Genomic DNA, 89,709 nt, shown 5'->3' with positions numbered 1-89,709 from the left:
CGCAGGTGCACAAGCTGGTCGAGGTAGGCCTCAAGGTCAACCACGAGGATCCGGTCGAGCAGGCGGAGCGGCGGGCGCTGTTCGTGGAGGTGATGCTCGAGCGGGTTCGGCGGGAGCCGTTGCCGCCGCAGGCGTTGCGGAAGGCGGCGGAGCGGGTCGCGGAGGAGCTGACTGGCGAGTCCATCGATGCGCGGCACGCGCGGGCGAGGCGGCAGCGCCGAGCGACGGTGGAAGATCTTGGAGACGGGATGAGCATCATTCGGGTCACGACGGACACGTTCGTCGCGCACGCGATCCGCGACCGGGTGCGGAAGCAGGCGCTCGCGATCATCAAGGCGCGGCCGAAGGCTACAGCCGACGGTGCCTCAGGTGCAGCAAACACGGCCGCGCCCGGAACTGGCAGCGCGTTCGGACCCGTTGTCGACGATGCCCGCGCGAGCGCCGAGGCTACCGGGGAGCCCGACGCACCCGACGCCCTGGACGAGCGGAGTCTGAACGAGGTCATGTCCGACGTCGTCGCCGACATGCTCCTCACCAGCGATCCGATGGGCAACTCCGCCGCCGCCGGCATCCAGGCCAACGTGCAGCTCTCGATCCCGATCACGACGGTACTCGCCGACAGCGACCCCGCCAGCGACCAACCGGGCCGGGCGCCCGCGCTGCTCGACGGGATGACACCCATGCCGATCGAGGACGCGAAACGCCTCGCCGCGACCGCACCAGCCTTCCTCCGGGTGCTCACGCACCCCATCACCGGGGCCGTGCAGGCCGTCGACTCGTACAAGCCGACCGCGGCGATGCGCGCCTTCCTCCAGGCCCGCGACATCCACTGCCGCTTCATCGGCTGCCGACAACCCGCCGTGAGGTGCGAGCTCGACCACACCGCGGACTACCAGCACGGCGGCAAGACCGCGGTCTGGAACCTCAGCGACTTCTGCAAGAACCACCACATCGTCAAACACCACACCGCCTGGAAAGTGCGACAACTCGGCGGTGGCGTCCTCGAATGGACCACACCAAGCGGGAAGATCTACATCAGCCGGCCCGAACCACACGGCGTGATCTTCAGACCAAGCGACCAACTCTTCAGACCGACGGATGAGCTCCCACGACTTCGCAAGGACCCGGACCGCGAACCAGGACCGCGACAATCCGACGACCCATCGTCGAGGCCCGGACACCTGCCGATGACACCACCGTTCTGACCCGACGATGCACTGCGCTGAGATGCGCCCCACTCCCTGGTCGAGAGGGGGCGCACCGCTGTGGCAGTCTGGGCTGGCTACCCGCGGCGGCGCACCCAGGCGGTCGTCTCCCCCGCCAGCGTCGCGCCATCCCCGAGGTCGCTGCGCAGCAGAACCTCGGCATCGGAACCCAGCTCGAAGGGTTCTGCGCCGAAGTTCGTGACGACCTCCCACCCGTTCGGGCGAGAGAAACGAAGCACATCCGCGCGCGCGCTCGACAGCCACTCGAGGTGCTCACCGCTCTGCAGCTCGTGGCGAAGCGCAAGCGCGCGGCGGTACAGCGCGAGCACAGAGCCCGCATCACCATCCTGCACTTCGACGGCCGACGCACCGAACCATGCGGGCTGAGGGAGGTGCGCATCCGCTTCCCCGAAACCGAACGACCGGCCCTCGGCCACCCAGGGCAGGGGAACACGGCAGCCATCGCGACCGATGTCCACCCCCGGGTTGCGGAAGAACGTCGGATCCTGGCGGTCAACGTCCGGGATCCCGGCGACCTCGTGAAGACCGAGCTCCTCACCCTGATAGAGGTACGCCGAACCCGGCAGCCCGAGCGTGAACAGCGTCGCCGCGCGAGCACGCCGCAGGCCGCCCTCAGCGTCAAGCGTCGGACGCGCACCACCAGAGAGCAGCCACTCCGCGCCGTGCTTCACGAGCGGGTGCCCCTTCTCGTTCCGCTCCACATGCGGGAGGCCATACCGGGTCGCGTGCCGCACCACGTCATGGTTCGACAGCACCCAGGTGGTCGACGAACCGGAACGCTCTGCCAGCTCGAGATTGTCAGCGACGATGCTCGAGAACTGCGCCGCCTCGAAGTCGGCCTCGAGGAGGTCGAAGTTGAACGCCTGCCCGAGCCCCTCCGGGCTCGCATAGCGCGGCCGGCGGTCACGCTCAACCCACGCCTCCGCGACCGCGGTGCGCGGCGGGTCATACGAATCGAACACCTTGCGCCACTCGGCGTACACCTCGTGCACGTCGTCACGGTCGATGATCGGGTGGTGTCCGTCGAAGGGCAGCGCGTCGAGCTGAGCCTTCGTCGGCAGCTCTCCGCTGAGGTCCTTCGTCAGCATATGGGCGACGTCGATGCGGAAGCCGTCGACGCCACGATCCGACCAGAAGCGCAGCGTGTGCAGGAAGTCCTCGCGCACCTCCGGGTTCGCCCAGTTGAAATCGGGCTGCTCGACCGCGAAGTTGTGGAAGTACCACTGGCCGTCCTCGACCCGGTGCCAGGCCGGTCCGCCGAATACCGACTCCCAGTCGGTCGGCGCCTCGGCTCCATCCGGCCCCTTCCCGTCACGGAAGATGTAGCGGTCGCGCTCCGGCGACCCCGGCCCCGCCGCGAGGGCAGCCTGGAACCACGCGTGCTGATCCGACGAGTGGTTGGGCACGATGTCCACGATCACGCGGATCCCGGCGCCGTGCAGGGCCGACACCATGACGTCGAAGTCGTCCAGCGTGCCCAGACGCGCGTCCACGTTCCGGTAGTCGGCGACGTCGTACCCGCCGTCGGCGAGCTCCGAAGGGTAGAAGGGGCTGAGCCAGACGGCATCGATGCCGAGCCTCTGCAGGTACGGCACCTTCCCGGTGATGCCGGGCAGGTCGCCCAGTCCATCGCCGTTCGCGTCCGCGAAGCTGCGCGGGTAGATCTGGTAGACGGCGGCCTGACGCCACCAGTCGGCGTCGGGCCGGTGGGAGCGGGTGAGGCGGTCGGTCTCTGCCGTGAGGGTCGAACTCATAGTGGAAGCATTCCTTGGGGTTGTTGGTGGTCTGGGGATGAGAGAGGCGTTGCTTGGGAGGAGGCGCCGGCCGGGGATGCGTTCAGCCCTTGACCGCGCCCTGCGTGACGCCCTCCATGACCCACCGCTGCGTGAACAGGTAGGCGATCAGGGCGGGCGCCATGGCCATGAGGTAGGAGGCGAAGGAGACGTTGTAGTTGTTGCTGAACTGGGTCTGGAAGATCTTCTGCACGACGGGCAGCGTCTGCATCGCCGGGTCGGAGATGATGAGCGACGGCATCATGAAGTCGTTCCAGGACGCGAGGAAGGCGAAGATGCCGACCGTGGCGCTCATCGGGGCGAGCAGCGGGAAGATGACCCGCCAGAACGTCTGCCAGGTGCTGGCCCCGTCGATGCGCGCGCTTTCCTCGAGCTCACCAGGGATCGACCGCAGGAACGCAGTGAAGAGCAGAATCGAGAAGCTCAGCTGGAACATGATGTGCAGGATGATGACGCCAACCGGGTTGTCGAGGCCGAAGAGCCCGCTCATCTGGATCTGCGGCAGCGCGACAGCAGGGAACGGCAGGAACATCGCCGCGAGCAGGTAGTAGAACGACCCGCGGAAGAAGCGGTGGTTCCAGTTGCGCGTGATGGCGTACGAGGCGAGCGCCGCGAGCAGGATCACACCGGCTACCGTGCCCGCCGTGATGAACACGGAGACGCCGAACGCCTGCGGGAAGTTCGTGAGGTTCCAGGCCTCGACGAAGCCGTCGACGCTGAACGGCGCCGGCAGCGCGAAGACGTTGCCGCTCACGGCCTGCGACGTCGTCTTGAAGGCGGTCACCACGGTCACGTAGAGCGGGATGAGCACGGTCACGGCGCACAGAAGCAGGATGATCGTCGTCGACCATCGGTTCCGCCCGCCGAAGTTCTTGTTCGCCGGGGCCAAGCTGGCGCGGCCGACGATGGGTTGCTGAAGGGCCATCAGAGTTGGTTCTTTCCCTGGGTGAGGCGGAGCTGGAGAAGGGAGATGACGACGACGATCACGAAGAAGAACGTCGCGTTAGCCATCTGGTAGGCGTAGTCGCCACCGCTGAAGCCGGTGAAGATAGTCATTGCGATGCTTCGAGTCGACGTGCCCGGGCCGCCGTCGGTGAGGCCGACGATGATGTCGTAGGCGTTGAGGAAGTTCTTGAACCCGAGGATGACGTTGATGACGACGTAGCCCGCGACGAGCGGCAGCGTGATCTGCATCATTTGCTGCAGCTTCGTCGCACCGTCCAGCTCGGCGGCCTCGTACACGTCCCCGGGCACCGCGAGGAGGCCCGCGATGTAGATGAGCAGCGTGCCGGGAATCGCCTGCCAGGCCGTGACGATGACGATCCCGATCCAGGCGAGGTTGGGGTTCGCGAGGATACTCTCCGAGAGCCACGGGATGTTGAGGCTCTGCCCGAGGGCCGGCACCGCGTTGGAGAACAGGAAGTTGAACACGAACGCGATGACGATTCCCGAGATGACCATGGGGATCACGAACACGGTGCGCAGCGGGGCCTTGAGACGGATGCGCGCCACGAGCCCCACCGCCAGGAGGAATGCGAGCACGTTGACGAGGATCACGGTGACGGCCGCGAAGCCCATCGTGAAGCCGTAGCTCTGCCAGATGGCGGGGTCGCCGAACATGGCGATGTAGTTGGTGACGCCGACGAAGTTCCACTCGCCGAAGCCGATGGAGTTCGTGAAGCTGAAGAAGATGCCGATGACGGCGGGGATCGTGATGGCGATCGTGAACAGCACGAGCGTCGGGACGAGGAAGAGGTAGAAGACCCGGTCGACTCGACGTGTGCTGCGTGGCCTGAGCTTCTTGCCTGCCCGCTGGGCTTCGTCGGTGCGGATCGCCTCGGTGGTGGTCGACACTGTTGTCTCCATTCCGGTTCGTGATCGAGTGGTGCTGCCCGTTTCCATGAGCGGATCTATTGGCGCAGCGCGAGGCGGGCCCAGTCGGCGTCGAGTGTGCTGAGCGTCGATTCGACGCTCGCTCCCCCGGTGACGAGTCCCTGCATGTAGTTCTCGGTGGGGATCGTCAGCGGGATCGCCTTTGACGGGCCTTGGTAGAAGGCGGCACTCTCGTAGTACGGCTGGAGCTCGACGAGCCGCGGGTCGGTGACCGGGTCGGCGTCGACCGTGGTGCCGAAGCCGAGCTGTGCGGCGTTGTAGGCGTTGATGATGTCCGGCTGGAAGAGGTACTGCAGGAACTCGCGCGCCTCCTCCTTGTGCTTCGAGGCTTCGGGGATCCAGGCGGCGAGGTCGATGTTGACGCGCACCTCGCGGTCGTCGGCGTTCTCGGTCATGGGCAGCGGGAACATACCGAGGTTCGCATCCGGGTTCGTCTTGGCGATCTCGCCGAGCGCCCACGGGCCCTGCAGGTACATGCCGGCCTTGCCTTCCGCGAAGGCCACGTTGCCGTCGCCATAGCCCCGGCTGCCGGCGTCCGCGTTCGTGTACTCGCTCGCGAGCTCGGTCATGCGGGTGACGGAGTCGGTCATGGTCGACTCGAACGAGACGGGTGAGTCCGGGCCGACGTCGGTACCGAGCTCGTTGAGCTCGTCGTAGAAGCCAGCGACGTCGATGGAGCCACCCACGGTGTAGTCGAACCAGCCCTGGCTCACGGTCCACGGGTCCTTGAAAGTCGCGTAGAAGGGGTCGATGCCCGCCTCCTTGAGCTGCTCGCAGACCTCGATGAGCTCGCTGTAGGTCGTCGGCACCTCGAACCCCTGCTCCTCGAAGATGTCCTTGTTGTAGATGACGGATGCGGCCATCACCGAGTAGGGCAGCACGCTCGTGCGTCCCGGGTAGCTCGCGTACTGGTCGACGAGGTCCTGGATCTCCGGCAGGATGCGTTCGGCCTCCGGCAGGTCGGAGAGGTCGGAGAGCGCGCCGCGCTCCATGAACCGAGCCATCTCCATGTTGTAGTTGAGGAGTCCGAGGTCCGGCGGGTTGCCCCGGAGGAAGCCGGCCTGCAGGTTCGAGGAGGTGTCGAGCACGACGCGAACCTCACTCTGCGAGGAGTTGTAGTCCTGGATGAGCTCGCGGAAGTACGGGATGGCCTCTGGCTTGCTGAGGAAGAAGCGCACCTCGGTCGGGCCGGTGCTGCTGCAGGCCACGAGGCCGGAGCCGGCGAGCACGAGCACAAGCGCGGCCACGAGGGCGCGGAGCAGGGTGCGGGGCCGGAAGCGTTTCGATGGTGATGGCACGTCATTGTCCCTTGGGCTGAGCTGGCAGCCCTAGGGAGATTCGGGGAGGCCAGACATTGAAACGAACACTAAATTTTGTGTCTAAATTTACTACTCGAGGTAATGTAAGCCGACGGCCAGCGAAAGGTCAACACCGTGTTCAGACTCCCCGCCACCCCAGCGCCCCTCAAGCGCGCGAACCTGCAGCTGCTGCTCGAGTACGCATGGGATTCAGGAGCGTTCACGGCAACCGAGGCCTTGAGCATCGGCCTCACTCGGTCGACGATCATCGACCTGCTCGACGAGCTCGCCGGCTACGGCCTCGTCACCGAGCTGCCGAATGCCCGCGAGGACGGCAGCTACCAGAAGGGGCGCCCGGCTAGGCGGTTCGAGTTCACGGCCGACGCTGGCATCGTGGTCGGCGTCGACGCGGGACGCGAGCACCTGACCACGACTGTGTCGAACTTCCGCGGCATCACCATCAGCTCCGGCCAGGTCGAGGTCGACCCGGGCGCTGACTCCCCTGAGACCCGGCGAGCGCTCCTCCGGAAGGTCGTCACCGACCAGCTGTCTACGACCAGGCACACCATCGATCAGGTGGCCGCCCTGTGTGTCGGTGTCCCGGCGCCCGTGGACGCCCGCGGCACCTCCCCCGCGCACGTCGAGGGGTTCTGGCAGCGCACCAACCCCGACTTCGCCACCGTCTTCGAGGACCAGGTCCCGATCATCCGCGTCGAGAACGACGCCCTGCTCGCGGCCGTCGCCGAGGGCAGCGTGGGAGGAGGCGTCGACTGCAGCGACTTCGTCACGTTCCTCAGCGGCGAGCGGTTCGGCGCTGGCATCGTCGTCGACGGACGCCTGCTGCGCGGCGCGCACGGCGGGGTCGGTGAGATGCTCGGCCTCGACCTCGTCGCTGGAGCGGAGGGTGTCGACGGATTGGGGCTTCGCGCCGCACGCCTCGCGCGGACAGCCGTCGAGCAGAACGCAGTGGCGCCGAACAGCGCCCTGCTCGGCGTCCCACCCCACGAGATCAACGGCAAGCTCGTCCTCGAGGCGGCGAACGAGGGCGACATCGATGCCCTCCGCATCGTCGCCGAAGTCGGCGGCGTCCTCGCGCGCATCGTCGGACTCGTGGCCAGCCTGTTCGATCCCGAACGGGTCATCATCGCCGGCGGCGTCGCACCCGGAGCCGACGGCCTCATCGCGGCGGCCCGCGAGGAGCTGCCGGCGCTCCTGCACCTGCCGGTGCCAGAGCTCGTCCGCTCCGAGCTCGGAGCCGGCGTGGTCTCCGTGGGCGCCGTCCAGCACGCGCTTCGCTCACTGCGCGACGGCATCCTCGACCTGTAGCGCTGTGGATCTGAACCCCTGGGGTCCTGAATCCTGACCATCCGCAGGTGAAGAGACCGAATGCTCACCGCCCGGCAACACACCGACGTGGAATGCGGCGAGCAACCGTGCTGTTCGATCTGGGGGCAACGCACCAGCGCTCAGACCCCGATCCGAAAGGCACTATCAGTGGACCTCTTCTCTCCTTTGACCCTCGGCGACATCCAGCTCGCCAACCGCGTCGTCATGGCGCCGCTGACTCGCACACGTGCGAGCGCGGAGGGTGTACCGGGTGAGCTTGTGGCGGAGCACTACGCGCAGCGCGCCAGCCTGGGCCTCATCATCACCGAGGGCACGTACCCGAGCGCCGAGTCTCGCTCCTACCCCGGCCAGCCGGGCATCGTCACCCCCGAGCAGACCGAAGGCTGGCGCCGAGTCGCCGAGGCCGTGCACGCCAAGGGTGGCCGCATCGTCATGCAGATCATGAACGGCGGACGCGTCTCGCACCCCGACATCACGGGCACGTCCCGCATCGTCGCCCCCAGCGCCATCGCGATCGACGGCGAGGTGCGCACCCCCAACGGCAAGCAGCCGTACCCGGTCCCCCACGCCCTCACGACGGCCGAGCTCGCCGATGTTCGCGAGGAGTTCGTGGATGCGGCCCGCCGCGCCATCGAGGCGGGCCTCGACGGCGTCGAGATCCACGGCGCCAACGGGTACCTGCTCCACGAGTTCCTGTCCCCCGTATCCAACCAGCGCACCGACGAGTACGGCGGCTCCCCCGAGGCGCGCGCTCGCTTCGTGGTCGAGGTCACCGCGGCCGTCGCGGAAGCGATCGGGGCCGGCCGCGTGGGCCTGCGCCTCTCGCCCGCCCACAACATCCAGGACGTCGTCGAGACCGACGACGCCGACGTGCGCGCGACCTACGACGCCGTCGCCGACGGCCTCGCACCCCTCGGCCTCGCCTACCTGAGCGTGCTCCACAGCGACCCCGAGGGCGAGCTCGTGCAGGACCTGCGCGCACGCTTCGGCGGCGCCTTCATCGCGAACAGCGGCTTCAGCCGTGTCACGACCCGCGAGGAAGCCGTCAACCTCGTCAAGGAGGGCAACGCCGACGCCGTCGCCGTCGGTCGCCTCGCGATCGCCAACCCCGACCTCGTCGAGCGCTGGCTCGGCGAGCACCCCGAGAACGAGCCGAACCCGGCGACCTTCTACGGCGACAGCGCGGTCGGATACACCGACTACCCGCGGCTCTCCGCGTAGCCACCACCGGCTGAGCACCACGGCGGGGCCCGTCCGGTGACGCCAAGTCATCGGACGGGCCCCTCTCGGCAAGAGTGACAGCCCCTCACGACACGACCCTCCCACTGTGCGACAGTTGGCCATGCGCATCGCTGACTTCCCTGTGCCGGACACGGCTGCCGCTCGCGGTGCCCTCGAGCTGGCCACCGAATACCAGTCGGCCGCCATCACCGCGCATGCCCTGCGGTCGTGGCTGTGGGCCGAGGGCATCGCGGCGGCCGAGGGCCGCACCGGCATCGACCACGAGCTCCTCTACGTGGCCGCCGTCCTGCACGACCTCGGAACGGTGACCGAGTACGACAACCACACCGTCTCGTACGAGCACGCGGGCGGGCACGTCGCCGTCGCCCTGACAACCGGCGCCGGGTGGCCCGCTGAGCGTCGCCGCCGCGTTCTCGACGTCATCGTGCGGCACAACTGGCCGAGCGTCGACCCCGAACTCGATCTCGAGGCGTACCTGCTCGAGCGCGCCACCGGCCTCGACATCACGGGCAGCCAACCTGACGCGCTGCCCGAGGCGTTCCTGCGGGAAGTCCTCACGGCGCACCCGCGCGGCACCCTCGCCGCCGAGTTCGGCAGGTGCGTCACCGACCAGGCGTCGCGAAAGCCGACGACTTCAGCTCGCAGGCTCGTCGACGGCGGGCTGCTCCGCAAGCTCGCGGCGAACCCGCTCGAACGCCTCCGGTAGTCCGTAGCAGGGGCCGCAAGCGACAAGCCGCGGCCGAATCGTACGGCCGCTACCCTGACCTCGTGAAGACACAACAACGGACCCACCTCAGCGGCACGCTGATGGGCCTAGCGGTTGCCGCTCTGCTCAGCGGATGCGCGACATTCACGAATGCCTGCACGGACATCGGCTGGACGAATCGGGTCGACGTGCAGTTCACCGGGCCCGCTGCAGCGATCGCGATCATCGAGACCATGGAGGTCTGCGGAGAAGAGACCTGTTGGAAAGCGCCGAGACCCACAGCGACTCCCACGAGCCCGCCCGGTGCCATCGAGGCCTACGAGTTCCCTGCGACCGCGGTCACCGACACGCGGTGGGCGCTCGCCATCGGGATGGATACACCCGAGTCGATCACGATCACCGCCCGGACCGCCGATGGGACGGTTCTCGGCACCACAGAGTCAGACGTCGACTGGACCCGCGTCGGCGGGACGGCGCAGTGTGGCGGACCCCACGAAGGCGGGCCGGTGGAACTGGACGTCGCGCTCTGAGAGCAACGCCCGGGAACACCAAGAATCGCTCACAGCAGCACAACCGCCAGACGCCCCGGCCGAACCGAGTGGTTCCGCCGGGGCGTCTCTGCGTTCTGGAGGCTCGTCCGCTTACGCGGCGCCGTCGAACATCGACGTGACCGAGCCGTCCGTGAAGACCTCGGTGATCGCGCGAGCGAGGGTCGGCGCGATCGGCAGGATCGTGAGCTTGTCGAATCGCTTCTCGGGCGGGAGCGGCAGCGTGTCGGTGACGACGACCTCGTCGATGGCGTCCGAGCTGAGACGCTCGACGGCCGGATGCGAGAAGACGGCGTGCGTCGCGGCCACCACGACACCGATCGCGCCGGCGGCCTTGAGAGCCTCCGCGGCCTTGACGATGGTTCCACCGGTGTCGATGAGGTCGTCGACGAGCAGGCACACGCGGCCCTCGACGTCACCGACGATCTCGTGCACACTCACCTGGTTCGCAACCTTCGGGTCACGGCGCTTGTGGATGATCGCGAGCGGCGCATCCAGCTGGTCGCTCCAGACGTCGGCGACGCGCACGCGGCCCATGTCGGGCGACACGACGGTGAGCGTCGCCGGGTCGAGCTTCTGACGGAAGTGCTCGAGCAGAACCGGCATGGCGAACAGGTGGTCGACGGGGCCGTCGAAGAAGCCCTGCACCTGCGGCGCGTGCAGGTCGACCGACATGATGCGGTCGGCGCCAGCGGCCTTGAAGAGGTCGGCGACGAGGCGGGCCGAGATCGGCTCACGGCCGCGACCCTTCTTGTCCTGACGCGCATACGGGTAGAAGGGAGCCACGACCGTGATGCGCTTCGCCGACGCACGCTTGAGCGCGTCGAGCATGATGAGCTGCTCCATCAGCCACTCGTTGATTGGCGGGCAATGCGACTGGAGCACGAACACGTCGGCCCCTCGCATGCTCTCCCCGTAGCGAGCGTAGATCTCGCCGTTCGCGAAGGTGCGCGACTCGGTCTCCCCGAGCTCGATGCCGAGTTCTGCCGCGACTGCTTCGGCCAGCTCGGGATGAGCCCTGCCGGAGACGAGAACAAGTCGTTTCTCAGTGGAGGTGATGATGCCAGACACGCTGTACCGCCCGTTTCCTGTGCTTGCTCTGTTGTTACGCGTTCGGTTCTGATTCGCGCGACGAGGCAGCCTCAGCGGCCTCGGCCGCGGCGGTGCCCGCTCGGTTCTTGAGCACCCACCCCTCGGCGTTGCGCTGAGGTGCGACGTTGATGGCGAGTGCACCCGCTGGGACGTCCTTGCGGACCACCGTCCCAGCCCCGGTGTAAGCGCCGTCGCCAATCCTAACCGGGGCGACGAAGACGTTGTGCGAGCCGGAGCGCACGTTGTCGCCAACGGTCGTCCGGTGCTTGTTCACGCCGTCGTAGTTCGCGGTGATCGTGCCGGCTCCGACGTTCGAGTTGACGCCGACCTCGGTGTCGCCGATGTAGGAGAGGTGCGGCACCTTCGAGCCGTCGCCGATCTGCGCGTTCTTCGTCTCCACGAACGTGCCGATCTTGCCGCCGGCACCCAGGATCGTGTTCGGGCGCAGGTAGGCCCACGGGCCCACGGATGCGCCGGCCCCGATGACGCTCAGCGTCGCGTCGGTGCGCTTCACGACGGCCCCCTCGCCGACCTCGCAGTCGACGAGCGTGGTGTCAGGCCCGATGATGGCGCCGTCGGCGACCGAGGTCGCCCCGCGCAGCTGCGTGCCGGGCAGCAGCTCCACGTCGCGCCCGAGCGACACGTTGCCCTCGATGACGGTCGTCGCCGGGTCGTGCACGGTGACGCCCTCGAGCTGCCAGTGCCGGATCTGCCGAGCGTTGTAGTAGCGCTGCGCCTCCGCGAGCTGCACCCGGTCGTTGATGCCCTGCACGATCTCCGGGTCGGTGACGGCGATCGCCTCGATGCGCCCCGCATCCGCCTTGATGAGCTTCGCCGCGTCGGTGAGGTACTTCTCGCGCTGCGAGTTCGAGTCGTCGATGCGGCTCAGCACCTGACGGACCGTGCGGGCGTCGAACGCGTACACGCCCGCGTTGATCTCGGAGATGCGCAGCAGCTCCTCACTCGCGTCCTTGTGCTCGACGATCTCGTCGAAGTCGCCGCCGGACGAGCGGACGATGCGCCCGAAGCCTGCCGGCTCCTGCACGAACGCGCTCAGGAGGGTGAGCTGGTTCTTCGCGTGACGGTGCTGCTCGACCATGCGGGCGATCGTGCCCGAGTCGAGCAGGGGCACGTCGCCGGAGAGGACGACGACGACACCGTCGAAGTCCGCGGGCAGCGATTCAAGGCCCACCTCGAGTGCCCGCCCGGTGCCGGGAACGTCGTCCTGGTCCGCGAACTGCGTGTCTGGAGCCAGGTCCTGGATGGCTGAGACGACGCGGTCACGATCGTGGCGGACCACGGTGACGGTGTGCGCAGGGCCGAGCTCGGCGGCGGTGTGCAGCACGTGCCCGACGAGGGGAATGCCTCCGAGTCGGTGCAGCACCTTCGGGGTGCTTGAGCGCATCCGTGTTCCCTGGCCAGCCGCCAGGATGACGATTGCGAGTTCTCGATCGGTCACAGATCCTCCTCGTTGTGGGCGCCGCGATGCGAACGCCATCACGGTCCACGGTGGCATGCAGCACCCCCGCGCCGCTCCTCCCCCAGGATTCGAACCTGGACCTAACAGCTCCAAAGGCTGTCGTGCTGCCGTTACACCAAGGAGGAACGTGCCCGCTCACGCGCGCACTCGCCAATTGTGCCAGAACCGGGAGGGCCGCGCGCTTGCCACGGTGGTGGTGTGGAGGTGAGTGCGCCAGACTGGCGGATCACAAGACCCAAGGAGGCGTCATGTCCGAAGCCCTCGCCGTCGCGAATCGATTCACCGACACGTACTCGGCCGCCGTCACGGGGCGCGACAAGACCGCGATCATGTCGCTCTACGCACCAGACGTCCGGGTCTTCGACCTGTGGAGCACCTGGTCCCACGAGGGGGCCGGCACCTGGGGGGACTCGATCGGCGAATGGTTCGGCTCCATCGAGTCGGGCACGCACTCCGCGACGTTCACAGACCTGCGCGCATACGGCGACCACGACGTCATCGTCGTGGAGAGCTACGTGCGCTACTCGTGGCACAGCCCCGAGGGTGAGCTCGAATGGATGGACAACCGACTCACGTGGGCGCTCGTGCAGCACAAGGGCGAGTGGGTCATTGCGCACGAGCACACGTCGGCGCCCGTCAATGCCGAGACGGGGCTCGTCGTGACGAAGCGTGAAGTGGATGCCCACCACCCCAACTCGTAGGCGGGAGACCCCGCGAGTGCTCGGCGGTGGCCGTGCTCCCCGTCGGCGCGTCGCCCCCGGACCGCGGGACTCGCCATAATGGGGGTATGGATGCCCCCGGACGTGCAGCTCAGCAGCGCGACTTCTCGCGCGACGCGGGTGAGCTGAACGCGGGCGGCCGCCCCGTGTATGCCACGCATCCGGTCGACACCGTCGACACGATCGTGCGCGACTGGTCGCGGGAGCGCCCGGATCTCGACGTCGACCCGCTGCGCATCTTCTCTCGCGTGAAGCGCATCGCGAAGCAGCTCGACGCCCTCCGCAAGGCGGCCTTCGCCGAGACGGGCCTCGAGCTCTGGGAGTTCGATGTCCTCTCGGCCCTGCGCCGCGCCGGATCCCCGCACCGCCTCAGCCCCAAGCACCTGCTCGCCTCGAACCTCGTCTCGAGCGGCACCATGACGAACCGCATCGACCGGCTCGTGGGCCGCGGCCTCGTCACCCGCGAGGTCGACCCCAACGATGGGCGCGGCATCCTCGTCACCATGACCGTCGACGGGCGCGACCTCGTCGACGAGGCGCTCACCCGCCTCGTCGCCGCCGAGCGCGAGCTGCTCGCCGAGCTCGATCTGGAGACCCGAGACGACCTGGCGACGGCCCTGCGCGCCCTCTCCCTCCGGATGGACGACCCGGCGCACTGAGCTCCGACCCCCCTTTCTCGGCGGGCGCCGGGCTACCCCGGCCTTAAGCTGGTCTGATGGCCCATCTCCTCGGCGCGGAAGCGCTCCACCTCGAGTTCCCGACCCGAGTCGTCTTCGACAGCGTCTCCGTCGGCATCCAAGAGGGCGACCGCATCGGCATCGTCGGGCGCAACGGCGACGGCAAGTCGACCCTCCTCAAGCTGCTCGCCGACCGCATCCAGCCAGACGGCGGCAAGGTCACGCGGCGGCGCGGCGTGCGCGTCGGGATGCTCGACCAGGCAGACACCCTCGACCCCGAGCTCACCGTCAAGCAAGCCATCGTCGGCGACATGGACGACCACGACTGGGCCTCCGACGCGAAGATCCGCGACGTCGTCAACGGCCTCGCCGGCGACCTCGAGTGGACCGACAAGATCGGCGACCTCTCCGGCGGACAGCAGCGGCGCGTCGCCCTCACCGCCCTGCTCATCGGCGACGACGACATCATCATGCTCGACGAGCCCACGAACCACCTCGACGTCGAGGGCATCGCGTGGCTCGCGGGGCACCTCAACTCCCGCTGGTCCAAGAACCAGGGCGGGCTCGTGGTCGTCACCCACGACCGGTGGTTCCTGGATGCGGTGTGCCAGACCACGTGGGAGGTGCACGACCGCGTGCTCGACCCGTTCGAGGGCGGCTACGCGGCGTACATCCTGCAACGCGTCGAACGCGACCGCCAGTCCGCCGCCATCGAGTCGAAGCGCCAGAACCTCATGCGCAAGGAGCTCGCCTGGCTGCGCCGCGGCGCCCCCGCCCGCACGGCGAAGCCGAAGTTCCGCATCGAGGCGGCCACGCAGCTCATCGAGGACGAGCCGCCCGTGCGCAACCCCGTCGAGCTGTCCCAGCTCGCGACCGCCCGCCTCGGCAAGGACGTCGTCGACCTCCTCGACGTGGGCGTGACCTTCGGCGACAAGGAAGTGCTGCGCGACATCGAGTGGCGCATCGCGCCCGGCGAGCGCACCGGCATCCTCGGCGTCAACGGCGCCGGCAAGTCGACCCTGCTCAACCTCGTCGCCGGCAGCCTCGAGCCCACGAGCGGCAAGGTCAAGCGCGGCAAGACCGTCAAGATCGCGACCCTCTCGCAGCGCCTCGCCGAGCTCGACGAGCACCAGAACGACCGCGTCCGCGAGGTCGTCGCCCGCCAGAAGTCGAGCTACGTGTCCGGCGGCAAGGAGATGACGCCGTCGCAGCTGCTCGAGCGCCTCGGCTTCACGACCACACAGCTGCAGACCCCCGTCAAGGACCTCTCGGGTGGCCAGCGCCGCCGCCTGCAGCTGCTCCTCATCCTGCTCGACGAGCCGAACGTGCTCATCCTCGACGAGCCCACCAACGACCTCGACACCGACATGCTCGCCGCCATGGAGGACCTCCTCGACACGTGGCCTGGCACCCTCCTCGTCGTCTCGCACGACCGGTACCTGCTCGAGCGCGTCACCGACCAGCAGTACGCGGTGTGGGACGGCGGCCTCCGCCACCTCCCCGGCGGCGTCGACCAGTACCTCGAGCTGCGCTCGAACAGCCTCAAAGGCTCAGCACCCGCCACGCTCTCCAGCACGACGGATGCGGCGGCCAGCGGCTCGTCGTCGTCCTCCGCACCCGCCTCAGCCGGACTCTCTCTGGGAGGCGCCGACCGCCGCTCGGCAGAGAAGGAGGTGCAGGGCATCACGAGGAAGATCCAGAAGATCGAGCAGTCGATGAAAAAGGTCGACGCGGAGCTCGCCGCCCACGACCAGGGCGACTACGAAGGGCTCGGCGTCATCACGGCCAAGCGCCAGGCGCTCGCGGCCGAGGTCGACGCCCTCGAAGAGCGCTGGCTCGAGCTCTCCGAGGTGCTCGAAGCGTAGCCTGAGCTCGCCCCTCCGAGACACCTCGCGAGTTGCCGCAAAGGGCCGCCATTCGCGACGAATGGCGACTCTTTGCGGCAACTCGCGGGGCCGGCACTCGCCCTACGCGAGGTTGCGCTCGGCGTAGACGCGCATCGCGTCGCGCACGAACTCGGCGCCCGTGGCGTGCACGCGCGTGTAGTTCTTGCCGAACCGCTCATCTGCGACATACATCTCGCCGAGACCCGCGAACGCCTCCGCGCTCGGGGCCTCCCCGTTCCAACCGGCCTTGACCCAGTCGAACTGGCGGGCCGCCGCCGCCTGCGCCTCGTCGCCGTCTGGGCCGTGACCTGCAGTCTGGGCCGCGCTGAACGCATCCTGGATCCGCGTCTGCTCCTCCAAGAACCCCTGCCTGCCCTCCTCGCCGAGACCACGCCACCAGGTGTCGCCGTCGGCGTACGCCTTGGCGCCCCAGCGCTCCTCGACCTCGTCCTTGTACTGCGTGTGGTCGAATCCGTCGAACATCTGCTCAGGCATGAGCGTCTCCTTCCCTCGGAGTGCGGCGAGAGTCGCGCGCACCGATCCGATCTGCGTCGTGAGGCGGCTGCGTTCGTCGTTCAGCCAGCCGAGGTGCGTCTCGAGCGCAGCGACGTCGTCGCTCCGCCCGGCAAGCGCATCGGCGATGGCGCTGAGGCCGACCCCGAGCTCACGAAGCAACAGGATGCGTTGCAGTCGCACCAGCGCGGCCTCGTCGTAGTAGCGGTAGCCATTTGCGCGCGTGCTGCTCGGGAGCAGCAGGCCGATGCTCTCGTAGTGCCGCAGCGTGCGCGAGGTCACGCCCGACTGCTTCGCCACCTCGCCGATCGACCACTCCATGACCGCATCCTCTCCCAGATCGTACGAGCGGCTCCCCCGATCTTCGGGAGAAGCGAACCGCTCGAGAACGACCCTAGAAGTTGACGCAACGTCAAGGTCAAGCCTCACGCTGAGAGGAAGTTCCTGACGACGTGGTCGAGGCCGCGCACCGTGAGGTCGATCGAGTCGAGGTCGAGGCGCTCGTTGGCGGAGTGGAAGCGGTTGCGCGCGACGGAGAAGGTCAGCTCGGGGCTGAGGATACCGAAGCCGAACGCGTTGGCGCCGTGCAGCCGGTAGAAGCGGGCGTCGGAGCCGCCGACGCCGAGGATCGGCGCGGGCTTCGCTCCGGGCACGAACTCGGCGAGGGTCTGCTCGATCTGCGTGTAGAGGCGGGTGGTCGTCGCCGATTCGTTGGCCGGCGAGAACCAGTCGCCCTCGACGCTGACGAGGCCGGAGAAATCGGCTGCGATCGCCGCGAGGTGTGCCGCGACGTCCTCCTCGGTGACACCGGGCAGCACGCGGATGTCGAGCGAGATCGACCCGCTGTCGGGAATCACGTTGACCTTCGAGCCAGCTTCGACGATCGTCACGGCGACGGTCGTGTGGGTCCAGGCGTGCACGAACGGGACGAGCTCACCCAGCTCGGGATGCGCGCTCAGCTCGTCGATGGCGTCGTCGATCGTGGCCGGGTCGGCGAGACGAGCGCTGAGTCCGGCGGGCAGTTCGAGCGCCGCAAGCGTCTCAAGCCACTGCTCGCTGATGCGCGGTGCCGGGGCCACGGCCTGCAGGCGATCGACGACCTTGGCGAGCGTCACGGCGGCGTTCGAGCGCCCCCAGGGAGCAGACGCGTGCGCCGCGTCGCCGCGCACGACGATGCGACGCGGAGCAGCGCCCTTCTCGCCGACGCCCACCGTGATGGCGGTGCTGCCGACTCCGCCGAGTCGCGCGCCGCCCCACTCGGTGAGCACGTTGTCTGCGGCGATCGTCGCCCAGTCGTTCTCGGAGAACCAGCCGACGCCAGCTCGGCTCCCCTGCTCCTCGTCGGCGACGGCCGCGAAGACGAGATCACCGGTTGGCGCGAATCCGCTCGTCGCGAACCGCTTGAAGATGACCGCGTACGAGGCGGTGAGGAACAGCATGTCGACGGCGCCTCGGCCCCACACTTCACCGTCGATGAGCTCACCCGAGTGCGGCGGATGCACCCAGTCGGCCGCCTTCACCGGAACGACGTCGGTGTGCCCGACAAGCGCCAGCGATTCCGCCGCGGGGTCCGTGCCCGCGAGACGAGCGACCACCGAGACGCGTCCCGGGAACGGCTCGACGCGCGTCAGCTCGACGCCGCTGCCGGCGAAGAACGCCTCGAGCACCGCTGCGGCGCGCCATTCGTTGCCGGAGGCGAGCGCGCCGTCGTTGACGGTCTCGGCGCGGATGAGCTGCTGCAGGAGGGCCACGGTCTCGTCGCGAAGCGAAGTCATGCCCTCATCCTGGGCGAAAGGCGGCGGGTCCGCGTGCTCGGGCGTTGCACGGGGTCACGTGGCCTGCCGGGTGCGACGCCGCAAGCGACGCGCTCGCCTATTCCCCGGCTGACGGCACGACGGCCGGCGCGGTGAACGCGACCTCACGCGCCCGCGGGCACCAGGTCCTCGACGACCGCCGGCAGTCCGAGGTTCTCGCGCAACGTGGTTCCCGGGTACTCGGTGCGGTACGAGCCACGCTCCTGCAGAGCTGGGATGAGCTCGTCGACGATGTCGTCGAGGCCGGACGGCACGAGGTACGGCGTCAGGTTGATGCCAGTGACCGCCCCGCTCCGGGCCAGCTCCGTGAGCGTGTCGGCGACCTCGTCGACGCTGCCGACGAATCCGCGCTGCGAGGACAGGTGGATGACGAAGTCGCGGATGGAGAGGCCGAGCGCTTCGGACTTCTCGCGCCACTGCTGCGCGAGCTCAAGCGCCTTCGCGTTCTGGAACGCGGTGCCACGGGTGCCGTCGGTGACGGCGACCACCGGGTCCTCGGTGGGCAGCGGTCCGTCTGGGTCGAGGTGCGAGAGATCCTTGCCCCAGAACTGCTCCAGATAGCGCAGGGACGTCGCGGGCGAGATCTGGTGCTCGCGCACCCAGCGCGCCTTCTCCTCGGCCTCCTTCGGCGTCCCGCCGACGACGATGGTCGCGCCGGGGAAGAATGCGAGCTCGTCGCGGGCACGACCGAACTTCGTGAGCCGCTCGCGCAGGTCGGCGGCAAACGCGGTCGCGCCCTCCAGCTCGGGATGCGCGGAGAAGATGACGTCGGCGTGCTCGGCGCCGAAGTCGCGCCCCTGGCTCGAGTCGCCGGCCTGGAACAGCACGGGCCGAGACTGCGGGCTCTGCGGGAGGACACGCTCGGAGACGAAGCGGATGAACTCGCCGTCGAAGTCGACGCCGCCCCGGTTCGCCCACAGCTGCTTGGCCGCCCGAACGAACTCAGCAGCGCGGTCGTACCGGTGCTCGTGGGCGAGGTGCCCGCCGCGGCGGAAGTTGGCGCCGGTCCACGCGTTGTCGGTCGTGACGATGTTCCACGCGGCGCGCCCCTCGCTAAGGAGGTCGAGGCTCGCGAGGCGGTACGCGAGGTCGGCCGGCTCGTTGTAGGTCGTGTTCTGCGTTGCGACGAGGCCGATCTTCTCGGTGATGGGGGCAAGCGCGGCGAGCTGAGTGATGCCATCCGGTCGCCCGGCCACGTCGTTGTCGTGGATCTTGCCGAGGTGCTCGCGCAGGCGAAGACCCTCGCCGAGGAAGAACGCCGAGAAGAGGCCGCGCTCAGCGGTCTGCGCGATGCGGCGGAACGACTCGAATTCGGTCTGTGAGCCGCTCTGCTCGCTCGACCAGATGGTCGTCGAGTTCACGCCCTGGAAGAAGACGCCGAACTGGATCTGGCCGGAGCCCTCGGCGCTCACCGATGGCCGAGTCGCGCCCGTGCTGTGCTGTGTCATCGTCGTGATCCTTCGCGTTCAGAGTGCCGTGGCGGCGTAGCGGTTGACGGGGTGCGCGAGCCCGAGGGCGTCCCGCAGATGCTCGCCGGACCGCGGCGAGGCGAAGACACCGGCGCGGCGCAGGCTCGGGAGCACGGCACGGCCCAGCTCCTGCACGTCGACGCCGAAGTCGGCCGGCAGCAGGCGCACGCCGTTCGCGAACGAGGCCACCTCGGTGATGAGCTCGGCGAGGCCAGCGGAGTCGCCCGAGTAGTGGATGCGCCCCGCCGCTTCGGTGTCAGACGCCCGGTTCCCGACACGTTCGACCGCAGCGCTTCCCCGCGCATCGAGCGCGAACGAGACCTCGACGACCGTGCGCTCGATTCCCTGGGTGTCCGCCTGCCCGGCGGCGGCACTCGCCTCGAGGACTGTTCGCTCGCGGATCAGCGCGACGTCGATGAGCTCAGGCGCGGCCGAGCCGGAGACCGCGAACGTCGGCAGGAGCCCCTGGTGCGGGCGCGGGATGATGGACGGCCCCTTCACGCTGAAGCGTGCGCCCTCGAAATCGGCATAGTGCAGCTTGTTGCGGTCGAGGTAGCGGCCCGTCGCCGTGTCGCGGATGACGGCGTCGTCCTCCCACGAGTCCCACAGGCGACCGAGCACCTCGATGGTGTCGTCGAGCTCGGCGCGGCGCGATTCCGGTCCGTGGAGCGGCGCCCGGTCGAACGCCGCGGCCTCGAGCGCGCCGCCGTCGACCTCGCCGATCCAGCCGGCTCGGCCGTGCGAGGCGTAGTCGAGGGTCGCGAGCTGCGTTGCGAGGTGGAACGGCTCGACCCCCGTGACACGCACGAGCGGGACGAGCCCGGTCGCGCCGGAGAGCGGGGCGGCGAACGCGGCCTGCGTGACCGCATCCAGTCGCGGAGCCGTCTCGCCGAGCTCGGGGAAGCCTGCGTCCTCGAACGTCGCGATCGTCACGCCGAAGCGCTCGAGGGCGGCGATCGCCGCGCGGATGCGGGTCGGGCTGACGCCTTCGCTGCCCGCTTCGACGGCGATGGCAAACGGCGGGTTCTCGTGAGTCATGCCTCGCAGACTAGGAACCGCGCATCACTGTGTGACGGCTGGCGCTTCACCTGCCGCCCCCGGAGGACTTCTGACGCAACACTGGATGCGCGCCCCGCGAAGTGAGGCGTACGGTACCTAGCGCGAGCACAAGCCCGCCCCACCCAGGAGCGGACCGCACGACCCCCGACCGTGGAAGGAGCATGAAGATGACACACACGACGACAGGCCTGAACTTCATGTGCCAGCAGCGCGTCGAGACGGGCAGGCTGGCGCCGCAATGAGCCTCGGGCTGCACACGTCGATCGGCAACGCCGTCCGTGTGACCACCACCCGAGCAGGCGCCGACCGCGTGGAGTTCCACGCCATCCCCTTCGACGGCACACGAGTCGTCGCCACCGCCACCCTCTCCGGCGACCTCGACGGAGTCGGCGCCGAGCTGGTCTTCGACGAGCTCTGGGTCGCGCCGGAGCTGCGCGGCAACGGCATCGGCACCCGAGTGACGCGGGCCGCCATCACGTGGGCCGACCTGCACCTCGCGACGGGCATCGACACGTACGTGGCCGAGGAGAACGTCGCCATGCAGCGCCTCCTCGAGCAGCTCGGCTTCGAGCGCCGCCCCGAGCTCGAGCACGGCGAAGAGGCGTGGACGCAGATCTTCGCGCTGTCTCTCGAACTTGCGGGGTAAGGGCCCAGACCGCCGGATTCCGGTCTCCAATCGCGGGGTTCCGGTCTCCGGTTTCCGGTTTCCGGTCTCGGGGTCAGATGTCGAGCGGCTGGCGTGGGCCCGGCGGGAGGGCGCCAACGATACTGCGATTGCCATCGCCGCGAACCCTCACGGATGCAGCGAGGCGTCAGCGGGCGTCATGCGCCAGGCCAGGAAGCGCACGGTCAGGCCGCTGCGAGACGGCGCGCAGCAGAACGGCCCGGCCTGAACACGCTCATCCGGAGCCAGCGGCGCCACTCGCACGAGCCGCCACGACTCAGCGTCGACTCGGGCGCGGATCGTGACCGCGTTGCCGGCGCGGCTCGCCCGCACCGTGACGCGGCGGCCACCCCAGTCGGGAACAGGCGCGAGCGACCAGTCCGACTCGCCCCTGGTCACGACCGCACCCAGCTGCTCCTGCCCGTCACTGAGCTCGATGCCGGCCTTGATCCACGTCGTCTCGTCGCTCCGCAGGAAGATGCCCGCCTGGTCGAACTGCTCGCTGAAGTCGACGAGGAACTCCACCTCGACGGCGGAATCCTGCTCGAGGTCACTCAGGAGCGCATGCTCGGTGTCGTGGATGAACCCGTAGGAGGTTGTGCGCCAGGCGTCGCTGCCCTCGACGGCCGTGACGAGGAGGTCGCCGTCGACGACTTCTGCGGACACCGGCTCGTTGGTCCACTGCCCGTCGTTCCAGGGCAGGTTCGTGACGCTCTGCGTGTTCATGACTGTCATCCAATCAGTCCCCGCGAGGTCTGCGCTCAGCTGACCGGCTCGAGCGGCTGCACTGGGCCGGCCCCGCACCTGCCGACGACCACCAGGGCCGGACGCGTCACGTTGTTCTCGGGATCGTCTTCCCAGGTGAGCGCGAGGGCTGCGCGTTCGAGGACGCCGCTCGAGCCGTTCCGGCTCGTCGTGCCGCCGGACGCCTCGACCTCGAACGAGGTGATTCCCTTGGAGCCGGCGACAACAAGCACGTCCACGCCGTCGTCACGCAGCCACTTCGCGGCGATGACGGGAAGTTGCGGCGCCCCGTTCACGGGACTCGCGACGGGACCTGCACCGAGCAGCGTCGGATCGTCGTCGTCGCGTGTTGCGACGACCACCGCCCAGAGGACACCGGACCCGCTCCCCTGGCTCTCGAGGTGCGCCACCTCGACGAGCGAAAGCGGGGCGCCGGACGGCATGGTCTGGTCGTCGAGGATCGAGGCGCGCAGACGGCGGCCCTTCTCCTCCTCCCGAGCCGTGATGATGCCCCGCGAGAGCGCCGCGAATCTCGCGTTCCCCCGCTCAGCGTCGATGACGGCGGACCAGTCCCCGTCGGCGTCCTCCGTCTGCAGGAGCGTGAGGCCCGAGCTGGGATGCACGTAGGCGAAGCCCTCGACCACGTCGATCCCCGAACCGCCCGCATCCGGGATCCGCAGCAGCGAACGGGTTGCGAGCAGAAGGAGTCCGTCCGAGGTGGATGTCTCACCGAGCGAGGGAGCCGCCCCCGCGGCGAAGGTGACGGTCTCGAGTGACGTGCCCCGCTGCATCCGCTCGTTGAAGAGCAGCACGCCCGTCGCGACGGTGAAACCGCGCTCGTAGCGGGCCGTCGCGATCGAGGAGGTGCCGAGCACCGAGTAGGCCGTGTCGTCGCCGCTGCCCGCGCCGTCGAGCGGGCGGACGAGCGCGGCGACCGCGTTGTCCGATCGGAGGATCACGAGCCGCGCGGAGAACGAGGCGCGCACGGATGAGGTGCCGACCTTCGTCGAGTCGACGTCTCCCGCCCAGAGGAGCTCGATGGCCTGCCCCTCCGGGAGTTGAAGGGTGTCGCCGTCGGCATAGTCGCGCCAGGCATCGGCCGCAGCAACCAGTGGCCGTTGCTCGTCGAGCTTCGCCTCGGCACCACGGGTCGGGTAGCCGGGGAGCGTCGACTCGCTCACCACGTCCGTCGAAGAGGTGTCACCGTCACCGGTGAAGGCGAGGACCACCCAGCCCGCGGCGAGCGCCAGCAGCACGACGATCGCACCGATCGTCAGCATGCGCGCGCGGCGGGACGGCAGCGGAACGTCTGCGTCAGCCGCGGCGGACTCGCCCATGCCCAATCCCTCGCCTAGCTCCGGGGCACCGACCTCGTTGTGGTGCTGTCCTCGTAGTCTGCACGAGTCCCCGCGAAGATGCGGCGAAATGGCGGAGATCTCAGCCGGTGCGCGTCAGGCCCGAGGCCCGAAGAGCTCTCGTCGTCTGGCTCCTCGCTGACGCAGGCCTCAGGCCTCGGGCTGCCAGGCCTCCGCGAGGCGCACGTAGTCGTCGATGCCGACCGTCTCACCGCGGGCCGTCGGGTCGATCCCCGATGCCTCCAGGACGAGGGAGGTCGCCGCTGCGTTCTCGCCGAGCAGCGGGGAGAGCGCCTGTCGCAGCATCTTGCGCCGCTGCCCGAAGGCGGCGTCGACGATGCGGAACACCTTGCGGCGCAGCTCCTCGGAGCCGCGCGGTGTGTCACGCTCCGTGTAGGAGATGAGGATGGAGTCGACGTTCGGCACAGGCCAGAACACCTTGCGACCCACGAGGCCGGCGCTCGTCCAGGAGCCATACCAGGCGGCCTTCACGCTCGGCGATCCGTAGACCTTCGAGCCGGGGCCCGCGACGATGCGCTCCCCCACCTCGGCCTGCACCATGACAACGCCGCGTTCGAGCGACGGCAGCCGCTCGAGGAGGTGCAGCAGCACGGGCACGGACACGTTGTACGGCAGGTTCGCGACAAGCGCGACCGGTTCGCCCGGCACATCCTGCACCTGGAGGGCGTCGGAGACGATCACGTCGAGCTGCGCGCCGGGCGCGTGGTCGGCGACCGTCTGCGGCAGTCGGGCGGCGAGGCGCTCGTCGATCTCGATGGCGGTGACGCTCGCGCCCGTCTCGAGCAGGCCGAGCGTCAGCGATCCGAGACCGGGCCCGACCTCGAGGATGTGCTCGCCGGGGCGGACCTTCGCGGTCTGCACGATGCGCCGCACCGTGCCGGGGTCGTGCACGAAGTTCTGCCCGAGCTTCTTCGTGGGGGTCACGTCGAGCTCGGCTGCGAGCTCGCGGATCTCGTTGGCGCCAAGCAGGCTCACGCTCATGCGGAATCTCTCTGGGTGGATGCGGCGGCGGGTGCGTCGCCCGACAGGTTCCAGCTGCCGTAGACAGCCTCGGTATTCGCGCTGATCTGCGCGCTGAGCTCGTCGACCGGCACGTCGAGGTGCTCGGCCATCGCTCGCAGCGTCACGGGGATGAGGTAGGGCGCGTTCGGGCGTCCACGGAATGGGACGGGGGTGAGGAATGGCGCGTCGGTCTCCACGAGGATGCGGTCGAGGGGCGTCACCGTGAGCGCCTCCCGCAGCGTGGCCGCGTTCTTGAACGTCACCGTCCCGGCGAACGAGAGGTACCACCCCTCGTCGGCCGCGATGCGGGCCATGTCGGCGTCACCGGAGAAGCAGTGGAAGACAGTGCGCTCCGGGGCACCGACGCGCTTGAGCGTCGAGATGACGTCGTCGTGCGCGTCCCGGTCGTGGATCTGCATGGCGATGCCGTGCCGCTTCGCGAGCTCGATGTGCCGCTCGAACGCGTCGACCTGCAGCAGCTGGTCAGCTTTCTCCGGCGTGCGGAAGTAGTCGAGCCCCGTCTCGCCGATGGCGCGCACGCGCGGCTCGGCCGCGAGGCGGTCGATCTCGGCGATTGCCTCGTCGAGGGTGCCAGCTGCGGCGAGCTCGGGCACCACGTTCGGGTGCAGGGCCACCGCGGCGAGCACTCGCTCGTTCGTCGCGGCGATGCGGGCCGACCACCGGCTCGAGGGCATGTCGTTCCCGACCTGGACGACGCCCTTCACTCCCGCAGCGACGGCGGCGTCGAGGTGCTCGTCGAGCGACAGGCGCTCGTCCTCCTCGCCGTCCTCGATCTCGAGGTGCGTGTGGTTGTCGTAGCAGGGCACATCCAGCGCCTCGGGGTACGGCGGGTAGGCGAGGACGCGCGTGTGCCCCGACTCGCTCGTCGCCGAGCGGCGGCGCAGCTTCTCGGCCGCCCGCTCCGCCTCGCCCTGCTGGGCTTCGCCCTGCTGGCCCTGCTGCGACTCGGGCACCGTCAGCGCTGGACTTCCTGCTCGATGCGCGGGAAGAGCGGCGGCAGCTCGCTCAGCGGTCGCGAGCCGACCAGCGCGTAGGCGTTGGCGATGCGGGTCGAGGCGAGCTCGCCCTCGCCGCCGATCGCGGACCACAGCTTCTCGGCGGCGATCGGGATGAACGGGTTGAGGAGCACGGCGAGGTGGCCGAGGCAGCGGGTCGTCACCTCGAGCACCGCGGCGAGGCGAGCGCGCCCCTCGTCGCCCTGCTTCGAGAGCGCCCACGGCTCCTGCTCCGTGATGTAGCCGTTGAGCGCATCCACGAGCCGCCAGATGTGCGCGAGCGCACCATCGATGTCGAAGGCGAGCATCGCCTCGTCGGCCTTCACCGCGACGTCGGTCGCGAGGTCGATGATGACCTGCTCGGAGTCGAGGAGCGTCGACTGCTCCGGCACGACACCGTCGAAGTACTTGTTGACCATGGCGATGACGCGGGAGGCCAGGTTGCCGAAGCCGTTCGCGAGCTCGGACTGGTAGCGGGCCGACAGGTCCTCCCACGAGAACGAGCCGTCCTGGCCGAAGTGGATGGCGCGCAGGAAGTAGTAGCGGAACGCGTCGGAGCCGAAGACGTCGGTGATCTCGGTCGGCGCGATGCCCGTGAGCTTCGACTTCGACATCTTCTCGCCGCCGACGAGCAGCCAGCCGTGCGCGAAGATGCCGGCAGGAACCTGGAGTCCGGCGGCCATGAGCATGGCGGGCCAGATGACGGCGTGGAAGCGGAGGATGTCCTTGCCCACGACGTGGTGCGCGGGCCAGAGCTTCTCGAGCTCCGACTCGTCGTCGCCGTAGCCGATGGCGGTGATGTAGTTGAGCAGCGCGTCGAACCACACGTAGACGACGTGCGACTCGTCCCACGGCACCTTCACGCCCCAGTCGAACGTGGTGCGGGAGATCGAGAGGTCGCGGAGGCCCGAGCGCACGAACGAGATGACCTCGTTGCGCGCCGACGAGGGCTGGATGAACTCGGGGTTCTCCTCGTAGAGCGCGAGCAGGCGCTCCTGGAAGTCGCTGAGCTTGAAGAAGTAGTTCTGCTCCTGCAGCAGCTCGAGCGGCTTCGAGTGGATGGCGCAGACCTTCTCGCCCTCGTACTGGCCGGTGCCGGCGACGATCTCCGACTCGGGCTTGAACTCCTCGCAGCCGACGCAGTAGAGCGCCTCGAACTCGGCGTCGTAGATGAAGCCGGCGTCGTTGAGCTTCTGCAGGAAGCGCTGCACGCGCGTCTCGTGACGCTCGTCGGTCGTGCGGATGAAGTCGTCGTTCGAGATGTTCAGGGTCTCGAGCATGGGCTTCCACGCCTCGCTGACGAGCTTGTCGGCCCACGCCTGCGGGGTGACGTTGTTCGCGAGCGCCGAGCGCATGATCTTCTGGCCGTGCTCGTCGGTTCCCGTGAGCAGCCATGTCGTGTCACCGCGCTGGCGGTGCCACCTGGCGAGCGCGTCGACGGCGACCTCCGTGTACGCGTGACCGATGTGGGGAACGTCGTTGACGTAGAAGATCGGTGTCGTGATGTAGAACGATTCGCCGGAAGCCATGGAGATCATCCTATTGTCGGCTGGGCCCTGTTACGACGCGAGGTGCCCCTGGTAGAGGTCGCGCTTGCTCATGCCCGTCTCCGTGGCGACCTGCGCGGCCGCCTCCTTGAGGCGCATCCCGCCTGCCACGAGGTCGGCGACCATCGCCTGCGCGCCGGCGGCGTCGACGACCGCGGGTGCCGCCCCCTCGACGACGATCACGATCTCGCCGCGCACGCCCTCCTCGGCCCAGGGCACGAGCTCGGCCGCCGTGCCGCGCTTGACTTCCTCATAGAGCTTCGTCAGCTCGCGGCACACCGCGATGCGGCGGTCGGCCGGCCAGATCGCGGCCATGTCGGCGAGCGTCCTCGCCAAGCGGTGCGGCGACTCGAACAGCACGACCGTGCGCGGCTGGTTCGCGAGGGATCGGAGGAACGTCTCCCGCTCCCCCGCCTTGCGCGGCAGGAAGCCGTCGAACGTGAAGCGGTCGGTGGGCAGCCCCGAGATCGCGAGCGCCGTGATGACGGCGCTCGGGCCGGGCACACTGGTGACGGTCACCCCCTCCTTCGCCGCGAGCGCGACGATCGGGTACCCGGGGTCGGAGATGCCCGGCATCCCGGCGTCGCTCACGAGCACGACGTCGGAGTCGCGCGCCTGCTCGACGATCGTCTTGGCCAGCTCGTCCTCGTTGTGCTCGTGCAGGGCGACGAGCCTCGGACGGTTCTCGACCCCGAGCATCCCGAGCAGCTTCGCCGTCGACCTGGTGTCCTCGCACGCCACGAGAGACGCGTTCTTGAACGTGTCGATGAGACGCGCCGAAGCGTCACCGAGGTTCCCGATGGGGGTGCCCGCGAGGATGATCATGGCTGCGATCCTCCCACGCGCTGGGCGCATGGCCCCCTACGATTGCTTGCGTGAGCGAGCAAGCAGAGACCGGAACCCCAGACGAGGCGGCCACGTCCCCCGCGGCGGCTGCCCCCGCGACGGCTCAGGTCGAGGCTCCGGCGGCCGACTCCGCTTCGCCAGCGACGGATCCTGCCCCGAGGGCCCAGGTCGAGCGAGGCTCGGTCTTCGACGACCTCTGGGCCCGCGTCACCAGCACGCCGCGACTCCGCGTGCGCACCGAGTGGATCCTCCTCGGCATCGTCACGCTGCTCGCCGCCGTCCTGCGGTTCTGGAACCTGGGCGGCGCGCACTACCTGATCTTCGACGAGACGTTCTACGTGAAGGACGCGTGGACGCTCCTCAACCTCGGCTACGAGGCCGAGTGGCCCGACAACCCGAACGACGCGTTCAACGCGGGCGACCCGAACGGCTACACGACCGACCCGTCGTACGTCGTGCATCCGCCGCTCGGCAAGTACATCATCGGGCTCGGGATGCTCGTCTTCGGCGCCGACAACCCCTTCGGCTGGCGGTTCGGCGTGGCCCTCGTCGGCACCCTCGCCGTGCCGCTCCTATGGGTCATCGCGAAGAAGCTGTTCCGCTCGCCCGTGCTCGCCACCATCGGCGCCGGCATGCTGGCCATCGACGGGCACGCGATCGTCATGTCGCGGGTGGGGATCCTCGACGGCATCCTCATGTTCTTCGTGCTGCTGGCCTTCCTGTTCGTGCTGCTCGACCGCGACGACCAGCGGCGCAAGCTGCGCTCCAAGATCATGGCGTGGCGCGCCGAGGAGGGGCTCGAGGGCGAGCCCGTTCCGACGAAGGCCACGACCACCTCGCGCGCCCCGGATGTGAAGCCGGTGGGCCCCGACTGGGGGCCGCGCCTCTGGTGGCGCCCCTGGCTCATGGCCGCCGCCGTCACCCTCGGCGCCGCCTCCGCCGTCAAGTGGTCGGGCCTCTACTTCCTCGCCGCCTTCTGCGTCTACACGCTCGTCGTCGACATGATCGAGCGCAAGCGACTCGGCGTGACGTTCTGGGGGTCGGCCGCGATCCTCCTGCAGGGCCCCGTTTCGTTCATCCTGACCGTGCCCCTTGCCGTGCTCACCTACCTCGCCACGTGGACCCGCTGGCTCACGACGACCGGTGGCTTCTACCGCGACTGGGCCGAGCAGGCAGGCAACGCCTGGACGGGGCTCCTGTCCTGGGTGCCGCTCCCCCTGCAGAGCCTCTGGCACTACCAGGTGGAGGCGTACAACTTCCACCGCGGCCTGAGCGCCGAGCACCCGTACCAGTCGGGGCCGCAGGAGTGGCCGTTCCTCATCCGCCCGACCGCGTTCAGCTACATCTACAGCGGCAAGGGTGACGGCTCCGGCTGCGACGTCAATCAGTGCGTCGAGGCCATCACGTCGATCTCGAACCCGATCATCTTCTGGTTCGGCACCGTGTCGATCCTGTTCCTGATCATCATGTGCTTCCTGCGGCCGAAATGGCAGTACTTCGCGATCCTCGTCGGGTACGGCGCCGGCTACTTCCCTTGGCTCGCCTACCTCGAGCGCCAGGCCGTCTTCCACTTCTACGCGATCGCGTTCCTGCCGTTCATGATCCTCGCGTCGCTCGTGGTGGTCCAGACGATCGCCGGCGACCGGGAGACGCCGCGCACGTCTCGGACGATCGGCGTCTCCGCGGTCGGGGTGCTGCTCGTCATCATGGCGCTCGTCTCAGTGCTGTTCTGGCCCGTGTGGACCGGGCAGATGATCTCGACCTCCTACTGGTCGCTGACCCACTGGCTGCCCAGCTGGCGGTAGCGGCGGCTCAGGGGATGAGGCGGTCGGCGCGATAGTGCTCGAAGAGGTCGGCGAAGGCCTGGTCGGTTCGGCGGAAGCTGAGGAAGCCGGCGTCGCGGCTCTTGCCCATGTCAGTGACGACCTCCATCTCGCGGCCGAGATCGGCGTCGGTGTGCCACCAGGATGCGAGCCGCGAGATGTCGGACTCGACGAGGTCGTGGTCGGCGACGACGGCCGGCCAGTGCTGCTCGAGCTGCGCCATCTGCACCTCGAGCGGGCGCGCCACGCCCTCGAACCCGACGACCTGCTCCGCCGGGACCCCGAGCAGCTCCGCCAGGCGCGGCCACATCCACCGCCAGCGGAAGATGTCGCCGTTCACGATGTTGAACGCCTCGTTCTGGCCGGCAGGCTCGGTGGACGCCCACACCATCTGCTCGGCGAGGACTCCCGCATCCGTCATGTCGGTGAGGCCGTTCCACTGCGCCTCGCTGCCGGGGAACACGAAGGGCACGCCGAGGTGCTTCGTGAGCGCGGCCTGCACGGCGATCGTCAGGCCCATGTTCATGGCGTTGCCGACGGCGTGCCCGATGACGGTGTGCGAGCGATGCACCGACCAGGTGAACTGCTGGCGGGCGGCCGCGGCGAACAGCTCGTCCTCCTGCGCGTAGTGAAAGTTCGGGGTGTCGAGCCGCTCGGACTCCTCGCGGAACGGGGTGTCCGGCATCTCGCCAGCCGCATACGCCTCGAATGGGCCCAGGTAATGCTTGAGTCCGGTGACCAAGGCCGCGTGCTGCACGGGCGCGTGCGCCAACGCGGCCAGGAGGTCGCGGACCATGGCGCCGTTCACGGCGATGTTCTCCGCCTCCGTCGCCTGGCGCTGCCACGCGGTGAAGAAGACATGCGTCGGGGTCTCGGAAGCCAGCGCCGCCTTGAGGCTCACGGGGTCGCGCAGGTCGGCGGCGATGCCCCGCACCCTGTCGGTGCTCGCGGCGCTGCGCGAGAGCGCGAGCACCTCCCAGCCGTCCTCGGTCAGGCGATCCACGAGGGCCGAGCCGGTGATCCCGGAGGCTCCCACGACGAGCGCGGTCTTCTGCGTTTCGGTGGTGTCGTTCGAGTTCGAGGTCATCAGGGGTGCAACGAGGCGGCGAGGGTCGATATTCCAGGACCAGCAAGCCCAGACAGGCGGAGACCTAGGCTGGGCCCGTGACAGATCCCGCGCTCCCTCCCGACCCCGACACGCTGCATCCCATCGAGGGTCAGGACCGCGTTGTCCTGCTCAAACCGCTCATCACAAGCCCGCTCATCAGCGTCGGAGACTTCACCTACTCCGACGACCCCGACGACCCGACATCGTTCCAGACGCGCAACGTGCTCCACCACTACGGGCCCGAGCGTCTGATCATCGGCAAGTTCTGCGCGATCGCGGCGGGCGCCCGGTTCATCATGAACGGCGCCAACCACCGCATGTCGGGACCGTCAACCTACCCGTTCCCGATCATGGGCGGCTCGTGGGCGCAGCACCTCGACCTCGTCACCGACCTGCCGAACCGGGGCGACACCGTCATCGGCAACGACGTCTGGATCGGCGGCGACGTCACGATCATGCCGGGCGTGCGCATCGGGCACGGGGCGATCATCTCCACTGCGTCGGTGATCACGAAGGACGTGCCCGACTACGGGATCGTCGGCGGCAACCCGGCCACGCTCATCCGCCGGCGCTTCGACGACGCCGACATCGAGGCGCTGATCGACGTCGCCTGGTGGGACTGGCCGATCGAGACCATCACCGAGCACGTCCGGGTCATCGCCGACGGTTCAGTGAGCGACCTCGCGGCGATCGCTCGCGGTCTCGACTAGACGGCCGAGTCGTCGCAGGGCGCCTCCCGGCCCGAGCACCGGCTCCGGATGCTGCTTCCGGTCCCTCGCGGAACGAGGTGAAGCACTCCTCGGCGACGCGTCGTCGTCACCCCCGTCAGGCGGTCTCCACCTGGCGCAGCACGTCGGCGTCAAGGGCCGCGAGCGCGACGACCTTGTACCCCTCCGACTCGAAGAAGATCGTCGCACGGTCCTCCTCCACGCTGACGACCGTGCCCGGTCCCCATTCGCGGTGCTCGACGCGTTCGTCGACGGACAGCGGCGCGTCAGGAGCGCTCTCGACGCCCGAGCCCGCGTCGCGGGGGCCGCCGGCGCCCGCAGCGTCCGAAGCGACTCCGGCATCTCCCGCGGCCTCGCGCCGCTCGCAGCCGTCGCAGTTGCCGCACCACTCCGGCCCGTCCACCCCGAAGTAGTCGAGCAGCACCCGACGGCGGCACTGCGACTCCTCCGCGTAGGCGCGCATCATCGAGAGGCGCGATTCGGCGATGCGCCCCCTGGCGGCGACCGCATCCTTGACGGCCCGAACGACAACATCGACTCGGGTCTTGCGCAGCGGACGCACTCCGTCGGCCGTATCGACGAGCTCCGCGTCCACCAGCTGGTTGAGGAGCCTCGAGACGGTTCTGGCGGGCCGATCGACGGCCTCGGCGAGCTCTCGAACGCTGGCGCCCGGCTTGCGCTTGATGGCGCGCCAGAGGTCCTGCAACCCGGCCTTGTCGACCGAGCGCTTCGCGAAGAAGCGCCGTAGCGCGAGGTCCTCGACGCGGTAGTGCAGCACGGCCGTCGCCGGCTCGCCGTCGCGGCCCGCGCGCCCCACCTCCTGGTAGTAGGCGTCGAGCGACTCCGTCGTCGCGGCGTGCAGCACGAAGCGAACGTCACCCCGGTCGATGCCCATGCCGAACGCGGAGGTCGCGACGACCACGTCGAGCTCGCCGTCGCGCCACCGATCCTGGACCGCTCGGCGCTCGGCGACCTTGAGCCCTGCGTGGTAGGCGGCGACGTGGCGGCCTTCCGAGGCGAGCTCCGCCGCGTATTCCTCGGTCTCCCGGCGCGAGGCCACGTAGATGAGGCCGGGGGCGGTCCAGCTGCGCGCCTCCAGGATGATGGCGGCCCGCTTGTCGTCCTCGCTCTCGTGACGTTGCACCACGAGACGGATCTCCGGGCGGTCGACGCCGTGCACCTGCACATCCGGGTCCTGCATCCGCAGCCGCTCGACAATCTCTGCCCTCACGGGCTTCGAGGCCGTCGCGGTCATCGCGAGCACCGGCGGGTCGCCGAGTGCTGAGCGCACGTCGCCGAGCCGCAGGTAGTCCGGCCGGAAATCGTGCCCCCAGGAGGAGACGCAGTGCGCCTCGTCCACGACGAGCAGCGACACGTCCTGCGCCGCGAGCCGGGCGACGTTGTCCTCGTCCGCGAGCTGCTCGGGCGCGAGGAGCACGTAGAGCGATCCACCCTCGTCGATGCGCTCCCAAGCGCGAGCCACGGCGGCAGCGCCCCGAGAGGAGTTGATGGCGACGACGTCCGGGGCATCCGGGGCGGCCTCGATCGACGCGCGCTGGTCCGCCTGCAGGGCGATGAGCGGCGAGACCACGAGGACGATGCCGCCGCGCGCAGCGCCCGCGACCTGGTAGACCGCGGACTTCCCACCACCGGTCGCGAGCACGAGCAGCGTGTCGCGTCCCGCGGCCGCCGAGCGGATCGCGTCGCTCTGGCCGGGGAGGAATGACTCCCACCCGAACCGCTCCCGCGCGATGCGCTCGATGGTGTCGTGAGCAGGTGCGGGGGAACTCATGCTCTCGACGGTATCGACGACGAACTCGGTGGCGACGTCGCTTGACAGGCCCCCTGGTTCGTGCCGCCCCGACTCGCTGGAGCCACCCCAGAGATGCCGGTTCCTGCCGCCAGGAGCCAGCATTCCCCGTGTGGATGCGGCGCGCACGCGAGACGGCCGGCGTCCCCTGAGGGAGCGCCGGCCGTCTTGTTGCCTGCTGGAGGCTAGTTCACCTCGTTGGGGTGCGCCGCGACGCGACCCTCTTCGCCGCGCTCGAGCGCCGTGATGGCGTCGTACTCGGCGCCGGACAGCTCGAAGTCGAAGACCTGAGCGTTCTCGACCATGCGCTCACGCGACGTGGTCTTCGGGAACACGATGTTGCCCTTCTGGATGTGCCAGCGGATGACGACCTGTGCGGGCGTCTTGCCGTGTGCATCCGCTGCGGCCTTGACGGGCTCGAGCTCGAAGAGCGGGTACTTGGCCTGGCCGAGCGGGCCCCACGCCTCGGTCTTGATGTCCTCGGCCTGCAGGTAGGCGTCGAGCTCCGGCTGCTGGAAGATCGGGTGCTGCTCGATCTGGTTGACGACCGGCTTCACGCCCGTTGCGGAGATGATGTCGCGCAGGTGCGACTCGAAGAAGTTGCACACGCCGATCGACGTGGTGAGACCGGCCTGCTGCAGCTCGACGAGCGCCTCCCAGCTCTCGACGTACTTCTTCTGCTTCGGCGTCGGCCAGTGGATGAGGTAGAGGTCGGCCTTCTCGAGGCCGAGGCGCTCGAGGCTCGCGTCGATCGCGGCGCGGGGCGTGTCGCGTCCCTGCTCGTCGTTCCAGAGCTTCGTGGTGATGTAGAGCTCTTCGCGCGGAATGCCCGACTTCGCGATGGCGCGGCCCACGCCCTCCTCGTTGCCGTAGATCTTCGCGGTGTCGATGTGGCGGTACCCGACCTCGAGGGCGTCGGAGACGATGCGCTCGGTCTCCGCCGGGTCGACCTTGAAGACGCCGAAGCCGAGCTGGGGGATGCTGGTGCCGTCGTTGAGGGATACGTTTGGGATCTGCAATGCGGTCATTCCACAGTTTTACCAAGCGTGTGCAACTAAAGCGAGTTGGCGAGCGACGCTGGAAGCGAACGAGCGCGGATCGCGACCGCTGAGTGGCCGGTGCGGGGCACATTCGCAAGCCACCTGGCAATAGACTGAACTGCTCATGACTACGACGCCCCTCGAGATCTCCTACCCGCCGGAGCTGCCCGTCAGCCAGATGCGGGACGAGATCCGCGACGCCATCGCCGCCAACCAGGTGGTCATCGTCGCGGGCGAGACCGGCTCGGGCAAGACGACGCAGCTGCCGAAGATCTGCCTCGAGCTCGGGCGCACCATGATCGGGCACACGCAGCCGCGACGCATCGCGGCGCGCACGATCGCCGAGCGCATCGCCGATGAGCTCGGCGGCGACATCGGCGGGCTCGTCGGCTACCAGGTCCGCTTCACCGACGAGGTGTCGGCCGAGACGCGCGTCAAGCTCATGACCGACGGCATCCTCCTCAACGAGATCCACCGCGATCGCCTGCTGCGCAAGTACGACACGATCATCATCGACGAGGCGCACGAGCGCAGCCTCAACATCGACTTCCTCCTCGGCTATCTGAAGACGCTCCTGCCGAAGCGCCCCGACCTGAAGGTCATCATCACGTCGGCGACGATCGACCCGGAGTCGTTCTCGAAGCACTTCAACGACGCCCCCATGATCGAGGTCTCGGGCCGCACCTTCCCCGTCGACGTGCGCTACCGGCCGCTCGTCGCGGACGCGCCGCTCCCCGGTGAAGAGGACGAGGACGCGGCCCCGCAGACTTCGGAGCGCGACATGTTCGAGGGCATCGTGGATGCGCTCGACGAGCTCGACCGCGACCTGCCGGGTGACGTCCTCGTGTTCCTCTCGGGCGAGCAGGAGATCCGGGATGCGCAGGACGCGATCCGCGCGCACGTCGCGCGCGACCGCCGCCCCGAGTCCACCGAGGTGCTCCCACTCTTCGGGCGCCTCTCCTCCGCCGAGCAGCACCGCGTGTTCGAGTCGAAGCGCCCACCGGGCGTGCGGCGGCGTGTGGTGCTCGCGACGAACGTCGCCGAGACGAGCCTCACGGTGCCGGGCATCGTGGCCGTCATCGACACGGGCACCGCGCGCATCTCCCGCTACTCGACGCGTGCCAAGGTGCAGCGCCTCCCCATCGAGGCAATCTCGCAGGCCTCCGCCAAGCAGCGCTCCGGCCGCGCGGGCCGCACCTCGGCGGGCGTCGCGATCCGCCTCTACTCCGAGGCGGACTTCGACCGCCGCCCCGAGTTCACCGAGCCCGAGATCCTCCGCACGAACCTCGCGAGCGTGCTCCTGCAGATGCTCGAGCTCGGCCTCGGCGCCCTCTCCGAGTTCCCGTTCCTGCAGCCGCCGGACGCACGCGGCATCAAGGACGGCACCGACCTGCTCAGCGAGCTCGGCGCCGTCGAGCCCGGCAAGGCCAGCCAGGGGAAGAGCAGCCAGCTGCGGCTCACGAAGATCGGCCGCAGCCTCGCCCGCCTGCCCATCGACCCCCGCTTCGGGCGCATGGTCATCGAGTCGAAGCAGCACGACGTGAGCCGCGAGGTGCTCATCATCGTGGCCGGCATGACGGTGCAGGACATCCGCGAGCGGCCGCTCGACCACCGGCAGAAGGCCGACGAGCTGCACGCCCGCTTCCGCGATCCGACCAGCGACTTCCTCACGCTCGTGAACCTCTGGAACTATCTCGAGGAGCAGAGCCACGAGCTCGGCTCGAGCGCGTTCCGGCGCAAGTGCCGCGACGAGTTCATCAACTTCGTCCGATTCCGCGAATGGCAGGACGTCTTCCGGCAGCTGCGTCAGCTCGCCGGCCCCATCGGGCTCAAGGTGCAGCGGCCCGCCGCCGGCCAGGTGCAGGAGCCAGGCGCCCTCGCCGATGCCATCCACCGCTCCATGCTCGCCGGCCTCCTCAGCCACATCGGCATCCGCGACGAGCTGAAGCGCGACTACGCGGGAGCCCGCGGCACGCGCTTCCAGATCTTCCCCGGCTCGGGCCTCGCGAAGGCGAAGAAGCAGCCGGACGTCGTCATGGCCGCCGAGCTCGTCGAGACGAGCCGCCTCTTCGCGCGCACCGTCGCCAAGATCGATCCGGCCTGGGCCGAGGTGCTCGCGCGGGATCTCGCGAAGCGGAACCACTCCGACCCGCACTGGGAGAAGAAGCAGGGCTCCGCCGTCGCGATCGAACGCGTGACCCTCTACGGCGTGCCCATCGTCCGCGGACGCACGGTGCAGTTCTCGAAGATCGACCCCGCCTGGTCGCGCGACCTGTTCATCCGCCACGCCCTCGTCGAGGGCGACTGGAACGGCCGCCACAGCTTCGACTCGAAGAACCGGGCGCTACGCAAGAGCCTCGCCGACCTCGAGGAGCGCACCAGGTCGCGCGGCGCGTACTCCGACGACGAGGACGCCGTCTTCGAGTTCTACGACGAACGGCTCCCCCGCGACGTCGTCTCGCAGTCCACATTCGAGAAGTGGTGGCAGGGCGCGCAGAAGCAGACCCCGCAGCTGCTCACCATGACGCGGGCGGATGTGCTCGGCGAGGAGCACGCCGACCCCGACGAACAAGGTGCCGGGTTCCCGACCGAGTGGAAGCAGGGTGACCAGCGGCTGCGCCTCAGGTACCGCTTCGACCCGGGCGCACCAGATGACGGCGTGACCGTCAACATCCCGCTGCCCCTCCTGTCCCGACTCGACGACCGCGGCTTCGACTGGCAAGTGCCCGGCATGCGCCGCGAGCTCGTCATCGCGCTGCTGAAGTCGCTGCCGAAGGCGACCCGTCGAAACTTCGTGCCCTCCGCCGACTGGGCCGACAAGCTGCTCGGCGAGCTCGGCGAGGCCAGGCCGGACCTCGGCCAGGAGGTTCCTGGCGACTTCGACGACACGCTCCGGCAGATCATGCAGCGGCAGGCGGGCATCCGCTTCGACGTCTCCGAGTTCGACTGGAGCCGTGTGCCGTCGCACCTGCGCGTGCGCTTCCGCGTGCTCGACGACCGCGGCCGCGAGCTCGGCACGGGTGAAGACCTCAAGACGCTGCAGGACAAGCTCAAGAAGGCGTCGGAGGCGTCGGTGCTGCGCGCCACGCAACAGGTCGCCGCACCGGCCCGACCAGGGAACGGCGTGCGCGAGGCCGGCTCGGTGCCCGCGCAGAGCGCGTCGACGGCGGAGCTCCGCTACGACCAGCACGGGCTCACCGAGTGGCCGCTCGACGAGATCCCAGAGCTCATCGACATCAAGCGCAAGCACGGCGTCATCCGCGCCTACCCGTCGCTGGCCGTCGTCAAGGGCAGCATCGACCTGCGCCTCGTGACGACCCCTGAGGACCAGGCACGCGAGCATCCGGTCGGCGTCGCCGCCCTGCTCGCCGCGTCGGTGCCCTCCCCCGCGAGCTACGTGCAGGAGCACCTGACGGCGAAGGAGAAGCTCGCCCTCGCGACGAGCCCGTACCACTCGACACCGGCGCTCTTCAACGACATCGTCGCCGCGCTCGCCCAGGATGCGGTTGCCGCGTACTCCGTGGAGCACGGCGGGCCCGTGCGCACGCGTGCGGCCTTCGACGAGCTGCGCGAAGCCTTCAACGCGACGCTCGTCGACCGCATGTTCGCGCAGACGAAGCTCGTCTCCGAGGTGCTCGACCGCTTCCGCGAAGCCAACAAGGCGCTCAAGTCGGCCAACCACATCTCGGTGCTGCCATCGCTCGCCGACGCCAGGTCGCAGCTCCAGGCGCTTGTGTACCCGGGGTTCGTGTCGAAGACGGGCGTCGCGCGCCTCGCGCACCTGCCCCGCTACCTGCGCGCGCTCACGTACCGCCTCGAGCGGGTGCTCAGCCACTCGAGCATCGAGCGCGCTGGGCTCATGCAGGTCGAGCAGGCCACGGCGCTGTACACGGAGGCCGGGGGCACGTTCCCCGTCGCGCGCACTGCGCCCGCGTCCGTCGTGCAGGCCAGGTGGATGCTCGAGGAGTTCCGCGTGAGCCTCTTCGCGCAGCAGCTCGGCACGGCCGAGACCGTCTCGCTCAAGCGCATCCGCCAGGCCCTCGCCGAGAAGTAGCGCCCCGCAACGCAGATCGCTGCCTGAGAACCCAACCCCTCGAGCGAACGAGAGGGTGGCCTCACAGGCAGCGATGACGCGCCTGAGGGTTAGACCGCCGTGTAGCCGCCGTCGACGAGCACGTAGGAGCCCGTCATGAAGCTCGCCTTGTCGGAGAGCAGGAACGTGGCGAGGTTTGCAACCTCCTGGGGCTGGCCGAGGCGGCCAAGGGGATGCTTCGCCTCGAGCGCCGCGAAACCGGCCGCGTCCAGGTGCTGCTCAAGCAGCGGGGTGCGGATGTACGCGGGCCCGACCGCGTTGATGCGCAGACCCTGCGGACCGTACTCCGCCGCCGCGTTCTTGGTGAGGCCGACGACGCCGTGCTTCGCCGCGGTGTACGCGCCGCTGCCGATCGCGGCCACGGTGCCGTGGATCGACGCCATGTTGACGATCGCGCCCTCCTCGGCACCTGCGTCGAGGATCGCGGGGATCTGCGCCCGCAGGCCGTAGAGCACGCCGTTCAGGTTGATGTTGATGACGCGATCCCAGTCGTCGACCTCGACCTCGGCCGCCGGGGCAGCCTTGCCGCCGATGCCGGCGTTGTTCACGGCGTAGTTGAGCTTGCCGTAGGTCGCGACGGCGTGCTCGACGGTGCGGACGCTGTCCTCGGCGATGGCCGTGTTCGCTTCGAACGGCGACGCCGTGCCGCCGGCTGCCTCGATCTCGCCGACGACGCGCTTCGCGCCATCGAGGTTCATGTCGGAGACGACGACCTTGACGCCGTTCGCGGCGAGGTCCTTGGCGATTGCCTCGCCGATCCCGGAACCGCCGCCGGTCACGATCGCGACTTTGTCCTGAAATGCCATCTGCTGAGTCCTTCCGAAGCTGGGCCGGTGGGATCCGGCCGTCGCTTCGAGTGTCCTCCCGCGCAGCCGCAGATGGCTGTGTCTCGGGTCAGCGAAGAGGCGTACGATCCGAGTGAGCTGTATCCGTGCACGCGAGCTCGGTGATGAGTCGCCGCCCCGACGCAGCTGCGTGCAGGCGCGCCCAGCGCGCCCGATCCGGCAGCGCTACTCGGCGGCGCCAAGCCAGACCGTCGTGTCGGTCAGCAGCTGAGCCGCATCCTCGACGTGCGCGACCTCGCTGCGGGCGAGCACGCGAAGACCTTCCGGCAGCGCGACCGGCTCGGTGCCGAAGTTGGTGATGACGGTGACGTCGCCGTTGCGGTAGGCGAGCACCTCGTCGCCGAAGCCGTCGACCCATTCGAAGCGCGCATCCCCCAGCCCGAGGTCGTGCTCGCGTCGGAGCGCGAGCAGCGAACGGTAGAGGTTGAGCGTCGAGGCGGGGTCGTGCACCTGCTCGCTGCGGGCGAGCTTCGCCCACAGCTCAGGCTGCGGAAGCCATGACTCCCCCGTCGCGCTGAAGCCGTAGCTGTCGCCCCCGGCCTCCCACGGGATGGGCACGCGGCACCCGTCGCGACCGTACAGCTCGCCTTCGGAGCGGATGAAGATCGGATCCTGCCGTGCGTCGTCGGCGAGGTCGATGACGTCGGGCAGGCCGAGCTCCTCGCCCTGGTACAGGTAGCTCGAGCCCGGGAGACCGAGCATGAGCGCGGTCGCGGCGCGGGCACGACGCTCGCCCACGACGGGGTCCGGCTGGCCTGGTGTCTTCGGGCCGACGCCCGCGCCGTGCGCGTTCGGCTCGGTCAGCGCGAGGCGGGTCGCGTGGCGCACCGTGTCGTGGTTCGACAGCACCCACGTGCTGGGGGCACCGGATGCGGCGAACGCGGCGAGCGAGCGCGTCACGACCTCCTTCTGTCCGTCCGCGTCCCACGGGGCGCGCAGGTACGCGAAATTGAAGGTCTGGTGCAGTTGGCCCGGGCGGACCCATTCGGCCATCTCCTCGACGCTCGGCAGCCAGGCCTCACCGCACAGCACGCGGTCGCCGTCGTACTCGGCGGCCACGAGGTGCCAGGCGCGGAAGATGTCGTGCACGGCCTCCTGGCCGAGGTACGGGGTGCGGGGGTCGCCGACGATGGGCAGGTTGCTCTCGACGGGGATGTAGTCGGGCAGTCCGTCTTCCTTCGCGAGGCCGTGGGCGACGTCGATGCGGAAGCCGTCGACGCCGCGGTCCAGCCAGAATCGGAGAATGTTCTCGAAGTCCTGGTGCACCACCGGGTTCGACCAGTCGAAGTCGGGCTGCGTCGAGTCGAACAGGTGCAGGTACCACTGGCCGGGGGTTCCGTCGGCTTCCGTGAGGCGCGTCCAGGCGGGCCCGCCGAACAGCGACTGCCAGTTGTTCGGCGGCAGCTCACCGTGCTCGCCCTTGCCCTCACGGAACAGGTAGCGGGCGCGCTCGGGGCTGCCGGGGCCAGCGGCCACAGCCGCCTTGAACCAGGCGTGCTCCGAGGAGGAGTGGTTCGGGACGATGTCGACGATGATGCGGATGCCCCGCTCGTGAGCGGCCTCGAGCATCCGGTCGAACTCGTCGAGCGTGCCGAAGACGGGGTCGACATCGCAGTAGTCGGCGACGTCGTAGCCGGCGTCGTTGAGGGGCGACGGGTAGAACGGGGAGAGCCAGATGGCGTCGATGCCGAGGTCGGCGAGGTCCGGGATGTGCGCGGTCACGCCGGCGAGATCGCCGATGCCGTCACCGGTGCCGTCCGCGAACGAACGCGGGTAGACCTGGTAGATGACGGCCGAGCGCCACCATTCGGATCCGGGGGTGGTGTCCTTCGCGAACTGGGCGGCTGTGGGTGCATTGTTGGGCGTCACCTCGACAGGTTAGTGGAAACGCGGCACCCCCTGTCCACCGGACAGGGGTGCCGCGTTCTTCGGTGCCGGGAACGCGGAAGTGCTAGAGCACCTTCCCGAGGAAGTCCTGCGTGCGCGACTCCTTCGGGTTGCCGAACAGCTCGTCCGGCGTTCCCATCTCGACGATCTTGCCTTCGGCCATGAACACGACACGGTCGGCGACTTCGCGCGCGAAGCCCATCTCGTGCGTGACCAGGGCCATCGTCATGCCCGACTTGGCCAGGTCGCGGATGACCTGCAGCACCTCACCCACCATCTCGGGGTCGAGGGCGCTGGTCGCCTCGTCGAAGAGCATGATCTCAGGGTCCATGGCGAGCGCGCGGGCGATCGCCACACGCTGCTTCTGTCCGCCGGAGAGCTGCGAGGGGCGGCGGTCCATGAGGTGGTCGAGACCGACTCGGCGCAGCAGCTCCTCGCCACGCTTGTTGGCCGCTTCCTTGCTCGTGCCCTTGATCTCGCGGGGCGCCAGCGTCACGTTCTCCAGCACGGTCATGTGCGGGAAGAGGTTGAAGTGCTGGAACACCATGCCGATGCGCTGGCGCACCTTGTCGAGGTTCGTCTTGGGCGCCGTGATGTCGTCGTCGTCGATGAAGACGTGGCCCTTGGTGACCTCTTCGAGGCGGTTGAGGCAGCGCAGCAGCGTCGACTTCCCCGAACCGGACGGACCGATGATGGCGATGACCTCGCCGTTGGCGATCTCGAGGTCGATGCCCTTCAGCACCTCCACGGGGCCGAACGACTTGTGCATCTCGACGACGCGCACGCGCGGCTCGCCCGAGTTGACCGCGTCGAAGCGACCGGTGAATGGCGTCTGCTCCACGGATGACGCATCCGACGCTGAGTTGTTCACGTCACTCATTTGTTGAACCTCTTGTCGACGTAGTTGGAGAGGACCGTCAGCAGGTAGATGACGATGAAGTAGAGCACACCGACGACGAGCCAGATCTCGAACGACCGGAAGGTCGAGGCGATGACGATGCGGCCCTGGTAGGTGAGCTCAGCGAAGCCGAGGACGGACAGCAGCGAGGTGTCCTTCAGCGTGATGATGAACTGGTTGATGAGCGACGGCGTCATGATCTTGAACGCCTGCGGCAGCACGACTCGACGCATGGACTTGCCGCGCGTCAGGCCGAGCGAGCGAGCCGCCTCCATCTGGCCGGGGTCGACCGACTGGATGCCCGAGCGCACCGTCTCCGTGATGTACGCGCCGGCGTTGAGGCTCAGCGTGATAACACCGGCCGTCAGCGCGTCGAGCGAGATGCCCGTCACGGCTGGCACACCGAAGTAGAAGAAGAACGCCTGCACCAGCACCGGGGTTCCTCGGAAGATGTTCACGTACGTCGACGCGATGCCGCGGAGCAGCAGGTTCTTCGAGATCTTCAGGAAGCCGAACGCGAGGCCGAGGATCATGGCGAAGACGAGCGACAGAGCGGTGGCCAGCAGCGTGTAGCCGAGGCCGACCATGAGCGACGGGAAGGCGGCCACGACGAGCTCGAAGAAGCCGAGCTGTCCCGATTCCTCCTCGCTGCCGAGGTAGCGGTCGTTGATCGTGTCGAGCACGCCCGTGTCTTCGGCGTTGGCGAGGCCGGCGTCGAACATCTCAAGCAGGTCCGCGTTCTGTCCCTTGAGTACCGCGAAGCCGTACTCGCCGCCCTCGATGGGGTCTCCGACGGTCATGAGGCCGTTGCCCTGCTGGATGCCGTACTGCAGCACAGGGAAGTCCTCGAACAGTGCGACGGAGTTGCCCGTCTGCACCTCCGCGATCATGTCGGCGGTGTCGGAGAACGTGCGGATCGTGAAGCCGTACTCGGTCGACAGCTCCTCGGCGGTCGTGGCGCCCACGGTTCCGGTCTTGACGGCGACGTTCTTGCCGGCCAGGTCCTCGTAGCCGGCGATGCTCGTGTCGCCATCAGCGACGGCCATCTGCACACCGGAGGTGAAGTACGGCTCTGAGAAGTCGAAGACCTCCTTGCGCTCATCCGTGATGGTCATGCCGGCGATGATGCCGTCGGCCTGGCCGGACTGGACCGCTTGGAGTGCGGCATCGAAGCCGAGCGGCTTGATGTCGACCGTGAAGCCCTGGTTCGCGGCGATCGCGCGCATCAGGTCCATGTCGATGCCGATCGTCTCGCCGTTCTGCTCGAACTCGAACGGCGCGTAGGTGTTGTCCGTCGCGATGACGAACGAGCCCTTGTCCTGCGGGGTGTCGACCGGGAAGAGCGGGTTCTTGGGCAGTGTGCCGGGACCGTCGTCCTCGATGACCTCGTTGCCGAGCGTGACGACTCCGCCGGAGATCTTGGTCGCGTCGGGCGCGCCGTCGCCGAGGTACTCGTCGAGGATGCCCTGGTAGGTGCCGTTCTCGACGACGTTCTTCAGGCCTTCGTTGAAGGCCTCGCGGAGCTCCGTGTTCTGGCCCTTGTTGACCGCGAAGCCGTACGAGGATGCGCGCTCCGGCTCGGTCACCGTCTTGAGGTTGATCTCGCCGGTCTCGATGCCGTACTGGAGGATCGGGAAGTCGTCGAAGACCGCGACGGAGTTGCCGCTCGTGACGTCGTTGAACGCGTCGGACGCATCCTGGAAGCCGGTGACGGTGAAGCCGATCTCCTTGCCCAGGGTCTCTGCGAACGTGAACCCCTCGGTGCCGTTCTTGGCGGCGACGGTCTTGCCCGCGAGGTCCTCGTACGTGGTGACGTCACCGTTGTCCTTGGCGACGGCCATCTGGATGCCTGAGTCGAAGTAGGGGTTCGAGAAGTCGAACGTGCCCTTCCGCTCATCGGTGATCGACATGCCGGCGATCATGCCGTCGACGGCATTGGTCTGCACTGCCTGCAACGCGCCATCGAACCCGAGCGACTTGATGTCGACCGTGAAGCCCTGATCATCCGCGATGGCGTTGATGAGGTCAATGTCGATGCCGCGGAGCTCGCCGTCGATCTCGAACTCGAACGGCGCCCACGTGGTGTCGGTGGCGATCGTGAAGGTCTGTCCCTCGACCGAGCTCTTGCCGATCGTGGCCGCTTGGGCGGTTCCCGCGATGGCTCCGCCGGTCAGCAGCAGCAGCAGTGCGACCGCGATGACGGACAGGACTTGGTTTCGTGAGTCTGCGACTCGTTGCAGGAGTGAGGTGAGCGAAGTTCGCATCGTGCTCCTCGGCCGGGGCAGAACGTGGAGCAGCGTTGGAACCTGTCGGAACCCGGCTGCCCCCGCGTCTGCCGGTCTGTCGGCTGACGCAGATCGCCTCAGCCGAATTGTGTGCGCAACGCTACCTGCCTGGGAGTCTGCTGGATGACGCGATCCGCAGATCGTGCTCGCCTTGTGATGTTCATCCGACGCAGCGAACCGCCCATTCCCGTCTCACGGGAGGCGCCTTGACGGTGCCGCGCGGCGCGCGCGTGCGGCCGACAGGGAGCACTGCAAGAACCTCCCTAATGCGTGAACCCGCGCTTGCCGTCCCCTCCGTCGGAACGGCCTGCGGCGCCCGAATCGAGAGCCCGGACCGCGCTACGGAGATCTTCCATGAGGTCGTCGGCGAGGTCTCGTCCGAGCCCGTTGCGAACCACGATGCGTTGGACGAGTCGGTCGGAGAGATTGTCTGGCAGCGGATACGAGGGCACGAGCCAGCCGGTCATGCGCAGCCGGTCGGAGACATCGGCGAGAGTCCATGCGCCGCCCGCGTCGGTGCGCTGCCAGGCGAAGACGGGGATGTCGAGCTGCGTGTTGAAGAGGGTGAACTCGTCCATGGAGTCGATCTCCTGCGCGAGGAACTGCGCCACGTCCATCGTCGCGCGCTGCACGCGCTCGTACCCCGAGAAGCCCAGGTGCAGGAACTGGTAGTACTGCAGCAGCACCTGCGCGCCGGGGCGCGAGAAGTTGAGGGTGAGTGTCGGGATGTCGCCGCCGAGGTAGCTGACCCGGAAGATCAGCTCGGGCGGCACGAGGTCGACGTCACGCCATACGACCCAGCCGAGGCCGGGGTACACGAGCCCGTACTTGTGGCCGGAGGTGTTGATCGAGACGACCCGGTCGACGCGGAAGTCCCACTCGAGGTCCCGGTTGAGGAACGGCGCGATCATGCCGCCGGACGCGCCGTCGACGTGAACGGGGACGTCCAGTCCGCGCGCGGCCTGGATCAGGTCGAGCGCCGCCGAGATCTCCTTCACCGGCTCGTACGCGCCCGTGTAGGTGACGCCCATGATGGCGACGACGCCGATGGTGTTCTCGTCGACGACGGCGTCGAGCTGATCGCCCGTCAGCGTCGGATGCGCGTCGTCGATGGGCACGAAGCGAGCCTCCACGTCCCAGTAGACGCAGAACTTCTCCCAGCACACCTGCACGGCACTCGACATCACGATGTTGGGTGCATCCGCCGACTGCCCCTTGGCCTTGCGCGCAGCGGCCCAGCGCTTCTTGAGGGCAAGGCCCGCGAGCATGGCGGCCTCCGAGGAGCCGACCGTGCTCGTGCCGATCGCCTTCGCGACGTCGGGCACGTGCCACAGGTTCGCGATCATCTTCCAGCACCGCTGCTCGATCTCGGCAGTCCGTCGGTACTCGTCCTTGTCGACGATGTTCTTGTCGAACGTCTCCGAGTAGAGGCGGTCGGCGTGCTCGTCCATGTACGTGCTCACGAACGTGGCGAGGTTCTGCCTGGCATTGCCGTCGAGCATCGCGTCGTCACGCACGAGCTGGTACGCGACCTCGCTCCTCGTCCCGTGCTCGGGCAGCTCCAGTTTCGGAAGCGGCGCGAGCTCATCGGCGCTGCTGAAGATCGTCAGGGGATTCTCGCTGGCGGGAGGCGTCACAGGGGTGTCCATGTGCGTACTCTTGCCACTGGTGGGAAGACCCGCAAGAGTCGGAGCGGCTCAGATGACGGAATGGGGCGTGTGAGCGACGAGATCGGACTGCTGTGCGAGCCGTACCTGCTGCTTCCGGACGAAACAGGTGTCGAGGTCGCCTGGGTGACCGATCGGAGGCCGCGCGCGAGCCGCCTGGTCTTCGTGCCGTGGGAGCTTGCCGACCGACTCGAGCAGCTGAGCCCGGACGAGCTGCTGGATGCGTCGATCGGCGGCGAGCTTCCCGGCGCTGTCTGGGTGCAGGCCATCAGCACGCGCCTGCCCGCGATGGCCGAAGACCGCGAGAGCGTGCTCCCGGCGCGGCTGGTCGACCTTCGTCTCGCCTTGCGGAGCGGCGAGACAAGCGGCGTGACCGTGCCACGCGAGGTGTGGCGGATCGCCGCGAGAGCGACGGGCCTCGAACCCGGGCGGGCGTACGCGTACCGAGTTGCCAGCTCCGGGGTCGCATCCGACGTCGCCCGCCTCTCAGCCGCTCCCCCGGCCGGTGCACCCATGCTCAGGCTGCTGCTGACCAGCGACCATCAGCTCGGAGCGACGGTGCCCGCCACGATGAAGCAGGCGATCGCCGCAACCGGGCGCTTCGACGCCGTGCTCTACGCGGGCGACTTCGTGAATGTCCCCGACCGCGCGTCAGAGTGGTTCGATGACGCCCGCGGCTCGGCGTTCTTCCCCTCCATGCGAGGCATCCTGCCCAACACGCCGATGCTCTCGGTTGTCGGCAACCATGAAGTCCAAGGGACGCGAGAGGCCGGGGCCACGCTCGCGGAATCGTTCGAGAGCGCGCTGCCGCTCGCCGTCAGCCCGGACGGCCTGAGCCTCTCGAACTACGAGATGCTGTTCCCGTCCCCGTCAGGGTCGCGCTTCTTCGCCATCACCTTCGGCGGCGTGCGCATCATCGCGCTCAGCGCGGCGCGTGTCTGGCGATCCGAGCGCGCGGCGGAGCACCCCGAGGACCGTGTCGCCTCGAGCAGGTACCAGGAGTCGCGCGAGGTGCTCGACGACCCGCTCGCCCAGCGCTACGGTTCGCACATCATCGACGACCTGAGCGCCGGGAGCCCGCAGTACAACTGGCTGCGACGCGAACTGCGGAGTCCCGAGTTCGCGGGGGCGAGGTTGCGGATCGTCGTCATGCACGAGAGCCCGCACAGCATCGGCGTGAACGCGATGCCGCATTTCGCGCATCCCGTTCGCCTCGAGGAGCGGGATGCGACTGGGCGGGTGACCGGGGTGCGCTACGACTACCCGTCGAGCGAGAACATCCTGCTTCGCGACGTCGCGCCGCTGCTGGAAGCGGCACGCGTCGAGCTCGTGATCGGCGGGCACTCCCACCTCTGGTCGAGGTTCACGTCGCCAGCGGGCGTGCACTACCTCGAGACCTCGCACGCGGGCAGCACCCACGGAGCGTTCGAGAGCGGCGGCGGACGGCAGCGCGCCCGCCCGCCTCGCCTCTGGAACGCCCACGACGCCCTCGCTCAGGGCGACCCGGGCGGCCTCACGCCCATCGTGCCGAGCATCCGCCCCCGGCTGGGACCCGAAGACCAGCCGCTCCCGTACGTCGCCGACCCCGAGCTGAGTGTCTTCAGCGTCCTGACCGTGTCAGCGGATGCGGGTGCGGAGGTCTCGAGCTACGTGGTCGACTCGCGCACCCCGGACGCCCCCGCTCAGCTCTTCGACGCGTTCCCGCTGGGGTAGTCGTCAGCGGCACGGTCGCGTGCTGTCCGGAGCAGTTTGGGGCCGAAGGTCCACAGCAAGACGGCGAGCACGGCGATCCCTCCCCCGGCCCACAGGCCAGCGGCAGGTGAGACGACGAAGTCGAAGACGAAGAGCACGATGCCGACGAACAGCAGCGTGGCTGCGACGAGGCAGACGAGGAGGATCACGCTCCCTGCGTGCACGAGCTGGGCTTTCGCACGCTCCTGGAACAGCACTCGGTGCAGCATGACCGGCGCCAGGGCCAGCAAGGTGACGACGACGGCGAAGATGACGAGGCACAGGTAGAGCACGTGGTCGAACGTCCCGAGTTCGGTGAAGCGCTGCTGGAACGGCAGTGTCAGGAGGAACCCGGCCATGATCTGCGTGCCCGTCTGCAGGACGCGGAACTCCTGCATGAGCTCGTTCCAGTTGCGGTCGTAGCGCTCGTTCGGAGTCTCGTCGCGCCCGTCGTCAGGCGTGGTGGTGACCTCGTTGTCGACCATGACTTCTCCTGCGTTCCTGGAGGTGCCGGGTATCTCGTTGTGCTGGTGGTCCGGCGCTCCCCGGCCCGGGGGCGGGGGCGCGCCGGACTCGCCGGTCAGGAGAGGTCGCTGACGCCGTCCTGGCGTCGGCGGTCCTGCGAGCCCTCGTCATCGACGGCGCCGCCGCCCGCTTCGAAGGTCTCGTCGCGGCGCTCCTGGCGGTGCTCCTCCTGGTGCTCGTGCTCCTCGCGAAGTTCCTCGTTCTTGTCGTGTCCCATGGGATCTCCTTCGATCGTGCTCGGGGGGACCGTGCTCGCCCTCCGGCGGCGGGGTGCCGCTGCCCAGAGCGTAGCGCGCGCGGCCTGGATCGCGGCAAGAAGTCGGACTCCCCAAAGCCACACAGAGCTCGACGCCACGAGCCCCGGGGTGTGGGCTGCGGGAAGAAGGTCAGGGGCGCGTCGTCGGGAGAGACACCGCGAGGCGGCACCGGCCAGGTTTCTGGTCGGTGCCGCCTCGAGGGTGGCGCTGCGGGGGCGTGGGGTTAGAAGTCCCAGTCCTCGTCTTCGGTGTTGACGGCCTTGCCGATGACGTAGGAGGAGCCGGACCCGGAGAAGAAGTCGTGGTTCTCGTCGGCGTTCGGTGAGAGCGCCGACAGGATCGCCGGGTTCACGTCGGTGACGCTGGAGGGGAACATGGGCTCGTAGCCGAGGTTCATGAGCGCCTTGTTGGCGTTGTAGTGCAGGAACTTCTTGACGTCCTCGGCCAGGCCGACTTCGTCGTAGAGGTCGTGCGTGTACTGCACCTCGTTCTCGTACAGCTCGAAGAGCAGCTCGAACGTGTAGTCCTTCAGCTCCTGGCGCTTGGCCTCGTCGACGAGCTCGAGGCCCTTCTGGAACTTGTACCCGATGTAGTAGCCGTGCACTGCCTCGTCACGGATGATGAGGCGGATGAGGTCGGCCGTGTTGGTGAGCTTCGCGTGGCTCGACCAGTACATGGGTAGGTAGAAGCCCGAGTAGAACAGGAACGACTCCAGCAGCGTCGACGCGATCTTCCGCTTGAGCGGGTCGTTGCCGTGGTAGTAGTTCATGACGATCTGCGCCTTGCGCTGCAGGTTCTCGTTCTCTGTGGACCAGCGGAACGCGTCGTCGATCTGCGGCGTGCTCGAGAGCGTCGAGAAGATCGACGAGTAGCTCTTGGCGTGCACCGACTCCATGAACGCGATGTTCGTGTAGACGGCCTCCTCGTGCGGCGTCAGCGAGTCGGGGATGAGGCTGACAGCGCCAACGGTTCCCTGGATCGTGTCGAGCAGCGTGAGCCCCGTGAAGACGCGCATCGTGAGCGTCTGCTCGGCCGGCGTGAGCGTGTTCCACGACTGCACGTCGTTCGACAGCGGCACCTTCTCCGGAAGCCAGAAGTTGTTGACGAGTCGGTTCCAGACCTCGACATCCTTCTCATCCGGGATGCGGTTCCAGTTGATCGCCTCGACTTTTTGGAGGAGGTGGCTCGTCTCGACCTGCGGGTTCATCTGCGTGAGTTCTTTTCTGTCGCGTTCGTGCGGGAATAGTCGGGCATTCGCCCGGAGGCCGGCCTGGCCGAGGAGTGCTGTTACAGCATGCAGCTGACGCAGCCGTCGACCTCGGTGCCCTCGAGCGCGAGCTGACGAAGACGGATGTAGTAGATCGTCTTGATGCCCTTCTTCCACGCGTAGATCTGCGCGCGGTTGATGTCGCGGGTCGTCGCCGTGTCCTTGAAGAACAGCGTCAGCGACAGGCCCTGGTCGACGTGCTGCGTCGCCTCGGCGTACGTGTCGATGATCTTCTCGTAGCCGATCTCGTAGGCGTCCTCGAAGTACTCGAGGTTGTCGTTCGAGAGGTACGGCGCCGGGTAGTAGACGCGGCCGAGCTTGCCTTCCTTGCGGATCTCGATCTTCGACGCGATCGGGTGGATCGACGAGGTCGAGTGGTTGATGTAGCTGATCGACCCGGTCGGCGGCACAGCCTGGAGGTTGCGGTTGTACATGCCGTGCTTCTGCACGAGCTCGCGCAGCTCAGCCCAGTCGGCCTGGGTCGGGATGTGCATGCCCTCGAAGAGCTCGCGGACGCGTTCCGTCTTGGGAGCCCACTCGACGTCGACGTACTTGTCGAAGAACTCGCCCGTCGCGTAGGTGGAGCGCTCGAAGCCGGCGAAGGAGCGGCCGCGCTCGGTCGCGATGAGGTTCGAGGCACGGATCGCGTGGAACACGACCGTGTAGAAGTACATGTTCGTGAAGTCGAGAGCCTCTTCCGAACCGTAGAAGATGCGCTCGCGTCCCAGGAATCCGTGCAGGTTCATCTGGCCCAGGCCGATGGCGTGCGACTCGTCGTTGCCCTTCGCGATGGACGGCACCGAGGCGATGTGGCTCATGTCGCTCACGGCGGTGAGACCGCGGATGGCCGTCTCGACGGCCGTCGCCAGGTCGCGGGAGTCCATGGCTGCCGCGATGTTCATCGAACCCAGGTTGCAGGAGATGTCGTTGCCGATGGTCTCGTAGCCGAGGTCGTCGGTGTAGGTCGTCGGCGAGTTGACCTGGAGGATCTCCGAGCAGAGGTTCGACATGTTGATGCGGCCCTCGATGGGGTTCGCACGGTTCACCGTGTCCTCGTACATGATGTACGGGTAGCCGGACTCGAACTGGATCTCGGCGAGCGTCTGGAACAGCGTGCGTGCGCTGATCTTCGTCTTCTGGATGCGCGCGTCGTCGACCATCTCGTAGTACTTCTCCGTGACGGAGATGTCGCCGAACGGCTTGCCGTAGACGCGCTCGACGTCGTACGGGGAGAAGAGGTACATGTCCTCGCCCCGCTTGGCGAGCTCGAACGTGATGTCGGGAACCACGACGCCGAGCGAGAGCGTCTTGATGCGGATCTTCTCGTCGGCGTTCTCGCGCTTCGTGTCGAGGAACCGCATGATGTCCGGGTGGTGCACGTTGAGGTACACGGCTCCGGCACCCTGCCGCGCGCCGAGCTGGTTCGCGTAGGAGAAGGAGTCCTCCAGCAGCTTCATGATCGGGATGATGCCAGAGGACTGGTTCTGGATCTGCTTGATCGGAGCGCCGGACTCGCGGATGTTGGAGAGGTTGAAGGCGACGCCACCGCCGCGCTTGGAGAGCTGCAGCGCGGAGTTGATGGAGCGGCCGATGGACTCCATGTTGTCCTCGATGCGGAGGAGGAAGCAGGAGACGAGCTCGCCGCGCTGCTTCTTGCCCGTGTTGAGGAACGTGGGGGTTGCTGGCTGGAAGCGACCCGCGATCATCTCGTCGGCGAGCGAGGTTGCGAGCGCCTCTTCACCCTGCGCGAGGCCGAGCGCGACCATGAGCACGCGGTCCTCGAAGCGCTCGAGGTAGCGCTTGCCATCGAACGTCTTCAGGGCATACGAGGTGTAGAACTTGAACGCGCCGAGGAACGTGGGGAAGCGGAACTTCTTCGCGTAGAGGCGGTTGCGGAGCTGCTCGATGAACGAGTGGGAGTACATCGCGAGCGTCTCGGGCTCGTAGTACTCGTTCTCGACGAGGTACTCGAGGCGCTCTTCGAGGTCGTGGAAGAAGACCGTGTTCTGGTTGACGTGCTGGATGAAGTACTGGTGAGCGGCTTCGCGGTCCTTGTCGAACTGGATCTGGCCGTTCTCGTCGTACAGGTTGAGCATCGCGTTCAGCGAGTGGTAGTCGAGCGTGTTCGCCGCCGTTGGTGCGTTCATCGTGATGACACCTGCGTCGTCGAGAGCGGTTGTTGCTGCCAAAACCTGTCCAATCCAGAGTTGACTGCGGCGACGTCGTCTGGCGTGCCGAAGAGTTCGAAGCGGTAGAGCGTGGGTACGCCGCACTTCGCGGAGATGATGTCGGCTGCCAGGCCGTAGCCCTTGCCGAAGTTCGTGTTGCCGCCGGCGATGACGCCGCGGAGGAGCTCGCGATTGCGCGGCTCGTTGAGGAACCTGATGACCTGCTTGGGGACGGCCCCGCGCCCATCTCCCCCACCGTAGGTGGGGAGGATGAGCACGTAGGGCTCGTCCGCGACAAGCTGAGGTTCGCTCGGGAAGAGCGGGATGCGGCTCGCTGGCCGCTCGAGCTTCTCGACGAAGCGACGCGTGTTCTCTGAGACGCTCGAGAAGTAGATGAGCCCGGTCATGGGTGCAGTCCCTTCTTCAGCAGCGGCGAGAGCAGCGCGGTGCGACGGCTAGGCCGTGGCGAGAGCAGCCAGCTGGCTGATCTTGTCGGGACGGAAGCCCGACCAGTGGTCGTCACCGGCGATGACGACGGGAGCCTGCATGTAGCCGAGCTCCTTGACGGTCTGGAGTGCCTTCTCGTCGGCCGAGACGTCGAAGATCTCGTACTCGATGCCCTGCTTGTCGAGGGCACGGTAGGTGGCGGTGCACTGCACGCATGACGGCTTGCTGTAGACGGCGATTGCCATGGGTTTTCTCCTGGTTCCTAAGTGCTTGGGAGTGCTATTCGTGCAGTGCGGTGAACGCGTCTCGCCCGGTCTTCCGCGGCCCTGCCGGAGCAGTCTCACGCGGTGCCAGGTGGATGAACCCCCGTTGTGTCGCAGTTTCCCGCGGCCACTACATCTTGTGCTCGATGAGGCTACCACCACTAGATGCGGTGTTACAACCGTGTAGTTCTCCACAAGTCCTCCACAGAAAATGCCCCTGTTTCCGGCGTTTCTCCACCGGTTTTCGGCGGTTGTGCACAGTCTGTCCCCAACCACCGACATTCTGTGTCTGAGGCGTACGATTGTCGGCGCTGTGACGAACTACGCGACTGTACTCAGAACCCCTGGCCTGGCACGACTCCTGCTCTCGCAGCTCGTCGCCAGGTTCCCCGCCGGCATGCTCTCGCTCGCGATCCTCATGCACATCGAGGACACGTACTCCAACTTCACCTCGGCCGGCGTCGTCCTTGCCGCGTTGAGCATCGGCCAGGCGGTCTCCGGACCGGTGGCGGGTCGCCTCATGACGTTCTGGGGCATGCGCCCCGTTCTCATCGCGACGATGGTCGCGTGCTCCGTGTCGCTCACGGCCCTCGCCCTCTGGCCGCCGGTGCTCTGGCAGGCCGCGATCATCGCCGTCCTCGCCGGCCTCACCATTCCTCCCGTCTCCCCTGCCGTACGGACCATCTACCCCAAGGTGGTCAACGCGGCCCTCCTCTCTCGGCTCTTCTCCCTCGACGCCTCCCTCCAGGAGGTCATCTGGGTCATCGGCCCGGTCGCCACCACGGCCGTCGCGTTCGCGATCTCCCCCGCCGCCGGCATCCTCGTCGCGGCCGGCATCCTGCTCCTCGGCGGCCTCTGGTTCGTGGCAGCGCCCGAGGTGGGGAAGGTCCGCATCCCGAAGTCGAGGAGGAGGGCCGGGGCGGTGCTCCGCAATCCCGTGGTCGTTCTCATGTCGATCATCGGCGCGCTGCTCGTCGGCGCCTGCTCCGCCATCGAGGCCGCCGTCGTCGCCGAGTTCGGGCACGAGCGAGCCGAGACCGGGATACTGCTGGCAGTGTTCGCCGTGGGCTCCCTTGTCGGAGGCCTCGCGTTCGGACACCTCCCGCTGGCCCCAGCGTCCTTGGCGCGCCGCATGGGCATCGTGTTCCTCGGCATCGGTCTCGCACTCATCTCGACGAACCCGATCTGGCTCGGCGCGGCGTTCTTCGTGAGCGGCCTCGGCATCGCGCCGGTCTTCTCCGGCAGCTTCTCGGCCGTATCCTCGAGCGTCAGGTTCAGCGAGAGCGCAGAGTCGTACGGGTGGATGGCGACCGGCCAGCTCATCGGCGCCGCCGCAGGCTCCGCGCTCGCCGGCATCGCCAATGACCTCGCCGGCTCTCTCGGCGGCTTCCTCGTCAGCGCGGCCTTCGCGCTCCTCGGCGCGGCCGTCGCGCTCGTCTGGCGCCGGAGCATCCCGGACCTCCGCGGCACCGACATCGCTCCGCGCCCCGACACCGAGCCGATGAACATCCTGAACTCGCCCTCCTGATCGACCCTCGCTCAGCCGCACGCCGAACGAAAGGCCTCCATGACCTCGCCGCTCTCCCCCAGCCTGACCATGAACGACGGCATCGAGATCCCACAGCTGGGGCTCGGGGTCTACAAGGTGCCTGCCGAGGAGGCGACGCGAGTCGTCGTCGACGCCATCGACCTCGGTTACCGCCACATCGACACGGCCGCGTTCTACGACAACGAGGTGGGCGTGGGGAAAGGGATCCGCGAGAGCGGGGCGTCTCGCGATGACCTGTTCGTCGCGACGAAGGTCTGGCACGACCGGCACGGCTTCGACGAGACGCTCGCCTCGTTCGACGAGAGCCTCGAGCGGCTCGGACTGGACTACGTGGACCTCTACCTCATCCACTGGCCAGCCCCCGCGCAGGACCGGTACGTCGAGACGTGGCGAGCCCTCGAACGGCTGCGCGACGAGGGCCGTGCGCGCTCGATCGGCGTCTCGAACTTCAAGGGGCATCACCTCGACCGCCTGGCCGCGGAGACCGGCACCGTCCCGGCCGTCAACCAGATCGAGCTGCACCCCCGGTTGCCGCAGACCGAGACGCGCGCCTACAACAGCGCCCACAGCATCCTGACGGAAGCGTGGTCCCCGCTCGCCAGAGGCACGCTGCTCCAGGAGCCCGCGCTCGTCGCACTCGCCGAGAAGCACGGCAAGACCGTCGCTCAGGTAGTGCTGCGATGGCAGCTGGACCTCGGCAACGTCGTCATCCCCAAGTCCGTCCACCGCGAGCGGCTCGCCTCGAACCTCGAGGTCTTCGACTTCAGCCTCGACGCCGAGGACCTCGCCGTGATCGCCCCACTCGAATCCGGCGAACGGACCGGCAAGGACCCAGACCTCTTCTTCTGAGCGCCTCTCCCCCGGCGCAGATCGAACGCGCGCACTCCTCGACGCGCGTTCTCTGGGGGAACTCGGAGCACGCCCGCCCCCTACAGGTGCTTGCATGACAGCTATGCGCACCACATTGAGGCGGCTCGGAGCCGCGACCGCCCTCACCCTGTCGGCCCTCCTGCTCGCCGGATGCGCAGGCAATGGCACCTCCTCGGCCGAGTCCGCCGGGGCTCCGCAAGGAGTCGCGCAGGAAGACGCCGGCCAGGCCCCCATGACGGGCGCCACCGAGGAGAATCGCGATGTCGTGACGACGGGGTACGTGGGGATCCAGACAGGTGACGTGCCGGGCGTTCGAGAGCAGGTCGAGGCTCTCGTCGAGGCACGCGACGGGCGCATCGACGCTCGGTCGGAGACCGGTGGGGACTTCATCTCCGCGCAGCTGACAGCCCGCGTCCCCGCTGACGACTACGACGCGTTCGTCACCGAGCTGCGCGACGTCGGCGATGTCGTCTCGATCGAGACCTCGGCGGTCGACGTGACCCTGCAGAAGACGGACATGTCCTCCCGGGTGGCGACGCTGGAGGCCTCGGTCACCTCCCTGCGGGGAATGCTCTCCTCAGCGACGGAGGTCGACGACCTCCTTGCGATCGAGACGACGCTCACCGAGCGCACCGGCGAGCTGCAGAGCCTGCGCGCACAGCTCGAAGTGCTCGAGGAGAGCATCGCCTACTCGACCGTGTCCATCTCGATCTCGAGCGACGCACCATCGCCCGGCGGTGAGCCGGCCGGGTTCCTGGCGGGACTGCGTGATGGCATGGCTGCCCTGTTCCGCGGATTCGCGGCCTTCTGGACCGCGTTCGGCTTCGCGTTGCCCGGCCTCGTGCTCCTGACCGTCCTTGGCGCCGCGGCATGGCTCATCGTGCGGCTCAGCGTGAAGGGTGCCGGGCAAAGGGCCGCCCGGCGAGCGGCCGCGTCGGCCGTCCCGAACCACGCACCTGGGGGCCCACAGGCCTCGACGGGGCCGTCGGCATCCGGGGAGACGGCGCCGCCCGGAGCCTCGTCCTAGCCGCGACTCGGCGAGCGCACCGCCGCGATCGCTAGTCTTGTGCAGGTCTCTCGCGCGCAGGCCGGCGCGAGCGACCCGCCACATCCACGTTGACCGAGGAGCACAGCATGGCTGCCGACGACACGAACACCAAGTTCGACCCTGATTTCGAGCCGGGCGACGACGACACGACGCGCATCGACGCCACCGGGGCCCCCGAGCGGGGCCTGACCGACGCCGAGGTCGCTGGCGGACTCGAGGACGACCCGATCGCGCCCCCGCAGCAGGTCGACGAGGGCTCCGACTCCCTGACGGCGGGCGGCCCCGCTCTCAGCGGGGAGAGCAACGCTGCCGCCGAGCTGAAGGCGCACGAGGCCAAGCTCACCCGCATCTTCCAGGCGACGGTCTTCGGCCCCGGCGACGAGCGCATCGGCCGTGTCGGCCAGGTGTACCTCGACGACCAGACTCGCGACCCGAACTGGGTCACCGTCAAGACGGGCCTCTTCGGCACCAAGGAGTACTTCATCCCGCTCGACCTCGCGGAGCTGGACGAGAAGCGGATCCTCGTCCCATACCCGAAGTCGCTCGTCACGAGCGCGCCGAGCACCGAAGTCGACCAGAACCTCAGCCCCGCCGAGGAGGACGCTCTCTACGTGCACTACGAGGTTCCCGGTCGCATGCCCGAGAACGGCACCGAGACGAGCCTCGTCGAAGGCGGGAGCGAGCTGCGCCCCGGCAGCGCTCCGGTCGTCTTCGAGGGAAGCAGCGACGACATCGGCGAGACCGACGAGGCGACCCTGGCCGAGGATGCGCTGCTCGCCGAGTCCGTCTCGGATTCGGCGTTCGACACGGAAGCCAGCCTCGACGCCCACGAGACGGCGGCACCGCTGCTCACCGCCGACGACGACGACACTCGCCTCATCGCGACGGCCGAGGCAGCGGCCGACGATGACGAGTTCGAGGCGCCCACCGTCAACGAGTGGGAAGAGATCGGCTTCCAGCGCCCGAACGACGAGACGACCGACCCGAGCACCACTGACCGCACCTAGGAGCCTCCGTGCCTATCTTCGCCACGATCTACCACTACGACGACGATTCAGACGCGACCCGCGATGAGCACCGCCCCGCGCACCGAGCCTGGCTCGGCGAGCAGAAGGATGCGGGCATCCTGAAGGCCTCGGGCCCGTGGGCGGCACCGCACGCCGGCGCGCTGCTCCTGTGGGAGAGCGACGACGAAGCATCGCTGCGCGAGCTGATCCCCGCCGATCCGTTCGCGCAGGTCGGCGTCATCCGCCAGACCGATGTCTACGAGTGGACCCCGGTCTTCGGTCCGTTCGTCCCGTAACCGCACGAACCTCGTCGGACGAAGCCGGTCGCCGCACTCGCGGCGGCCGGCTTCGTCTCGGTTCGGTCGCCTACGCGCGGCTCTCGGCCCGCGCGGCCTCCTCGACTCGGGGCTTCTCGAAGAAGAGCACGATGACCGCCCCAAGGAGGAACGCCGCGATCGGCAACAGCAGCGCCTGCCCCATCGCGGTCGAGAAACCCTCGGCGACTGCGGCGGGCAGCTCGCCGCTGCTCTGCTCGGCAGCCTCCGCCGGCATCCCCGGCAGTTCAGCCGCGAGGCGCGAGCTGATGAGCGCCGCGATCGCGGCCGAGCCGAGCACGGACCCGACCTGGCGCGTCATGTTGTAGACCCCCGAACCCGCCCCCGCGAGCGCCGGCGGGAGGTTCCTCGTCGCGCTCGTCGCGAGCGGAGCCCAGAGGCCGGAGAGTCCGAGACCCAGGAATGCGGGCGGGATGAGCAGCTGCCAGAGCGGCCGATCCGCCGTCATGAGCAGCGACAGCCAGGCGAGCGACACGGCGACGATGAGGAAGCCGGCAAACGCGATCCAGCGCGGCTGGGTTCGGTCGGTGAGCCGGCCGACGAAGGGCGCCATGACTCCGGAGACGACCGCCATGGGCACGAGCATGAGCGCCGCCTGGGTGGGCTCGAGGGCACGCGCGGTCTGGAAGTAGAAGGCGATGGGCAGCGGCATGGAGACGATCGCGAGTCCGAGCACGGAGATGGCGAGGTTGGCGACCGTGAAGTTCCGGTCCCGGAAGAGGCCGAGCGGCAGGAGGGGCTCCCTGCGATTGAAGCGCTGCCAGACGACGAAGCCGGCGAGCACGACACCGCCGGCCACGATGAGGCTCCACACCGAGATGGGTCCGGCGATCTGCCCCCAGTCGAAGGTCTGGCCCTCCTGGATGCCGAACACGAGCAGGAACAGGCCGACGGCGCTCAGCACGACCCCGAGCCAGTCGAAGGAATGCGCTTTCGTCTCGAGGCTCGGCACGAGGCGCCAGGCCAGGATGAACGCCACGACGCCGACCGGCACGTTCACGAAGAAGATCCACTCCCAACCGAGGCCGTCGACCAGGAACCCTCCGAGGATGGGCCCGACCAGCGTGGCGACGCCGGCAACCGCACCCCAGAGGCCCATCGCGGCGCCGCGCTTGTCTGGCGCGAAGATCCGGGTGATGACGGACATGGTCTGCGGTGTCATGAGCGCGGCGCCGAGGCCCTGGACCGCGCGGGCGGCGATCAGGGTTCCGATGTCTCCCGACAGGCCGCACCAGAGGGAGGCGAGCGTGAACACGACGAGGCCGATGAGGTAGATGCGCTTGGGCCCGAAGCGGTCGCCGAGCCGGCCGGTGATGAGCAGCGGCACGGCGTAGCTGAGCAGGTAGGCGCTGGTGACCCAGATGACCGCGGTGATGTCGGTCTGCAGGTCCCGCAGGATCGAGGGGTTCGCGATGGAGACGATCGTGGAGTCGACCAGGATCATGAAGAAGCCGATGACGAGGGCCCAGAGGGCGGGCCAGGGGCGGGAGACAGTTTCCACGAGGGTGGATGCTACGCCCCTCGCGAAGGCCACGTTCAGAGCTTGCGGAATAGCGTGACTGCTGGGGGCGTTGTGCTCCCCGTACGCCCCGAGATAGGAGACGCATGGCAACCATCGACATCACCACTGAGACGTTCAAGGACACGGTCGACTCCTCGGGCATCGTGCTCGTGGACTTCTGGGCAGAATGGTGCGGCCCGTGCCGTCAGTTCGGTCCCATCTACTCCGCCGCGTCGGAGCGCCACGAGGACATCACGTTCGCGAAGGTCGACACCGAGAGCAACCAGGAGCTGTCCGCTGGCCTGCAGATCACGTCTATTCCGACGCTGATGGCATTCCGTGACGGTGTGCTGCTCTACCGCGAGCCCGGTGCGATGCCCCTCGCCGGGGTGGAGAAGCTCATCGAGGCGCTCGAGAACGTCGACATGGATCAGGTCCGCGCCGAGATCGCCGAGAAGTCGGGCGCGGCGCCGGCGAGCGACGCGCAGTAGTCCCAGAGGCGCTCGCCCAGCTCGCTGTCGTAGCTGAGCCAGTGCGAGGTGCCCAGCACCGGGCGCCCTCGCGTGAGACGGGCCGGGACGATGGTCTCCCCGCCACGGAGCTCCGGGTCGGTCACGGCCCGGAGCTGGCACAGGGCGCCATCGTCCTTGCCCTGGGCAGCGAAGGCGAGCAGCCCGTCGATGGCGCGCTTGCCCACCGAGGGTTCGTGCACGCCCGCTACGGTCGGCGTGAGCCCACCCGTCGAGTATCCCGGATGCGCGACGAGGCTCCGCACGTGCCCGCCGGCGGCGCGCGCCCGCCGATCGCCCTCGATGGCGAGCACCTGCGTCGCGAGCTTCGACTGCGCATACGCGTTCCACGACGTGTAACCGCCGCGCAGCTGCACGTCCTGCAGGTGCGCGCGTGTCAGGGCGGGCGCGATGCTGCCGAGCCACACGACCGCCGCGCTCTCGCGGAGCGCTTCCCCCGCGGTCAGGCGGCTCAGCAGTGCGAAGTGTCCGAGCACGTTGGTCGCGAAGACCCGCTCGATGCCGTCGCTCGTCGTCTCGCGATCTGCGGGCGGATGAACGACACCGGCGTTGAGCACGACGCCGTCGAACCCGCCTCCGCCGCTCTGCCCATCGAGCAGCGTCTGCGCGGCGGCTTCGATCTCCCCCAGCTCGGCGATGTCGAACGGCAGCGTGGTGGTGAGGTCCGGACGTCCGGTCCCGGCTGCAGCCGCGGCGAGGCGCGTGGCGCTGCGGCCCGTGATGACCACGTCCGCGCCCCGTCCGACGAGGCTCCTCGCCGTGAAGAAGCCGAGCCCCGTCGAGGCCCCGGTGATCAGGTAGCGGCGACCCGTGAGGTCATGCGTCCCGTACTCGGTGGGTGCCCTCACTCTCCAGCCCCTTCCATCGCCTCGACCAGGCAGAAGCCCGCGCCGAACGGATCGACGAGGTTCGCCATCCTTCCGAAGGGGGTGTCCGCGGGCTCGCCGAGCACGTCTGCCCCGAGGCTGCGAGCTCTGGACGTGGCTTCATCGACGGAGGGCGTCACGAAGTACACGACCCACTCGGCGTCTGGTCGCTGCGCCGCACCACTGGTGCCGGTCCCGCTCCCGGCCGACTCCTCGAAGGCACCGAAGCGTGCATCCTCGCCGCCCGGCCTCGGCCCGAACTGCGTGTACCGGAACTCGGGCGGCCCAGCCATGGGATGCGGGTCGAACCCCGTGGCCGCCGCGTAGAACTCAGTCGCCTCGTCCAGCTCGGTCGTGTGCAGCTCGAACCACGCGGTGGTACCGGGCTCGCCCCAGGCGTCGAAGCCTCGGCGCCCGCCGGGCTGCCAGAGTCCGAACGTCGCGCCTTGCCGGTCGGCGAGCAGCGCCATCCGCCCCTGGTCCAGGACATCACTCGGGTCGACGAGCGATGACGCGCCCGCACCGAGGGCGCGTGCGTGGGCCGCTTCGATATCCGGCGCCGCGAAGTACACGATCCACGAGGTCCGCTGGCCGGACTCGGCCGCACCGAGCCCGCCGACGACTGCCGAGCCACCGTCGGGGAGGGGACCGGCCTCGATCAGGTGGGAGTGCCCGCTTTCCGGCCCCATGTCCTCCAGCGTCCAGCCGAGAACCGCGGAATAGAAGGACGCCGACCCCCGCGGGTCCGACGTCGCGAGTTCCACCCAGCAGGGGTCCCCTGCGTCGAAGCGCTCGTACCTGGGCATCGTCTGCTCCTCACCGCCGAACGAGAGATTGGATGCACCGAGTCTAGAAGCGTCAGATCTCCACTGCCGGGGAGGCGCTGAGGTCGTAGCCGAAGGCGTAGAGGTGCACGACGATGCCGGGGGCCACTTCCTTCGGCCCCTCACGGTCGGTGAGATGCACGAATCCGAGACGTTCGTAGAGGCGGTGGGCGCCGAGCATCTCCGGGCCGCTGTTCATGACCACGCGCGATGCCCCACGGTCACGGCCGAGCGCGATGACGTGGCCAGCGAGCGCCTGACCGATGCCCCGGCCTCGGGCTTCAGGAGCGACCGCGAGCATGCGGAAGTCCAGCTCTCCCGGCCGGGCGAGCTGGGAGATCCGCTCCCCAGGACGCGGCGTCCACACCGAGCCGAGGATCTGCCCGGTAGCGATGTCCTCTGCCACCCAGACCTCGTCGCGTCGCGCGCGGCTGGCGGCGTCGCGCAGATCCTCCGCGTAGCTCGGCGTCACCTCGTAGTCGTTGCTGTAAGCACGCTCGGTGAGCCTGCCGATGGCTTCGATCTCACCGTGCCTGACCAGGCGGATGCGGATGCCGTCGGTCTGCGTCAGGTCGTAGCGGTAGGCCAGCTCCACGCCGGCGGTCTCGTCCTCGGTGTCCCGGCCCTTCACCCTGGCGAATCCGACACGCTCGGCCAGCCGTCTGGCCTGCGTGTTCGCGGCACCGACGTCGAGGACAACCGCCCTCGCGCCACCCCGGCGGGCGAGCTCCAGGCCGGCGTGGACCAGGGCATCCGCAACTCCCGCGCCTCGCGCTTCGGGAGCCACCGCGGTGAAGCGCAGCTCGGCCTCGTCCCCGCGTGCGAGACGTGCGGGGTCCGTTCCGGCGCGAAGGACCGTCGTCGTCCCGATCACCACGGAGGCCTGCGATTCGCTGCCATCGGCGACCGCCACGAGCACCGTGCCGGCCTCGCTTCGCGCGACGACGTCCCGCTCCGCAGGTCGGCGCCACTCGCGCCACCGTGCGCTGCCGTGGGAGCCAGCGTCGAAGGAGCGAACCGTCAGCGCCCCAACGGCCTCGAATTCGTCCACTCGGGCTTCTCGGACGATGAAGCTGCCCGGGTTCGTGTTCGTGCGTGGCTCGACGCTAGCTGCGACGCTCATAGACCATCCAATACTTCTCCGGGCTCGACGCGCCCGTATGTGCAACTGTCCAGCATACGACGACGACGCGCGCAGTCGCTCAGACAGCGGGCGAGCGGCGATCAGTTCGCGTCGTCGACCGGCGTGATCACGCGGTGGGAGCCGGTCGCGGGATGCGCCGCCCGCGCACGCACCGCGGCGAGCTGTGCCTCGACGATGTCGGCGACGAGAGCAAGCGCCCGCTCCTCGAACTGCTCATGCTCGTCCGCAGCCACATGCTGCGCGTCGACGTGCCGCAGCCAGGACGTGGTCGCTCTCACCGACGCCTGGGTGTACCCCTTGGACTCGGCTTCGGACCCGCCGAACAGGAAGGCGACGGGCACCCGCAGCCCCGACAGCGCGTCGCGCGAACCGGACCCGGCGCCCTCGGTCACGCCGGCGGGCTCCTCAGACGGCCCGATCCCACCGTTGACCAGCACGAGCGCCCCCACACGATCTGGATGCGCTCCCGCGACGGCGATGGCGAGGTCTGCGGCGTCCGCAGCCCCGACAAGCACTGCGCGCTCGATGGAGAAGTGGTCGAGCAGTTGAACGACAGCCGGGATGCTGGTCGACGGAGCAACCTCTAACCTCTGGGCCCAGCCGAGGTCGTCGAGAGACGGCGCAAGCACGTGCGCGTCCGGAAGCAGCTCGGCGAGGGCTCCCGCGGTCGCCGAACGTCGCTCATCGAGGACCAGGAGGTTGTCGTACTTGCGCCCCTGGGAGGAGAGCCACTCGAGGACTTCGACGGGCCCCCCGTCGAGCTCCACGCGCCGTCCTCCGGGCCCGGATGCACGGCCGGACCGCCGTGCCGCGTGGAGGGCGCGGAGCGCGCGCACGGGCGAGATTGCCTCATCACCCGTCATGCGATCCACTCCTTCGCTGGCTCTCAATGGTACGCATTCACGCTCCAGCGTAGACGCGGTGGCGCCCGCCCGGCCGTTCCGAGGCAGAGGGAGCGCTCGGTCGAGCATTCCAACTCACGCTCGTCGGATGCCGGTTCATCACTGAGGCCAACCTAACCCCAGAGAAGCGCCGCATGTCCAACATCACCACCTGGACCGCGTTCCGAAAGCACCGGTCACCTTCTGCGGGTACTGGAAACTCGGCAATGTCGACGCCACCCAGAGCTGACCAGACGGTGGGTTTCCGGCCTATGACCCCGCGTGACGATTTTCGCCTGAATTCGCCCGCGATAGCGGGCGCAGAGCGTGATAGCGTTGGGCTCACGCGCTGAGTGTCGGGAAGCCGTCCAGTAGCACCGCAGTGAATACGGGTCGAGCGCGCGCCCCATCCGAATCGGAACTGCCCCCAGACAGCACCGACCCAACTACTTATCCACCCCTGATCTTTGCTCGTTCACGCTGTCGTGAACAGCAACCCGAATCGCTCCAGATTCGGACAGCGCAGTCCTGCGCGAAATAGACCGTGCCTAATAAGCACAGATCCGTACGCGGATCAATCGCCCGAAGTACGGGCTGCATAACAATGAAGGAAGAAAAACATGGCAACTGGCATCGTGAAGTGGTTCAACGCAGACAAGGGCTACGGCTTCATCGCTCCGGACGACGGAACGCCCGACGTCTTCGCGCACCACTCCGCAATCGACGTCCAGGGTTTCCGCACGCTTGAAGAGAACCAGCGCGTGGAGTTCGATGTGACCCAGGGACCCAAGGGTCTCCAGGCCGAGAGCATCCGCCCGCTCTAAATACAGGCTCTCAGCGGTCCTCGTCCTCCGACGAGCTGACCACGCCCAGCGAGTGCGACCTTCGGGTCGCACTCGCTGTGTTTGTATGCGGACGCAGCTCCGGGTCGGTGAGCTATCGAAGCGGACTAAATCCGGCACCACCCTCCCCTGAGATGCGGGCGCTCGACGAGTCTCCTGCCTACCCTGATCGGGTCGCGCGCCATGCGGCGCGCACCACACCGACTTCAGGGGGAAGATTGAGTGCAACACAGACGAACCGAGCGGAACACCGCAGAACCAGCCTCGCTCTCGCGACAGCGCTCGCCGCGAGCACACTCGCAATCGGCGGCGGCATCACCACGGCGGGTGCCGCGGAAGCGGACTTCACCTACCCGACCGCGATCGATCCCTCGTCGCTCACGATCACGACCAACAGCGGCTCATCGTCGGAGGAAGCGAAGAAGTGGGATTGGCTCCGCATCGACGCAGAATGGTCAGTCCCAACTGGGGCGACGGCCGGTGAGACGTTCGGCATCACGCTCCCCCCGGAATTCGGCATAGCGGGTGCCGGCACGTTCTCGATCTCCGCGCCGGAAGACCCGGACACGACCGTCGCGAACTGCACCGTCAGCGACGATGACGCCCCGGTGGTGACCTGCACCCTCACCGACCACGTCGACGCCCTCCAGGACGTTGCCGGCGATCTGTGGTTCTGGGCTGAGGCAAGCGAGGTCACGGAGAAAGACGGACTGGACTTCGTGATCGACGGCGTCGTGACGGTCGTGGCCCTCCCCGGCGGCGGTATCGGCGTCCCGGCCGGTGAGCCGCCGGTGACGTCGCTGGTCAAGGACTCCTTCCCGATCACGGCCAGTGGCAGCATGACGTGGCGCATCTACGTGCCCGGTTCGCAGTTCGCCGGCCAGGAGACGTTGACGATCACGGATGCGCTCAATGCTGGCGCAGGATTCGCGCCCCACGAGATCGATCCCGGATCGTTCTCGTTCGCCGCAGCCACGGGGGATGGCGAACTCACGGATGTCGACCCGTCCGAGTACTCCGTCTCGGTGAGTGATGACCTGCTGAGCTACACCTTCACGTTCGCGGGTCCGATCACGTCTGACGCTCGATACCGCCTGATGTACAGGACCACCGCAACGGGCCCTCTCGTGCTCGGGCAGAAGTTCGGCAACAGCGCGAACGTCGACGGCAGCACCGTCGAGCACGTCACGACGGTCAAACAGCAGGGCGGCGGAAACGGCACGGGAACGACTCCGACTGCCACGCCGACACCGACTGCCACGCCGACGCCGACACCAACTCCAACTGCCACGCAGACACCCACGCCAACCGCCACGCCGACGCCAACGAGTGCCTCGCATCCTCCTGTGACGCCGACGATCACGCCTGCTCCGGAGAGCAGCCTCGCGACGACCGGAGCCGAGACTCTGGCACCGTTCGTAGCGGCTGCAGCGGCCTTGCTCCTGGTGGCCGGTGCAATGCTCCTTGCACGCACCAGGCGCTCGCAGCCCTAACGCGCGAGCTCTCGAATGCCACCCTGTCCTCGACAGGGTGGCATTCGTCGTTCACGGACGACACCGTTCGCGCTCCGCAGATCGGGTGTGTTCGAAGAAGAACCACCGGTAGGACGGGTATCCTTCTGGGGCGAGAGGCGAACCCCCGAGCGCCGAAGACCTCGTTCACTACCAGCACCAGATCTTGAACGGAGCAACACCCCCTCCATGACCACTCCCCCCACGTGGCCTCACACTCCGACAATCCGCCCCAAGGACCGCAAGCAGCGCATCGAGTCGGCCGCCACGCAGGCGTTCGCGCTTCGGGGCTACCACCAGGTGAGCATGAGCGACGTGGCTGCCTCGGTCGGCATCTCCGCCCCGGCCCTGTACCGCCACTTCGCCAACAAGTACGACCTGTTCAAGCACACGGCCTTCGGTATCGTCGACGCCGTCGAGGGCGCAACGGATGAGGTCACCGAGACGACCGTCGCCGCGGGTGCCCCCGCCGAGGAGCGGGCTGCTGCGCTCATCCACGCGACGCTCGACAGCCTCATCAAGTGCCGCGGCACTGGCGAGATCATCCGCTGGGAGTCCCGCTACCTCGAACCCGCCGACCGCGCCTCCGTGGACCAGCGCCTCGCGAAGGTCTACGGACGTTTCTCGAGCGTGCTGAAGGAGCTGCGTCCAGGCTTGAGCAGCGAGGACCGCGCGCTGCAGAGCCGGGCGGCGTTCGCGGTGCTCGCGAGCGTGTCCATGCACCGGACGAGCATCTCCGCGGCGACCTCCGAGTACTTGCGCACTGCCTCGCAGCGTGCCCTCGAAGCCGACCTCCCCGAGACGGAGGCGTACGTCGCTCCTGCCGCCACGGGGATCCCGTCGACCGCCAAGCGCGAGCAGATCGTGGCGCACTCGATCGATCTGTTCTTCGCGCGGGGATACAACCTCGTCAGCATCGAGGAGATCGGCGGTGCCGTCGGCATCACGGCCTCCGGGGTGTACCGGCACTTCGAGAGCAAGAGCGGAATCCTCGCAGCCGCCTGCTCCCGGGCCGCCGAGTACCTCGGTCAGGTGACGCGTGACGTGTTCGCGGCCGTCGATTCCAACGATGCGGCGTTGGATGGCCTGATCGACGCGTACGTCGAAGCACAGCTCGCGCACCACAAGCTGCTGCAGGTCTACATCGCCGAGTCGACGAACCTCAGCGACGAAGAGCGTGAGCGCCTGCTGGCCCTGCAGCGGGACCACATCGAGGAGTGGGCGGGCCTGCTCCGTGCGGTCAAGCCGCAGTTCTCCGCCTCCGAAGCCCGCTGCATTGCCCACGCCGGTTTCCACGTCGTCGACTCGCTCGGGCGCGTGCTCGCCTGGCAGGACACGCCGAGCAACCGCGCGCGCGTCGCGCACATGCTGCGCGCAGTCCTGGGCGTCTGACCCGAATCGCAGTCTGCGGCCCGCGCCTGGAACAGGCGCTGGCCGCAGCCGTCACCGCGGGTCGGTGCCGTGGACTCCCGCCGTTCCGTGCTCGCCGATGGGCGGGCGCCGCGCAGCTCGCACCTGATCGGCGAGCACCTGCGCGCCGCTCGTGGTAAGGGCCCGACGCCACGGCAGCACCCCCTCGATCTCGATCTGGATCGACATGCTCAGCACCGTCCGGATCACCACGATGAGTCCGAGGATGAGCGCGTCCTCCAGCGAGGGCTTCGACGTGATGGTGCGCACGAGGTCGGCGGCGACGAGCACCTCGAGCCCCAGGAGGATGCCAGCCCCGAGCGACGTGCGCAGCGTCGTAAGAGCGGCCGTTCCGCCCTGCCCGCGCAGGAGCGCCAAGCCGGCGAGCACGATCGCGACGATGATGCCGATGATGATCGCGGCGGCGCCGAGGACCTCGACGGCGACCGCCACGATCTCGAATACGCGGTCCATTGATTCCTGCATCCCAGCTCCCCTGTCTGCTTATTCGTGCCTGCGGTGGCGCCCGGCGAGCACACCAGCGCACAGGAACGCGACGATCCCCGCGACCGGCACCACGATGAGACCCACCCGGAGCGAGGTTGCATCGGCAAGCAGCCCCACGAGGGGCGGTGCCGCGAGAAACCCGAGTCGCATGAGCCAGGAGACGAGCGTGATAGCCGTGCCCGGCTTGAACCCGGGCAGCTCGTCAGCCGTGTGCAACGCGGCGGGCACGAGCGTCGCGATGCCCAACCCTGCAGCGGCGAACCCGGCAATCGTCCCGCCAACGCTCGGGAACAGCAAGGCGACCCCCATGCCCAGCGCCGTCACGAGACCACCAGCCTGCGCGACTCGGCGCTCCCCGAACCGGTCGACGAGGCGGTCCCCGAGCATCCGCCCGACGAACTGCGCGCCCACGAGCGCGATGAAGCCGAACGCGGCGAGCGCCTGAGGGGCATCGAGCGAGCCGGCGAGGTAGAGGGCCGCCCACGTGCTGCCCGAGTCCTCGACCACCGAGCCGGCGACGGTCAGGAGGACAAGCGCGAGGAGCACGACGTACTTCGCCGACCCACCCCGAGATGCCGTGCCCGCTTGCACGACCCTGATTCCGGCAGTCGACACCTCGACGTCGTCGTGCTCTGGGCCCGGGATCATCCACCGGTACGCGAGAACCGCCACGATCGTGAAGAGCACGCCGCTGACGCCGAGGTGCAGCGAAAGGGGAACGTGCAGCGCCACGGCCGCCGCTCCCATGAGCCCGCCGAGCACTGCGCCGATCGACCAGATCGCATGGAATCCGTTGATGATGGAGCGCCCGAAGCGGCGCTGAACTCGCAGTCCGTGCGAGTTCTGCGCGACGTCGGTGAGCGCATCCGCCGCACCGCCGAGCGCGAACGCCGCTGCCAGCAGCAGCCCGTTCGGCGCGAAGCTCGCCGCGAACAAGGCGACGCTGGTGATCGCCGTGCCGGCCACCGCGAGGCGCGACGACCAGAAGCGGCGGATGAGCGCGGCCGCGGCGAGCCCTGCGAGGAGCGCGCCACTCGGATAGGCGGCGACGACGAGCCCGAACTCGACGTTACTGAGCGCGAGCTCGGCTTTAAGCCCAGGATACCGAGGGAGGAGGTTCGCGAAGAGCGCCCCGTTGGTGAGGAACATGGCGGCGACGGCGATGCGCGCCCGCCGGTCAGCCCGGGAGGTCACTCCCCGACCGCGTCGTCGTGGTGCTTGCTGAGCATGATGCAATCCAAGCACAGCAAGCGAGCCTCGCCCTACCGCCGGGCCTGCAGCGCCAGCAGGACGACCAGGTAGGCGCCGCCCATGACGATCGTCACGACGCCCACCGGGACAGCGCCGCCGAGCGCGTGCTGCGCGACGAGGTCGGCAGCGAGCAGCAGCACCGCGCCGAGGACTGCCGAGGACAGGATCGGCACCCCCGGCCCGCGCTCGAGACGCAGCGCGAGCTGCGGGGCCGAGAGCGCGACGAACGCGATGGGACCCGTCGCCGCGGTCACGACTGCCGTCAGCATTACGCCGACGATGAGCACGGCGAAGCGTGTCGGCTCGACCCGCACGCCGTGGCTCCTCGCGGTCTCGTCGCCGAGTTCGAGCTGCCGCAGCGGGCCGGCCAGCAGCGCGACGGCGGGCACGAGGAGCATCAGGATGACCGCGGCGGGCACCAGTTGCGACCACTGGGCGAGCGCAAGCGACCCGGCGCCCCAGATGGACGCCGTCATCGCGACCTCCGTCTGCGCGCGCAGGAGCATCCAGGTGTTGAGGGCGTGCAGGAAGGCCGTCACGCCGATGCCGACCACGATGAGGCGGAAGCTGCTGACGCCTCCCCGACGTGCCAGGGCGTAGACCAGGATGGCCGTGAGCAGGCCGCCGGCGAGCGCTCCGACTGCCGTCCCGAGGAACGTGCCCGCGCCGGCGATGATGACGATGACGGCACCCGTGTACGCGCCGGTCGAGAAACCGATGACGTCTGGCGAGCCGAGCGGATTCCTCGTCAGCGACTGGAAGAGCGCGCCGGAGACGGCGAGGGCCGCCCCGAACACGAGTGCCGCGACGACTCGCGGCGCTCGCCACTCGAGCACGACGGTCGTTGCGAAGCCGCCGTCGGGGACGAAGACCGCCTCGAGCACTTCGATGGGGGTGAGCGGGTACTTGCCGAGCCCGAGCGCCACGACGGCAAGCAGGACGGCGATGCCGCTGAGGATGAGCGTCACCACGACGGTGCGCCGCAGTCGGAGCTCGCGCGCGAGCCTCGCAGGACCTGCAGGCCTCGACGGTGCCGTCCGGTGATCGCGCCGCGGCGTGATGTCCTGCCTGGTCACAGGCCGCTCACCTTCTTCCGGCGTGCCAGTGCGATGAGCACCGGGGCGCCGATGAACGCTGTGACGATGCCGACGGGGAGCTCGCCTGGCCGGAGCACGACCCGGCCGAGGACGTCTGCGACGAGCATGAGAGAGGGGCCGAGGAGGACGCTGAGTCCGAGGATCCAGCGCTGATCCTGGCCGACCAAGGCCCGTGCGAGGTGCGGCACCATGAGGCCGACGAATGCGATCGGGCCGGCGATCGCCGTGGCGCCTCCCGCGAGCAGGGTGACGGCGACGATGGACAGCACCCTGGTGCGCGCGACCGAGGAGCCGAGCGAGTGGGCGAGGTCGTCGCCAAGCGCCAGCGCATTCAGCGAGCGGCCCAGCGAGAGCGCCAGCACCACTCCTGCGACGACGAACGGCGCGACCGGCAGCGTGGTCTCGAGCGTTCGGAGTTGGAAGGAGCCGGACTCCCACACGAGCAGGGCGTTGAACCGCTGCGGGTCGGAGAAGCGGATCGCGGCGATGATGCCGCTCAGCACGGCCCCGAACGCCATGCCGGCGAGTGTGAGCCTGAGCGGGTTCGGCCCGCCTTTTCCGCTGCCCAGGAAGTAGACGAGCACGGTTGTCGCCGCGGCGCCCAGGAACGCGAACCACACGTATCCGTTGGGGCTGGTCACGCCGAGCACGGCCACGGCGAGCGCGACGGCGAAGGATGCCCCCGAGGTGACGCCGAGGATGCCGGGGTCCGCGAGGGGGTTCCGGGTGACGGATTGGATGATGGCTCCAGCGACCGCGAGGCCGGCGCCCACGAGCAGGCCGATGATGGTGCGCGTGACGCGCAGGTCGAGAATCGCCGTGCGCGTGGCCTGGTCGATGTCTCCCCCGGTGACCGCGGCCCAGACCTGATCGAGCGGCACTTCCCGGGAGCCGATCGCGATGCTGAGGGCGCAGGCGAGGGCGAGCAGGAGCGTCGAGATCAGGAGCATCAAGCCGCGCCGCGCCCCCGAGACGCGCCTGGCCGAGCCTGCGGCGGAACGCACCACGCCGCCGGGTGGCCCGGCTTTCACTTCTGTCGTCACAAAAACCGAGTTTAGGCTAACCTACATCGACTGCCGCTCACTCAGACAGAAGGTCTCTATGAAACACCTCGCCAAGGGCCTCGCCCTCGCTTCCGCAGCCGCACTCCTGCTGACGGGATGCTCCGCGGCCGCCGACACGGATGCCGGGGAGACGGCCGCCCCGGCAGTCGGTGGCACGTTCCCAGCGGTCGTCGACACCAAGTTCGGCGAGGTCACGATCGATGAGGCGCCGACCCGCGTCGTCGCCCTCGGATGGGGTGATGCCGAGACCGCGCTCGCGCTTGGCGTCCAGCCTGTCGGCGCGTCGGACTGGCTGGCGTTCGGCGGTGAAGGTGTCGGCCCCTGGGCTGAGGGTCTCTACGACACGGCCCCGGTCATCATCGAGACCATGGAGCCCGACTACGAGGCGATTGCGGCCCTCGAACCCGATCTCATCCTCGACACGAAGAGCTCCGGAGACCAGGACCGCTACGACCGTCTCTCCTCGATCACCACCACGGTCGGTGTGCCGGAGGGAGGCGACAGCTATCTGACGTCGACCGACCAGCAGATGCAGCTCATCTCGAGCGCGCTCGGCGTCCCCGAGAAGGGTGACGAGCTGCTCGCGGACGTGGACGCGGCCTTCGCTGCTGTCGCAGACGCCAACCCGGAGTGGGCTGGCAAGACGGCGACCGCGGCCACGAAGACGTCCGAGGGCTGGGGCGCGTACATCGACGGCAGCGAGCGTGTCGCGTTCCTCGAGAACCTCGGCTTCGTGCAGAGCCCGAAGATCGCCGAGCTCCCTGTCGCCGAGTCTGGCTTCACCTCGACCGTCTCCAACGAGCAGCTCGACCTGCTCGATGCAGACCTGATCGTCGCGTTCCCGATCTTCATCGAGAAGTCGGCCATCACCGATGACGCGCAGTGGCAGCAGATTCCCGCAGTCGCGGACGGGCGTGCCGTCGTCATCGACGGCGACGTCGCCTCGGCGTACTCACTCGGCACGACGCTCGCCGTGCGGTACGCCATCGACCAGGTCGCCCCGCAGATCGAGACGGCGCTCGCCGGCAAGTAGCGCGCAGCCTGACGCAGACGGCGCCCGTCCACCGAGTCCCGGTGGCGGGCGCCGTCCCCGTCTGCGCACCAACCGGCACGCTCACTCGCGACGTGCCTCCGCGAGCGACGCGAACCGTTGCCCTGTCCAGGTCACGGCCGCCTCGAGGGGTCCGCGGCGCCGCCACCAGAAGAAGACGGCGCCGACGGCGAGGGCGCACGCGACATGGATGAGCCAGATCGGGGCGCTCGAGACAAGCCAGAACAGCTCCGGGGCATCCGCGAGCACACCGCCGTGGACCAGCGCCGTATAGGTGACCCCTGCCACGATGACGTGGAGGGTGTAGATCGTCAGCGGTGTCGCCCCCGCGCCGAGAGCCGGTCCGAGGACGCGGAGTGTCGCGTCGCCGAGTCGCAGGCAGACGGCGAGGCACAGGCCGATGGCGATGAGTGAGGTGCCCGCCGTGATCGCCAGGTCGAACGTCGTCCCGGAGTGAGGGGCGGGCGATGCCAGGAACCAGCTGCTCTCCGTCGGGGTGGTGCCGAAGGCGGCGGAGTAGAAGAGCTCGGACGCCTGATCTCCGGCACCCGTCGAGGCGCTGATCGAGCTCAGACCGCCGAATGGCCCGGCGAGCAGCATGCTGATGCCGACGCCCAGGAGCGCTAGCACTGTGCCCACGGCCGTGAGTCCGAGGCTCAGCTGCAGGATCGTGCCGCGCTCGCGGGCGACGAGGAGCATCCGCCCGACCACCATGCCGACGATCGCGTAGACCACCCAGGTCAGCACCGGGTAGGTGCCCGTGACGAAGAGCCCCCGGAGGAGCTCGAGCGGATGCGCGAGGTCGAGCCAGCTGGGTGTGCCGAGCTCGGAGCCGACGTTGAGGGGCGCGCGCAAGAGCATCGACAGGAACGGCCACAGCCCGGCCCAGGCGGTCGCGACCATGAGCAGCGACACGTTCGAGAGCCGGAGGAGCGGCGCGACGAGCCAGAACACGAGCCCGTAGTAGACCAGGATCACGGCGATCGGGCCGGGCACGAGGCCGAGGGTCACACCGATCACCATGAGGGCCAGGCCTCGCCCGAAGACGTTGAGGGCGGCCGCCCCGAAGGCGCGGCGGTCCCGCTGCTTCCTCGTGGTGAGCACGACGCCGATCCCGGCGAGCACCGCGAAGAGGGCGGCCGCCTTGCCGCCGAGGAACGCGGCGAGGGCAGGCGTGGATCCGTCAGAGTTGGTGACCCACACGTGCGTTGCCATCATGCCGATGAGCGCCAGGAAGCGCGCGAGGTCGAGGCCCGTGATGCGTCCCGCGCGCCGAGCGCCCTCGCCCGCAGGCCCACCATCACGGAGGGGTGCGGCCGGCTTGCCTGGCATGCTCTGGGCGCTCACGCATTCACGCTACCGTCAGGGCGCGCCGACGCGCACGTCCCGGCGGGGAGGCGGAGTCAGGTCCGGAGGATCTTCTCCATCGATTTCCCCTTCGCGAGCTCGTCGACGAGCTTGTCGAGGTAGCGGATCTCCTGCATGAGAGGCTCCTCGATCTCCTCCACTCGGATGCCGCAGACCACGCCCTTGATGAGGGCGCGGTCCGGCTGCATGAGCGGCGCTTCGCCGAAGAAGCCCTCGAAGTCGACGCGACGCTCGATGGTCCCGTCGAGTTGCTCCTCGGAGTACCCGGTCAGCCAGCGGATGATCTCATCGACCTCGGCCTTCGTGCGCCCCTTCCGCTCCGCCTTCGTGACGTAGTGCGGGTAGACGTCCGCGAACGCGGTCCCGTAGATGCGATGGCCTGCCATGTCAGCTCCCTCGTGTTGTGCAGATTCTAGCGACGTCACCTGCCGTCACGCGCTGTCACATCGGAAGATTCCGCGCGCATCCGGGGTTGGTTCGAGCATGGCAACTCTCGGAATCATCGGTGCAGGCAATATCGGCAGCCAGGTCGCTCGGAAGGCGGTGGAGGCGGGGTACGACGTCGTCATCAGCAATTCCCGCGGGCCGGAGACGCTCGCGTCGCTCGTCGCGGAACTCGGGCCGACGGCACGCGCGGCGACGGCCGTCGAAGCTGCCGAAGCCGCGGAGGTGGCCGTCGTGACCATCCCGCTCCACGCGTACAGCGCCGTGCCTGTCGAGGCCCTCGCCGGCAAGATCGTGCTCGACACCAACAACTACTATCCGCAGCGCGACGGTGCCATCGCCGAGCTCGACGACGAGACCACGACGACGTCCGAGCTGCTCCAGCGGCACCTCCCCCAGTCGCGGGTCGTCAAGGCGTTCAATCACATCGGCGCCGCCGACATCACCAGGGACGCTCGCCCCGCGGAAGACACCGAACGGCGCGCTCTGGTCGCGGCCAGCGACAGCCAGGACGCCCTCGACGTGGTCCGCGGACTCTACGACCAGTTCGGCTTCGACACGGTCGAGGTGACGCCGCTCGCCGAGGGATGGCGCATCCAGCGCGACACCCCGGGCTACGGAGCCCGAGCGACGAAACCCCAGCTGGTGGCGGCGCTCGCCGAAGCCAAGCGATACCGCGACCTCAGCTGAAAGCCAGCGACGGGTAGCGCACGAAAAGAGGGCCCGATCGAGTGATCGGGCCCTCAGTGGTGTGGACCTAAGGAGATTCGAACTCCTGACCTCCTCGATGCGAACGAGGCGCGCTACCAACTGCGCCATAGGCCCTGACGGGAGGAAACATTACCACTGGGCAGCACGGACTGCCAACGCGACCCGCGCGGGCCGTCGCCGAATCAGGGCCACCGTGCATCCCGCATGAGGTTCCACGATCCTGGATCACGGACGTCAACATTGGAGGAATCCGTATGAGCTTCTTGACTACTCATACGGATCGTTTGGAACGGTCCCACAGTGTGTACCATCTCGAGGTATGCGCACCGCCGGACTCCCGCCTACGTGGCAACGTGACTCGCACACCCCCGTGATCGAGCCGGACGTCTCCCCGCCTCTCGCCTTGCTTCCCGCGGCGAGAACCCTGCCAAGGCAAGAGCAGGGCCACGCTGTCCAGTGGGAGCCGCATTCGCATCCCGTGAGCCAGCTCCTCTCCGTGCAACGCGGGATCATGAAGCTCGTGGTGGAGCGAAGCGTCTGGGTGGTGCCGCCTCACTTCGCCGTCTGGGTCCCTGCCGGCATCGTCCACACGAGTCGCGTCTCCGCAGACTGCGAGTTCCAGGCGACGTTCTTCTCGGAGCGGGAGTCGTTCCTCCGCCCCCGAGACGCCTACGGAGTGACGGTCACGCCGTTGCTGCAGGAATTGCTGGCCCGCCTCCAGGCCGCCGATCTCACCCAGGTGCAGCGCCGCAACATCGAGCGGGTCCTCTTCGACAACCTCGCCCCAACGTCGCACGACCTCCGCGTCCGCATGCCACGCGACCAACGCATCCTGCCCATTGCCGACGTGCTGAGCGCGGACCCGGGCGACCGCAGATCGCTCGACGAATGGGCGGAATCGCTCGCTGTGAGCAGCAAGACGCTCGCCCGGATCTTCCAGAACGAGACGGGCGTCTCGTTCCACAGCTGGCGCCAGCTGGTCCGCGTGCAATCGGCGCTCGAGCAGCTCTCGAACGGGCAGAGCGTCGCGCTCGTCGCGCGATCACTGGGATACGCGCAGACCAGCACGTTCATCGACGCCTTCAGACGAGTGCTCGCGATGACCCCGGGCCAGTACCGCGCACACGCCCTCATCGCCTGAGCGGCGCGGCGTCCCGGGAGGCGGAGGACCGGACTCTCAACACCCGACACAGCCGAACCGTGGGATACTCGGGAGCAAGGAAAGCCTAGCCTGTGCCCGCCAGACGAAGTAGGTCCACAACATGCGAGACACCACCGAGCTCACTCGTGCGAGTGCACCTCCGATCGCCGACGCTCGCAAGCGCAGCCTCGCGTGAGCGGAGAGTTGCGCGCCGCGGACCTCACGGTCGCCTACGACCAGCGGACCGTCCTCGATGGGCTCGAGGTCACCATCCCGGCGAACTCCTTCACCGTCATCGTCGGACCCAACGCGTGCGGCAAATCCACCCTCTTGCGCTCGCTCGCCCGTCTGCTGCCCGCTGCTGGCGGCAGCGTGCTCCTCGACTCGACGGATATCCGCACACTGAAAGCCAAGGAACTGGCCAAGCGCATCGGGCTACTCCCCCAGTCCTCGATCGCCCCTGATACGATCACGGTCGCCGACCTCGTGGCGCGCGGCCGACACCCGCACCAGGGCATCCTCCAGCGGTGGTCTCACGACGACGACGACGCGGTCGAAGAGGCCCTCGTGCGGACCGGCCTCACCGACCTCGCGGAGCGCAGCGTTGACCAGCTGTCTGGCGGTCAGCGCCAGCGCGTGTGGATCGCCATGGTGCTGGCTCAGGACACCCCCGTCGTGCTTCTCGACGAGCCGACCACGTACCTCGATCTCGCGCACCAGATCGACGTCCTCGAACTCTGCGCCGAGCTGCACCGCCAAGGCAAGACACTCATCGCCGTCCTGCACGACCTCAATCAGGCAGCACGCTACGCGACGCACCTCATCGCATTGAACGCGGGCGAGCTCATCGCCGAAGGGACCCCGGCAAGCGTCGTCACCGAGGAGCTCGTCGCCGAGGTCTTCGGCGTGCGAGCACGAATCGTGCCGGACCCTGAGACGGGCACACCGCTCGTCGTTCCCCTCGCCCACTCCGCCCTCGTGCAGCGGTCTCCCACGACAATGCCTGCATGACCGAGGAATACACGCCATTCCCGCCGTTCGTCACCCAGGTCAAGCGGGTGACTCGCGTCTCCCCCAGCTACGTGCGGATCACGCTCGGTGCCGACAGCCTCGAGCACTTCGCACCGCACGGCAACGACCACCGCATCAAGCTCGTCTTCCAGCACGCCGACGGCAGCTACGGCGACTTCGGTATCAAGGACTCTCCAGCGCCCGCGCTCACCGATTGGTACTCGAAGTGGCGCACACTGCCGGACGAGCAGCGGAACCCCATTCGCACCTACACACCCAGTGCGACGCGCCCATCGCTCCGGGAGGTCGACATCGACTTCGTCCTCCACCAGCCGGCCGGCCCCGCCACCGCGTGGGCGGCGAACGCCAGGCCCGGGGACGAGCTCATCGTCGTCGGCCCCGACGTCCGAGCCGAGGATTCGACCGGCGGCATGGACTTCCAACCCCACGGGGCGAGGCGCCTCCTGCTCGCTGCCGATGAGACGGGGCTGCCAGCTGTGCGCAACATCCTGCAGCGTCTCCCGACGACGACCGCGGCGAGCGTGTTCCTCGAAGTCCCGTCGGCCGCCGATTGCGTTCCCCTCCCCACCGGCAACGCGGACGTCGTCATCACGTGGCTCGTGAGAGGGCAGCACCCGTACGGCGAGCGACTCACCCAGGCCGTGGATGCCTGGGCCGTCGCGACGGAGATCTCCGGTTCGTTCTACGCGTGGCTGGCCGGCGAATCGTCGACCGTGAAGGTCATCCGCCGACACCTCGTCCGCCAGTGCGACCTGCCGCCGAGCTCGATCACCTTCTCGGGGTACTGGAAGATCGGCCGGGCAGAGAACTGAGGGGCGGCCGGGTCAGTCGCCGTTGGGGGCTGACGTGAAGTTGGGGCCACCGCTGGGCTGCGGCTCCGGCTTCGGCTCCGGGGGCTTCGTCTCCTCTGGCTCAGGAGCCTGCGACGGCGCGGGCGCCGGCGTCATCTGCGGAGCCTCGGTCGCTGGCGGCTGCGTCGCCGCAGGCGCCGAGGGGGCAGGCGCAGCGGTCGTGGGAGCAGGCGGAACGTAGGTGCGGCGGTTGCCGAAGTGCTCGGCTCGGGCATCGCCAACCACCTGCGGGATCTCGATGACCGCGGCGACCAGCGCCGTCAGATCCTGACCCTGCGCGTTGGCGCGGACGATCTCGATGAGCTCAGCCAGCCGCTCATCGGTCTCCCACTCAGACTGGTCGTACTCTTCGACCTCGGTCTCCGCTGCGGTCGCAACCCGCTGCGAGTACTCCGCGACGAAGTAGGGCACGGCGGATTGCATCGTCGAAGTGGCGCCGGCGGCGTCGTTTGCGTCGATCTGATCCCGAGCCGTCGCGAGCAGGTCGCCCATCTTGGTCTTCGACTCGTCCGTCACAAGACCGTTCGACATGACGTACGCCGGCTCGATCGCGTCGACCTGCGCACTCACGGCGAGGGTCTCCGGGCTCAGGACGACGACGGCCGGCTGCGCAGGGGCAGCCGTGGACGCTGCGAGCGCCTCCTTGCGGACCGAGGCGAACGAGCCGATCGAGACGGGGATCACCACCACGACGACCACGAGTGCGACGGCGGCCACGAACCAGCTCACCCGGGCGGCAGCGGGAGCGGCACGGAAGCGCGCGAAGGGACCACCGAGGAGGAGACGAGCGTTCGTCGCGCCGGTGCGGTCGAGCGTCTCATCGCCGGCCGCGAAGATCCCGTTCGGCACATCGATCGATGAGTCGTCGGTCTTCGCGAAGGGGTCGCCGTCTACTGGTGTTGCCATGATCCGACCACACTAGTGGATCGCCTGCACCGCCTGGCGGCGACTAGCCGACGCGGCGACGCCGAAGCGCGGCGTCGAGATCGCCCATGCCGGGCTCGACCTCGTCCAGAATGCCCATGCTCGCCCAGCGGCTCGGCCGCTTCTCGACCGGAGCAACCACGATGGGGTTCAGCACGGCCTCGCTCAGCTGCGGCGACGACTGGGCCAGCCCGGCACGCGTGGCCGCGGTCTGCGCGAGAGGCACCCCCTGCATCGCAGCGGAAGCGCGCGTCGAGAACGTCGCGATCCCTGGCTGCGCGTGCGCATCCCGAATCTTCTGCTCGGACCGACGCGCTGCCTCACGAAGCAGCTCGAGGTGGTTGACCTTCTCGACCTCGACACCGCCGCCAGGACCGTCCGGACCGGGCCGCCCGGGGGTCCCCGACTCCTCCTCAGGAGCAGTCAGCGACTCCGCGGACGCACGCTCGAGGTACAGGGGCTTCGGCACTGGAACGGGAACCCAGCCGTCAAGCGACTCCGTGACCTGGACCTCCGCGGCTGGCTGAGCTGCGGGACGTGCTGCGTCGCTCACCGAGAAGTCGATCGTTGCATCCGCGCGTCGTTCAGCCTTCGGCTGGCGCTCGGCGCCAACCGCGACTCGTGCCGCGAGACGCTGCGCGTTCGCGATGCGAGCGAGGCGCTGCAGGCCCGCGACTCCTGCGAGCACCGTCACCACACCGGCGACCAGCACCCACCAGACCCCTGCGGTCGCGCCGAGCGAGATGCCCACGCCGACCGCGACGATTCCCACGAGCGTCACGAGAGAGGTGACGAGACGACCGCGCCGGGTCGCACGCGCGGCGCGCTGGCGGTCTTCCGCAGAGCGGGGCACGGTCACGGCAGGCAGGGCCCGACGAGCCGCCTCATCGCGTTCACGTTCCGCGCGCTCGGCCTCGGCCCTCGCACGCTTGATGCGGCGCTCCTGCTCGCTCACGCCACGCCCGTCGGCCCGCACGCGAGCCCCACCGAGATCGCTCGTGGTCGCGAGCGAGTGCAGGGCCTGCTGCATGCGGATGGCGTTCTGCTCGGTGGCGAGGTAGTTGCGGCGGCGCACCCACGTCGGCACGAAGTAGGCGAGCCAGAGCGTCACCGCCAGGGCGAGGACGAGACTGCTGCCGAACTGCATGGCGTCAACATTAAGCGCGGACGCACCCGCGGCCGCCGATTGCTGCGGAGTGTCAGATTCGGGAATCCTGAACTTCTCGCGACGCGCGGGCTGAACCTCACCGGAGAGGGTTCGACGTCCGCTCCCAATCAGCCTCGGGCACCTGCGCCTCACGCTCGTCGGCGGCGCCCTCGCGCCACCGTCGCAGCACCCCCTGCGGCACCTCTTCGCGCACGACGGCGAAGCAGAAGTGGTCGCGCCAGTCACCGTCGATGTGGATGTACCGACGACGAAGGCCCTCGTACCGGAAGCCCAGCTTCTCGACGACCCGCAGGGACTTCGCGTTCTCGGGTCTGATGCAGATCTCCATGCGGTGCAGACCGAGCCCCTGCAGGCAGTGGTCGGTGGCCATCGCCGTCGCGGTAGTCGCAAGCCCCTTCCCCGCGAAGTCACGCGCGACCCAGTAGCCGAGTGTCGCCGAGGACAGGGCACCGTAGCTGATACCAGACACCGTCAGCTGGCCGGCGAATCGACCCTCGTACGTGATCACGAACGGCAGGGCCGTGTGCGCCGAGGCCTGGGACAGCAGAGATCGGATGCCGCCGCGCACGTCCCAGCGACCGCCACCACCAGGGCTCGTCGCCTCCCACGGCTGCAGCCACTCGCGGTTCGCGAGCAGCACTGACTCGAGCTCCCGCGCATCCCGGACCCTGATGGGACGCAGCGACACCGGGCCGTGCGTCAGCGTGGGAACGGAAGCGCTCATAGGAAGCGGAGTCTACTCTGCGAGCGACTTCGCGAACTGCCGCAGCCACGGGCTGAGCGCAGGCCCCAGCTTGGGGTCGTCGACGGCGAGCTCGACGATCGCCTTGATGTAGTCGAGCTTGTTCCCCGTGTCGAAGCGACGCTCACGGTAGACCACGCCCACGACACCGCCGAGTTCCGCCCGGTTCGCGGCCAGCACCTGGAGGGCGTCGGTGAGCTGGATCTCTCCCCCGGCGCCCGGCTTCGTCTGCTCGAGCACGGCGAAGACCTCGGGGCGCAGCAGGTAGCGGCCGATGACCGCGAAGTTCGAGGGCGCGTCCTCGACAGACGACTTCTCGACGAGACCCGTGATCTGGATCGTGTCCGGACTGGCGCCCGGCACACCCTCCGCGACGCTCGAGGCGGCGTCATAGGCAACGACCCCGTAGGAGGAGATCATGGCCGGGTCGACCTCCTGCAGGGCGACGACGCTCGCCCCCGTCGCCTCGTGCACCTCGATCATGCGCGAGAGCAGCGAACCGCCACCCGCCATGATGTCGTCACCGAGCAGCACGGCGAACGCCTCGTCGCCGACGTGCTGACGCGCGCGCAGCACAGCGTGCCCGAGCCCGAGCGGGTCGCCCTGACGCAGGTAGTGCACGTCGGCGAGATTCGTCGCCGCCCGCACCCTCGCGAGCTTCTCCGTCTCGCCCCGCGCCTCGAGGAGCGCCTCGATCTCGGCGACCCGGTCGAAGTGGTTCTCGAGGGTCGTCTTGTTGCGCCCGGTGATCATGAGCACGTCCGACAGGCCCGCCTCGACTGCTTCCTCGACCACGTACTGGATCGCCGGCCGGTCCACCACCGGCAGCATCTCCTTCGGTATGGCTTTCGTCGCAGGCAGGAACCTCGTCCCGAGACCCGCAGCAGGAATAACGGCCTTTGTGATGCGCGAGGACATAGGCCGTATCGTATGGCCCTCGCAGGTCGTCGCGAAACGCGAAGCGCCCGCGCGCGTCATCGCGGCGCGGCACCTGCGGGTCCCTCGACGGCCGCGCGTGAGCCGCGCACGTGCCCTTCGCTAGGCTCCTTGCCATGGCGACCGACGCGAAGACCGAGAAGCGCGCCCTCCGCGCGGAGATCCGACAGCGACGACGCAGTCACGGAGAGCTGCTGCTCTCGGAGCACGCCGAACACCTCTCGCACCACCTGCGGGAGCTCGTCGTCGCCCACGGCGCGACACGCATCTCCTGCTACCTCTCCGGCGAGTTCGAGCCGAGCACCAGGCCGTTCCTCAACTGGGCAAGCGACGCTGGCATCACCGTGCTCCTCCCCGTCACACGTGAAGACGGACTCCTCGACTGGGTCGTCTCCGACGGCGAATCGGAGCACCCGCACGAGCTCAGCTTCCCCGAAGCCATCGGCGAGCTCCTCGGGCCCATAGCGCTCGGCGACGCGGACCTCCTCATCGTGCCCGCCGCATCCATCGATCTGGAGGGCTACCGGATGGGCTGGGGGCGCGGCTACTACGACCGGACGCTCGGCTCGATGGCCGACAGGCCGCCCGTCTTCGCCGTGGTCTTCGACGACGAACTCGTCGGCGTTGTCCCCCGCGAGGTGCACGACGAGCGGGTGGATGGCGTCGTCACGCCGTCCGGGATCACACGTTTCTGACGCATTACCCCGCGGGCCCTCCGGCGCGTTTATGCTGTCCTGGTCCCGAAAGCGAGATTATGCCTACCTATTCCTACCGTTGCACCGAATGTGACAACGCCTTCGACATCCAGCAGGGGTTCGCCGACTCGAGCCTCACGGTCTGCGACGCGTGCGGAGGCAAGCTGCGCAAGGTCTTCGGTGCCGTCGGCGTCTCCTTCAAGGGATCCGGCTTCTACCGGACCGACTCCGCGGCCAGCGCCAAGAAGGGCTCCGGCTCCGGCTCCGCTTCCTCTTCGGGGGCCACCTCCGAGTCGAAGCCCGCACCTGCCAAGAAGGAGCCGGCGCCAGCCGCGGCCTCCGGCACATCCAACAGCAGCAGCACTTCAGCTTCTTCCTGAACTGACAACTTCTCCGTACGCGAGTACAGAACGAAAGGGGACCCCGTGAAGGGATTCCGCGAATTCATCATGCGTGGCAACGTCATCGAGCTTGCCGTCGCCGTCATCATCGGTGCCGCGTTCACCGGCATCGTCACCGCCATCGTCGATGGCATCTTCAACCCGATCATCGCGCGGCTGTTCAAGGCCGAGGACATCGCCGTTGCAACAGTTGAGATCTTCGGCGCCAACATCGGTTTCGGCGCGGTCATCGCCGCGATCATCCAGTTCGTCCTGATCGCAGCGGTCGTGTACTTCGCGATCATCGTGCCGATCAACAAGCTCAACGACATGAGCTACCGCCTCATCCACGGCAAGCCGAAGCCCGCCGTCGAGGCCGCCGTGACCGAGAAGGACATCCTCGAGGAGATCCGCGACCTCCTCAAGGCCCAGCAGGAGTCGCCAGCGAAGCTCCAGGGCGAAGGCCCCGAGACTCGCGCCTAGTCGAACTCGCTACAGCGCCGCAGCCCCAAGCGCTGCATGAGAACGCCGCCGGTCACCCCGGCGGCGTTCTTGCGCCTCGGCGCCGTCTCAAGGGCAGGCCATGGGCCGATCAGGACGAACGGAACGTCTCGCGGCCCCACACCCAGGAGAGACACGCGATGGCGAGCATCAGCGACGAGACGATGATCGCCCAGGTGAACCCGAAGAGGTCGGCGATGACGCCGGCCACGATCGGGCCGAGGATGCTCCCACCGTCCTGCGTCATCTGGTACGTGGAGAGCACCTGGCCGCCGCTGCGTCCGTAGCCGATGATGTCGGAGATCACGGCCTGCTCTGCGGGGGCCGCGAGCCCGGAGCCCAGTCCCAGCACGAAGCTCAGCGCGAGCATCGTGGCGATATCGCTGGCGAACGCCGTCGCGAACATCGCCACCGCCGAGACGCCGAGGCCGATGAGGATGAACGGGCGACGCCCGACACGGTCCGTCTTCCGCCCCGCATACTGCAGCGAGACGACGTTGCCGACCGCGCCGACGGCGATGACGACCCCGATCACCCAGGGCTCCTGGCTGATGCTTGTCGCGACGAACAAGGGAAGGATCGCCGTCCGCACGCCGAAGTTCGCCCATCCGTTCGCGAAGCCGAACACGAGCGAGGCACGATAGGCGGAGTCCTGGAGCGCCTCGCGCAGGGACTTCGGCTCGAGCTTCCTCATGCCGGGGGCTCGGTCGTCGCCGGCATCGTGCAGTCCGGCCTCCTCGGCGGCCTTCTTGGCAGTGACGCGGTGCGCGCGCCCCATCATGACCCCGACGATGGCCGCGGCGATGACGAGAGTGCCGGAGTAGACGAGGAACGGCACGCCGATGCCGAACTGCGCGAGCGCCCCGCCGACCGCGGGGCCGGCGATGTTGCCGACGAGGAAGATGCCGCCCCAGAGGGCCGAGATGCGCCCGCGGATCTGCGGCGGCGAGTAGCGCGCGATCATGCCGGCGGCGGAGATCGTGAACATCACGGACCCGACGCCACCGAGCCCCCGGAAGACGAGCAGCTGCCAGTAGTCCTGAGCGAACGCCACGGCGGCCGTCGACGCCGCCACGATGAGGAGTCCCGCGACGTAGATGCGCCGCTCCCCCAGCTTGTTGATGAGGGCGCCTGCCCCGGGGGCGAACACGAGCCTCATGAACGCGAACGCGCTCACGACCACCGAGACCAGCGTCGCGCCGACTCCGAAGCTCAGGGCGTACTGCGGCAGCACCGGCACGATGAGCGCGAAGCCGATCGCGATGAAGAACGTGGCGACGAGCAGCACCCAGATCTCTGCGGGGATGGGAGGCCTGGGGCCGTCCGCGCTCGAGACGACGGGGGTCTGTCCGGTGGTCGGATGCTCGGGATCCGAACCCGGCACGTTGGGGTCGTTCGGTTCGATGGCCCGCTCAGCCATAGTGCGGTGGCTTGTCGGCGCGCAGCCGGTCGTCGTTGGGCCCCCTGGGGCTTTCAGCACGGTCGTCGGCGTAGCGCACGTCGGTGTCGCCCCAGGCGCTCGGAGAGTCCTCGCCGGCGAGCACGGCGGGCTCACGCCTGCCGTCGACCGACTGCGGCGCCGGGTCGCTGCCGGGCGGCGGCGGCGTCGTCACGCGGCGTCGCGGCTTGCGCCCGATGGGCGTCGATGCAGGCTCGCTCTGGTCATTCGAGTGGGTCACGCTCAGCTCGAACCGCCGGGCTCGCCCGGGCGAGCGATCGCGATCTGCTGGTTGCCATCGGGCAGCGTGACCGACGCGAGGCTCGCGCTTGCCGCGGCCCCCGCATCCGTCGTCGACCGACCGGCGGCCAGTTCGCCCAGCTCCCCCTGCATCGAGCCGGCCGCGATCCCGGCCGTCTCCGCGGGCAGCGGCACCTTGAGGGCCTTGCCGATGCGACGCGCGACGGCCTCAGGGTGCGCGAACAGTTCGAACGAGTGCACGCGGAGGTAGTACCAGCCGAGGCGCTTGAGGAGTTCTGGGCGCAGGCGCAGCGTCTCGCGCAGCGTCGCATCCGCAGAGCCCGCGATGCGCAGGTCGAGCCCGTCCGTGTCGATCGCGATCGCCCGGCCGCGGTAGGCGGCGGCCAGCGGGATGCGTCCGCGGTGGAAGAGCTCGACGGTCATGCCGAAGGACTCGAGTCGGTTCGCGAGGTCGAGCAGCATGGGCGGCGCCTCGACGTCGCGTGCCTCGCCGTCACCCTCCTCGTCGGGCACGGATTCTCCCGCCGTGGGCTCAGACGGTGCGGCGCTGCCAGCGGGCGTGCCTGCCTTGGCGGCGTCCGGGTCGGCTTCACCGAGGATCTGCGCCAGGCCGAGAACGCCCCGCGACATGCGCGACGGGTCGAGCTCGCCGGGCCGGATGCAGGAGACGACCACGAGAGACCGGCGGGCACGCGTCATGGCGACGGCAAGCGCACGCTCGCCGAGCTCGGTGCCGAGCACTCCGAAGTTCGCAAGGACGCGGCCATGCGGCGTTCGGCCGAAGCCGATCGAGAAGATCACGCGGTCGCGCGACTGGGCGGTGGCCAGCTCGATCGTCGTGACGGTGAACGGCTCGCCGCGGGCTGAGGTGAAGAACTCTGCGATGTCGCTCCGTCGGGAAGCCGCGGAGTAGACGGCCTGCTCGACTCGACGGGCGTGCAGGGCGGACGCGGTGACGACCATGAGGGACTCGCGTGGGCGGTGGACGGCGTGGTCGACGACGAGCTCGACGACGCGGCTCACCTCGGCGTCCGTCGATTCGACGCCGCCGGTGATCGGGTCGGGAAGCCCCGTTCCGTTCTCCACGAACGAGAAGCTGAGGCTCGAGTGGCCGAGCAACGTGCCAGCCCAGGGCATGGAGCGGATCCGCCCCTTGTAGAAGCGCCGGTTGACGAGTTCAGCGAGGTCTTCGCCGCCCGCGCGGTAGCTGCGCGTGAGCGCGTGCTCCGGCAGGAACTCGGCGAGCCGCGAGTACACGGACTCGCCGACCTGGTCGGTGTGCCGGAGACCCCACGTGTCCGTGCTGTCGGCCGACGGTCGGGTCACGGCGACCGTGAACGGCGTCGGGTACTGGGTGACCGGGTCTCCGAACGCGACGACCTGGTCGCCACGACGGATCGCCCCGATGCTCTCGGCGATCGACATCGTTCCCGCATCCACCAGGACGACGGTGTCGAAGTGGATGCGCTCGCTGACGAGCGGCACATCGTACGGAGTCGTGAGCCAGAGCTGCGCGATGCTCTTCGAGACGTCGCCAGCTTCGAGGGCGAGCTTCGTGGAGGGCACGCCGGGGCGGCGCAGCAGCTGCCGCAGCGCATCCGCCTGCTCGCTGTAGTCGACGATCGCGACCTTCCACGCCTCGGCGAGCTGCCAGGCGAGCTGCGCCGCGGAGTGATCGGTGTGCGCCTGGTCGACGACCCTGAAGTCGCTCTCGAGTCGCGTCACGACCCGGGTGTTGGCGTTGAGGAGGGCTTTGTCGCGGTCGAGGAGGTCCTCCAGCACCGACTGCCACCACGCGAGCTCGAGCTCGTCGCCGAGCGCATCCGCCTCGACGTGGCGCTCGGAGAGGTCCTCGAGCAGCGGGGTGAGGCCGAGGTTCTCGAGGCGCTCGATGATGGTGAGGCGCTCGACGATGTTGTGCAGCACCTCGCTGTCGGCCGCGAGTTCCGTGATGCGGGCCGGGAGGTCCGCCAGCGGCAGCTCGCTCAGCGAGACGGCGCCGGCGTCGACGAGCGGCTCGTCGAGGAGGCGCAGCTTCTCGGCGACCTCGCGGTGGAACTTCCTGACGTCCGAGATGCCGGTGGGGACGGTCGGGGTGGAGCCATCCGTGACGTAGCGGTGCCAGAGGATGCGCTGACGCTGGGCGAGCTTGAGCGACTCGTGGAGGTCGTCCACGACGACGCCGGGCCGCACGTAGTCCTTCGCGAGCTGCCGCAGCTGGCGGCGGCGCGCCGACGTCAGGTCGCTGCCTTCCCGCTTGGGGTTCGTGGCGTGGATGACGTCCGTCAGCGAGTGGTCGAAGACCGCCGGGCGGAAGCGGTCGAGCGTCTCGCGCAGGTCGAGCAGCAGGCGGAGGTAGATGCCGAGCTCGCCGTAGGTCTCGGCGGGGCGCATCCTGGTTCGGCCGACGAGCTCCTGCGCCCGGTCGATGACCTCGACCAGCACTCCCGCGTCGAGCTCGACGGCGGCCTCTTGCGCGCGGTTCGCTTCGTCGGTCGACTCGAACGAGACGCCGTACCAAGGCGAGTCGTCCGGGCCGTACTTGAACTGGCCGAGCTCGCCGGCGGCGCGGAGCTGACGCGCGATCGCGTCGCGGCCCGTGGCGATGGCCTCGATGGCGTCGCGGTCGAGACGCGCCGTCGTGATGGGCGGGTGCTCTCGCAGCTCGAGGCGGGAGAGCTCCTCGAGGGCGTCGAGCGCGGAGACGCCGAGCGCGGGGTCAGGGTGCACGAGTGCGTCGCGGTAGTCGGCGAGCACGTGGCGGAGACGGACGAGCGCGTCGTCGAGCTCGTGCATCGCGGGCTTGCGGGCCTTCTCGTTGCGCGAGATGGATGCGATCGCGTCACGGCGGAGGGTTCGTGGCGTCACGGCGAGGCCCTCGAGTCCCACGCTCTTGAGGCGCGCCCTGATGGCGCGGATGCTCGCTGAGCGTGGCGTGACGACGAGGACGCGCTTGCCGTCGGCGACGAGCAGACCGAGCGCGTTGATGACGGTCTGCGTGAGGCCGGTGCCAGGCATCGTGTTGATGACGGCTGAGTTGCCGGCCGCGATCGCGTCGACGACGCGCTCCTGCTCGGTGTCCGCGTCCAGCAGGAACCGGTCCCCGACCGGGTCACGACGGTCTGGGCTCGGCCGCTGCTCGGCGGGCCGGGGCGCGGCGACCTGGCGGCGTGCTTCCTCGTCACCCGCGAGGGCTCGAAGCACTGGGTGGGTGAGCTCGTTCGTGTCGCGGAGCATGGCGCTTGCCACCTCGCCGAAGCTCGAGATGACGGCGCGGGCCGAGACCGTGAATTGCGGGATGGAGGCGCCGAGCGCTCGCGTGCGGTCGAAGACCTGCTGCGGCAGGAAGGCGTCGTTGGACTTCGCGAGCTCGAGGAGCTCGGCCACCGGGAGGCGCACGCCGAAGTGCTGCGCGAGGTGGCGCACGAGTGAGGCGTTCACGCGACTCGGGCCCTTGAGTGTGAACTCGTAGTCGCGACCTGCGCGGCGCAGGTCGACCGTGCGGGTGAGGATGGGCGCGCGGAAGTGCTTCCCGTCCTGCGTCCACTCAGCGAAGCCCGTGGCGAGCTGGATCGTGCTCATGCCGCGGCCGGCGAGCAGCTCGGTGCCCTTCTGCGCGATGAGGTCGGCGGCGTCCCGAGCGCCACGGAACGACGAGTTCTCGCGCACGAGCGCCGACAGCAGCACGGTCTTGCCCGCAGCGAATGGCGCGATGCCGCCGGGGTGCGCGCTGGTGAGCTCGACATACGTGCCTGGTTCGTCGGCGAAGTCGAGGAGCGGAGATGGTCCGCCGAGTTGCGCCAGCTCGTGCAGCCAGGCGTCCTGGGCCGCGTCGACGGCCGCTTCAAGCGCCCGCGCCTCCTCGGCGCGTTCGAGGTCGAGCGCGGTGAGCGCCTGCTCGTCCGCGGATGGCACTGGATGGGTCTTGCGTTCGTGCGCTACCGCATCCGCTACCCAGGAGCGGCCGCGCGTGAGACTCGGACCGTCGGCGCTCCGTGCGCGCACCCCGTCCTCGTGGTCGCGTCCGAGGTCGAGGGACTGCCCGTCGTCGTGGTCATCGCGGTCGCCCTCACCACGCTCGGCGCGCTCGCGCTCGAGGCGTTCCCGCACCGGACTCAGGTCGGGAATCGGCTCCGTCTCATTGTTTGTGGGCGCACCCTTGCCGGAGCCGTGATCGTCGCTCTTCGCGTCGCCCGGCTCTGAACCTCGTTTACGAAACAGACCCCACACGCGTGACACTGTAAGTGTCTCGGCCGGTCGGGGGGTGGAGGCGCGCGTGGTTGCGCCGAGCTTGGCCTAGTTTTCGCGCGACTTGGGGTCGATACCGTGCGGCGGCACCTGACCGGCTGCCCCATCCCCGCCGACCGTCTCCGACCTGTTCCGCCCCCGGATGGCGTTCACGATGAACACGATGCCGACGACGATGACGATGACGGCAGCCGGCCACAGCTCCCAGATGTTGCCGAGCCCGCCGAGCACGAGCTCGTTGAGGAGGAAGAACGCGCCGACGGCGATGAGGATCCACCCCCACCAGTTGCGGATGCTCGTGATCAGGGCGACGATGCCCACGATCATGGGGAAGATCGGCCAGAGGATGCCCCACTCGATGGGGAGCACGCCGAGGCGGTCGAGAAGGTAGGCGGTGCCCATGATGATGAGCCCGACGCCGAGGCCGATCGGGCCCGCGAGGCTCGCCCTTCGCTGTTCTGAGGTGCTCATGACCCAACACTTCCACTTCGAGCGGTCCACGGACCCGTTCGTTGCGAAATCATGATGAACTTTCGGCCGCTCCCAGGCTGGGGCGGCTCGCGGTGCGCGCGGAAGTCCGCGAGCACCGGTAGCATTGTCGCGCCAGCCTCTGTAGCTCAATGGAAGAGCAGTTGCGTCCTAAGCAAACGGTTGGGGGTTCGAGTCCCTCCAGGGGCGCTGTCGGGGACACAGCAAAAACGGCCGACTCCCGCGAGTTTCCGCGGGAGTCGGCCGTTTCTCATTTCACTGAGCATCACGCAATATCGATGGATATCGGTGCC

At 68.6% G+C, this 89,709-nt stretch carries 80 protein-coding genes and 3 tRNA genes; 32 read left to right on the top strand and 51 right to left on the bottom strand.

The features are described from left to right. The coding region (locus ABVF28_RS13950; protein WP_371030933.1) for an HNH endonuclease signature motif containing protein at positions 1 to 1,205 on the top strand (1,205 nt) is incomplete at its 5' end. 77 nt (positions 1,206 to 1,282) lie between these two features. Here ABVF28_RS13950 and ABVF28_RS13945 read toward each other — a convergent pair. The 4 genes from ABVF28_RS13945 to ABVF28_RS13930 form a co-directional block, all read right to left on the bottom strand. Then, the gene (locus tag ABVF28_RS13945; protein WP_271985951.1) at positions 1,283 to 2,980 is read right to left on the bottom strand and encodes an alpha-amylase family glycosyl hydrolase; all 1,698 of its coding nucleotides are present in this window, start codon (positions 2,978 to 2,980) and stop codon (positions 1,283 to 1,285) included. 82 nt (positions 2,981 to 3,062) lie between these two features. Beyond that, complete coding sequence (locus ABVF28_RS13940; protein ID WP_179556418.1) at positions 3,063 to 3,944, bottom strand: carbohydrate ABC transporter permease; 882 nt, start codon at positions 3,942 to 3,944, stop codon at positions 3,063 to 3,065. Then, a complete protein-coding gene (locus ABVF28_RS13935) occupies positions 3,944 to 4,873 on the bottom strand; it encodes a carbohydrate ABC transporter permease (protein ID WP_371030932.1) in 930 nt (309 codons plus the stop codon). Before ABVF28_RS13935 ends, ABVF28_RS13940 begins: the two co-directional genes overlap by 1 nt. A gap of 56 nt (positions 4,874 to 4,929) precedes the next feature. Further along, the gene (locus ABVF28_RS13930) at positions 4,930 to 6,210 is read right to left on the bottom strand and encodes an ABC transporter substrate-binding protein (RefSeq protein ID WP_371030931.1); all 1,281 of its coding nucleotides are present in this window, start codon (positions 6,208 to 6,210) and stop codon (positions 4,930 to 4,932) included. A 135-nt stretch (positions 6,211 to 6,345) separates the two neighbouring features. Between ABVF28_RS13930 and ABVF28_RS13925 the strand changes: the two genes are divergently transcribed. The 4 genes from ABVF28_RS13925 to ABVF28_RS13910 all read left to right on the top strand — a co-directional run bounded on the left by ABVF28_RS13925 (position 6,346) and on the right by ABVF28_RS13910 (position 10,035). Beyond that, positions 6,346 to 7,536, top strand: coding sequence for an ROK family protein (locus ABVF28_RS13925; protein ID WP_371030930.1), 1,191 nt, complete (start codon positions 6,346 to 6,348; stop codon positions 7,534 to 7,536). A 168-nt stretch (positions 7,537 to 7,704) separates the two neighbouring features. Further along, entirely contained in the window at positions 7,705 to 8,778 is a 1,074-nt protein-coding gene (locus ABVF28_RS13920; protein WP_179556415.1) for an alkene reductase, read from the top strand. 121 nt (positions 8,779 to 8,899) lie between these two features. Then, positions 8,900 to 9,505 carry an HD domain-containing protein gene (locus ABVF28_RS13915; RefSeq protein WP_371030929.1) on the top strand — a complete coding sequence of 202 codons (606 nt, stop codon included), beginning with the start codon at positions 8,900 to 8,902 and terminating at the stop codon, positions 9,503 to 9,505. Between the two features lie 62 nt (positions 9,506 to 9,567). Continuing rightward, positions 9,568 to 10,035 carry a hypothetical protein gene (locus tag ABVF28_RS13910; protein WP_371030928.1) on the top strand — a complete coding sequence of 156 codons (468 nt, stop codon included), beginning with the start codon at positions 9,568 to 9,570 and terminating at the stop codon, positions 10,033 to 10,035. A 111-nt stretch (positions 10,036 to 10,146) separates the two neighbouring features. Here ABVF28_RS13910 and ABVF28_RS13905 read toward each other — a convergent pair whose 3' ends face one another. From ABVF28_RS13905 to ABVF28_RS13895, 3 genes are all read right to left on the bottom strand, one after another. Next, entirely contained in the window at positions 10,147 to 11,124 is a 978-nt protein-coding gene (locus ABVF28_RS13905) for a ribose-phosphate diphosphokinase (RefSeq protein WP_104312382.1), read from the bottom strand. Positions 11,125 to 11,158: 34 nt separating this feature from the next. Next, entirely contained in the window at positions 11,159 to 12,604 is a 1,446-nt protein-coding gene (gene glmU, locus ABVF28_RS13900) for a bifunctional UDP-N-acetylglucosamine diphosphorylase/glucosamine-1-phosphate N-acetyltransferase GlmU (protein WP_104312383.1), read from the bottom strand. 74 nt (positions 12,605 to 12,678) lie between these two features. Beyond that, positions 12,679 to 12,750 (bottom strand) — tRNA-Gln (locus ABVF28_RS13895). Positions 12,751 to 12,873: 123 nt separating this feature from the next. Between ABVF28_RS13895 and ABVF28_RS13890 the strand changes: the two genes are divergently transcribed. The 3 genes from ABVF28_RS13890 to ABVF28_RS13880 all read left to right on the top strand — a co-directional run bounded on the left by ABVF28_RS13890 (position 12,874) and on the right by ABVF28_RS13880 (position 15,886). Beyond that, positions 12,874 to 13,326, top strand: a complete 453-nt coding sequence (locus tag ABVF28_RS13890) for a nuclear transport factor 2 family protein (protein WP_371030927.1) — start codon at positions 12,874 to 12,876, stop codon at positions 13,324 to 13,326. Between the two features lie 86 nt (positions 13,327 to 13,412). Beyond that, the gene (locus tag ABVF28_RS13885; protein WP_371030926.1) at positions 13,413 to 14,003 is read left to right on the top strand and encodes a MarR family winged helix-turn-helix transcriptional regulator; all 591 of its coding nucleotides are present in this window, start codon (positions 13,413 to 13,415) and stop codon (positions 14,001 to 14,003) included. A 56-nt stretch (positions 14,004 to 14,059) separates the two neighbouring features. Then, positions 14,060 to 15,886 carry an ABC-F family ATP-binding cassette domain-containing protein gene (locus ABVF28_RS13880; protein ID WP_371030925.1) on the top strand — a complete coding sequence of 609 codons (1,827 nt, stop codon included), beginning with the start codon at positions 14,060 to 14,062 and terminating at the stop codon, positions 15,884 to 15,886. Positions 15,887 to 15,988: 102 nt separating this feature from the next. Here ABVF28_RS13880 and ABVF28_RS13875 read toward each other — a convergent pair whose 3' ends face one another. The 4 genes from ABVF28_RS13875 to ABVF28_RS13860 all read right to left on the bottom strand — a co-directional run bounded on the left by ABVF28_RS13875 (position 15,989) and on the right by ABVF28_RS13860 (position 20,741). Next, the gene (locus ABVF28_RS13875) at positions 15,989 to 16,741 is read right to left on the bottom strand and encodes a MerR family transcriptional regulator (protein WP_371030924.1); all 753 of its coding nucleotides are present in this window, start codon (positions 16,739 to 16,741) and stop codon (positions 15,989 to 15,991) included. A 104-nt stretch (positions 16,742 to 16,845) separates the two neighbouring features. Continuing rightward, positions 16,846 to 18,195 carry a M20/M25/M40 family metallo-hydrolase gene (locus ABVF28_RS13870; RefSeq protein WP_371030923.1) on the bottom strand — a complete coding sequence of 450 codons (1,350 nt, stop codon included), beginning with the start codon at positions 18,193 to 18,195 and terminating at the stop codon, positions 16,846 to 16,848. Positions 18,196 to 18,338: 143 nt separating this feature from the next. Then, positions 18,339 to 19,682, bottom strand: coding sequence for an LLM class flavin-dependent oxidoreductase (locus ABVF28_RS13865; RefSeq protein ID WP_371030922.1), 1,344 nt, complete (start codon positions 19,680 to 19,682; stop codon positions 18,339 to 18,341). Positions 19,683 to 19,700: 18 nt separating this feature from the next. Then, the gene (locus ABVF28_RS13860; RefSeq protein WP_371030921.1) at positions 19,701 to 20,741 is read right to left on the bottom strand and encodes an LLM class flavin-dependent oxidoreductase; all 1,041 of its coding nucleotides are present in this window, start codon (positions 20,739 to 20,741) and stop codon (positions 19,701 to 19,703) included. 259 nt (positions 20,742 to 21,000) lie between these two features. Here ABVF28_RS13860 and ABVF28_RS13855 point away from each other — a divergent pair, with 259 nt between their 5' ends. Next, positions 21,001 to 21,408 carry a GNAT family N-acetyltransferase gene (locus ABVF28_RS13855; protein WP_371030920.1) on the top strand — a complete coding sequence of 136 codons (408 nt, stop codon included), beginning with the start codon at positions 21,001 to 21,003 and terminating at the stop codon, positions 21,406 to 21,408. 147 nt (positions 21,409 to 21,555) lie between these two features. Here the strand turns inward: ABVF28_RS13855 and ABVF28_RS13850 are convergent, their stop codons facing one another. The 6 genes from ABVF28_RS13850 to rsmI form a co-directional block, all read right to left on the bottom strand. After that, entirely contained in the window at positions 21,556 to 22,152 is a 597-nt protein-coding gene (locus tag ABVF28_RS13850) for a DUF1349 domain-containing protein (RefSeq protein ID WP_371030919.1), read from the bottom strand. A gap of 35 nt (positions 22,153 to 22,187) precedes the next feature. Next, positions 22,188 to 23,507, bottom strand: a complete 1,320-nt coding sequence (locus ABVF28_RS13845) for a hypothetical protein (protein WP_371030918.1) — start codon at positions 23,505 to 23,507, stop codon at positions 22,188 to 22,190. A gap of 168 nt (positions 23,508 to 23,675) precedes the next feature. Continuing rightward, positions 23,676 to 24,527, bottom strand: coding sequence for a 16S rRNA (adenine(1518)-N(6)/adenine(1519)-N(6))-dimethyltransferase RsmA (gene rsmA / locus ABVF28_RS13840; RefSeq protein WP_371030917.1), 852 nt, complete (start codon positions 24,525 to 24,527; stop codon positions 23,676 to 23,678). Beyond that, a complete protein-coding gene (locus tag ABVF28_RS13835; protein ID WP_371030935.1) occupies positions 24,524 to 25,453 on the bottom strand; it encodes a TatD family hydrolase in 930 nt (309 codons plus the stop codon). The genes rsmA and ABVF28_RS13835 overlap by 4 nt, the downstream gene beginning before the upstream one ends. A gap of 71 nt (positions 25,454 to 25,524) precedes the next feature. Next, positions 25,525 to 27,093 carry a methionine--tRNA ligase gene (gene metG, locus ABVF28_RS13830; RefSeq protein ID WP_179556394.1) on the bottom strand — a complete coding sequence of 523 codons (1,569 nt, stop codon included), beginning with the start codon at positions 27,091 to 27,093 and terminating at the stop codon, positions 25,525 to 25,527. A gap of 30 nt (positions 27,094 to 27,123) precedes the next feature. After that, on the bottom strand, positions 27,124 to 27,936 hold the full coding sequence (gene rsmI, locus ABVF28_RS13825; RefSeq protein WP_371030916.1) for a 16S rRNA (cytidine(1402)-2'-O)-methyltransferase: 813 nt from the start codon (positions 27,934 to 27,936) through the stop codon (positions 27,124 to 27,126). A 50-nt stretch (positions 27,937 to 27,986) separates the two neighbouring features. Here rsmI and ABVF28_RS13820 point away from each other — a divergent pair, with 50 nt between their 5' ends. Further along, entirely contained in the window at positions 27,987 to 29,762 is a 1,776-nt protein-coding gene (locus ABVF28_RS13820) for a dolichyl-phosphate-mannose--protein mannosyltransferase (protein ID WP_371030915.1), read from the top strand. Between the two features lie 7 nt (positions 29,763 to 29,769). Here ABVF28_RS13820 and ABVF28_RS13815 read toward each other — a convergent pair whose 3' ends face one another. Next, complete coding sequence (locus ABVF28_RS13815) at positions 29,770 to 30,867, bottom strand: SDR family oxidoreductase (protein ID WP_371030914.1); 1,098 nt, start codon at positions 30,865 to 30,867, stop codon at positions 29,770 to 29,772. A 77-nt stretch (positions 30,868 to 30,944) separates the two neighbouring features. Here ABVF28_RS13815 and ABVF28_RS13810 point away from each other — a divergent pair, with 77 nt between their 5' ends. Beyond that, positions 30,945 to 31,598: a CatB-related O-acetyltransferase gene (locus tag ABVF28_RS13810; RefSeq protein WP_371030913.1), complete on the top strand. Its 654-nt coding sequence runs from the start codon at positions 30,945 to 30,947 to the stop codon at positions 31,596 to 31,598. A gap of 115 nt (positions 31,599 to 31,713) precedes the next feature. Here the strand turns inward: ABVF28_RS13810 and ABVF28_RS13805 are convergent, their stop codons facing one another. Both ABVF28_RS13805 and ABVF28_RS13800 read right to left on the bottom strand, forming a co-directional pair. Beyond that, positions 31,714 to 33,408 (bottom strand): RecQ family ATP-dependent DNA helicase, encoded by a 1,695-nt coding sequence (locus tag ABVF28_RS13805; protein WP_371030912.1) that lies wholly within the window; start codon positions 33,406 to 33,408, stop codon positions 31,714 to 31,716. Positions 33,409 to 33,611: 203 nt separating this feature from the next. Then, positions 33,612 to 34,445 (bottom strand): aldo/keto reductase, encoded by an 834-nt coding sequence (locus tag ABVF28_RS13800; protein ID WP_219819814.1) that lies wholly within the window; start codon positions 34,443 to 34,445, stop codon positions 33,612 to 33,614. Positions 34,446 to 34,590: 145 nt separating this feature from the next. On the opposite strand from ABVF28_RS13800, the gene hrpA reads away from it, so the two are divergent. Then, a complete protein-coding gene (gene hrpA / locus ABVF28_RS13795) occupies positions 34,591 to 38,520 on the top strand; it encodes an ATP-dependent RNA helicase HrpA (protein ID WP_371030911.1) in 3,930 nt (1,309 codons plus the stop codon). An 89-nt stretch (positions 38,521 to 38,609) separates the two neighbouring features. On the opposite strand, the gene ABVF28_RS13790 is transcribed toward hrpA, so the two are convergent. From ABVF28_RS13790 to ABVF28_RS13770, 5 genes are all read right to left on the bottom strand, one after another. Beyond that, positions 38,610 to 39,365: an SDR family NAD(P)-dependent oxidoreductase gene (locus tag ABVF28_RS13790; RefSeq protein ID WP_371030910.1), complete on the bottom strand. Its 756-nt coding sequence runs from the start codon at positions 39,363 to 39,365 to the stop codon at positions 38,610 to 38,612. Positions 39,366 to 39,569: 204 nt separating this feature from the next. Then, a complete protein-coding gene (locus tag ABVF28_RS13785; protein ID WP_371030909.1) occupies positions 39,570 to 41,273 on the bottom strand; it encodes a glycoside hydrolase family 13 protein in 1,704 nt (567 codons plus the stop codon). Between the two features lie 82 nt (positions 41,274 to 41,355). Beyond that, positions 41,356 to 42,060, bottom strand: coding sequence for an amino acid ABC transporter ATP-binding protein (locus tag ABVF28_RS13780; RefSeq protein ID WP_181027020.1), 705 nt, complete (start codon positions 42,058 to 42,060; stop codon positions 41,356 to 41,358). 107 nt (positions 42,061 to 42,167) lie between these two features. Beyond that, on the bottom strand, positions 42,168 to 44,453 hold the full coding sequence (locus ABVF28_RS13775) for an ABC transporter substrate-binding protein/permease (protein ID WP_371030908.1): 2,286 nt from the start codon (positions 44,451 to 44,453) through the stop codon (positions 42,168 to 42,170). Positions 44,454 to 44,737: 284 nt separating this feature from the next. Continuing rightward, positions 44,738 to 46,123: a glutamate decarboxylase gene (locus ABVF28_RS13770; RefSeq protein WP_371030907.1), complete on the bottom strand. Its 1,386-nt coding sequence runs from the start codon at positions 46,121 to 46,123 to the stop codon at positions 44,738 to 44,740. Between the two features lie 69 nt (positions 46,124 to 46,192). Here ABVF28_RS13770 and ABVF28_RS13765 point away from each other — a divergent pair, with 69 nt between their 5' ends. Continuing rightward, the gene (locus ABVF28_RS13765) at positions 46,193 to 47,854 is read left to right on the top strand and encodes a metallophosphoesterase (protein WP_371030906.1); all 1,662 of its coding nucleotides are present in this window, start codon (positions 46,193 to 46,195) and stop codon (positions 47,852 to 47,854) included. On the opposite strand, the gene ABVF28_RS13760 is transcribed toward ABVF28_RS13765, so the two are convergent. The 6 genes from ABVF28_RS13760 to nrdH all read right to left on the bottom strand — a co-directional run bounded on the left by ABVF28_RS13760 (position 47,824) and on the right by nrdH (position 52,781). Continuing rightward, positions 47,824 to 48,357: a DUF6328 family protein gene (locus ABVF28_RS13760; protein ID WP_371030905.1), complete on the bottom strand. Its 534-nt coding sequence runs from the start codon at positions 48,355 to 48,357 to the stop codon at positions 47,824 to 47,826. The two genes, ABVF28_RS13765 and ABVF28_RS13760, sit on opposite strands and share 31 nt — an antisense overlap. Positions 48,358 to 48,452: 95 nt before the next feature. Beyond that, positions 48,453 to 48,614 carry a hypothetical protein gene (locus tag ABVF28_RS13755; protein WP_179556380.1) on the bottom strand — a complete coding sequence of 54 codons (162 nt, stop codon included), beginning with the start codon at positions 48,612 to 48,614 and terminating at the stop codon, positions 48,453 to 48,455. Positions 48,615 to 48,877: 263 nt separating this feature from the next. Next, the gene (nrdF, locus tag ABVF28_RS13750) at positions 48,878 to 49,861 is read right to left on the bottom strand and encodes a class 1b ribonucleoside-diphosphate reductase subunit beta (protein WP_104312409.1); all 984 of its coding nucleotides are present in this window, start codon (positions 49,859 to 49,861) and stop codon (positions 48,878 to 48,880) included. An 80-nt stretch (positions 49,862 to 49,941) separates the two neighbouring features. Continuing rightward, a complete protein-coding gene (gene nrdE, locus ABVF28_RS13745) occupies positions 49,942 to 52,068 on the bottom strand; it encodes a class 1b ribonucleoside-diphosphate reductase subunit alpha (protein ID WP_104312410.1) in 2,127 nt (708 codons plus the stop codon). Beyond that, the gene (gene nrdI, locus ABVF28_RS13740) at positions 52,065 to 52,496 is read right to left on the bottom strand and encodes a class Ib ribonucleoside-diphosphate reductase assembly flavoprotein NrdI (protein ID WP_104312411.1); all 432 of its coding nucleotides are present in this window, start codon (positions 52,494 to 52,496) and stop codon (positions 52,065 to 52,067) included. The genes nrdE and nrdI overlap by 4 nt, the downstream gene beginning before the upstream one ends. Before the next feature lie 48 nt (positions 52,497 to 52,544). After that, the gene (nrdH, locus tag ABVF28_RS13735) at positions 52,545 to 52,781 is read right to left on the bottom strand and encodes a glutaredoxin-like protein NrdH (protein ID WP_068478736.1); all 237 of its coding nucleotides are present in this window, start codon (positions 52,779 to 52,781) and stop codon (positions 52,545 to 52,547) included. 331 nt (positions 52,782 to 53,112) lie between these two features. Here nrdH and ABVF28_RS13730 point away from each other — a divergent pair, with 331 nt between their 5' ends. The 5 genes from ABVF28_RS13730 to ABVF28_RS13710 all read left to right on the top strand — a co-directional run bounded on the left by ABVF28_RS13730 (position 53,113) and on the right by ABVF28_RS13710 (position 57,569). Further along, positions 53,113 to 54,327, top strand: a complete 1,215-nt coding sequence (locus ABVF28_RS13730; protein WP_371030904.1) for an MFS transporter — start codon at positions 53,113 to 53,115, stop codon at positions 54,325 to 54,327. A gap of 39 nt (positions 54,328 to 54,366) precedes the next feature. Continuing rightward, positions 54,367 to 55,197: an aldo/keto reductase gene (locus ABVF28_RS13725; protein ID WP_371030903.1), complete on the top strand. Its 831-nt coding sequence runs from the start codon at positions 54,367 to 54,369 to the stop codon at positions 55,195 to 55,197. Between the two features lie 103 nt (positions 55,198 to 55,300). Further along, positions 55,301 to 56,245: a DUF4349 domain-containing protein gene (locus ABVF28_RS13720; RefSeq protein ID WP_371030902.1), complete on the top strand. Its 945-nt coding sequence runs from the start codon at positions 55,301 to 55,303 to the stop codon at positions 56,243 to 56,245. A gap of 107 nt (positions 56,246 to 56,352) precedes the next feature. After that, positions 56,353 to 57,273, top strand: coding sequence for a PRC-barrel domain-containing protein (locus tag ABVF28_RS13715; protein ID WP_371030901.1), 921 nt, complete (start codon positions 56,353 to 56,355; stop codon positions 57,271 to 57,273). A gap of 8 nt (positions 57,274 to 57,281) precedes the next feature. Beyond that, entirely contained in the window at positions 57,282 to 57,569 is a 288-nt protein-coding gene (locus ABVF28_RS13710; RefSeq protein ID WP_104312416.1) for a YciI family protein, read from the top strand. A 70-nt stretch (positions 57,570 to 57,639) separates the two neighbouring features. On the opposite strand, the gene ABVF28_RS13705 is transcribed toward ABVF28_RS13710, so the two are convergent. Further along, on the bottom strand, positions 57,640 to 59,109 hold the full coding sequence (locus tag ABVF28_RS13705) for a DHA2 family efflux MFS transporter permease subunit (RefSeq protein WP_371030900.1): 1,470 nt from the start codon (positions 59,107 to 59,109) through the stop codon (positions 57,640 to 57,642). Positions 59,110 to 59,213: 104 nt separating this feature from the next. On the opposite strand from ABVF28_RS13705, the gene ABVF28_RS13700 reads away from it, so the two are divergent. Continuing rightward, entirely contained in the window at positions 59,214 to 59,600 is a 387-nt protein-coding gene (locus ABVF28_RS13700; RefSeq protein WP_104253758.1) for a co-chaperone YbbN, read from the top strand. On the opposite strand, the gene ABVF28_RS13695 is transcribed toward ABVF28_RS13700, so the two are convergent. The 4 genes from ABVF28_RS13695 to ABVF28_RS13680 all read right to left on the bottom strand — a co-directional run bounded on the left by ABVF28_RS13695 (position 59,540) and on the right by ABVF28_RS13680 (position 63,336). Then, positions 59,540 to 60,487 (bottom strand): SDR family NAD(P)-dependent oxidoreductase, encoded by a 948-nt coding sequence (locus ABVF28_RS13695; protein WP_371030899.1) that lies wholly within the window; start codon positions 60,485 to 60,487, stop codon positions 59,540 to 59,542. The genes ABVF28_RS13700 and ABVF28_RS13695 overlap by 61 nt on opposite strands. Further along, positions 60,484 to 61,311 (bottom strand): VOC family protein, encoded by an 828-nt coding sequence (locus ABVF28_RS13690; RefSeq protein WP_371030898.1) that lies wholly within the window; start codon positions 61,309 to 61,311, stop codon positions 60,484 to 60,486. Before ABVF28_RS13690 ends, ABVF28_RS13695 begins: the two co-directional genes overlap by 4 nt. 52 nt (positions 61,312 to 61,363) lie before the next feature. Next, the gene (locus ABVF28_RS13685) at positions 61,364 to 62,452 is read right to left on the bottom strand and encodes a GNAT family N-acetyltransferase (protein ID WP_371030897.1); all 1,089 of its coding nucleotides are present in this window, start codon (positions 62,450 to 62,452) and stop codon (positions 61,364 to 61,366) included. A 101-nt stretch (positions 62,453 to 62,553) separates the two neighbouring features. Continuing rightward, positions 62,554 to 63,336 (bottom strand): hypothetical protein, encoded by a 783-nt coding sequence (locus ABVF28_RS13680; protein WP_371030896.1) that lies wholly within the window; start codon positions 63,334 to 63,336, stop codon positions 62,554 to 62,556. A gap of 638 nt (positions 63,337 to 63,974) precedes the next feature. Here ABVF28_RS13680 and ABVF28_RS13675 point away from each other — a divergent pair. The 3 genes from ABVF28_RS13675 to ABVF28_RS13665 all read left to right on the top strand — a co-directional run bounded on the left by ABVF28_RS13675 (position 63,975) and on the right by ABVF28_RS13665 (position 67,099). After that, positions 63,975 to 64,178 carry a cold-shock protein gene (locus tag ABVF28_RS13675; RefSeq protein ID WP_068478769.1) on the top strand — a complete coding sequence of 68 codons (204 nt, stop codon included), beginning with the start codon at positions 63,975 to 63,977 and terminating at the stop codon, positions 64,176 to 64,178. A 236-nt stretch (positions 64,179 to 64,414) separates the two neighbouring features. Beyond that, on the top strand, positions 64,415 to 65,689 hold the full coding sequence (locus tag ABVF28_RS13670; protein WP_371030895.1) for an Ig-like domain-containing protein: 1,275 nt from the start codon (positions 64,415 to 64,417) through the stop codon (positions 65,687 to 65,689). A gap of 207 nt (positions 65,690 to 65,896) precedes the next feature. Further along, the gene (locus tag ABVF28_RS13665) at positions 65,897 to 67,099 is read left to right on the top strand and encodes a TetR/AcrR family transcriptional regulator (RefSeq protein ID WP_371030894.1); all 1,203 of its coding nucleotides are present in this window, start codon (positions 65,897 to 65,899) and stop codon (positions 67,097 to 67,099) included. A 51-nt stretch (positions 67,100 to 67,150) separates the two neighbouring features. Here ABVF28_RS13665 and ABVF28_RS13660 read toward each other — a convergent pair whose 3' ends face one another. From ABVF28_RS13660 to ABVF28_RS13645, 4 genes are all read right to left on the bottom strand, one after another. Further along, positions 67,151 to 67,591, bottom strand: coding sequence for a DUF1622 domain-containing protein (locus ABVF28_RS13660; protein WP_371030893.1), 441 nt, complete (start codon positions 67,589 to 67,591; stop codon positions 67,151 to 67,153). A 30-nt stretch (positions 67,592 to 67,621) separates the two neighbouring features. Then, positions 67,622 to 68,818: an MFS transporter gene (locus ABVF28_RS13655; protein ID WP_371030892.1), complete on the bottom strand. Its 1,197-nt coding sequence runs from the start codon at positions 68,816 to 68,818 to the stop codon at positions 67,622 to 67,624. A 68-nt stretch (positions 68,819 to 68,886) separates the two neighbouring features. Beyond that, the gene (locus tag ABVF28_RS13650) at positions 68,887 to 69,951 is read right to left on the bottom strand and encodes a FecCD family ABC transporter permease (protein ID WP_371030891.1); all 1,065 of its coding nucleotides are present in this window, start codon (positions 69,949 to 69,951) and stop codon (positions 68,887 to 68,889) included. Then, complete coding sequence (locus ABVF28_RS13645; protein WP_371030890.1) at positions 69,948 to 71,015, bottom strand: FecCD family ABC transporter permease; 1,068 nt, start codon at positions 71,013 to 71,015, stop codon at positions 69,948 to 69,950. Before ABVF28_RS13645 ends, ABVF28_RS13650 begins: the two co-directional genes overlap by 4 nt. Before the next feature lie 58 nt (positions 71,016 to 71,073). Here ABVF28_RS13645 and ABVF28_RS13640 point away from each other — a divergent pair, with 58 nt between their 5' ends. After that, entirely contained in the window at positions 71,074 to 72,069 is a 996-nt protein-coding gene (locus tag ABVF28_RS13640) for an ABC transporter substrate-binding protein (RefSeq protein ID WP_371030889.1), read from the top strand. A gap of 81 nt (positions 72,070 to 72,150) precedes the next feature. Here the strand turns inward: ABVF28_RS13640 and ABVF28_RS13635 are convergent, their stop codons facing one another. Next, complete coding sequence (locus ABVF28_RS13635) at positions 72,151 to 73,434, bottom strand: heparan-alpha-glucosaminide N-acetyltransferase domain-containing protein (RefSeq protein ID WP_371030888.1); 1,284 nt, start codon at positions 73,432 to 73,434, stop codon at positions 72,151 to 72,153. A 56-nt stretch (positions 73,435 to 73,490) separates the two neighbouring features. Beyond that, a complete protein-coding gene (locus tag ABVF28_RS13630) occupies positions 73,491 to 73,841 on the bottom strand; it encodes a DUF2200 domain-containing protein (RefSeq protein WP_371030887.1) in 351 nt (116 codons plus the stop codon). A 67-nt stretch (positions 73,842 to 73,908) separates the two neighbouring features. Here ABVF28_RS13630 and ABVF28_RS13625 point away from each other — a divergent pair, with 67 nt between their 5' ends. Further along, entirely contained in the window at positions 73,909 to 74,589 is a 681-nt protein-coding gene (locus ABVF28_RS13625; protein ID WP_371030934.1) for an NADPH-dependent F420 reductase, read from the top strand. Positions 74,590 to 74,651: 62 nt separating this feature from the next. On the opposite strand, the gene ABVF28_RS13620 is transcribed toward ABVF28_RS13625, so the two are convergent. Next, positions 74,652 to 74,724: transfer RNA gene (locus ABVF28_RS13620), tRNA-Ala, on the bottom strand. Positions 74,725 to 75,088: 364 nt separating this feature from the next. Between ABVF28_RS13620 and ABVF28_RS13615 the strand changes: the two genes are divergently transcribed. The 3 genes from ABVF28_RS13615 (at position 75,089) to ABVF28_RS13605 (ending at position 77,595) form a co-directional block, all read left to right on the top strand. Continuing rightward, positions 75,089 to 75,751, top strand: coding sequence for a helix-turn-helix transcriptional regulator (locus ABVF28_RS13615; RefSeq protein ID WP_371030886.1), 663 nt, complete (start codon positions 75,089 to 75,091; stop codon positions 75,749 to 75,751). 192 nt (positions 75,752 to 75,943) lie between these two features. Further along, positions 75,944 to 76,762, top strand: coding sequence for an ABC transporter ATP-binding protein (locus ABVF28_RS13610; protein WP_371030885.1), 819 nt, complete (start codon positions 75,944 to 75,946; stop codon positions 76,760 to 76,762). Beyond that, positions 76,759 to 77,595 (top strand): siderophore-interacting protein, encoded by an 837-nt coding sequence (locus tag ABVF28_RS13605; RefSeq protein WP_371030884.1) that lies wholly within the window; start codon positions 76,759 to 76,761, stop codon positions 77,593 to 77,595. The genes ABVF28_RS13610 and ABVF28_RS13605 overlap by 4 nt, the downstream gene beginning before the upstream one ends. Before the next feature lie 12 nt (positions 77,596 to 77,607). Here ABVF28_RS13605 and ABVF28_RS13600 read toward each other — a convergent pair whose 3' ends face one another. From ABVF28_RS13600 to ABVF28_RS13585, 4 genes are all read right to left on the bottom strand, one after another. Continuing rightward, entirely contained in the window at positions 77,608 to 78,540 is a 933-nt protein-coding gene (locus tag ABVF28_RS13600; protein ID WP_371030883.1) for a hypothetical protein, read from the bottom strand. 43 nt (positions 78,541 to 78,583) lie between these two features. Then, on the bottom strand, positions 78,584 to 79,705 hold the full coding sequence (locus ABVF28_RS13595; protein WP_371030882.1) for a hypothetical protein: 1,122 nt from the start codon (positions 79,703 to 79,705) through the stop codon (positions 78,584 to 78,586). A gap of 97 nt (positions 79,706 to 79,802) precedes the next feature. Continuing rightward, positions 79,803 to 80,450: a GNAT family N-acetyltransferase gene (locus tag ABVF28_RS13590; protein ID WP_371030881.1), complete on the bottom strand. Its 648-nt coding sequence runs from the start codon at positions 80,448 to 80,450 to the stop codon at positions 79,803 to 79,805. A 12-nt stretch (positions 80,451 to 80,462) separates the two neighbouring features. After that, positions 80,463 to 81,386 carry a UTP--glucose-1-phosphate uridylyltransferase gene (locus ABVF28_RS13585; protein ID WP_371030880.1) on the bottom strand — a complete coding sequence of 308 codons (924 nt, stop codon included), beginning with the start codon at positions 81,384 to 81,386 and terminating at the stop codon, positions 80,463 to 80,465. Between the two features lie 134 nt (positions 81,387 to 81,520). On the opposite strand from ABVF28_RS13585, the gene ABVF28_RS13580 reads away from it, so the two are divergent. Genes ABVF28_RS13580 through mscL form a run of 3 tightly spaced genes read left to right on the top strand, consistent with a single transcriptional unit; the run spans position 81,521 to position 82,962 of the window. Next, complete coding sequence (locus tag ABVF28_RS13580; RefSeq protein WP_371030879.1) at positions 81,521 to 82,099, top strand: 5-formyltetrahydrofolate cyclo-ligase; 579 nt, start codon at positions 81,521 to 81,523, stop codon at positions 82,097 to 82,099. 59 nt (positions 82,100 to 82,158) lie between these two features. Further along, positions 82,159 to 82,479: an FmdB family zinc ribbon protein gene (locus ABVF28_RS13575; RefSeq protein ID WP_371030878.1), complete on the top strand. Its 321-nt coding sequence runs from the start codon at positions 82,159 to 82,161 to the stop codon at positions 82,477 to 82,479. Between the two features lie 45 nt (positions 82,480 to 82,524). Next, on the top strand, positions 82,525 to 82,962 hold the full coding sequence (mscL, locus tag ABVF28_RS13570) for a large conductance mechanosensitive channel protein MscL (protein WP_371030877.1): 438 nt from the start codon (positions 82,525 to 82,527) through the stop codon (positions 82,960 to 82,962). A gap of 109 nt (positions 82,963 to 83,071) precedes the next feature. Here mscL and ABVF28_RS13565 read toward each other — a convergent pair whose 3' ends face one another. The 3 genes from ABVF28_RS13565 to ABVF28_RS13555 are packed head-to-tail and all read right to left on the bottom strand — an operon-like array spanning position 83,072 to position 88,594. Next, the gene (locus ABVF28_RS13565) at positions 83,072 to 84,400 is read right to left on the bottom strand and encodes an MFS transporter (RefSeq protein ID WP_104312438.1); all 1,329 of its coding nucleotides are present in this window, start codon (positions 84,398 to 84,400) and stop codon (positions 83,072 to 83,074) included. Beyond that, on the bottom strand, positions 84,393 to 84,659 hold the full coding sequence (locus tag ABVF28_RS13560; RefSeq protein ID WP_371030876.1) for a hypothetical protein: 267 nt from the start codon (positions 84,657 to 84,659) through the stop codon (positions 84,393 to 84,395). Before ABVF28_RS13560 ends, ABVF28_RS13565 begins: the two co-directional genes overlap by 8 nt. Positions 84,660 to 84,661: 2 nt before the next feature. Next, on the bottom strand, positions 84,662 to 88,594 hold the full coding sequence (locus ABVF28_RS13555) for an AAA family ATPase (RefSeq protein WP_371030875.1): 3,933 nt from the start codon (positions 88,592 to 88,594) through the stop codon (positions 84,662 to 84,664). A gap of 3 nt (positions 88,595 to 88,597) precedes the next feature. Here ABVF28_RS13555 and ABVF28_RS13550 point away from each other — a divergent pair, with 3 nt between their 5' ends. Continuing rightward, the gene (locus ABVF28_RS13550) at positions 88,598 to 88,882 is read left to right on the top strand and encodes a hypothetical protein (protein ID WP_371030874.1); all 285 of its coding nucleotides are present in this window, start codon (positions 88,598 to 88,600) and stop codon (positions 88,880 to 88,882) included. A 93-nt stretch (positions 88,883 to 88,975) separates the two neighbouring features. Here the strand turns inward: ABVF28_RS13550 and ABVF28_RS13545 are convergent, their stop codons facing one another. After that, positions 88,976 to 89,398: a hypothetical protein gene (locus ABVF28_RS13545; protein ID WP_371030873.1), complete on the bottom strand. Its 423-nt coding sequence runs from the start codon at positions 89,396 to 89,398 to the stop codon at positions 88,976 to 88,978. Positions 89,399 to 89,533: 135 nt separating this feature from the next. Between ABVF28_RS13545 and ABVF28_RS13540 the strand changes: the two genes are divergently transcribed. Beyond that, positions 89,534 to 89,605, top strand: a tRNA-Arg gene (locus ABVF28_RS13540). The last annotated feature ends 104 nt before the right edge of the window (positions 89,606 to 89,709 follow it).

The sequence above is a fragment of the Pseudoclavibacter sp. JSM 162008 genome (assembly GCF_041366455.1).
Lineage (GTDB): Bacteria > Actinomycetota > Actinomycetes > Actinomycetales > Microbacteriaceae > Pseudoclavibacter.
The sequence above is the reverse complement of the archived record's forward strand: the minus strand, read 5'-3'. Positions and strand labels throughout refer to the sequence as shown.

What these genes read in the sequence shown, in the direction of transcription:
- ABVF28_RS13945 (WP_271985951.1), bottom strand. Translation starts at nt 2,980, where the DNA reads ATGAGTTCGACCCTCACGGCAGAGACCGACCGCCTCACCCGCTCCCAC.
- ABVF28_RS13940 (WP_179556418.1), bottom strand. Translation starts at nt 3,944, where the DNA reads ATGGCCCTTCAGCAACCCATCGTCGGCCGCGCCAGCTTGGCCCCGGCG.
- ABVF28_RS13915 (WP_371030929.1), top strand. Translation starts at nt 8,900, where the DNA reads ATGCGCATCGCTGACTTCCCTGTGCCGGACACGGCTGCCGCTCGCGGT.
- ABVF28_RS13890 (WP_371030927.1), top strand. Translation starts at nt 12,874, where the DNA reads ATGTCCGAAGCCCTCGCCGTCGCGAATCGATTCACCGACACGTACTCG.
- ABVF28_RS13885 (WP_371030926.1), top strand. Translation starts at nt 13,413, where the DNA reads ATGGATGCCCCCGGACGTGCAGCTCAGCAGCGCGACTTCTCGCGCGAC.
- ABVF28_RS13880 (WP_371030925.1), top strand. Translation starts at nt 14,060, where the DNA reads ATGGCCCATCTCCTCGGCGCGGAAGCGCTCCACCTCGAGTTCCCGACC.
- ABVF28_RS13875 (WP_371030924.1), bottom strand. Translation starts at nt 16,741, where the DNA reads ATGGAGTGGTCGATCGGCGAGGTGGCGAAGCAGTCGGGCGTGACCTCG.
- ABVF28_RS13870 (WP_371030923.1), bottom strand. Translation starts at nt 18,195, where the DNA reads ATGACTTCGCTTCGCGACGAGACCGTGGCCCTCCTGCAGCAGCTCATC.
- ABVF28_RS13865 (WP_371030922.1), bottom strand. Translation starts at nt 19,682, where the DNA reads ATGACACAGCACAGCACGGGCGCGACTCGGCCATCGGTGAGCGCCGAG.
- ABVF28_RS13860 (WP_371030921.1), bottom strand. Translation starts at nt 20,741, where the DNA reads ATGACTCACGAGAACCCGCCGTTTGCCATCGCCGTCGAAGCGGGCAGC.
- ABVF28_RS13855 (WP_371030920.1), top strand. Translation starts at nt 21,001, where the DNA reads ATGAGCCTCGGGCTGCACACGTCGATCGGCAACGCCGTCCGTGTGACC.
- ABVF28_RS13850 (WP_371030919.1), bottom strand. Translation starts at nt 22,152, where the DNA reads ATGAACACGCAGAGCGTCACGAACCTGCCCTGGAACGACGGGCAGTGG.
- ABVF28_RS13845 (WP_371030918.1), bottom strand. Translation starts at nt 23,507, where the DNA reads ATGGGCGAGTCCGCCGCGGCTGACGCAGACGTTCCGCTGCCGTCCCGC.
- rsmA (WP_371030917.1), bottom strand. Translation starts at nt 24,527, where the DNA reads ATGAGCGTGAGCCTGCTTGGCGCCAACGAGATCCGCGAGCTCGCAGCC.
- metG (WP_179556394.1), bottom strand. Translation starts at nt 27,093, where the DNA reads ATGGCTTCCGGCGAATCGTTCTACATCACGACACCGATCTTCTACGTC.
- rsmI (WP_371030916.1), bottom strand. Translation starts at nt 27,936, where the DNA reads ATGATCATCCTCGCGGGCACCCCCATCGGGAACCTCGGTGACGCTTCG.
- ABVF28_RS13815 (WP_371030914.1), bottom strand. Translation starts at nt 30,867, where the DNA reads ATGACCTCGAACTCGAACGACACCACCGAAACGCAGAAGACCGCGCTC.
- ABVF28_RS13805 (WP_371030912.1), bottom strand. Translation starts at nt 33,408, where the DNA reads ATGAGTTCCCCCGCACCTGCTCACGACACCATCGAGCGCATCGCGCGG.
- hrpA (WP_371030911.1), top strand. Translation starts at nt 34,591, where the DNA reads ATGACTACGACGCCCCTCGAGATCTCCTACCCGCCGGAGCTGCCCGTC.
- ABVF28_RS13790 (WP_371030910.1), bottom strand. Translation starts at nt 39,365, where the DNA reads ATGGCATTTCAGGACAAAGTCGCGATCGTGACCGGCGGCGGTTCCGGG.
- ABVF28_RS13780 (WP_181027020.1), bottom strand. Translation starts at nt 42,060, where the DNA reads ATGCACAAGTCGTTCGGCCCCGTGGAGGTGCTGAAGGGCATCGACCTC.
- ABVF28_RS13775 (WP_371030908.1), bottom strand. Translation starts at nt 44,453, where the DNA reads ATGCGAACTTCGCTCACCTCACTCCTGCAACGAGTCGCAGACTCACGA.
- ABVF28_RS13770 (WP_371030907.1), bottom strand. Translation starts at nt 46,123, where the DNA reads ATGGACACCCCTGTGACGCCTCCCGCCAGCGAGAATCCCCTGACGATC.
- ABVF28_RS13760 (WP_371030905.1), bottom strand. Translation starts at nt 48,357, where the DNA reads ATGGTCGACAACGAGGTCACCACCACGCCTGACGACGGGCGCGACGAG.
- ABVF28_RS13755 (WP_179556380.1), bottom strand. Translation starts at nt 48,614, where the DNA reads ATGGGACACGACAAGAACGAGGAACTTCGCGAGGAGCACGAGCACCAG.
- nrdF (WP_104312409.1), bottom strand. Translation starts at nt 49,861, where the DNA reads ATGAACCCGCAGGTCGAGACGAGCCACCTCCTCCAAAAAGTCGAGGCG.
- nrdE (WP_104312410.1), bottom strand. Translation starts at nt 52,068, where the DNA reads ATGAACGCACCAACGGCGGCGAACACGCTCGACTACCACTCGCTGAAC.
- nrdI (WP_104312411.1), bottom strand. Translation starts at nt 52,496, where the DNA reads ATGACCGGGCTCATCTACTTCTCGAGCGTCTCAGAGAACACGCGTCGC.
- nrdH (WP_068478736.1), bottom strand. Translation starts at nt 52,781, where the DNA reads ATGGCAATCGCCGTCTACAGCAAGCCGTCATGCGTGCAGTGCACCGCC.
- ABVF28_RS13725 (WP_371030903.1), top strand. Translation starts at nt 54,367, where the DNA reads ATGACCTCGCCGCTCTCCCCCAGCCTGACCATGAACGACGGCATCGAG.
- ABVF28_RS13720 (WP_371030902.1), top strand. Translation starts at nt 55,301, where the DNA reads ATGCGCACCACATTGAGGCGGCTCGGAGCCGCGACCGCCCTCACCCTG.
- ABVF28_RS13715 (WP_371030901.1), top strand. Translation starts at nt 56,353, where the DNA reads ATGGCTGCCGACGACACGAACACCAAGTTCGACCCTGATTTCGAGCCG.
- ABVF28_RS13700 (WP_104253758.1), top strand. Translation starts at nt 59,214, where the DNA reads ATGGCAACCATCGACATCACCACTGAGACGTTCAAGGACACGGTCGAC.
- ABVF28_RS13690 (WP_371030898.1), bottom strand. Translation starts at nt 61,311, where the DNA reads ATGCCCAGGTACGAGCGCTTCGACGCAGGGGACCCCTGCTGGGTGGAA.
- ABVF28_RS13685 (WP_371030897.1), bottom strand. Translation starts at nt 62,452, where the DNA reads ATGAGCGTCGCAGCTAGCGTCGAGCCACGCACGAACACGAACCCGGGC.
- ABVF28_RS13680 (WP_371030896.1), bottom strand. Translation starts at nt 63,336, where the DNA reads ATGACGGGTGATGAGGCAATCTCGCCCGTGCGCGCGCTCCGCGCCCTC.
- ABVF28_RS13675 (WP_068478769.1), top strand. Translation starts at nt 63,975, where the DNA reads ATGGCAACTGGCATCGTGAAGTGGTTCAACGCAGACAAGGGCTACGGC.
- ABVF28_RS13665 (WP_371030894.1), top strand. Translation starts at nt 65,897, where the DNA reads ATGACCACTCCCCCCACGTGGCCTCACACTCCGACAATCCGCCCCAAG.
- ABVF28_RS13660 (WP_371030893.1), bottom strand. Translation starts at nt 67,591, where the DNA reads ATGGACCGCGTATTCGAGATCGTGGCGGTCGCCGTCGAGGTCCTCGGC.
- ABVF28_RS13640 (WP_371030889.1), top strand. Translation starts at nt 71,074, where the DNA reads ATGAAACACCTCGCCAAGGGCCTCGCCCTCGCTTCCGCAGCCGCACTC.
- ABVF28_RS13630 (WP_371030887.1), bottom strand. Translation starts at nt 73,841, where the DNA reads ATGGCAGGCCATCGCATCTACGGGACCGCGTTCGCGGACGTCTACCCG.
- ABVF28_RS13605 (WP_371030884.1), top strand. Translation starts at nt 76,759, where the DNA reads ATGACCGAGGAATACACGCCATTCCCGCCGTTCGTCACCCAGGTCAAG.
- ABVF28_RS13600 (WP_371030883.1), bottom strand. Translation starts at nt 78,540, where the DNA reads ATGGCAACACCAGTAGACGGCGACCCCTTCGCGAAGACCGACGACTCA.
- ABVF28_RS13595 (WP_371030882.1), bottom strand. Translation starts at nt 79,705, where the DNA reads ATGCAGTTCGGCAGCAGTCTCGTCCTCGCCCTGGCGGTGACGCTCTGG.
- ABVF28_RS13590 (WP_371030881.1), bottom strand. Translation starts at nt 80,450, where the DNA reads ATGAGCGCTTCCGTTCCCACGCTGACGCACGGCCCGGTGTCGCTGCGT.
- ABVF28_RS13585 (WP_371030880.1), bottom strand. Translation starts at nt 81,386, where the DNA reads ATGTCCTCGCGCATCACAAAGGCCGTTATTCCTGCTGCGGGTCTCGGG.
- ABVF28_RS13580 (WP_371030879.1), top strand. Translation starts at nt 81,521, where the DNA reads ATGGCGACCGACGCGAAGACCGAGAAGCGCGCCCTCCGCGCGGAGATC.
- ABVF28_RS13575 (WP_371030878.1), top strand. Translation starts at nt 82,159, where the DNA reads ATGCCTACCTATTCCTACCGTTGCACCGAATGTGACAACGCCTTCGAC.
- ABVF28_RS13565 (WP_104312438.1), bottom strand. Translation starts at nt 84,400, where the DNA reads ATGGCTGAGCGGGCCATCGAACCGAACGACCCCAACGTGCCGGGTTCG.
- ABVF28_RS13550 (WP_371030874.1), top strand. Translation starts at nt 88,598, where the DNA reads ATGGGTCTTGCGTTCGTGCGCTACCGCATCCGCTACCCAGGAGCGGCC.
- ABVF28_RS13545 (WP_371030873.1), bottom strand. Translation starts at nt 89,398, where the DNA reads ATGAGCACCTCAGAACAGCGAAGGGCGAGCCTCGCGGGCCCGATCGGC.